This is a genomic window from Enterobacter sp. R-1.6.2 (assembly GCF_035064085.1).
GTDB lineage: Bacteria > Pseudomonadota > Gammaproteobacteria > Enterobacterales > Enterobacteriaceae > Enterobacter > Enterobacter asburiae_B.
In genome coordinates, this window is record NZ_JASEYI010000002.1 from 171,356 (window position 1) to 281,959 (window position 110,604).

Here is a 110,604-nt window from a genome sequence, read left to right on the forward strand (position 1 = left end):
TCTGTTTTTTCATCAGGCGCGGTGTGGTTATAGCGGTAAACCAGATGGCGGGCCCGCAGTCGGTCAGCCCGTAACGTCTCATCGCCGGGGCGGTAATGTTCACCGGCAATCATTTTCTGTTTTTCTAAGCTCATTGGAAACCTCTCTGGATGTTATTACCGAAGGGTAATCGGAACAGGCCAGAAGGGGAACGTTCCCGAAAAGCCGATGTGACTGACGTCACAACATTGCTGCTGATGAACACGTTTTACACGGAGACCTGGCCTGGGCACAGGGAGCATAACGGGACAGGTAAATACTCAGAACGAGGCGTAGAACTCTACAGACACCCTTCAAAGATTAACGGACAAATTTCCACACAGAAGTAGGGATTTTGTCATACAGCTTATTCATTGTCAGTTCAGCAAGACGATGGTCAGCGGCTGAATAAAATACCGCCAGTTCATTATCAGAAAGCTCGTATTTATTCTTTTCAATGACGCGCTCAAGCGTGTCAATTGACTGACAACGTCGTAAGCGCATCAAATAATCGATTTTTGTGAGTGGTTTATCAGACATAAATTCACCTTAGTAATTGTAATAATTTTAACAGGAAAGACTCACCGGGTTAGCTCTGCTCACGTTGACGAAACAGCGGAATAGCCGATTTCCCGATTTACGCCATTTTTGCAAATCCTGAGCGTTAATGCCGTAACTGCTGAACAACATAAAGGTGTCGTCCAGGTATTCATCAATTTGCTCAATGAGCTTATTATCTTCATTGTACTTAATTTTATAATTAAGTGCGAAGGTTGCGATATGCTCTATCAGCTCATTCAACTGTAAATTGATGGCAGATGTTGGGTCGTTTACCCAGCCATGATTACTTTCATCAAGATTGGCAAGGCAGTCATGGTACAAGGATTCGCAGAGAAATTTCAACTGCGCGATATCATGCCTTTTTGGCGAGTACTCGTCCATAGCGCATCCCCTTCTGAGTGATTTCTTACTCACCGAACATCATTGTCGGGATGGATACAACTGACTTAGCTACATGAGTGCTGTGTTCCTGATAACCTAACTATAAGCCACTCCTTCCTGGATTTCACCGCGCTATTACGAAAAATTACAAATAAAAACCGTAGGCTGGGAGCGTGCACGCAAATGGTCACCCTGGACTCAACGTTTTTATCCAAATTAACGACGGGGTTTTATCGCTTCCTTACGTTTCATCGGCTTAGCAAAAATGATGAGAAAAGTTCAGATTCAGACTTATCTTTGTAAGAACTTCTTATTAGGAATATTCCTAATAGCTTAAGCGGGGAAATGAAATTAAAAAAATCCTGAATTCACCGATTAAGGTATCAGTTAATTATGATATGTCTATTTAAGATGGCAGAAAATAAATAGAGCCACAATAAGCGTAATTTATGATTTTTTCTGAAAATGAAAAAGGCCGCTAATGCGGCCTTTTTATCATGTGGAACCGGTATCAGTGAGGTTCTACCGAATGACTGTGTTCAACATCTTCATTCTTGCGGCTAAAGCGGCGGCGAACCACCACGAAGAACACCGGTACGAAGAAGATAGCCAGTACGGTCGCGGTAACCATACCGCCCATCACGCCTGTACCTACTGCGTTCTGCGCGCCGGAGCCCGCACCGGAGCTGATAACCAGCGGCAGTACGCCGAGGATAAACGCCAGCGACGTCATCAGGATTGGGCGCAGACGCATACGAACCGCTTCAAGCGTCGCCTCAATAAGGCCTTTGCCTTCTTTCTCCATCAGATCTTTGGCGAATTCAACGATAAGTATCGCGTTCTTCGCCGACAAGCCAATGGTTGTCAGCAGGCCTACCTGGAAGTAAACGTCGTTGGTCAGTCCACGGAACGTTGCCGCAAGCAGCGCACCGATAACCCCGAGTGGAACCACCAGCATAACGGAGAACGGAATCGACCAGCTCTCGTACAGTGCCGCCAGACACAGGAAGACCACAATCAGTGAAATGGCGTACAGGGCAGGGGCCTGGTTACCGGACAGACGTTCCTGATAGGACATACCGGTCCAGTCATAGCCGATACCCGCAGGCAGTTTGCTTGCCAGTTCTTCCATCAGGTTCATGGCTTCACCGGTGCTTCGGCCCGGAGCAGCCTGACCCAGGATCTCCATCGATGGCAGACCGTTATAGCGTTCCAGACGCGGAGAACCGTATTCCCAGCGTGAGGTTGAGAACGCCGAGAACGGTACCATCTGACCATTGCTGCCGCGCACGAACCAGCTGTTGATATCGTTAGGCAACATACGGTACTGCGCCTCTGACATCACGTACACTTTCTTCACACGACCGCGGTCGATGAAGTCGTTAACGTAGCTACCGCCCCAGGCTGCGCCCAGCGTGGTGTTGATGTCACTGATGGATACGCCCAGCGCCTGGGCTTTCTCCTGGTCGATATCGATCTTGTACTGCGGCGTATCTTCCAGGCCGTTTGGACGCACGCCGACCAGCAGGTCAGGGTGTTTAGCGACTTCACCAAACAGCTGGTTACGCGCCTGCGTCAGTTTCTCGTGACCCAGACCGCCCTGGTCAATCAGCTGGAAGTCGAAGCCGGTCGCGGTACCCAGTTCAACAATCGCTGGCAGGTTAAAGGCGAAGACCATCGCATCTTTAATCTGCGAGAAGGTGCCCATTGCACGGCCGGTGATGGCTTCAACCTTGTTCTTTTCGCCTGGACGTTCAGACCAGTCTTTCAGAGAAACGAAGGCAATACCGGTGTTCTGACCACGACCCGCAAAGCCAAAGCCGTTAACCGCAAACACGGACTCAACGTTGTCTTTCTCTTTGGTGAGATAGTAGTCCGTCACTTCATCCAGCACTTTCTGGGTACGCTCTTGCGAGGCACCCGCCGGAAGCTGTGCCATCGTCAGGAACACGCCCTGGTCTTCATCTGGCAGGAACGAGCTTGGCAGACGAACGAACAGGAAGGCCATGCCCACCACGATGATGATATAGAGCAGCAGGTAACGACCGGTGCTGCGCAGGATGTTGCCCACGCTGTCGGTGTAGTGATGCGTGCTCTTATCGAACATGCGGTTAAACCAGCCGAAGAACCCTTTGTGCTCGCCGTGACCGCCTTTCTGAATTGGCTTCAGCATGGTGGCACACAGGGCAGGGGTCAGGATCAACGCGACCAGTACCGACAGCGCCATCGCGGAAACGATGGTAATGGAGAACTGGCGGTAAATCGCACCGGTAGAGCCTCCGAAGAAGGCCATCGGGATAAATACCGCAGACAGCACCATCGCGATACCGACCAGCGCGCCCTGGATCTGGCCCATTGATTTACGGGTCGCTTCCTTCGGCGGCAAACCTTCTTCCGCCATCACGCGTTCGACGTTCTCGACCACGACGATGGCGTCATCCACCAGCAGGCCGATGGCGAGCACCATCCCGAACATCGTCAGGGTGTTTATCGAGTAGCCGAATATCGACAGGATCGCAAAGGTCCCGAGCAATACCACCGGCACGGCAATCGTTGGGATAAGCGTCGCGCGGAAGTTTTGCAGGAACAGGTACATCACCAGGAATACCAGGATGATCGCCTCAACCAGCGTCTTAACCACTTCATGAATCGAGATTTTGACGAACGGCGTGGTGTCGTACGGATAAACGATTTTCAGACCTGACGGGAAGAACGGTTCCATCTTCTTCAGCTCTGCGCGGATCGCCGTGGCGGTGTCCAGGGCGTTAGCGCCGGTCGCCAGTTTGATACCCAGACCGGAAGCCGGTTTACCGTTAAACTTCGCGATGATGTCGTAGTTCTCACCGCCCAGCTCAACTTTCGCCACGTCGCGCAGGCGAACCTGCGAACCGTCCTGATTCACCTTCAGCAGAATTTTGCTGAATTCATCGGCAGAGGTCAGACGGGTCTGCGCGATGATCGAGGCGTTAAGCTGCTGGCCTTTCACCGGCGGCGTACCGCCTAACTGACCGGCCGCTACCTGGGCGTTCTGCGCTTTAATCGCGCTGATCACGTCAACCGGCGTCAGCTGGAAGTTGTTCAGCTTGTTCGGATCCATCCAGATACGCATCGCGTACTGGGAACCGAACAGCTGCACGTCACCCACACCGGAAGTACGGCTGATGGCGTCCTTCATGTTGGCGCCCACGTAGTCGGAAATATCCTCCTGCGTCATGGTGCCGTTGGTGTTGATAACGCCGACAACCATCAGGAAGCTACTGGACGATTTCTCGACGCTCACACCCTGCTGTTGTACTTCCTGCGGCAGCAAAGGCATTGCCAGCTGCAGTTTGTTCTGCACCTGAACCTGCGCAATGTCAGCATCCGTACCTGACTGGAAGGTCAGGGTGATCTGCACCGTACCGGTGGAGTCACTGTTTGAGGACATGTACATCAGGTTATCGATACCGTTCATGTTCTGTTCGATAACCTGGGTGACGGTGTCCTGCACCGTTTTCGCATCAGCCCCCGGGTAGGTTGCGGAAATTGTCACCGCCGGTGGCGCAATCGTTGGATATTGCGCGACAGGCAGCTTCAGGATCGCAAGTCCCCCGGCCAGCATGATGATTATGGCGATCACCCACGCAAATATGGGGCGATCGATAAAGAAATTAGGCATGTCTTAACGGCTCCTGTTTAAGTTAAGACTTGGTTTGTTCTGACTGGCCAGCGGCCGAAGCTTGTTGTTTATCGTCAGATTTCACTTCCTGTGCTTTAACCTGCGCGCCAGGACGAACTTTTTGCAAACCAGTAACAATCACGCGATCGCCATCTTTCAGACCTTCCGTCACCAGCCATTTATCGCCAATCGCCTGGGTGGCGGTGATATTGCGCGTTTCGACTTTGTCATCAGCCCCAACAACCAGCGCGCTCGCATCGCCGCGTGGCGTACGGGTCACTCCCTGCTGTGGAACCAGAAGTGCGGTTGGATTCGTTCCTTCTTCCAGACGCGCGCGAACGAACATACCTGGCAGCAGATTTTTGTCAGGGTTCGGGAAAATCGCACGTAAGGTGATGGAACCGGTAGTCTGGTCGACCGTCACGTCAGAGAATTCCAGGGTTCCTTCCTGCGGGAACTTGATACCGTCATTGGTAATCAGCTCCACTTTGGCTTTGCCGTTTTCCTGTTTCAGGGTGCCGTTAGCCAGCTCCTGTTTCAGGCGCAGGAAATCGTTGCTGGACTGCGTCACGTCAACGTAGATCGGATCAAGCTGCTGCACGGTTGCCAGCGCATTGGTCTGACCGTTCTGCACCAGCGCTCCTTCCGTGACGGAAGATTTACCAATACGACCGCTGATAGGAGAGGTCACTTTGGTATAGGCCAGGTTAATGCGCGCGGTTTCGACGGCCGCTTTGGCTGCCACCACGGCCGCGTTAGCCTGCTGTGCATCGGCCAGAGCGGTATCGTAATCCTGTTGGCTGATGTACTTGGTGCCGAGCAGCTTTTGGTAGCGGTTCAACGTCAGCTGAGCAATTTTGGCCGCGGCTTGTGCTTTCGCCAGGTCGCCTTTCGCACTTTCATAAGAGGCCTGATAGGTTGCTGGATCAATCTGATACAGAGACTCACCGGCTTTCACATCACCACCTTCGGTGAAGTTACGCTTCAGGATAATGCCGCTGACCTGAGGACGCACTTCCGCAATGCGGTAAGCATTGGTACGGCCTGGTAATTCGGTGGTGATTTGTAGAGGTTCAGATTTGAGCGTCACGACGCCTACTTCTGGCGCCTGCTGAGCTCCTTGTTGAGCTGGTTTGTCGTCACATCCTGTTAGCGCTAAGCTGCCTGAGAGCATCAGAACGACCGCCAGAGGCGTTAACCCTCTGTTTTTGTTCATATGTAAACCTCGAGTGTCCGATTTCAAATTGATCAAGGGTCCTGAGTCTAAAAACCCATTGCTGCGTTTATATTATCGTCATGCTATGGTACATACATTCACAAATGTATGTAAATCTGACTCCTGTAAATTCACCCACCTATGGCACGAAAAACTAAACAACAAGCGCTGGAAACCCGACAACACATTCTGGATGTGGCAATACGTTTGTTCTCGCAGCAGGGTGTTTCATCCACCTCGCTGGCGCAGATTGCTCAGGCTGCCGGTGTGACGCGAGGAGCGATTTACTGGCATTTTAAAGATAAGTCAGATCTGTTCAGTGAAATCTGGGAGCTTTCAGAGTCCAGCATTAGCGATCTCGAGAGTGAGTATCGGGCAAAATTCCCTGACGATCCACTCTCAGTATTGAGAGAAATATTAGTATATATCCTTGAAGCAACGGTAGTTGAAGAACGTCGCAGATTAATGATGGAGATTATTTTTCATAAATGCGAGTTCGTGGGCGAGATGGCGGTGGTGCAGCAGGCGCAACGCAGCCTTAGCCTGGAGAGCTATGATCGTATTGAACAGAACCTGAACCTGTGTATGCAGGCAAAACTCTTACCGGCCAATCTCTTGACCCGACGGGCGGCAATCCTGATGCGCAGCTACATTTCAGGTCTGATGGAAAACTGGCTTTTCTCGCCGCAATCCTTTGACCTCAAAGAGGAAGCCCGCAGCTACGTGGCGATTTTACTGGAAATGCTACAGCTCTGCCCCACGCTGCGCAGCGACGCGCCTTCGCTAACGGCCTGATCCCTTTCCAGGATTTATCTCAGAGGATAACGTTCGCGCTATTCTGCTTTCAGCGAGCGTGATATTCTTCACGCCGGACTATTTTCGGTCATCTTCTGACATCATTCACAACTATGCTGCCCATCAATCGCTCGCAACATCCTGTTTTTGCATTGCTCTTTGCGATGCTGTTTTTCTTCGCCACGGCGCCGCTGACCTGGGCCCGCGCCGATAACAGCAACGATATTCCCTCGCGCAGCGATGTTCAGTCGCAGCTCGACACGCTGAATAAACAAAAAGATCTCTCCCCTCAGGATAAACTCGTCCAGCAGGATCTGACTGAAACGCTGGAAACGCTGGATAAAATTGAACGCATCAAAGCGGAAACCGTCCAGCTTCGCCAGAAGGTGGCGCAGGCGCCTGAAAACATGCGTAAGGCCACCGACGCGCTGAATGCCCTCAGCGATGTGGATAACGACGACGAGACGCGCAAGACGCTCTCGACGCTCTCTTTACGCCAGCTGGAGTCCCGAGTCGCGCAACTGCTCGACGACCTGCAAACCGCGCAGTCGGATCTCGCCACCTATAACAGCCAGCTTGTCTCGCTGCAGACCCAGCCCGAGCGCGTGCAAAACGCGATGTACGCCGCGTCTCAGCAGCTGCAGCAGATCCGCAACCGTCTGAACGGCACGACGGTAGGCGAAGGCACGCTGCGCCCGACGCAGCAAACCCTGCTGCTGGTTCAGCAGACCTTGCTCAATGCACAGATTGAACAGCAGCGTAAAAGCCTGGAAGGGAATACGGTGCTGCAGGACACGCTTCAGAAACAGCGTGATTACGTCACCGCGAATATTAACCGCCTGGAACACCAGCTTCAGCTGTTGCAGGAGGCGGTAAACAGCAAACGCCTGACCCTGACGGAAAAAACCGCCCAGGAGGCCGTATCGCCTGACGAAACCGCCCGCATTCAGGCGAATCCGCTGGTGAAACAGGAGCTCGAGGCCAACCACCAGCTTAGCCAGCGCCTGATACTGGCGACGGAAAACGGCAACTCGCTGGTTCAGCAAAATATCAAAGTGAAGAACTGGCTGGATCGCGCGCTGCAGGCTGAGCGCAACATCAAAGAGCAGATAGCGGTCCTGAAGGGCAGCCTCCTGCTGTCGCGTATTCTCTACCAGCAGCAGCAGACGCTCCCGTCCGCCGATGAGCTGGAAGACATGACCAACCGCATTGCGGATTTACGTCTGGAACAGTTTGACGTCAACCAGCAGCGCGATGCCCTTTTCCAGAGCGATGCCTTTGTCGCCAAAATTGAAGAGGGGCATTCCAGCGACGTGAACCCGGAAGTGCACGACGCGCTGCTCCAGGTCGTCGATATGCGTCGCGAGCTGCTGGACCAGCTCAACAAACAGCTGGGCAACCAGCTGATGATGGCCATTAACCTGCAAATCAACCAGCAGCAGCTGGTGAGCGTCTCGAAAAGTCTGCAGGAGATCCTGACCCAGCAGATTTTCTGGGTGAACAGCAACAAGCCGATGGACTGGGACTGGGTCAAATCCTTCCCGGAGACGCTGAAAACGCAGATTAAGAGCATGAAGATCACCGTAAACTGGGAGAAAGCCTGGCCTGCGGTGACGATTGCCTTGCTGGCGGGATTACCGCTGCTGCTGATTGCCGGCCTGATCCGCTGGCGTCTGGGCTGGCTGAAAAAATACCAGGCGAAGCTGGCCTCCGAAGTGGGTCAGCTGCGCAACGATAGCCAGCTCCATACGCCAAAAGCGATTCTCATCGATCTCATCCGCGCCCTGCCGGTGTGTCTGATTATTCTGGCGGTGGGCCTGATTCTGCTCACCATGCAGCTCAACGTCAGCGATCTGCTGTGGGCGTTCAGTAAAAAACTGGCGCTGTTCTGGCTGGTGTTTGGCGTGTGCTGGAAGGTGCTGGAAAAAGACGGCGTGGCGGTGCGTCATTTCAACATGCCTGCGCAGCTGACCAGCCACTGGCGTCGTCAGATTGTGCGCATCAGCCTGGCGCTCCTGCCGCTGCACTTCTGGTCGGTTGTCTCTGAGCTTTCTCCGCTGCACCTGATGGATGACGTGCTGGGCCAGCTGGTTATCCTGCTGAACCTGCTGCTGATTGCGATCCTGATGTGGCCGATGTGCCGCGACAGCTGGCGTGATAAAGAGTCCCACAATATTCGCCTGGCCACCGTGACGGTGCTGGCGATCATTCCGCTGGCGCTAATGGTGCTGACGGCAACGGGCTACTTCTATACCACGCTGCGCCTGTCCGGGCGCTGGATTGAAACGGTCTATCTGGTGATCGTCTGGAACCTGCTCTATCAGACCGTGCTGCGCGGCCTGAGCGTGGCGGCCCGCCGCATCGCCTATCGCCGTGCTATCGCGCGTCGTCAGCATCAGGTGAAAGAGGGGGCCGAAGGCGCGGAGCCTCAGGAAGAGCCGACCATTGCCCTGGAGCAGGTTAACCAGCAGACGCTGCGCATCACCATGCTGGTGATGATCGCCCTGTTTGCGGTGATGTTCTGGGCTATCTGGTCCGATCTTATTACCGTTTTCGCCTATCTCGACAGTATTACCCTCTGGCAATACAACGGTACCGAAGCGGGCGCGGCGGTCATGAAAAGCGTGACCATGGGCAGCCTGCTGTTTGCGCTGGTGTCGTCGGTGGTGGCCTGGGCGCTGATTCGCAACCTGCCAGGCCTGCTTGAAGTGCTGCTCCTGTCACGTCTGAATCTCCGCCAGGGGGCGTCCTACGCCATTACCACGATCCTCAACTACGTGATCATTATTGTCGGGGCGATGACGGTCTTTGGCTCGCTTGGCGTCTCGTGGGATAAACTGCAGTGGCTGGCGGCCGCCCTCTCGGTCGGTCTTGGTTTTGGCCTGCAGGAGATCTTCGGTAACTTCGTGTCCGGCCTGATCATCCTGTTCGAACGTCCGGTACGAATCGGCGATACCGTTACCATCGGCACCTTCTCCGGTACGGTCAGCAAGATCCGTATTCGTGCCACCACCATCACCGACTTCGATCGCAAAGAGGTGATCATCCCGAACAAAGCGTTCGTGACCGAGCGCCTGATCAACTGGTCGCTTTCCGATACGGTGACGCGCGTGGTGATCCGCCTGGGCGTAGCCTATGGATCGGATCTGGAGAAGGTGAAAGAGGTGCTGCTCAAGGCGGCGTCAGAACACCCGAAAGTGATGCACGATCCGGCTCCGGCGGTCTTCTTCACCACCTTTGGGCCGAGCACGCTGGATCACGAGCTGCGTTTATACGTGCGCGAGCTGCGTGACCGCAGCTACACGGTGGATGAACTCAACCGTTCTATCGATCGTCTGTGCCGTGAAAACGATATTAATATCGCCTTCAACCAGCTCGAGGTTCACCTGCGCAACGAGAAAGGTGATGAGCATACGGAAGTGAAGCGCGACATTAAGGGTGACGATCCTACGCCTGCTTAATCTATTTTCTCTCAGCCCTCAGGGGCGAGGGAACGATTTTCCCCCTCTCCCTCAGGGTGAGGGTTGGGGTGAGGGTAATTTTCCTTCAAAATCCCGCCGCACAATCTCCAGCGCCTTAAGCACCGTCTCGGCGGGGATCTCATGATTCTCGAGAAGCATAATCAAATCGACGGCCAGCTTGACCTCATCGGGTGCATTTTCCAGTGACATGGGTGTGGCTCCTGTTAACGGGTCAAACGTTCAATGACGCGCTCAATCTCGTCCCGCGCCTGACGGCAGCGGACGATACGTCCTTCCAGCGCGCTAATCTCGCGCATCAATAGCTGCTGCTCTTCCAGCGTCTCGCTGTTGTTTAGCCGCGTCTCGCGCTCGCGCTTCATCTCAAACAGCCGGCGCTCAAACTCCTGGTTCTCCAGCCGCTTGCGCTGCCATTTACCGAGCCCCGGCGAGGCGCTGTCCCAGGCGCGCAGCGGCCAGGCGGCGATTTCGCGATGCAGAGCGGTGATCTGCTCTGTGAGATGCTCTGCGAGCCACGCCACCTGTTCCTGCTGTTCACTCTCAACCGCATGGCGAAGCTCGTCGAGGTTGGTCTGCGCTTCCGCCAGGTAATCCTGAATGACGGTGCTGCGGGTACGAAAAAGCTGCCGGTCAAAGCGCGGTTTCAGCGTGGCGTGGCCCATCAGCGGTGTAGCCTGCTCCCGCAGAACAATAAGCTGATTTTGCAGCCTCTCAAGAAGCAGTGCTGTTTTCAAGGCGCTCTCCAGTGGTAAAGTAGCCGTTCAGTTTGATAACGATTCGCATTATGAAGCGTACTATTTTAATCATCATTGGCTGGCTCGCGGTAGTGCTTGGCACGCTGGGTGTGTTTTTACCCTTGCTGCCGACCACCCCGTTTATCCTGCTGGCGGCCTGGTGCTTCGCCCGCTCGTCGCCGCGTTTTCACCACTGGCTGCTCTATCGCTCGTGGTTTGGCGGCTATCTGCGGCACTGGCAAAAACACCGGGCCATGCCGCCAGGCGCGAAGCCGCGCGCGATCGCGGTGATCCTCATCACCTTCGCTATTTCATTATGGCTGGTGAAAATGATGTGGGTACGTATTCTGCTGCTGGCGATCCTCTCCTGCCTGCTTTTCTTCATGTGGCGGATCCCCGTGGTTGATGAAAAGCAACAAAAGCACTGAAGCCTCATCATGGCTGTTGCAATTATCACGCGCAGCCAGTAAATTCGACCGTTTTCGAGCACAGGTGCGCCTGGTCAAAGGTTAAACAATTGTTGCCTTGGCCGACTCGTTGCGCGCTGTGAGTAACACTGTTTCATTTAGGCAAAACCGATGACCGCAACTGCACAGCAGCTTGAATATCTGAAAAACAGCATCAAAAGCATCCAGGACTATCCAAAGCCTGGCATTCTTTTCCGTGATGTCACCAGCTTGCTGGAAGACCCGAAAGCGTACGCGCTCAGCATTGAACTGCTGGTCGAGCGTTATAAAAACGCCGGGATCACCAAAGTAGTAGGTACCGAAGCCCGTGGCTTCCTGTTTGGCGCACCGGTTGCGCTGGCAATGGGCGTGGGTTTTGTGCCGGTGCGTAAGCCGCGCAAACTGCCGCGTGAAACCATTGCTGAGAGCTATGAGCTGGAGTACGGCACCGATCAGCTGGAGATCCACGTTGATGCGATCAAGCCTGGCGACAAAGTGCTGGTGGTGGACGATCTGCTGGCAACCGGCGGTACCATTGAAGCGACCGTGAAATTGATCCGTCGTCTGGGTGGTGAAGTGACCGACGCGGCATTCATCATCAACCTGTTCGATCTCGGCGGTGAACAGCGCCTGGAAAAACAGGGCATCACCAGCTACAGCCTGGTGCCTTTCCCGGGTCATTAATCCCGGTTTTCACAACCTCGCTCAATGGGTGAGGTTGTGATAGCATTCCCCTCCATAAATTCACCTTCCAGCGTTGCAGAGCCTGCCCATGAGTTATCAGGTGTTAGCCCGTAAATGGCGACCACAAACCTTTGCTGACGTTGTCGGTCAGGAACATGTGCTGACGGCCCTGGCGAACGGCTTGTCGCTAGGTCGCATCCATCACGCCTATCTTTTCTCCGGCACCCGCGGCGTCGGTAAGACCTCTATTGCCCGTTTGCTGGCAAAAGGTCTCAACTGCGAAACCGGGATCACCGCCACGCCGTGCGGCGTATGTGATAACTGCCGCGAGATCGAGCAGGGGCGTTTTGTCGATCTGATCGAGATTGACGCCGCCTCGCGTACCAAAGTGGAGGATACCCGCGATCTACTCGATAACGTGCAGTACGCCCCGGCACGCGGCCGCTTCAAGGTCTACCTGATCGATGAAGTGCACATGCTGTCGCGCCACAGTTTCAATGCCCTGCTGAAAACGCTGGAAGAGCCGCCCGCGCACGTGAAGTTCCTGCTGGCGACCACCGATCCGCAAAAGCTGCCGGTCACGATTTTGTCGCGCTGCCTGCAGTTCCATCTGAAGGCGCTGGACGTTGAGCAGATCCGCGCGCAGCTTGAGCACATTCTTGATGAAGAGAAGATCGTTCACGAGCCGCGCGCCCTGCAGCTGCTGGCCCGCGCGGCGGACGGCAGCCTGCGTGATGCGCTCAGCCTGACCGACCAGGCGATTGCCAGCGGTGACGGCAAGCTCTCCACCGAGGCGGTCAGCACCATGCTCGGCACGCTGGATGACGATCAGGCGCTGTCGCTTATCGAGGCGATGATTGCCGCCAACGGCGAACGCGTGATGTCGCAGGTGAACGCGGCCGCTGCCCGCGGTATCGAATGGGAAGGACTGCTGGTTGAGATGCTCAGCCTGCTGCACCGCGTGGCGATGCTGCAGCTTTCTCCGTCCGCCATCGGTGCGGATATGGCCGCCATTGAACAGCGGATGCGTGAACTTGCCCGCACCGTGCCGCCTGCCGACGTGCAGCTGTACTATCAGACGCTGCTGATTGGCCGCAAAGAGCTACCTTTCGCGCCGGATCCACGGATGGGCGTTGAAATGACGCTGCTGCGCGCGCTGGCGTTCCACCCGCGCATGCCATTGCCGGAGCCGGAAGCGCCGCGGCAGTCTTTCGCGCCGGTCGCCCCTACGGCGGTGATGTCGCCGCAGCAGGTGCCAGCGCAGCCGACACCGCCGCCGCCGCAAAACGTGCCGCTGTCGGATGCCACCAGTTCGGTGCTTGCCGCACGCAGCCAGCTGCAGCGTGCGCAGGGAGTAACCAAACCAAAAAAGAGTGAACCGGCAGCGCCAGGAAGAGCGCGGCCGGTGAACAACGCCGCGCTTGAACGACTGGCCTCGGTAACGGAGCGCGTACAGTCGCGTCCGGCACCGTCCGCGCTCGAGCAGAAAGCCCCGGTGAAAGAAGAGGCTTACCGCTGGAAGGCAACCACCATCACCGAAGAGGTGAAGGAAGAGGTCGCCACGCCGAAAGCGCTGAAAAAGGCGCTGGAGCATGAGAAAACGCCGGAGCTTTCCGCGAAGCTTGCCGAAGAGTCCATTGCGCGCGACGCCTGGGCCGCCGAGGTCAGCAAACTCCAGCTGCCGAAGCTGGTCGAGCAGGTCGCGCTGAATGCCTGGAAAGAGCAGGACGGTAATCAGGTGCGTTTACACCTGCGTCCGGGCCAGCGGCACCTCAATTCCCCTGGCGCGCAAAAGGCGCTGGCCGAGGCGCTCACCGCATTACAGGGTGCGCCGGTTGAATTGACTATCATTGAAGATGATAATCCGGCAGTGAAAACGCCGCTCGAGTGGCGCCAGGCCATTTATGAAGAAAAGCTCGCGCAGGCGCGCGAGGCGATTATTGCGGATAACAACATTCAGACCCTGCGCCGGTTCTTCGACGCCGATCTGGATGAAGAGAGTATTCGCCCCATTTGATCGTGAGTCTGACTTACGGTTGTAATCCTTAAACGTGAAAGAAGAGAGAAGCCTATGTTTGGTGGAAAAGGCGGTCTGGGTGGCCTGATGAAGCAGGCTCAGCAGATGCAGGAAAAAATGCAGAAGATGCAGGAAGAGATCGCTCAGCTGGAAGTCACGGGTGAGTCCGGTGCCGGTCTGGTCAAAGTGACCATCAACGGTGCGCACAACTGCCGTCGCGTGGAAATCGACCCGAGCCTGCTCGAAGACGACAAAGAGATGCTGGAAGATCTGGTTGCAGCCGCGTTTAACGATGCCGCTCGCCGTATCGACGAAACTCAGAAAGAGAAAATGGCCTCTGTTTCCAGCGGTATGCAGCTGCCGCCTGGCTTCAAGATGCCATTCTGATGCAAACCAGTCCGCTGCTCACGCAGTTAATGGAAGCACTGCGCTGCCTGCCGGGCGTTGGCCCGAAGTCGGCGCAGCGCATGGCGTTTACGCTATTGCAGCGCGACCGCAGCGGCGGGATGCGCCTGGCGCAGGCTTTAACCCGCGCCATGTCAGAAATTGGTCACTGTGCGGATTGCCGCACCTTTACCGAGCAGGACGTTTGTAACATCTGTACGAACCCGCGTCGTCAGGAAAACGGTCAGATTTGCGTGGTGGAGAGTCCGGCGGACATCTACGCCATCGAACAAACCGGGCAGTTTTCCGGCCGCTACTTCGTGCTGATGGGGCATCTCTCCCCGCTGGACGGTATTGGCCCGGATGATATCGGTCTTGACCGCCTTGAACAGCGTCTTGAGTCCGAAACCATCAAAGAGGTGATCCTCGCCACCAACCCAACGGTGGAAGGGGAGGCAACCGCCAACTACATCGCCGAACTGTGCTCGCAGTACGGCGTTGACGCCAGCCGCATCGCCCACGGCGTGCCGGTGGGCGGCGAACTGGAAATGGTCGACGGCACCACGCTGTCGCACTCTCTGGCAGGGCGTCACAAGATTGTTTTCTGACCAAACGGAGGCTGCGCGCGCGGCCTCCGCTTGAAAATTTCCCCCCTTATCCCCATCTCTCACTCAACGTTTTAAAACCCCATTAAATGGCATTGTTGAGGTCGACATAGATGAAAGGACAAGAAACCCGTGGTTTCCAGTCAGAAGTAAAACAGCTTCTGCACCTGATGATCCATTCCCTGTATTCCAACAAAGAAATTTTCCTGCGTGAGCTGATTTCCAACGCCTCGGACGCGGCGGACAAGCTGCGCTTCCGCGCGCTGTCCAACCCGGACCTGTATGAAGGCGACGGCGAGCTGCGCGTGCGCGTCTCGTTCAATAAAGAGAACCGCACCCTGACCATCGCCGATAACGGCATCGGGATGAACCGCGACGAGGTGATCGACCACCTCGGCACCATCGCCAAATCCGGCACCAAAGCGTTCCTTGAGTCCATGGGCTCTGACCAGGCGAAAGACAGCCAGCTGATCGGCCAGTTCGGCGTCGGTTTTTACTCGGCGTTTATCGTGGCCGACAAAGTTACCGTCCGTACCCGTGCGGCAGGCGACAGCGCCGAGAACGGCGTGCTGTGGGAATCCAAAGGGGAAGGCGAATATACCGTTGATGACATCACCAAAGCGGATCGCGGTACCGAAATCACCCTGCACCTGCGTGAAGGGGAAGATGATTTCCTGAACGACTGGCGCGTGCGCTCTATCATCAGCAAATATTCCGATCACATCGCCCTGCCGGTAGAGATTGAAAAACAGGAAGAGAAAGACGGTGAAACCGTGGTTTCCTGGGAGAAGATCAACAAGGCGCAGGCGCTGTGGACGCGCAACAAGTCTGAAATTAAAGACGACGAATATAACGAGTTCTACAAGCACATCGCCCACGACTTTACCGACCCGCTGACCTGGAGCCACAACCGCGTGGAAGGTAAGCAGGAGTACACCAGCCTGCTGTACATTCCGGCACAGGCGCCGTGGGACATGTGGAACCGCGATCACAAGCACGGCCTGAAGCTGTACGTGCAGCGCGTGTTCATCATGGACGACGCCGAGCAGTTCATGCCGAACTACCTGCGCTTCGTGCGTGGTCTGATCGATTCCAACGATCTGCCGCTGAACGTCTCCCGTGAGATCCTTCAGGACAGCACCGTCACCCGTAACCTGCGCAACGCCCTGACCAAACGTGCGCTGCAGATGCTGGAGAAACTGGCGAAAGACGATGCGGAAAAATATCAGACCTTCTGGAAACAGTTTGGCCTGGTGCTGAAAGAAGGCCCGGCAGAAGACACCGCGAACGTTGAAACGATCGCCAGGCTGCTGCGCTTCGCCTCTACGCACACCGACTCCTCCGCGCAGACCGTGTCGCTGGAAGAGTACGTCTCCCGCATGAAAGAAGGGCAGGAGAAGATCTACTACATCACCGCCGACAGCTACGCGGCGGCGAAGAGCAGCCCGCACCTGGAGCTGCTGCGTAAGAAAGGCATCGAAGTGCTGCTGCTTTCTGACCGCATCGACGAGTGGATGATGAACTACCTGACCGAGTTCGACGGTAAATCCTTCCAGTCCGTAGCCAAAGCGGACGAATCCATCGACAAGCTGGCGGATGAAGTTGACGAAAGCGCGAAAGAAGCCGAGAAGGCGCTGGAGCCGTTCGTTGAGCGCGTGAAAACCCTGCTGGGCGAGCGCGTGAAGGAGGTGCGCTTCACGCACCGTCTGACCGACACCCCGGCGATTGTCACCACCGATGCGGACGAAATGAGCACCCAGATGGCGAAGCTGTTCGCGGCGGCGGGCCAGGCGATGCCGGAAGTGAAATATATCTTTGAGCTTAATCCGGATCATCCACTGGTGAAACGCGCGGCGGATACCCAGGACGACGCCCGTTTTGCCGAGTGGGTTGAGCTGCTGTTGGATCAGTCCCTGCTGGCCGAGCGCGGCACGCTGGAAGATCCTAACCTGTTCATTAAACGTGTGAATGCGCTGCTGCTGGCGTAATTGACCACGCCTCCCCTGGTCTTCTCCCTCTCACGTGGGAGAGGGCCGGGGTGAGGGCTCCAGACCTCACTAACCCAAATAATCTCCCCCCGTTAACCGTTTCAGCCTTCCCGCCTTCCTTGAGCGATGCCCGTTCTGGTGGTATTGTTTAGCGCTTTTGAAAAATTGAAACGACTTTTGAGGGGATTTTCGCAATGCGTATTATTCTGCTTGGCGCTCCGGGCGCGGGTAAAGGAACTCAGGCTCAGTTCATCATGGAGAAATACGGTATTCCGCAAATCTCCACCGGTGACATGCTGCGCGCCGCTGTTAAATCTGGCTCCGAGCTGGGTAAACAAGCGAAAGACATCATGGACGCAGGCAAGCTGGTGACCGACGAGCTGGTTATTGCTCTGGTCAAAGAGCGCATTGCGCAGGAAGACTGCCGTAACGGTTTCCTGCTGGACGGCTTCCCACGCACCATTCCTCAGGCTGACGCCATGAAAGAAGCGGGCATCAACGTGGACTACGTTCTGGAGTTCGACGTACCGGACGAGCTGATCGTTGACCGTATCGTTGGCCGTCGCGTACACGCTGCTTCTGGCCGCGTTTACCACATCAAATTCAACCCGCCTAAGGTTGAAGGCAAAGACGACGTGACCGGCGAAGAGCTGACCACCCGTAAAGACGATCAGGAAGAGACCGTGCGTAAACGCCTGGTGGAATACCATCAGATGACCGCGCCTCTGATCGGCTACTACACCAAAGAAGCGCAGGCGGGTAACACCAAATACGCCAAAGTTGACGGCACCAAAGCCGTGGCTGACGTACGTGCAGAGCTGGAAAAAATCCTCGGCTAATCGCGCGCCTCTCACCCGGGCTCCCGGGTGAGAAATATTCTCATCTTACCTATTACAGCAATGGGTTTCGTTTAAACGCATTTCCGCTACAATTGACAACCTATCAAATGGTTAAGAGGCGTGAATGAGTCAGGCGAAAACCGGCATCCTGCTTGCCAATCTGGGCACTCCAGAAGCACCTACATCAGACGCGGTAAAACGCTACCTGCGACAATTTTTAAGCGACACGCGCGTCGTGGATTTCCCGAGACTGCTGTGGTGGCCGCTGCTGCGTGGCGTCATTCTGCCGATTCGTTCTCCGCGCGTCGCCAAACTTTATCAGTCCGTCTGGATGGAAGAGGGCTCGCCGCTGATGGTATACAGCCGTCGCCAGGAAAAAGCGCTGGCCGCCCGACTGCCGGATATGCCCGTCGCGCTCGGCATGAGCTACGGAAAACCGTCCCTGCAAAGCGCGGTGGAATCACTGCTGGCGCAGGGCGTGGACCATATCGTCGTGCTGGCGCTCTACCCGCAGTACTCCTGCTCGACGGTGGCCGCCGTCTGGGACGAGCTGGCCCGCATTCTGGCGACCCGCCGCCGCATTCCGGGCGTGACCTTTATTCGAGACTACGCGGATAACGATCTCTACATCCAGGCGCTTGCCAACAGCGCGCGCGCGTCGTTTGAAAAGCACGGCGAGCCGGATCTGCTGCTGCTCTCCTATCACGGGATCCCGCAGCGTTTCGCCAATGAAGGGGATGATTATCCGCAGCGCTGCCGCGATACCACGCGCGAGCTGGTTTCCGCCCTTGGCCTGCCGCCGGAGAAGGTGATGATGACCTTCCAGTCGCGCTTCGGTCGCGAGCCGTGGCTGACGCCTTATACCGATGAAACCCTCAAAATGCTGGGTGAGAAGGGCGTGAAGCACATTCAGGTGATGTCGCCGGGCTTCTCGGCAGACTGTCTGGAAACGCTGGAGGAGATCGCGGTGCAAAACCGGGAATTTTTCCTTGAGGCTGGCGGCGAAAAGTATGAGTACATTCCGGCGCTTAACGACTCGCCTGAGCATATCGACATGATGGTCTCGCTGGTAACGAACAGCCGCTGATCGCACTCCGGGCCGGGTTTGTGCTACCATTCCCGGCCCATATTCTTCGTACAGTTCAGACCATGAAATTTCCCGGTAAACGCAAATCCAAACACTACTTCCCCGTCGATGCCCGCGACCCGCTCCTGCAGCAAATCCAGCCAGAAAACGAAACCAGCGCGGCATGGGTCGTCGGTATCGATCAGACGCTGGTGGACATTGAAGCGAAAGTGGATGATGCGTTTGTCGCCCGTTACGGTCTGAGCGCCGGTCACTCGCTGGTGATTGAGGACGACGTTGCCGAAGCGCTGTATCAGGAGCTGGTGCGCGAAAACCTGATTACCCATCAGTTCGCCGGTGGCACCATCGGCAATACCATGCACAACTACTCCGTGCTGGCCGACGACCGCTCGGTGCTGCTCGGCGTGATGTGCAGCAATATCGAAATCGGTGGCTATGCCTACCGCTATCTCTGCAACACCTCCAGCCGTACCGATCTGAACTACCTTCAGGGCGTCGACGGGCCTATTGGCCGCTGCTTTACGCTGATTAGCGATTCCGGCGAGCGTACTTTTGCCATCAGCCCGGGTCATATGAACAAGCTGCGCGCCGAGAGTATTCCGGAAGAGGTGATCGCGGGCGCCTCGGCGCTGGTGCTGACCTCCTACCTGGTGCGCTGTAAGCCGGGCGAGCCGATGCCGGAAGCGACCATGAAAGCGATCGAGTACGCGAAGAAATACAACGTGCCTGTCGTTCTGACGCTGGGCACAAAATTCGTTATCGCCGATAACCCGGAGTGGTGGCAGGCGTTCCTGAAAGAGCACGTCTCGATTCTGGCGATGAACGAAGAAGAGGCCGAAGCGCTGACCGGCGAAAGCGATCCGCTGCTGGCGTCTGACAAAGCGCTGGACTGGGTGGATCTGGTGCTCTGCACCGCCGGCCCGGTTGGGCTCTATATGGCGGGCTTCACGGAAGAAGAGAGCAAGCGCAAAACCCAGCACCCGCTGCTGCCCGGTGCGATTGCCGAGTTCAACCAGTACGAGTTCAGCCGCGGCATGCGCTACAAAGATTGCGTGAATCCGCTGCGAATCTACTCTCATATCGCGCCGTATATGGGCGGGCCGGAGAAGATCATGAACACCAACGGTGCGGGCGACGGCGCGCTGGCCGCACTGCTGCACGACATCACCGCTAACGCCTACCATAAAACCAACGTGCCGAACTCCAGCAAGCACAAGTTCAGCTGGCTGACCTATTCCTCGCTGGCGCAGGTGTGTAAATATGCCAACCGCGTGAGCTATCAGGTGCTGAACCAGCATTCTCCGCGCTTAACGCGTGGGTTGCCGGAACGGGAAGACAGCCTCGAAGAGGCGTACTGGGACAGGTAAAAGAAAACCCCTCACCCTAACCCTCTCCCCATAGGGGAGAGGGGATAGCACGAAGCCGTCTTTTCTCCCTCGCCCCTATGGGGAGAGGGCCGGGGTGAGGGGACCAGACCGCACCAAACTTACCCCGTCACCCCTTCTTCAACCGGCGGTTTCTCCAGCAGCGTCAGCATCGTATTCGCAATCTCGCGCTCGCCCATCACCACCTTATTCGCACCGCGTTCGGTAATGTACTCCACCTCGTCGTCATAATGCGCCCGGGCGATAATCTCAATCGTTGGGCACTTCTCGCGCGCGGAGGCCACAATCTCGCCCGCTTCATAGCCGTTAGGTATGGTCAGCAGCAGCCAGCGCGCGCAGTCCAGATGCGCCAGATTCATGATCTCTTCGTTTGCCGCATTGCCCAGCACCGCACGAATCCCGCGCTCGCGCAGCTCGTCGACGCGGGTGCGTGAGGTCTCAATCACCACCAGCGGAATGCCCTGCGCCATCAGCTTCTCACCGAGCAGGCTGCCCACGCGGCCAAAGCCGACCAGCAGGGCGTGGTTGCAAATATCCACTGGGATCTGCTTCTCTTCTTCGATGGCCTCTTCCAGCGTCTGTTCTTCCAGCGTTTCGGTTTTATCGAGGTATTTTTCCAGCAGGGCAAACAGCACCGGGTTCAGCATAATCGACAGGATCGCCCCCGCCAGCACCAGGTTTTGCCCCGCCTGCGGCAGCAGGTTCAGGGCCATGCCCAGACCGGCCAGAATAAAGGCGAACTCACCGATCTGCGCCAGGCTGGCGGCGATGGTCAACGCCGTGCGTGGGGAGTGGCCGAACATCCGCACCAGGAAGAAGGCGGCAAGCGACTTACCAAAGATGATGATTGCCAGCGTGCCCAGCACTGCCAGCGGCTGGTGAATCAGGACCATCGGGTCAAACAGCATCCCGACGGAGACGAAGAACAGCACGGCGAAGGCATCGCGCAGCGGCAGAGTGTCGTGCGCCGCGCGGTGGCTCAGTTCGGATTCGTTCAGCACCATCCCGGCGAAGAACGCGCCCAGGGCAAAGGAGACATCAAACAGCTCTACGGCACCAAAAGCGATACCCAGCGCCAGCGCCAGCACGGAGAGGGTGAACAGCTCGCGGGAGCCGGTTGCCGCGCTGCGGGACATGATCCACGGCACCAGACGGCGTCCCACCAGCATCATGATGGCGATAAACGCCACCACCTTACCGATGGTGATACTCATATCCAGCGCCAGCGAGGCAAAGCCGACGTTGTCTTTTTCCATCATCCCGGCGACGGCTGGCAGCAGCACCAGCGTCAGGACCATCACCAGGTCTTCCACAATCAGCCAGCCTATCGCGATTTGCCCGCGCTGGCTGTCTATCAGCTGTCTCTCTTCAAGCGCGCGCAGCAGCACCACGGTACTGGCGGTTGAGAGACACAGCCCAAATACGATACCGGTCATTAACGACCAGCCCAGCACCGCCGAAAGCGCCATCCCCAGCAGCGTCGCCACCCCAATCTGGGCGATCGCTCCCGGTATGGCGATCGACTTTACCGCCATCAAATCCTTCAGGGAGAAGTGCAGGCCGACGCCAAACATCAGCAGAATCACGCCCAATTCCGCCAGCTCAGGGGCCAGCTTGGTATCCGCCACGAAGCCTGGCGTAAACGGTCCCGCCAGTACACCCGCTAACAGATAGCCGACAAGAGGAGAAATACGCAGCTTATTGGCAATCATGCCGAGGATAAAAGCGAGCACAAGTCCACCAACAATGGTGGTGATAAGCGGTGTGGCGTGGTGCATTCCGTCTCCTTTCGTTGTGGGTGTTCCTTTTTGGCGAAAACCAAAAAACCGAGTAATAGTTTATGACAATTTTTACCCTTATGTTTATGAATTATTGTTGAAGTTTGAATAAAACAGCAATATGCACGTAAAAAAGCGCGTTTTGATAAATTCAGCGAGGGTAAGAAGAAGAAACCCTTATGGCATCAGGGTATCAGGTAGCCAAAGTAAAACTTTGGCTACCCGTAATTTACGCTTTATGACGGTTATCAGGCAGGAATATGGTCAACATCCCAAGAAGTGGCAGGAAAGCGCAGATTTTATAGACCAGGAAGATGCTGGTGTGATCCGCCACCATCCCCAACACCGCCGCGCCAAGCCCGCCCATGCCGAAGGCGAAACCGAAAAAGAGCCCGGAAACCATACCGATACGGCCAGGCAGCAGCTCCTGGGCATAGACCAGAATGGCGGAAAACGCGGATGCGAGAATAAAACCAATGATCACGGTTAAAATCCCCGTCCATTCAAGGCTCGCGTACGGCAAAATAAGGGTAAACGGCGCCACGCCGAGGATAGAGCCCCAAATGACGTATTTACGCCCAATCTTATCCCCCACGGGCCCGCCAATGACCGTACCGGCCGCAACGGCGAACAGGAAGGCAAACAGGTGGATCTGCGCATTCTGTACCGATAATCCGAATTTTTGCATCAGATAAAAGGTGTAATAGCTGCTGATGCTCGCCATATAGAAGTATTTCGAAAAAATCAGTACCAGCAGCACGGAAACCGCCAGGATAACCTTATTGCGCGGAAGGGGATTGATAACCTTCGCTTTAGGTTTACCTTTATTCACGCGATGCTGAGCGGCATACCAGCGGCTGATCTGCGCCAGCACGATGATCGCCAGCAGCGCGGCCAGCACAAACCAGGCCACGTTGCCTTTACCGTAAGGGGCAATAATCACCGCGGCCAGCAGCGGGCCGAGAGAGCTACCAAAGTTACCGCCCACCTGGAAGAGCGACTGCGCCAGACCGTGACGGCCCCCTGAAGCCATACGCGCCACGCGCGAGGACTCCGGATGGAAGACGGACGATCCGGTGCCCACCAGCGCGGCGGCAACCAACACCGCTTCAAAACTCCCCGCCATGGCCAGCAGCACCAGCCCGCTTAAGGTAAAGCACATGCCGATCGGCAGCGACCACGGCATCGGGTATTTATCCGTCCAGTAGCCCACCACCGGCTGCAGCAGTGAGGAAGCCAGCTGGAAGGTCAGGGTGATCATCCCGATCTGCACGAACGTTAACGAAAACTCGGACTGCAGCAGCGGATAAATGGCCAGAATCAACGACTGGATCATGTCGTTGAGCAGGTGCGAGAGACTGATTGCGCCTAAGACTTTAAAGGAGGTGCGCGACGCCGGCGCGCCCGGAACGGGCTGGGTTGATTCACTGATTGCCATAGAGAGAAGTACCACGTTTTTCGTTATTAGAGATGCAGGGTGTAATTATTATCCGACTAACATACCCGTCCGGGACATTTGAAGAAAGTCGCAATTCTGAAAACTTATTTGTCTATTCTTGTTAGTCACTGTAATTTTTGCCTTTGTCTATTGGTCAGGGAGAGAGAAGATGAAGTTAATGAAGCGGGGCGTCGCGCTGGCGCTCATCGCCGCATGGGGCCTGGTAAGCCTGCCCGCGCAGGCGTATGAAAAAGACAAAACCTATAAAATCACCATTCTGCATACCAACGATCACCACGGTCATTTCTGGCGCAGCGAATACGGCGAATATGGCCTGTCGGCGCAAAAAACGCTGGTGGACGGCATTCGTAAAGAGGTGGCTGCCCAGGGCGGCAGCGTGCTGCTGCTGTCGGGTGGCGATATCAATACCGGCGTGCCGGAATCCGATTTACAGGACGCGGAACCTGATTTTCGCGGCATGAACCTGATTGGCTACGACGCGATGGCCGTGGGTAACCACGAGTTCGATAATCCGCTGACCGTGCTGCGTCAGCAGGAAAAATGGGCCAAATTTCCCTTCCTCTCCGCCAATATTTACCAGAAAAGCACCGGCGAACGCCTGTTTAAGCCGTGGGCGCTGTTTAAGCGCCAGGATCTGAAAATTGCGGTCATCGGCTTAACCACTGACGACACGGCGAAAATTGGCAACCCCGAGTTCTTTACCGATATCGAATTCCGCAAACCGGCAGACGAAGCGAAGCTGGTGATTCAGGAGCTGCAGCAAAACGAGAAGCCGGACGTGATTATCGCCACCACGCACATGGGGCACTACGACAACGGCGAGCACGGCTCTAACGCGCCCGGCGACGTGGAAATGGCGCGCAGCCTGCCTGCGGGCTCGCTGGCAATGATTGTGGGCGGTCACTCACAGGATCCGGTGTGTATGGCCTCGGAGAACAAAAAGCAGGTGGACTACGTGCCGGGCACGCCGTGCGCGCCGGACCGTCAGAACGGTATCTGGATTGTTCAGGCGCACGAGTGGGGCAAATACGTCGGCCGGGCGGATTTCGAGTTCCGTAACGGCGAGATGAAGCTGGTCCATTATCAGCTCATCCCGGTCAACCTGAAGAAGAAAGTCACCTACCCGGACGGGAAAAGTGAGCGCGTACTTTACACGCCGGAGATCGCAGAAAATCAGCAGATGCTCTCCCTGCTGACGCCTTTCCAGAACAAAGGCAAGGCGCAGCTGGACGTGAAAATCGGCACGCTGAACGGTCGTCTGGAGGGGGACCGCAGTAAAGTTCGCTTCGTGCAGACCAACATGGGCCACCTGGTGCTGGCGGCGCAAATGGCGCGCACCGGCGCTGACTTCGGCGTGATGAGCGGCGGCGGTATTCGTGATTCCATCGAGGGCGGAAACATTACCTATAAGGACGTCCTGAAGGTGCAGCCTTTCGGCAACGTGGTGGTCTATGCGGACATGAGCGGTAAAGAGGTGATTGACTACCTGACCGCCGTGGCGCAGATGAAGCCGGATTCCGGGGCCTATCCGCAGTTTGCCAACGTCAGCTTTGTGGCGAAAGACGGCAAGCTTAACGACCTGAAGATCAAAGGCGAACCGGTTGATCCGGCTAAAACGTACCGTCTGGCGACCTTAAGTTTCAACGCCACCGGCGGCGACGGCTATCCGCATATCGATAATAAACCGGGATACGTGAATACCGGCTTTATCGATGCGGAAGTGCTGAAGCAGTTCATCGAGCAGAATTCACCGATTGATGTGAATGCGTATGAACCGAAAGGTGAGGTGAGCTGGCAGTAGTGGTGTGCGGCCTGATGCCCTCACCCCAACCCTCTCCCACCGGGAGAGGGCGCGAACACAAAAAACGGTAACGCCTGTTACCGTTTTGCTTTTACCTCGCAGCCGCCACCGGGCAATTTTCTCAATCCCGGCGCGCAATATCCGCAAACTTCGCGTCCAGCATTTTCGCCAGATCGCCCGCCGCCAGCTCGATATCCAGCCCGCGTTTGCCGCCGGATATAAAGATGGTTTCAAACTCCTGCGAAGGGGCATCAATCAGCGTCGGCAGGCGTTTTTTCTGCCCGAGCGGACTGATCCCGCCCACCAGATAGCCCGTGGTGCGTTGCGCCACCATCGGATCCGCCATATCCACCTTCTTCGCCCCCAGCGCTTTGGCGACTTTCTTCAGATCCAGCTGTCCCGCCACCGGAGTCACCGCGACGGCGAGGTGTTTCATATCGCCATTCACCGCAACCAGCAGCGTTTTATAAACCTGGTCCGCGTTCAGCCCCAGCTTGCGCACCACTTCATCACCAAAGTTAGTTTCATTCGGATCGTGATCGTAAGTGTGGATCCGGAAAGAAATGTTGTTTTTTTCGAGTAATTTAACGGCGGGAGTCATAGCTATCCTTCTTACGACAGACAAATCATGCCATCAGCATACGCCTGACGTTTGTCTAAAAAATAGCACCATCTTGCGCAATAGTATTGGCAGTGATGGTCACTTTGAGCGACAATCGGCTCAACCGAAGGTCTCCTTCGGCATAATAAAAACGATGAAATTCCTCTTTGACGGGCCAATAGAAATATTGGCCATTTTTTTATTTCAACAGTGACGGCAAATTCCCTTCTCCGTACAAATGTAACGCCCCAACCGCCACCACGTAATGCCCCGCGGGCAAAGCATGCAGCGTCTGCCGCCAGGCTTTGTTGCGCGCATTCATCAGCACATCATACAGCGATTCGCTGAACGTCGACGGTAACGCCAGCTTACCGTCCTCAGGCGGCGCGTCCAGCCACCAGCCAATCATGGTCTGCAGCAGGCGCGCGTTGGTGTGCCAGTGGGTCAACGTATCATCCAGCAGCATCAGGCCGTCGTCGGGAAGCTGGCGCAGAAGCGCAATCTGGCTGTCCGTCCCTTCCAGCTCGATGACGGGCAGGCTGCGGGCCCTTGCCGCGTTCAGCAGCTGGTAATCAATGCCGTAGTCACCGCGCAGTCCCAGACGCTGCGCCTGCGTAGCCTGCAGCACCATCGCAATTTGCCAGAGCGGCAGGGTGTCAATCATGGAGAGCGACACGCCGGTTTCATCCGCGACGCGCGTCAGTTCCGCAAGCCGGGGATCATCCAGACGTTCCGCCAGAGTGAGAGCGCTTTCCAGCCCGACAAACGGCGACTCCTGACCCGAAATGTCCGCCTCAACGACCAGCGCGTCGGCGCGTTTCAGCAGTTTAATCAGCCCGGGTGGCAGGGGAGACATATCCTGCGTACCCATATGAATACTGCCGACCAGATGCAGGTGCTGCCCGCCGGGGAGAGAGATATCCAGACCGGGCCAGGCATAACGGCGAGGAAAGAGGGCGCGAAACGATGCTTTTATACGATTAAACAGACCCATACGCGCTCCATGAATGGAAAGGTTCATGCTAGCGCGTACGGGTACAAGGTTCAATCCTTCGGTTTAAAGCGCAGCAGGCGGTTGGCGTTGCTCACAACGGTAATGGAGGAGAGCGCCATCGCCGCACCCGCGACCACCGGGTTAAGCAGCGTACCGGTCAGCGGCCACAGAATACCGGCCGCGATTGGGATACCGAGGGTGTTATAGACGAACGCTCCCAGTAAGTTCTGCTTCATGTTGCGCAGCGTGGCTTTTGAAATGGCCAGCGCGTCGGCAACGCCCATCAGGCTATGGCGCATCAGCGTAATCGCAGCGGTTTCGATGGCGACATCGCTCCCGCCGCCCATGGCAATCCCGACGTCCGCCTGGGCCAGCGCCGGGGCATCGTTGATGCCGTCGCCAACCATCGCCACCTGACGGCCCTGACTTTGCAGTTTCTTGATGGCGTCCGCTTTACCGTCCGGCAGTACGCCTGCAATGACCTCATCAATTCCGGCTTCTTTCGCGATGGCGTTGGCCGTTGTCGGATTGTCCCCGGTCAGCATCACCAGACGATAGCCCGCACGGTGCAGACGCTGCAGGGCGTCCACGCTGTCCTGGCGAAGCGGATCGCGCACGGCCAGCAGCGCGGCGGCTTTGCCATCCACCGCCAGCAGAACCGGCGTGGCGCCCTGAGACGCCTGCGCCTTCAGCTCGCTTTCCAGCGCGGCGGTATCAATACCGTTTTCATTAAGCAATGCCTGGTTGCCCAGCAGCAGCGCGTGGCCTTCTGCTTCACCGCTGACGCCGAGCCCGCGCAGGGTGCGGAAATTGCTGACCTGCGGCAGGGCAGAAGCATTCGCTTTATCGAGAATGGCGCGCGCCAGCGGATGGCTTGAGCCTTGCTCCAGCGCTGCGGCGAGGCGCAGCGCCTCCTCTTGCGCAATGCCTGCGGTAGTGACGGCCACCACCTGCGGTTTGCCTTCGGTCAGCGTGCCGGTTTTATCAAACACCAGCGTGTCGAGGGTGCTGGCCCGCTGCAGCGCGTCCGCATCACGCACCAGCACGCCAAATTCGGCCGCGCGGCCTACGCCGGAGATAATCGACATCGGCGTCGCCAGGCCAAGGGCGCAAGGACAGGCGATGATCAGCACCGTGGTGGCGATCACCAGGGTGTAAACAATCTGCGGTGCCGGGCCGAAGAAATACCAGATCGCCGCGCTCAGCAGGGCAATGCCGACCACTACTGGAACAAAAACGGTGGAGATCCTGTCAGCAAGCTGGCCAATTTCCGGCTTGCTGCTCTGCGCCTGGCGCACCATGCGGATAATACGCGACAGCGTCGTGTGGCTGCCGACGGCGCTGGCGGTAAACAGCACGCTGCCGTCCTGCACAACCGTACCGGCATGAACGGCGTCGCCATCTGATTTCTGCTGGGGAATGGGCTCGCCGGTCAGCATCGCTTCATCCAGCCAGGCTTCGCCCTGGGTTATCTTGCCGTCAACGGGAACGCGATCGCCCGTCGTCAGGCGCAGCGTCATGCCGGGCTGAACTTCCGCCAGCGGGACGCTTTTCTCCCCCTCGTCCGTGACCACGCGGGCCGTCGGCGGGGTTAAATCAAGCAATCTTTCCAGCGCTTTCGAGGAGCGCTGGCGGGCGCGGGCTTCCAGCATGTGGCCCAGGTTAATCAGGCCGATAATCATCGCGCTGGCTTCGTAATAGAGATGACGCGCCTCCATCGGGAACCACTGGGGCCAGACGTTCACGCTCATCGAATAGAGCCACGCCGCGCCGGTACCGAGCGCCACCAGCGTATCCATCGTCGCGGTGCGGTTTTTCAGGCTCTTCCAGGCGCTGGTATAGAAATGCCCGCCTGCAAACACCATCACCGCAAGGGTAATCAGACCAATCACCAGCCACAGCGTGCGGTTGTCAGCGGTGACCATCATGTTGTCACCCATCATGCCCCACACCATCACCGGAATACCCACCAGCAGGGCGACAATCGCCTGCCAGCGGAAGCGCTTCATGGTGGCGATAGCCGTTTCCTGCTGACGCTCGCGGCGCTCGGCATCATCTTCGATGGCCTCCGCCCCGTAGCCCGCTTTCTCAACGGCCTGCACTAAATCTGCGGCGGAGGCGCTGCCCATCACCAGCGCAGTGCGCTCCGCGAGGTTTACCCGTGCCTGCGCGACGCCCGGTACGGCCTGCAAGGCGTTTTGTACCCGGGAGACGCAGCTGGCGCAGCTCATGCCGTTGATCAGCAGCTGTTGGCTGTCGTCAATATCATCAGCTGCCGGAAGCTCAGGAGTGGCCGCTGTCAGTGCTTCCGACGGGGATGATGACTCTGCCAGCGGTTTAGCCTTTGGGTGGCTTAACTCCGCCCCGTAACCGGCCTGCTTGATGGTATCGATCAGCGCATCCGCGCTGGCGCTGCCGGTGACGGCGGCATGATCGATAGTCACGTCAGCGCTTTCAACGTCAGGGCGCTGTTCCAGGCTTTCTTTAACGCGTTTGACGCAGTGGCCGCAGGAGAGGCCGTCCAGCGTCAGGTCGATAGTGTGAGACATAGTAAAACTCCCGTATAATGATCTGGTCAGTTGTTGACCGATACAGTGCTTTTCACTGACTGCTATAAAGGTTAAACCTTCCATCAAGGGGAAGGTCAAGGGGGAAATGTGAATATCAGTGACGTGGCAAAAAAAACTGGCTTAACCAGCAAGGCAATCCGCTTTTATGAAGAGAAGGGGCTGGTAACTCCACCGCTGCGCAGTGAAAACGGCTACCGCAGCTATACGAAACTGCATATTGATGAGCTGACGCTACTGCGCCAGGCAAGACAGGTGGGGTTTAATCTGGAAGAGTGCGGCGAGCTGGTGAACCTCTTTAACGATCCGAAGCGTCACAGCGCCGACGTGAAAAAACGCACGCTGGAAAAAGTGGCCGAGATCGAACGCCACATCATCGAGCTGCAGGCGATGCGCGAACAGCTGCTGCAGCTCGCGGAATCCTGTCCGGGGGATGACAGCGCCGACTGCCCGATTATCGACAATCTTGCCGGCTGCTGTCATCGTAAGGCTTCTGCTTAGCAGGCTTTCACCCGCAGGGTAATGCCTTCCACCGCGATGACCTCAACCCGCGTGCCGGCGCTGAGGTCGTCGTCGGCGACTACCGGCCACGAGCTGTCGCCCACGCGCATGTGCCCGCGTCCGTTTACCAGCGCGGTGTCGAGCGTAAAACGCTTGCCGACAATCTGCTGTCCGCGCTGGTTGAGGTGCGCGTCCAGCGGCTTTTGCTCGGTAACCCGCCGGTTTAGCCAGCGCCACCACAGCCACGCGGCCACCAGCGTGAGCACGGCAAATAGCGCACCCTGCCACGCCCAGTCCAGGGGAAGGATCCAGACCAGAAGGCCCGTAATGACGGCGGCAACACCGCTCCAGAGCAGGTAGCCGTTGCCGCCCAGCATCTCCGCCGCCAGCAATAAGCCGCCGAGGCTTAGCCAGAAGGCATGAGGATGTGCAGCGATCAGCTCAATCATTTTTTACGCTCGTTTCCGCTGTCTTTAATCAGTTCGGCAATACCGGCGATAGAGCCCATCAGGCTGCTGGCCTCCAGCGGCATCATCACCACTTTGCTGTTGTTCGCGGAGCCAATCTGTTTTAGCGCGTCGGTATATTTTTGCGCGACAAAGTAGTTCACGGCCTGGATATCACCGGCGGCAATCGCCTCGGACACCATCTGGGTGGCGCGGGCTTCCGCTTCTGCCGAACGTTCACGTGCTTCCGCCTGTAAGAATGCGGACTGACGATCGCCTTCCGCTTTCAGGATCTGCGACTGTTTTTCCCCTTCCGCTTTGAGGATCTCCGCCTGACGCACCCCTTCGGCTTCCAGAATGTAGGCACGCTTGGTTCGCTCGGCCTTCATCTGGGCGTTCATGGAGGCGATCAGCTCAGCCGGCGGACGCACGTCGCGGATCTCAATACGGGTGACTTTGATCCCCCACGGGTTCGTTGCCTCATCGACAATGTGCAGCAGGCGGGTGTTGATGCTGTCGCGCTGGGAAAGCATTTCGTCCAGCTCCATCGAGCCGAGCACGGTACGGATGTTGGTCATCGTCAGGTTGACGATCGCCAGCTCCAGGTTGCTGACCTCATAGGCCGCTTTCGGCGCATCAATCACCTGAATAAAGCAGACGGCGTCGATGGTGACGTTGGCGTTATCCTTGGAGATGATCTCCTGAGAAGGAATGTCCAGTACCTGCTCCATCATGTTGATCTTGCGACCAATCCGATCCATGAACGGAACAATCAGGCTTAAGCCTGGCTGGAGGGTATTGGTGTAGCGACCGAAACGCTCGACGGTCCACTGATAGCCCTGAGGGACAATTTTGACGCCTGCGCCCACAATAACCAGCGCAACGAAAATAAGGACAGGAACAACGATAAGCATAAAAACCTCCTGTTTTGCATGCTGTGATGAGTGAATGTGTGTGTTTATTGCTCGTAAGTATAGGTAAAGTCAGAGATGAATCCATCACCCGCTTCGGCAATGGCTTTGGATAATCCCTGGTAGTACTTCTCCAGCCCCAGCGCTTCGATACGCTGGATCTGTTCGCGAATGGGGGCGCAGAACAGAACGGCATTCCCCGCTTCAACGCGCTTGTTATTAGGGGGAAGGTCGCCCGCGATGGCCTTGAACCACGTTCTGATACCCTGCTTTAAATTATGCGGCGCTTTAGTCAGGTTATCCATGCCCGTCAGAACCTGCAGGGTGGGAAACTCATCGGCCAGCACGGCGGTTTTCATGCGCGCAAAGAACTGGCTGAACAATTCAAACGATCCCAGATCGGTGACGCGCGGTTTGGTCGTTTTGCCATTTTTATTGCCGATTTTCCCTGCGGCTGACGCTGGGGCCGGAACCGCATTCACCTTTTCCAGCTCCAGCCCGAATAACAAATTACAGTGCGCACGGCGCTCTTTCAGCGGATAGGACATCAGCACGTCAATGAATTGGGTGGCCTTTACATCCGCAAGATCGTGGTTGATAAGCCACTGGGTACGAGAAAATTCAGCCGGAGAGACGAACCAGTCGGGTACCTCATTGAAACGTTTGGATTTTCCCTTGCCGTCAAATTCCAGGAAGTGTGTCCCGTTGTCGAAGGCGAAATAGCAATTTTTGAAACTGCCGATCGTGGTGTTCACGATGAGCGCCTTCTTAACAAAATCCACCACCTCTGCGCCAATGACAAAACGCGTGAGTTCCGACGATTTGATGACTTCCATTAATGTTTCGACATCAGGAACACCAGGCTTCAGGGAAGGAAACTCATAAAAGATATGTGCCATGCTGCTTACTTCCTGTAGTGATGGTGGAGACAAATAACAAACAAAAAGTTTAACACTTGCTTTAGCGTGAGGCTATTCGCTCTGTGCGCACGAAAGGATTATGCTACAGGCGGTTATTACACGAAGCGGTTAACGGAAGCGTAATGAACGATAAAAAAGAACTATTACATCTCAGGGATATCGGATTTCGTGTTGGAGAAAATATTATTCTTCAGCACGTCGGGTTTAGCCTGTCGCCGGGCGAGTTTAAATTAATCACGGGACCTTCGGGCTGCGGTAAAAGCACGCTGCTGAAAATTGTGGCCTCACTCCTCAGCCCGACGGAGGGCACCATTCTGTTTGAAGGACAGGATATCTCAACCCTGTCCCCGGAAAACTATCGCCAGCAGGTCTCCTACTGCGTGCAAACCCCCGCGCTGTTTGGCGATACGGTTTATGACAACCTGATTTTCCCGTGGCAAATCCGCAATAAAACGCCGGAGCCGGAAAAGTTTATCAGCGATCTGGCCCGCTTTGGCCTGGCGCAGGAGACGTTAACCAAATCCATCACCGCGCTGTCGGGCGGAGAAAAGCAGCGCGTCTCGCTGATCCGCAACCTGCAGTTTTTACCGAAGGTGCTTTTGCTGGACGAAATTACCAGCGCGCTCGATGACGTCAACAAGCGCAACGTTAACGAGATTATTCATCGCTACGTCCGGGAGCAGAATATTGCCGTGCTGTGGGTGACGCACGACGCTAATGAAATAACCCATGCGGATGACGTGATTACGCTTCAGCCGCACGGCGGGAAAATGCAGGAGGCTAACCGTGGGTGAGCATAACATTACCAATGAATCACTGGCGTTTTCGATGGTGCTGGTGCTGATTGCAATTGTGGTTAGCTACCGGGAAAAGCTGGGGCTGGAAAAAGATATTTTGTGGAGTATCTGCCGCGCGGTGGTTCAGCTCATCATCGTCGGCTATGTGCTGAAGTATATATTTAACGTCAACCACGCTGTGCTGACGCTGCTGATGGTGCTCTTTATCTGTTTCAACGCGGCGTGGAATGCGAAAAAGCGCAGTAAATACATTGATAAGGCGTTTATCTCGTCGTTTATCGCTATTACCACCGGGACGGCGCTCACGCTGGCGGTGCTGGTGCTCTCCGGCTCGATTGCCTTTACGCCGATGCAGGTTATCCCTATCTCCGGGATGATTGCGGGGAACGCCATGGTGGCCGTTGGGCTGTGTTATAACAATCTCGGCCAGCGCTTCAGCAGTGAACAGCAGCAGCTGCAGGAGAAATTAAGCCTGGGAGCGACGCCTAAAGTGGCCTCGGCGCGGCTGATCCGTGAGAGCATTCGCTCATCGCTGATCCCAACGGTCGATTCAGCCAAAACGGTGGGGCTGGTGAGCCTGCCGGGCATGATGTCGGGGCTGATTTTTGCCGGTATCGATCCGGTCAAAGCGATTAAGTATCAGATCATGGTGACGTTTATGCTGCTCTCCACGGCAAGCCTGTCAACCATCATTGCCTGTTACCTGACCTATCGGAAGTTCTACAACGCGCGCCACCAGCTGGTGGTAACGCAATTAAAGAAAACGGGTTAAGCCTGTTTTCCAGGCCCGGTAAGCGTTAGCGCCACCGGGCATTTTTTTGTTAGTAGAGCAACGCGTACAGCTGACGACGATACTTCGACGCCAGCGCGTCTCCGGTGCCCAGCGCGGCCAGAATTTCCTGGAACATCTTGCGCGCCTGACCGTCTGCGGCTGCCAGGTCTTTTTGCAGGTGGCTGAACAGCAGCTCCAGCGCCTCTTCGTTACGCCCCACCTGGTGCAGCTGCAGCGCCAGCTGGCTTGCCAGCGCGGCGTCGGCCGGGTTGTCGGCAACCTGCTGCTGCAGCTGCTGAATTTCCGGGGTGTCCGCGGCCTGTTTTAGCAGCTCAATCTGCGCGATCAGACCCTGATAGCGGGTGTCCTGATCCTGCAGCGGAACCGTCTTGAGTACGGCTTCCGCGTCTTCTGAACGGTGCAGGGCGATCTGCGTTTCCGCCAGCAGCAGGCCAATCTGGCTGTTCTGATTCGACAGCTGCCACGCCTCTTTGAGCAGCGGCAGCGCCTCGTCGTATTTACCTTCCTGCATCAGCGCCATGCCTTCCTGCGCCTTCAGCTCTTCTTCACGCGGCAGCACTTTATCCAGCAGGGCGCGGATAGCCTCTTCCGGCTGCGGCCCCTGGAAACCGTCAACGGGCTGGCCGTTCTGGAACAGATAGACGGTTGGGATGGCGCGCAGACCAAACTGAGACGCCACCATCGGCTCGGCGTCGCAGTCCAGCTTAGCGAGAATGAACTGACCGTTGTACTGCGCGGCAAGGCTTTCCAGCACCGGCGTCAGCAGCAGGCAGTGTTGGCTGCGTTCAGACCAGAAGTAGAACAGGACCGGTTTGGTCATCGACTGTTCAAGGGTCTGTTGCAGGTTAGCTTCTGTAATATTGACGATATTCTGTACGGACATGCGGCTTTCTCTTTTGTCGGTTTGTTCTTTACATGGGGATGAGCGTCGTCGCTTCAACTCAACCGTGCAAAATTTTGTCCATCATCCGGCCCGGCAGCAGGCGTTTTAACCAGCCTACGGCATGGGTGACCAGCGTCACCGGATAGCGCATTTTAGGATGTTCGCTCTCAAAAGCATGGCGCACTTTGGCTACCACCGCCTCTGGCCCGAGGGTAAAACGTGCGGCAATGCCGGGGTTCTCGACCGGCTTATCCGCCTGGGTCTGGTTCACGTTTTCGGTAAAGCGGGTGCGGATCGGGCCGGGCTCAATCAGGCTGACCTTGATGCCGCTGTGGCGCAGCTCCATGCGCAGGGCGTCGGACCAGGCCTCCAGCGCATATTTGCTGGCGGCGTAGGCGCCGCGGCCCGGGGTGGAAATCAGCCCCATCACTGACGATGTCATCACGATGCGCCCTTCACCGTGCGGCAGCATCGCGGGGAGCAGGCGCATGGTGAGCTGATGCACGCCGAAGAAGTTGGTCGAAAACTGTTTCTCCAGCGTTTCGCGGGAGAGCGTATCCAGCGGGCCATACACGCCGTAGCCGGCATTGTTAAAGAGCCCGTAGAGACGATTGTCGGTCAGCGCGATCACCTCATCGGCGGCGCGTTCAACGCTCTCCGGCGAGTCCATATCCAGCAGCACGCCGGTAAAGCCCAGCCCGTTCATGCGTTCGACATCGTCGGGTTTGCGACACGCCGCCAGCACCCGAAACCCCTGGCGCTTCAGTTCGAGCGCGCTTTCCAGGCCGATTCCACTGGAACATCCTGTAATTAAGACCGATTTTTGCATAACTTTACCTGTCAGGATCTCCGCTTAATCAGGAGTCATGTTTAACTAAAGGAGCCAGCCGCGTTGCCATCCAGTCGGCAATAAACGGCTGAGCATCGCGATTGGGGTGGATCCCGTCGTCTTGCATCCACTGGGGTTTGAGATAGACCTCTTCCATGAAAAATGGCAGCAGCGGAATATCAAACTCTTTGGCAAGCTTAGGGTAGATCGCGCTAAAGGCTTCATTATACCGACGACCGTAGTTAGCGGGCAGGCGAATTTGCATCAGCAGCGGCTGGGCGTTTGCCGCTTTGATATCCTGCAAAATGGTGCGCAACGTTTGCTCGGTTTGCTGAGGCTGAAAACCGCGCAATCCATCGTTACCGCCAAGCTCCACCAGCACCCAGCGCGGCTGATGCTGTTTGAGCAGTGCAGGCAGGCGCGACAGGCCCTGCTGCGAGGTATCACCGCTGATGCTGGCGTTGATTACCGACGTCTTGCTCTGCCATTTGTCGTTGAGCAGCGCGGGCCAGGCCGCGCTGGCCGCCATGCGATAGCCTGCGCTCAGGCTGTCGCCGAGAACCAGTAACGTGTCCGCTGCCGCCGCGCGGAAGGTCATCAGAATCAAAAACAGGAAGGGCAAATGCCAGCGGAAAACAGTGTTGAAGTTCATCATCTTAAGAAGTCCGTCGGTCAGGGGGAACACGAGCTTTCCATCCTTACTGGAGTTGAACTCGTTGTCAAACGCGCTGAAACCATCGCGCTGATTGGCGAATCCGGCTCTGGCAAGTCCACGCTGCTGGCGATTTTGGCCGGTCTGGACGACGGCAGCAGCGGCGAGGTCCATCTTGTCGGGCAACCGCTGCATCAGCTTGATGAAGAGGCGCGGGCCGCGCTGCGCGCGCGTCACGTTGGTTTTGTCTTCCAGTCCTTCATGCTGATCCCCACCCTGAACGCGCTGGAAAACGTCGAACTCCCGGCGCTGTTGCGCGGTGAAAACAGCCGTGAAAGCCGGGCGCACGCGAAGGCGCTGCTGGAGCAGCTCGGTCTGGGCAAGCGTCTCGACCACCTTCCCGCACAGCTTTCCGGCGGTGAGCAGCAGCGCGTGGCGCTGGCGCGGGCGTTTAACGGTCGTCCCGAAGTCCTGTTTGCCGATGAGCCCACAGGTAACCTTGACCGTAAAACCGGTGACCGGATTGCCGACCTGCTGTTTTCGCTCAACCGCGAGCACGGCACCACGCTGATCCTCGTCACCCACGATCCGCAGCTCGCCGCCCGCTGCGACCGTCGCCTGCGGCTGGTGAACGGTATTCTTCAGGAGGAGGCATGATTACCCGCTGGTTCTGGCGCGAGTGGCGCTCGCCCTCGCTGCTGATTGTCTGGCTGGCGCTAAGCCTGGCGGTGGCCTGCGTGCTGGCGCTCGGCAGCGTCAGCGACCGCATGGAAAAAGGGCTTAGCCAGCAGAGCCGGGAGTTTATGGCGGGTGACCGGGCGCTGCAAAGCTCCCGCCCGGTGCCGTCGGGCTGGATTGACGAAGCGCGTAAACAAGGGCTGAAGGTGGGGGAGCAGATAAGCTTCCAGACCATGACCTTTGCGGGCGACACGCCGCAGCTCGCCAGCGTTAAAGCCGTCGATGATATCTATCCGATGTACGGCGAACTGCAGACCAACCCGCCAGGGCTGAAGCCAAAGCCCGGCACGGTGCTGCTGGCATCACGTCTGATGGCGCTTCTGAACCTGAAACCCGGCGACAGCATCGACGTCGGCGACGCCACCCTCAACATTGCCGGGGAAGTGGTGCAGGAGCCCGATTCCGGCTTTAACCCCTTCCAGCTCGCGCCGCGCCTGCTGATGAACACCGCGGATGTCGCGGCAACCCATGCTGTACAGCCGGGCAGCCGCGTCACCTGGCGCTATAAGTTTGGCGGCACGCCTGCCCAGCTTGACGCGTACGAAAAATGGCTTCTGCCGCAGCTCAAGCCGGAGCACCGCTGGTACGGGCTGGAGCAGGACGAAGGGGCGCTCGGTAAATCACTTGAACGTTCTCAGCAGTTCCTGCTGCTTTCGGCACTGTTGACCCTGCTGCTGGCGGTGGCGGCGGTTGCCGTGGCGATGGGGCACTACTGCCGCAGCCGTTACGACCTGGTGGCGATCCTCAAAACCCTGGGGGCGGGCAGGGCGCAGCTGCGCAAGCTGATTGTCGGCCAGTGGCTGATGCTGCTGGTCCTCTCCGCGATTACTGGCGGAATAATCGGGCTGCTGTTTGAAAAACTGCTGATGGTGATGCTGAAGCCGGTGCTCCCGGCCGCCTTGCCGCCGGCCAGCCTCTGGCCGTGGCTGTGGGCGATGGGCGCAATGACGGTGATTTCGCTGCTGGTGGGGCTACGCCCCTACCGCCTGCTGCTCGCGACGCAGCCGCTGCGCGTGCTTCGCAACGATGTGGTGGCGAACGTCTGGCCGCTGAAGTTCTACCTTCCGGTGATTATTGCCGTGGCGGTGGGGCTGCTGGCGTGGCTGATGGGGGGCAGCACGCTGCTGTGGGCGGTGCTGGCCGGCGCGGTTGTGCTGGCGCTGCTGTGCGGCGTGCTGGGCTGGATACTGCTCAACGTCCTGAAGCGGCTCACGGTGAAATCGCTGCCCGTGCGCCTGGCGGTCAACCGCCTGCTGCATCAGCCGTGGTCAACGCTCAGCCAGCTGTCGGCGTTTTCGCTGTCGTTTATGCTGCTGGCGCTGCTGTTAGTGCTGCGCGGCGATCTGCTGGATCGCTGGCAGCAGCAGCTTCCCCCGGAAAGCCCGAACTATTTCCTGATCAACATTGCCCCTGAGCAGGTCACGCCGCTGAAGGGCTTCCTGTCGGAGCATCACATTATCCCTGAGTCGTTCTATCCCATCGTGCGCGCGCGTCTGACGCAGATCAACGGCCAGCCAGCGGACGGAAACAAGGACGAGTCGCTGAACCGCGAGCTGAACCTGACCTGGCAGGAGAAACGCCCTGACCACAACCCGCTAACCGCGGGCACCTGGCCGCCGAAAGCGGGTGAGGTGTCGATGGAAGAGGGGCTGGCGACGCGGCTGAACGTGAAGCTCGGGGACAGCGTGACCTTTACCGGCGATACCCAGGATTTTACCGCGAAAGTCACCAGCCTGCGTAAAGTGGACTGGGAAAGCCTGCGGCCAAACTTCTTCTTTATTTTCCCGCCGGGCGCGCTGGACGGGCAGCCGCAGAGCTGGCTGACCAGTTTCCGCTGGGAAAATGGCAACGGCATGCTGACCCAGCTCAACCGGGAGTTTCCGACGGTCAGCCTGCTGGATATTGGGGCGATCCTGAAGCAGGTGGGGCAGGTGCTGGAGCAGGTGAGCCGCGCGCTGGAGGTCATGGTGGTGCTGGTGACCCTCTGCGGCGTGCTGTTGCTGCTGGCCCAGGTGCAGGTGGGCATGCGCCAGCGCCATCAGGAGCTGGTGGTCTACCGCACGCTGGGTGCCGGAAAGCGGCTGCTGCGGATGACGCTCTGGAGCGAGTTTGCGCTGCTGGGGCTGGTGGCGGGTCTGGTAGCGGCCATTGGCGCGGAAACGGCGCTGGCGGTGCTGCAGACAAAGGTTTTCGACTTCCCGTGGGAGCCTGACTGGCGTCTCTGGTTGATCCTGCCTCTCAGCGGCGCGGTGCTGCTTTCTCTCTGCGGAGGCTGGCTCGGCACGCGGCTGTTAAAGGGCAAAGCCCTGTTCCGTCAGTTTGCGAGTTGATTTAGCACGGTGATAGTTGCGCACCGGGTTTTAATGCCGGTGCGCAGCGTTTAAATAGCACAAACTGATAATACCCACTCATTTAGTAGCACAAAACATTAAAAACCCGACCACACGGCCCGATTATTTCCAGTTAATATTCACCCGCTAAATATTTAGCAGCGTGTCTATTAAGGAAAAATAATGACTATAAAAAAATCAGCGCTGGCGGCAACGATCGGCGCGGCAATGGCATTGACTACCTTCGCTTCTCAGGCGGAAATCACCGTTCTTAAGCAGGATCCTCAGGCGGGTAACCCGCTGAGCCGCCTGAACTTCACCGTTGGCGGCAGTATCCGTCCTCAGTTCCAGAACATGACCGGCGACGACGGTAAAAACAGCTACAAGCGTAACGGCTTTGACGGCGGCACCCGTTTCCGTTTCGCGGCTGATTACTACCTGTTTGATGACATCAGCTGGATCAGCTACTACGAGCTGGGTGTCAATATTCCTGCGCAGTTTAACTGGGATCACCACTACGCCGACGGCGCACACGACACCACGCGTCGTATGCTCTACACCGGTCTGAAGAGCGATACCTGGGGTACGCTGACCTTCGGTCAACAGAACAGCGTTTACTATGATGTGGTGGGCGCGAAAACCGATATCTGGGACTACGACATGATCGGTCAGGCGCCAGGTAACGGGATCAACGGCGATTACGACGGATCTTACCGTTCACGCCAGATGCTGAAATATAAGAAAACCGTGGGCGATGCCGACATCTACGCATCTTACCTGTTTGAAGACAGCGAATACCTGCCGGGCAACGGCCTGCGCTACAAGCGTAAAGGCGGCGGCTCGCTGGGTCTGGATTACCACCTGACTACCGACCTGACCTGGGGCGCGGCGTGGAACTACACCCGCGCGGACATGCGTAACCCGGACAACGGCGACAGCAAAACCTACGACCAGAACATTCTCGGTACCGCGCTGAGCTGGACCCCGGACAACTGGACCTTCTCCGCAGGCGGCGGCTGGTACCAGAACTTCATGACCACCAAAAAAGTGTCGGTTAACGACTACTTTGCGGGTGATGCATGGGGTATTGAATACTTTGCGGGCTACAAGTTCCCGGTCGGTCAGTACGCGGTTAAATCTATTCAGCCTTACTTCATGGGCGACCGTATTGAGTACGTGAACGGCCGTAACTACCAGCGCATCGACAACGGCGTGGGTATCAGCTTCCAGCTGGATTACGGTTTCCGCGTGGATTACGAACACGTGTTCACCTCCAGCACCGACAACCTGGGCGACATGAACCTGGTGCGTCTGCGTTACGACTTCTAGGTCGTCTTGTAGGGTGCGGCCTGATGCCCTCACCCTGACCCTCTCCCACGGGGAGAGGGAACAAACATTAAAAACGGCAACCCTGGTTGCCGTTTTGCTTTTACCTCGCTACCTGGCTTTGTTTTAGCGATCAAGCCAGTCAGCAACCTCTTCGTACGTCCCGCGATACACAATCTTCTCCGCCTTTTTCTCCAGCTGATAGCCGTACATTGGGTCGTAATAGTCCTTCAGCAGCGGCGCAAGCCAGCTGAAGTGCGCGTCCGTGCTGCCGGAGCGTTGCTGTTCCAGCAGCGCGGAATCTAACAGCGCGGTGAATTCTGCATACCGCTGCAGCCCCAGACGGCGGCGAATGGCGAACAGGCCGTGGTGCAGATACTCGCTGTATTCTTTCCAGCCCGCTTCCTCGCCGTATGCGGCAGAAAAGTCCGCCCACATATGGTCGAAATACTCTTCGCGCAGGCGCTCAAGGCGGACGTCAAACGGGTCTTCGACGACAACGATAGGGGCTTCAGCCATGCGGTCGCGCAGGCACTCCGGCAGGTGGTTGGAGCCAATCATCCGGCCCTCGTCTTCCAGCACCCAGCGCGCGGCGTCTTTTTTCAATAGCTCAACCGCAAGGTGGTTTTCAAAGCTGGCCTGGGAAAGCTGCGGCGTGAGCGTGCGGCCAAACGACGAACCTCGGTGGTGCGCCAGCCCTTCCAGATCGATACCCTGCGCGTGCTGCTTCACCAGCAGGGTTTTACCGTTTCCGGTGCAGCCGCCAATAAGCACCATCGGCTTTTGTGACTGCTCGATGGTCACCTGAATCGCCGTCTGACGCAGGGCTTTGTAGCCGCCGCGGATCAGCGGGTAGTCGACGCCCGCCTCTTTCAGCCAGGCCTGCGAGATATGCGAGCGCTGGCCGCCGCGCGCGCAGCAGAGATAGCCCTCAGGATGGGCAAGGCTGGCTTCCCGCCAGGCGTTGATGCGTGCCTCACGCGTCTCGCCGCTTACCAGCTGATGGCCGAGCGCCAGCGCGGCCTCGGGGCCCTGGCGTTTATAGCAGGTACCGACGGCGGCGCGCTCGTTGTCGTTCATTAAGGGCAGGTTGATCGCCGCAGGCATCGCACCCTGGGCAAATTCGATCGGCGCGCGAACGTCGATTAAAGGGGTATCAGACGCGAGGATCGCGCGATAGTCCGTTCCATCGTTCATGGTTGTTCCAGAAGAAAACTCAGCAGCAATGGGCGGGGATTGTACGCCGGGGAAGGGGAAGATCAACTCCCCGGCGCAGATGTCTTACTTGAGCTTAGACTGTGCCCAGACAATACCGCTCGCATATTCCGGCGGCAGGAGCGGGATCATCGCTTCCAGGGTGGCGCTCAGGCGGCCCGTGTCGCTGTCGTTCAGGTTCAGGTGACCGACCTTACGACCCGCGCGTACCTCTTTGTCATACCAGTGCAGATGCACGAGCGGCAGCTTCAGCCAGTCGTAGTTCAGATCGGTGCCGATCAGGTTGATCATCACCGACGGGCTGTTCACCACCGGCTGCGGCAGCGGCAGGTCCGTAATCGCGCGCAGGTGCAGCTCGAACTGGCTGATGGACGCGCCGTTTTGCGTCCAGTGGCCGCTGTTGTGCACGCGCGGCGCAAGTTCGTTGATCAGCAGACCGGACGGGGTGATAAAGCACTCCATCGCCATGACGCCCACATACCCGAGTTCGTGCATGATGGCAGAGAGCATATCTTCCGCCTGCGCCTGCTGGTCAGCATTGGCGTGCGGGAAGGCGACGCTGGTGCGCAGAATGCCGTCCTGATGCAGGTTATGCGTCAGCGGATAAAAGACGGTATGCCCGTCGTGCCCGCGCGCGCCAACCAGCGACACTTCACCGCTGAAGTTAATGCCCTGCTCAACGATGCACTCGCCGTAGCAGTCGTCCGGCAGTTCTGCCGTTTCATCTGCACGCAGGCGCCACTGGCCGCGGCCGTCATAGCCGCCCACGCGGCGCTTCACGATTGCCAGCTCGCCCAGCATCGCGAAAACGTCATTCCACTCGCTTTTATCGGACAGGAGCTGCCACGGCGCGGTCGGCAGACCGAGCTTGTCGAACAGCTGCTTTTGCGTCAGACGGTCGGCGATGATCGGGAACACGTCGCGGTTAACGAAGGCGTTATGACGCGCCAGCTCGCGGGTCAGAGCCGTTTCCGGCCAGCGTTCGATCTCGGCGGTGATCACGCTCTGGTGGAACGGTACGGCTTCCGGTTCGGCGTCCAGCCCGACGGGCCAGACGGCAATACCCAGCGGCTCACCGGCCTGACGCAGCATGCGGCCTAGCTGGCCGTTACCGAGGACGCAAACCTGCTTCATGCCGCACCCCGCGGGTCCGGATTGTCCAGCACCTCGTCGGTCTGGGCTTTACGCCACTCCGCCAGACGCTGGTGTAATGCTTTATCGTGCGTCGCAAGAATTTGCGCCGCCAGCAGGGCTGCGTTCGCCGCACCCGCTTTACCAATCGCCAGCGTGCCGACAGGAATACCGCGCGGCATCTGGACGATGGAGTAGAGGCTATCCACACCGCTTAACGCGGCGCTTTGGACCGGAACGCCCAGTACCGGCACCAGGGTTTTAGCGGCAATCATGCCTGGCAGATGTGCTGCGCCGCCCGCGCCGGCAACGATCACCTCATAACCGTTCTCTTCGGCGCTTTCGGCGAAGGTGAACAGTTTGTCCGGTGTACGGTGCGCGGAGACCACTTCAACGTGGTGCGGAACATTCAGGATTTCAAAGATTTCGGCGGCGAACTGCATGGTAGCCCAGTCGCTTTTGGACCCCATCACGATGGCGACACGCGCCGGATTATTGCGGGAAGACATGCGTCTTAAAACTCCTGTGGTGCGAAACACACTGCTTTCGAGGGCACAGAGAATAGCATGTTATACGGGCAAGGAAAACGGTTGCGCGGTTAAAAGGCGAGCAGTTATGGCGAGAAAGCGATAACAAAAAAGACCGCACGACGGCGGTCTTTTATGTGATGTTACTGAAGATCCCCTGCGGACAGGTTCTCGTTGTCGAACGCGCGGCTGACATCGATATGATTCACCATGCCGGTGTCGGCATTCGAGCCCGATTTTGGCACGGAGAAGCGATTCTCCGCGGCCTGTGCGCCAGTGGACACCACGACTGCCAGCAGCAGGGTACTTACGATGCTGATGTTTTTCATTCTCTGTTCCTTCCTCATCGTATTGTCGCTGTCGCACGTCTTCGCTGGCGGCACGGCAATCAGGGTTTTTATTTAGTCAGTTCTGCGGTCATGTACACGCGGTTGTTGACCTTCGCGCTCGTGATTTTATAAGAGGCATTCTGCTCGGCGGCCTGCGCGGCAATTTTCGCTTCTGCGCGGTCAAGGGTAGAGGCGGTTGCGCTCACGCTTTGAGCGAAAGAACCGAAAGAAACCAGGGAAAGAGCGGCAACTGCAACGAAAGTTTTGATAGATTTCATGGTCGTATTCCTTAAGTATTTTATCTGGGATAGGGCGTATTGCCCTGATGTGATAAATAATAGGCCGACCACGGGCTGATTAAAATCGAAACAATTTGCCGATATTGTTCAAAAAAATAGAATGATGGTGCGAGGGGTTAAAACGGAAACGCGATCGGCTCCACGCCCTCTGGCGTGACTTTGACCATGGAGCCTTCGGTGTGCCAGGCACCTAATACCACGCGATGGGCCGGTTCGCCGTTGGCGATAAGGGAATGGACGTCAGGACGATGGGTATGACCGTGGATCAACCACTGAACGCCATGCTTTTCCATCACGCTCACCACGGCCTGCGGGTTCACGTCCATGATGGTCATGGATTTGCTGCTGTTGGCGGCTTTACTGCCCGCGCGCATTCTGGCAGCTATGCGGTTACGGATAAACAGCGGCAGCGCAAGGAACACCTTTTGGATCCACGGGGTGTGGACTTTGGCGCGAAACGCCAGGTAGCCGGTATCGTCGGTGCAGAGCGTGTCGCCGTGCATGATCAGAACCCTGCGGCCATAGAGGTCGAGCACCTGCTCTTCCGGCAGCAGCGTCATGCCGCTTTCGCGGGCGTAGCGCTTGCCGATCAGGAAATCACGGTTGCCGTGAATGAAGTAGCAGGGGACGCCGGAATCCACGAGCGCGTGAATGGCGGCGGCCATTTCACGGTGCAGCGGGTTAGGGTCGTCGTCGCCAATCCAGGCTTCAAAGAGGTCGCCCAGGATGTACAGCGCATCGGCGCTTTTCGCTTCACCGCGTAAAAAACGCAGAAAACCGGCGGTTATCGCCGGTTCTTCTGTTTGCAGATGCAGATCCGCAATAAAGAGTGTCGCCACGAATTACTCGCTGACGGTCACGCTTGTAATCACAACGTCTTCTTTAGGAACGTCCTGGTGCATACCGCTGCGGCCAGTAGCGACGGCTTTGATCTTGTCAACCACGTCCATACCTTCAACCACTTCTGCGAATACGCAGTAGCCCCAACCCTGCAGGCTTTCGCCGGAGAAGTTCAGGAAGTCGTTGTCCGCCACGTTGATGAAGAACTGCGCGGTGGCAGAGTGTGGCGCCTGAGTACGGGCCATTGCCAGCGTACCGCGGGTGTTTTTCAGACCGTTGTTCGCTTCGTTTTTAATCGCTTCTTTGGTCTCTTTCTGGTTCATGCCAGGTTCGAAACCGCCGCCCTGGATCATAAAACCGTTGATCACGCGGTGGAAAATGGTGTTGTTGTAGAAACCTTCGCGGCAGTAGTCCAGGAAGTTTTTAACTGTTTCAGGCGCTTTGTCATCAAAGGTTTTGATTACGATATCGCCATGATTAGTGTGGAAAGTAACCATTTTTGCATCCTGTTCCGTTATTGTGGTACGTCGACCCGCGTTCGGGTCATCTATAGGGGCTTGTTATAGCATAACCACAGGATGCGATCACCTTGCATTGTGTGCTGCTTCGGGTTTGAATTACGGGTAGAATAGCCGGTTTTCAACCACACACGTGTTTACATGGAATCTTCGATGTTAAAAATCTTTAATACAATGACGCGCCAGAAAGAGGAATTTAAACCTATCCATGCCGGGGAAGTCGGCATGTACGTGTGTGGTATTACGGTTTACGATCTCTGTCACATTGGCCATGGCCGTACCTTTGTCGCCTTCGACGTGGTGTCACGCTACCTGCGTTTTCTGGGCTACACCCTGAAATACGTGCGTAATATCACCGACATCGACGACAAAATCATCAAGCGCGCTAATGAAAACGGCGAAAGCTTTGTTGCGCTGGTCGATCGCATGATCGTCGAAATGCACAAAGATTTCGACGCTCTGAATATTCAGCGCCCGGACAGCGAGCCGCGTGCCACCCACCATATTCACGAAATCATCGAGATCACCGAAAAGCTGATCGCACGCGGTCATGCCTACGTTGCGGACAACGGTGACGTGATGTTCTCGGTGCCGACGGACCCAACCTACGGTTCGCTTTCCCGTCAGGATCTGGACCAGCTCCAGGCCGGCGCGCGCGTTGACGTGGTTGACGTGAAGCGTAACCCGATGGACTTCGTGCTGTGGAAAATGTCCAAAGAGGGCGAGCCAAGCTGGCCATCACCGTGGGGCGAAGGCCGTCCGGGCTGGCACATTGAATGTTCCGCGATGAACTGCAAGCAGCTGGGCAAGCACTTCGATATCCACGGCGGCGGTTCAGACCTGATGTTCCCGCACCACGAAAACGAAATCGCGCAGTCCACCTGCGCCCACGGCGGCGAGTACGTTAACTACTGGATGCACTCCGGCATGGTAATGGTTGACCGCGAGAAGATGTCTAAATCGCTGGGTAACTTCTTCACCGTGCGCGACGTGCTGAAGTATTACGACGCGGAAACCGTGCGCTACTTCCTGATGTCCGGCCACTATCGCAGCCAGCTGAACTACAGCGAAGAGAACCTGAAACAGGCGCGCTCGGCGCTGGAGCGTCTGTACACCGCGCTGCGCGGTACCGACAGGTCTGTTCCTGCTGCAGGCGGCGAAGCGTTCGAAGCCCGCTTCGTTGAGGTGATGAACGACGACTTCAACACCCCGGAAGCGTACTCCGTGCTGTTCGACATGGCGCGCGAAGTGAACCGCCTGAAGTCAGAAGATATGGTCGCGGCGAATGCGCTGGCGTCCCATCTGCGTAAGCTCTCCTCCGTGCTCGGCCTGCTGGAGCAGGATCCGGACGCGTTCCTGCAGAGCGGTGCGCAGGCGGACGACGGTGAAGTGGCGGAAATTGAAGCGTTGATCAAAGCGCGTCTGGAAGCGCGTCAGGCAAAAGACTGGGCGGCGGCAGATGCGGCGCGTAACCGTCTGACCGCGATGGGCATCATTCTGGAAGATGGCCCGCAGGGCACCACCTGGCGCCGTAAGTAATTTTCCCCTCACCCTAACCCTCTCCCAAAGGGAGAGGGAATTATTAGGTTTTCTCCCTCTCCCCGTGGGAGAGGGCCGGGGTGAGGGCATCAGCGCCCACGTTTTCTCCACCACAGCAACCCCATCAGCACGACTCCCGGCAGCCACACCCACAGCAGCTCCGACACGATCACCTGATGCCCGTACGGCGTGGTGTAGCGCGACAGCGCAAACGGCGCGACCTTAATCACCTGCCACGGCGCAAAGAAGCGTTCATCTGACCACGGCCACAGCCAGCCGACGCCTTTCCCGCCCGTGGTAATCGAATCCAGCAGGCTGTGCGATAGCAATGACACGGTTAAAAACAGCCAGCACCGCGTCAGGCTGGCCCGGAACCACCGTCGTCCAGTCAGCACGCAGAGTATCGGCACCACAAAGGCGAACAGCAGGGAGTGGGTAAAGCCGCGATGGCCGAAAACATTGCCGTACGCGACGCCGAACTTGAACGCCAGCACGTCGGCATCCGGCAGCATGGCGAGGACAATCCCGGCAAACAGCAGGCGGGGAGGAATCACTTTGGTTCCCAGGCCTAAGCCCAGACAAAGCGGAACAGCAGCGTGTGTAATAACGGTAGGCATTGCGATTATCCATGGCAAATCATGGAAATATAGCAGCAATCCCGCGCCGGCAGATCCGCGTCAAATTCTTATTTTTACGCCGACTCGCGCGCGATAAGCTGTCCGGAAAGCGTAATGCGCTGGGTTTGCAGCGTCGGCTCCTTCAGCGTGCGAATAATCAGCCCTGCAGCCTGACGCCCCGTCTCTTCGCTGGCTGACGAGACGTAGGTAAAGGACGGCGAGGTGAGGTTAACGTGGAGCATATCTTCGAAACCGACCAGCGCGACCTGCTGTGTCAGAAACACATCTTTACCCACCGTTCGTCCAACCTGATGAATACCGGAGATGGAGCCGATCATGGCATCCGGAGAGTGGCAGAGCAGGGCGGTGATGGTGTTGTTTTTTTCCAGCAGCTGGCGGGTGGCGAAACCCGCCGCCAGCGTGTCATCGCTGCAGGCCGGAGAGTATTCATCCCGCCAGACCAGCCCGTTCTGCGTCATCGCGCTGCGAAAACCGAGCAGGCGCTGCTCGCGGATAAGGCAGCCTTCACGTCCGCCAATGTAGGCAATATTGCGATGGCCGCGCTCGATAAGATAACGCACCGCCAGATTTGCCGCCTGACGGTTATCGCGCATCACCAGATTGCATTTTTCATCCAGCAGCGACTGAGAAACCACCACTAGCGGCAGCGGGCAGCGGCGAATCTGCTCCGGCAGGGTGGAGGTGCGGGTATCCGAGGCCAGATAGATAACCCCGGCGACGCCCTGCTGCTTAAACGACAGCAGGCAGCGCTCAAGATGGTCATGGTCGTTCTGGGGCTGGCCGAGAAAAACCATATACCCCTGTTTTTCAAGATCCTGGACGATACTCGCCATCACCTTGATGGAGAAACTGTCGCTAAAGTCGCGGAGGATCAGGCCAATCAGATTGGACGTATTGGCGCGGAGATTGGCAGCGGCAACGTTATGAACATAGCCCAGCGTATTGATGGCAGCGTTGACCTTCTCGATCGTTGCCTCTGAGATTTTCCCTTTCTGGCGCAAAACCAGCGAGACGGTTGAGACCGATACGCCCGCGTGCTTTGCGACATCAATAATGCTGACTTTCTTCAAAACCGCTCCCTGAAATTCACCGATTATCAGTCAGATACGACAATGCGTCTCCCAGACTACAGGAGACGCGTCGTTCAGGCATCTTATTATTTGCCGATCATGGTGGACATGGTCTGGGCGATAAACTGTGCTCTGGCACCGAAAATCACCTGAATACCGTTGTCGCCGACGAAGACCACGCCGCGCGCGCCGAGTCCGTTCAGGCCGTCCTTATCGACCACCTCGCTTTTTGCCACTTCCAGGCGAAGGCGGGTGATACAGGCGCCGACGGAGTCGATGTTGTGCGCCCCGCCCAGCAGGGTGATGATCTCGGTCGCGAGTTCTGAATCAGACTTATCATCCGCGTTGGCGGTCACTTCAGTGCGGCCCGGCGTTTTCACGTCGAAACGACGGATCACAAAGCGGAACGTGAAGTAATAAATCAGACCCATTGGAATGCCGATGATAATCGCATTCAGGAAGTTGGTCTTGTAGCCGTTAAAGGACGGCAGGATCCCGAATGACAGATAGTCGATAAAGCCCGCGGAGAACGACTTGGCGATATGCGCATGCAGCAGATACATGGTCATGTAGGCCAGGCCCGCCATGATGGCGTTAAAGACGTACAGGATCGGCGCCACGAAGATAAAGGTAAACTCGACCGGTTCGGTGATCCCCGTCAGGAAGCAGGTCAGCGCCGCAGAGAACAGAATACCGGCCGCGATTTTCTTATTCTTCGTATGGGCTTCGTGATACATCGCCAGGCACGCGGCGGGCAGCGCGAACAGCATCAGCGGGAATTCGCCCTGCATGAATTTACCGGCATTCTGGTAGGTGTCGCTGCTGAAGGACTTCACTCCTTCTTCCAGCATCTTGAACCAGATCGTCTGGTCGCCGTGGATCACCTGTCCAGCCTGGGTGGTGTAATCCCCGAACGAATACCAGAAGGACGGATACCAGATGTGGTGCAGGCCGAGCGGGATCAGCGCGCGCTCTACCAGACCGAAGATAAAGGTCGACGCCGCCTGATTATCGCCGTTCACCACCACGGAGAGCGCGTCGATACCGGCCTGGATATGCTGCCACACGTACGGCAGCAGCAGCCCCATCAGGAACGACAGAAACGCCGTTGCAATGGCCACGAAGCGCTTGCCGGAGAAGAAGCCCAGGAACTCCGGCAGCTGCATGGTGTGGAAGCGGTTATAGCACCAGGCCGCGAGAATACCGCAGATCAGGCCGCCGAAGACGCCCATCTGCAGCGTCGGGATGCCGACCACCATGGCGTATTTCCCACCCTGGGAGGCCATTTCCGGCGTGATGCTCAGCACGGTGCTGATGGTGATATTCGTGACAAACACCGACACCGCCGCAGACAGCGCCGCGATGCCGGATTCTGACGCCAGACCCACGGCGGAGCCAATGGCAAACAGCATCGGCAGGTTATCAAAGATAACCCCGCCCGCGTTCATCATCAGCGGCAGATGGAACTTATCGCCGAAGGCCAGCAGCAGGCCCGCAGCGGGAAGCAGTGAAATTGGCAGCATTAAGGCGCGACCAATCATCGATAACTTAGACAGCGATTTAACAAACCCTGATATCAGACTCATGCTGATTTCCCCCGAGTAGCGCTTTTCTGGCGCTGTTATTGTAAGTAGAACGTTTTAGTAGAACGTTCTACTTATCGTGGGCAAAGAGTGAAAAACGCGCAACAGAATTTTCATGTTTCAACAGATGAAATAGTGATTATTTGAAGTTGATCGATAAATAACCGCGATGGGTGTGAGGGGATTTTATATCCCCTCTCCCTGTGGGAGAGGGTTAGGGTGAGGGCATAAAATGGCTCAGGCCGTAACGGTTACGCTCTGTCCTTCAAAGCTCACGGTCTGACCCGCGACGATCTTGCAGCGCTTGCGCGTTTCTACCACGCCGTCGACTTTTACCAGCCCGTCGGCGATAACGATTTTCGCCTGCGCGCCGCTTTCGCTCCAGCCTTCCAGCTTCAGCAGGTCGCACAGCTCAACGTGCGGGTGTTTACCTAATGAAAAAGTCGCCATCTTACGCGTCCTCTACGTCGTGATATTCTTCGCACGCCTGCAGCGTATTCTGAATCAGCGTTGCTACGGTCATCGGGCCTACGCCGCCCGGTACGGGGGTAATGTAAGACGCGCGCGCGGCGGCATCTTCGTACACCACGTCGCCGACCACTTTGCCGTTTTCCAGACGGTTAATCCCGACGTCCACGACAATCGCGCCCTCTTTGATCCACTCGCCCGGAATAAAGCCCGGCTTGCCGACCGCGACGATCAGCAGATCGGCGTTCTCGACGTGGTGACGCAGGTTTTTGGTGAAGCGGTGGGTTACGGTGGTGGTGCAGCCCGCCAGCAGCAGCTCCATGCTCATCGGGCGACCCACGATGTTGGACGCACCGATAACCACGGCGTTCAGACCGTAGGTGTCGATGTTATAGCGCTCCAGCAGCGTCACAATGCCGCGCGGCGTGCACGGGCGCAGACGCGGCGCGCGCTGGCACAGGCGGCCAACGTTGTACGGATGGAAACCGTCCACGTCTTTATCCGGCGCGATACGCTCCAGCACCTTCACGTTGTCGATACCCGCCGGCAGCGGCAGCTGAACCAGAATACCGTCGATTTCTTTATCGGCATTCAGGGTGTCAATAAGTTCCAGCAGTTCTGCTTCGCTGGTGGTTTCCGGCAAATCGTAAGAGCGGGAGACGAAGCCCACCTCTTCACACGCTTTGCGCTTGCTGCCGACATAAATCTGCGATGCCGGGTTGCTGCCAACCAGCACAACGGCCAGCCCGGGGGCGCGTTTTCCGGCAGCTTTACGCGCCTTCACTTTTTCCGCGACCTCAGAGCGCACCTGCTGCGCAATCGTTTTACCGTCAATAATCTTTGCTGCCATCAGAGAGAAGATTCCGTCTGTAACGTTTGAAAGGGGGGATGGCGTGTATTTTGTCAGAAGCGAGCGTCGCTGTCAGTCACCCTTTACGCGTTTTTATCAGTGAGACGCAAAAAGCCTTCTTAAGGGATGGTCAATTTCTTAGGCGGGATTAGGATGTGACCTGGCGAAATAGCAGCGTTTTGACATATTTAAAAAACGCGTCCTGAGCTACTTTGTCTCCTCCGAAATAAGCTTTCAATTAATCAATTGAACGTATTTCTTATTCCCGATTATTCGCGGGAAGGGTTATTTACATTTTAAAGGAATAGACATGAAACTCAGCAACATTGCTTCTACTGTTATTGCTACTTTGGCCCTGGTTGCAGGTGCCGCAAATGCAGCAGATCCTGCTGCGCCGGTTTCCGTAAATGGCGGTACCGTACATTTTAAAGGTGAGCTGGTTAATGCGGCTTGTTCAGTAAATACTGATTCTTCCGAGCAGACCGTTAATCTGGGTCAGTATCGCACCGCGAAATTTACCAAAGTGGGCGACACCACCTCTAATATTCCATTCAACATTGAACTGAATGATTGCGATCCGCTGGTTGCCAAAACTGCCGCTGTTGCGTTCACCGGTCAGATCGACCCAACCGACAAAACCCTGCTGGCCGTGACTTCTGGTAACAACGACAACACCGCGAAAGGCGTGGGTATCGAAATCCTCGACAGCAAATCCAGCGTTCTGACCCCAGACGGCGCGACCTTCTCTGCTGCGCAGACGCTGATCGAAGGGACCAACACCCTGAAGTTCACCGCACGTTACAAATCAACGGCTGCCACCACTGAGCCAGGCCAGGCAAACGCTGACGCCACCTTCGTAATGAAATACGAGTAATTCCTCCGCACAGGGATGTTCAGGCCTCACGGACGAGGCCCGTCATACGCTAATGCCAGGAACGAAGGATGACAAGGACTGGAACACTACTGCTGTTAACCCTTGCGATGGCTTGCCCGGCATCGGCGCATACCGTGGTGATCGAAGGTGGCAAGGTTCATCTCAGAGGTGAACTGGTGAACGGCGGCTGCGCCGTGGCGCCAGACAGCCAGAATATGCGCATCGACATGGGGCAGTACCGAACCAATTCATTTTCCGGTGTGGGCAGTTTTTCCACGGTTAACGTGCCTTTTACCGTGCGGCTGCTGGACTGCAGCGTTGATGTTTCGCGCACCGTGGGGATCCAGTTTCAGGGCGCGACGCCCGCAGAAGATCCGCAGGTCTTTCTGGCGACCTCGCGGCCGGGTGAAACGCCCGTCAGCAGCGGCGTGGGGCTGGCGCTCTTTGACGAACAGCAGCGTCAGATTATCCCAAACGCCACGGCCGTCAGCTGGCTGCCGATCGATACCCGCGAGCTCGCGTTCCATTTTAGCGCCCGCTATCGGGCTATTTCCGAACACCTCGAGCCAGGCAAAATTCAGTCGGATGTCTGGTTTACGTTGATTTATCCATAACACCTGCGAACACATTATTAAAGGTACGGTTGTGATGAATACCCTAATTAAACCAGGACTTTTTTTATCGTTTATTTTGATGATGGTTTCTGCCTGCGCAAATGCTTCCGGCGGTATTGCGCTGGGGGCCACGCGCGTTATTTATCCCGCAGAGGCGAAGCAAACGTCGCTGGCGATCACTAACAGCAACAAACAGGAACGCTATTTAATTAACGCGTGGATCGAAAATGCGAGCGGGCAAAAAGAAAAAACCTTTGCCGTCACTCCGCCCCTGTTTGTCAGCGAGCCGAACAGTGAAAACACGCTGCGTATTATTTACGCCGGGCCAGCGCTGCCTGCCGATCGCGAATCGCTCTTTTACATGAACGTGAAGGCGATCCCGTCGGTGAATAAAGCGAAAACGGAAAACAATAACGTGCTGCAGCTGGCGATCCTCTCACGCATCAAGCTGTTTGTGCGCCCGAACAACCTGGCGATGCAGCCGGAAGAGGCGCTTTCCCAGCTGCGGTTTGAGCGCGCGGGCAGCCATCTCAAAGTCAGCAACGCTTCCCCGTATTACATCACCCTCGTCAACCTGAAGCTGGGCGGGCAGCAGCTGGATAACCTGATGGTTGCACCGAAAAGCTCGGCTCAGCAGGTGCTGCCAGCCGGTGCCAGCGGCACGCTTTCCTGGCAGAGCGTGAATGACTACGGTGCCATCACTCCGGCGCGTAGCGTCAACCTGTGAGCAGAGTCAGGGCGATGAAAAACCACCAGAGACGTTACTGCCCGGTTGCACTGGCGCTGATGGCTGCGCTCTGGCCGCAGGCTGGCTGGAGCGAAAGTTATTTCAACCCGGCCTTCTTGTCCGACGACACCGCCAGCGTGGCGGATTTGTCGCGTTTTGAACAAGGACACCAGCAGGCACCCGGCGTTTATCGCGTGGATATCTGGCGTAACGATGAGTTTATCGGTACCCAGGACGTGCGTTTCGAGCAGGCCGAGAACACGCCGCCGGTGGCGGGCGGTTTGTCGGCGTGCATTACGCGCGCGATGCTCGATCGCTTTGGCGTTAACGTCGCGGCGTTTCCCGAGCTGGCTAAGGTGCAGGGCGAGACCTGCGTTCCGTTGACCACGGCTATACCCGGCAGCGAAACGGCATTCAACTTTGCCTCACAGCGTCTGGACGTCAGCCTGCCGCAGGTGGCGTTGCAAAACAGCGCCCGGGGCTACATTCCGCCCGAACAGTGGGATGAAGGCATTCCCGCCGCGCTGGTGAACTACAGCTTCACCGGTAACCGGGGAAGCGAAGACGACAGCTATTACCTCAACCTGCAAAGCGGGTTGAACTATGGCGCCTGGCGTTTACGTAACAACGGCGCATGGCGGTACACGCAGAATAACGGGCAGCGGCACAGCGAGTGGCAGAATATTGGCACCTGGGCGCAGCGCACCGTCATCCCGCTCAAAAGCGAACTGGTGCTGGGCGACAGCAATACCGGGAATGACGTCTTCGACAGCATGGGTTTTCGCGGTGGGCGGCTCTTCTCGTCTGACAGCATGTACCCGGACAGCCTGCAGGGCTACGCGCCGACCGTGCGGGGGATCGCCCGTACGCCTGCCAAAGTGGTGGTTCGCCAGAACGGCTACGTTATCTATCAAAGCTATGTCCAGCCGGGCGCATTTGCGATTACCGATCTTAACCCGACCTCCTCAAGCGGTGACCTGGAAGTCACGGTTGAAGAGAAAGACGGCACCCAGCAGCGCTATACCGTGCCGTACTCCACCGTGCCGCTTCTGCAGCGCGAAGGTCGCTGGAAGTATGACCTCGTTGCCGGGGATTACCGCAGCGGTAACAGCGATCAGGATACGCCGTTCTTCACTCAGGGCACCCTGATTACCGGTCTTGCCAACGGTTACACGCTCTACGGCGGTACGCAGCTGGCGTCACGCTATACCGCGGTGGCCGTCGGGGCCGGGAAAAACCTGGGCGACTGGGGCGCGGTCTCGCTTGATATCACCCACGCCCGCAGCCAGCTCGCGGACGACAGCAGGCACGAAGGGCAGTCTCTGCGCTTCCTCTACGCGAAATCTCTTAACGGCTTCGGCACTAACTTCCAGCTGCTGGGCTACCGCTACTCCACAAAAGGGTTTTACACCCTCGACGATGTCGCCTGGCGCTCAATGGAGGGCTATCAGTATGCCGATAGCCAGAACGATAACGATGTGCCGGACGTGCAGAGCTATCACAACCTGACGTGGAATAAAAAAGGCCGCTTCCAGCTCAACGTGTCTCAGTCGCTGGGGGACTACGGCTCGGTCTATATCTCCGGTAGCGAGCAGACCTACTGGGGAACAGACGAGACGAACCTCTGGTACCAGCTGGGCTACGCGGGAGGCGTGAAGGGGATCAACTACTCCGTCTCGTGGTCGTGGAACAAATCCGTGGGGATAGACGGCACCGATCGGATCGCGTCATTTAACGTTTCCGTGCCGTTCAGCCTCTTTACCCGTCAGGGCTATCGCCGGGACAGCGCGATTGACCGCGCCTACGCGACGGCATCCGCCAGTCGAAACAGCGATGGCGATACAAGCTGGCAAACCGGCGTCAGCGGAACGCTGCTGGAGGACCGCAACCTGAACTACAGCGTGACCCAGGGGCACGCCAGCACCAACGGCGCAAGCGGAAGCGCCAGCGCCAACTGGCAGGCGACCTACGGCACGCTGGGCGTGGGCTACAACTACTCCCGCGATCAGCACGATCTCAACTGGCAGCTCTCCGGCGGGGTAGTCGGCCACGCCGACGGCGTGACCTTCAGCCAGCCGCTGGGCGACACCAACGTGCTGATCAAAGCGCCGGGGGCATCGGGCGTCAGTATTGAAAACCAGACCGGCGTGAAAACCGACTGGCGAGGCTACGCGGTGATGCCGTATGCCACCGTCTATCGTTACAACCGCGTGGCGCTGGATACCAACACCATGAGCAACAACACCGATATCGAAAACAACGTGAGCAGCGTGGTGCCGACCAAAGGCGCGCTGGTACGCGCCAGCTTTGATACCCGCATTGGCGTGCGCGCCCTGCTGACGGTAACGCGCGGCAACCAGCCGGTGCCGTTCGGCGCGGTGGTGCGTGAGACCAAAAGCGGCGTGACGAGCATGGTGGGGGATGACGGGCAAATTTACCTGAGTGGGCTGCCGCTGGAGGGCGAACTGCTGATCCAGTGGGGCGACGGGGCGCAGTCCCAGTGTCGCGCACCTTACAGCTTGTCTGAACAGAGCCTGCAACAGGCAATCACACTTAAGGGGATCGGCTGTGATTAAAACTCAACTCTTTGCCTTGTCGCTGCTGGCGCTACTGCCCGCGACAAACGCATTAGCGACCGTGTGCGTCAATGAAAAAGGCGTGCCGACGGAAGTGCATTACGACCTGACGGATAAATTCAACAGCTCGAATAACCAGATTGGGCAGGTCGTGACGCTCAGCGAGAAATCGCAGTGGGTAGGGGTGAATGCCGTCTGCCCGAAGGGCACGACCGGGAATACCACCAAGCGCAGCTATGTGACCGATTATCCGGTCACGGGGACCAGCGATGGCTATCAGTATCTGAAGCTTAACGACTATCTGGACGGGGCGATGAAAATCACGGACAGCTATGCTGGCGTGTTTTACCCGCCAAAAAGCTATATCCAGATGGGGAGCCATCCTAACGTCTCCAAAAACAAACCGTTTGGCGTTCAGGACTCCAGCCTGGTCTTCCGTCTTAAGGTGACCCGGCGTTTTATCAACATGGTGGTGATCCCGCGTGCCACCATGTTCCGCGTTTACGTCACCACTACCTCTTCCGATCCGTTAACCACGCCGGTCTATACCATCAGCTACAGCGGAACCATTCAGGTGCCGCAAAGCTGCGCCATCAATGCCGGTAACGTGGTGGAGTTTGATTTCGGCGACATTGGCGCCTCCTTGTTCAGCAAGGCGGGCGTGGGTAACAAGCCGGAGGGGGTCTCATCGCAAAGCAAAACCATCGCCATCAAATGCACCAACGTGGAGGCGAACGCCATGCTGACGATGCGGGTCGAGGCGGAAAAAGTCTCTGATAATGTGCTGGTGTCGGATAACCCGGATGTGGGGTTCATCATCGCCAACGAGAGCGGGGCGCCGCTGACGCCCAACAACCTGACGAGCAAAATTCCGTTCCGCCTCGACGACAGCGCGCAGGCGCAGGTCGGGATCCGGGTCTGGCCGGTGAGCGTGACGGGCAATAAGCCAGCGGAAGGGCGTTTCACCTCGCGCGGGTATTTGCGCGTGGATTACGACTAAGGAGCCGATATGCGAAACAGGATCCGTTTTCTCACCGTAGCGCTCTTTGCGCTTTGCACGCAGGCTCAGGCGGACACCGCGTTGGGCGAGATTAACATTCGGCTCTACGGCAATATCGTCGATTTTACCTGCGTTGCCGAGGGCAGCGACAGCGACAAGGCCGTCCCGCTGGGCACCTGGCCCACGAAACAGCTCAGCACCACCGGGAGCCGCACGCAGCCGATGCCGTTTACGCTGAAGCTGACCGGCTGCCCGCCGGGCGCGGCGTCCATTACATTTTCGGGTAAAGCCGACGGAAGTAATAGCGGCCTGCTGGCGCTGAATGACGCCAGTACTGCAAGCCATGTCGCCGTTGAGATCAGGGATGCGGATAAAACGCGGCTGGCGCTTCAGCAGGCCAGCCAGCCGGTCTCGGTTGATGCGCAGGGAAATGCGATTCTGTCATTTTATGCCAATTATATTGCCACTGCCGATAACCCTCAGCCCGGACGGGCTGATGCGGATGCCACCTTCATGATTAATTATAATTAGCACTGACCGCACTCCCTGCAGCTCAGATAAGCTGCAGGGAGTGAATTCAGGTTATAGCAGCTCGTGGGCTTTAGCGTAATCAATTAATTCCACGATGCTTTGCACACCCAGCTTGGAATAAATATTGGATTTGTGCGCGCTAATGGTCTTGTTGCTTAATAGTAGCTGTTCAGCAATTTCCTTGTTGGATAATCCATTCGCCAGATACCGTAATACCGTGACCTCGCGATTCGATAATGGCATATCTACTGCCATCCCTTTCCCTGAACCCAGGTGGTTTATAAAGTTCAACGTCTCTGACGGGAAAAAGGAATAGCCCATCAGAATCATTTCTACGGCGTTGTAGATCTCCCCTAAATCTTTTCGTTTACTGACGAAGCCATTTGCCCCGGCGCGAATGGCGCGACCCGCGTAAAATAACTCTGATTTAGACGAGAGGAACAGAACCTTAATGTTCTTGTTTAAGTTTCTGATTCTTTTAAGTAAAGCGAAAGCATCCGTGCCCGTGAGTTCAATGTCAAGGATCACCAGATCGATAGGGTGATTGCGGATACAGTCAAGGACTTCATGGCTATCGCCAGACTTGAGCTTGACTGTGATATTCTTATTTTTCTGTAGCAGGACTTCTATCGACATTCTGACGATAGGATGTTCGTCCATAATGATAACGGATGCCGGTTTCATTTTTAATGCCTCAGATTGTTAAAAGCGTTATGCAGAGTTTGGTAAAACTCTCGAAATGCCGGAAGGATATAATGTGCAGATCCCTATACCGTAGTATTTCCCTGGAAAGAGCGAAAGCATCCTTGTTTACGTAATGAAAAGAACTATGCCTCAGCGCGGTCATCTCATTAGGCTGGTGTTGGCAAAAAGGTTTTTCTTATTCATATTTGATACGCATCTTATTATACAGGGTAAGTTTTTTCCGAAAACCCTGTAAATTAATATGAGGGTATTGGTTTGTATTATCTTCTGGATCTGAATCGCTATTTTTTTAAATTTAGCGGAAATATCCTGTTATCTCATTTACCGCATATTTTCATCTTTATGTAATAACAAAAAATAACAGATATCTCTGTATGTTGATTAATTGTTAACAAAAATACGCCTCTTTGAAAGGGACGAACCCGCAAAAGTGAGGTTAAAAATTGCCCTCGCAGGCCGTCTGACCTTCATCTGAAAGTGCTTGCGCCGATCCGGATAACGGCATCTGGTGCACAGGAGAACGTGCTGCCCGCTTTGCTTTTTACTCCTGGCAGTTGTCGCTAAGCTGCTTGTTTTTACATCATTATCATCTTGTTAACGCCTTCTGCATTCGCTTAACGGATGGAGGAAAGTGCTGCCGTTCCGCTAATCTGTGGCATTTCACAAGGTTCACGCCCATGAATTAGGAATAGTTATAAATTCGATTTTATTGTTAAAAATTAACATTTACGCAACGCAAGTGGTAAGTAAATTCTTAAACCGCTTTAGGAAATAAGGGGTTAGGAGGTGAGTGAAAACGTGCAGTCTGAGAGGTTATTAAGAAGATGCAGCAATTCCTGGCGATGGCTTAGCCCCAGCTTCAGCAGGATGCAGCTGAGACGATAGATAATGCGGCTATAGGGGCGATTCTGCATAAGGGCAATCTGACGCAATGTCTTGCCCCGGGATAGCTCCTGCAGAATGGGCCATTCGTTGCGCGAGAACCAGTCTTTCTCGGTTCCCGGCGGAGGGAGGGGATCCTGCAGGCTGTGCTGGAGCGCGGCGGCGTTCAGCTGACGTTCGAGCACATGAAAGGGACCTGCCGCTTTGCAGAAGAGGCGGGTGTCGTAATTATCGGCCCGGACCAACAGCCAGGGCGTCAGGAACGGAGGAAACAGGCTATGCCGTCTCAACTGATCCAGTTTCTCCAGAAGCCCCGTGGATCGGCTTTCAATATCCACGACCAGACGGGCTGAGGGCCACTGCGTCTGAGCGATAAGGGCGTCGTCCAGCGTGGCGTAGTCGCAGCAGCTGCTCAGGGGAAACTGCCCGTTGAGAAAACCGGTGCGCAGGTAGTGATCCTCCGTCACCAGAAGGATAAACGGGGCGTCGGTTTTGCGGGGCTGGCTGATGGACTGGCTCAAAAATTCGAGCCGGTCGAAAAAGGGGGGAGCAAAAGGTGAGCGCGTAAATCCCAGTGCATCACTTCCTGTACGCCGCCGCCGGTAACGGCGCACTGTCATTCGCATGGTCTCCCTCCTGGAAATGGCTTTTTAATCCTCCGGCCATGTCCAGGACGGCCAGTAATATCCCTGGCCGAGGTCTGCGCCTGCCTGCAGTGCCCAGGTACGATCGCGTTCAGTCTCAATACCTTCAATAAGCACTTTCCCGGCAAGCTGAAAGCAAAGGGAAACCAGTTGCCTCAGCGCAGGGGTGTCGCGTAAACGCCAGAATGCTTCCTTATCTATTTTGATGCCGCTTAACGGGAGTCGGCAGGATAAAAACGACTGCACTGTGACGTCATCCACGTCATCAAGCCAGATTGCGTGTCCCTGTCTGCAAAGTTGCCGCAAATTTTGAACGACATGCTGCTTCTGTACGAGGGAAAGCGCCAAAAAGGACGCGAGGTCGACAATCTCAATATTGAGCGGCACGCCTGGCAACCGGATAAGTCGCTGAAAAGACGCGGGCTCTGTCAGGACGGTTATCGGCAGATTAATAAAAAGATTATGACCGCGCGGCGTATTTTTTAACGCGGCAAGCTGCGCTTCAAGCAGCGTTATCGACCACTCTGCGGAGCGATCGCAAAAAAAGTTCTCGCTGTCCCGCGTGTCGGACAGAACGCTAAGGACCTCCACGCCAACCTGGCGCAAGGAGGAAAGGGCGACGATGGGCTCAAGCTTAATGCCGACGATGTCCTGAGAAATGTACTGTAACCGGGGGGGCGTATCGATCAGGTTTTGCGCTGTCACTCCATTGTCCTGTTGTCTGTCAGCCTCCAGGCGGCCGGGATACCTGACTCTAGTGTGACGAGCTGACGGTCAGGAAAACAGCAGGCGTTACTTAAATGCAACTAAGCCTTTTCGCAGCGCTAAATTTTACGGTGAAACAGGGCGAAATGTTGAGAAAATAGCCGTATTTACAATCGGCTAGCGGTAATTGGCCCTGAAAACGGAAAAGGCATTGACTCACCTGCCATTGACCGTATAATTCTTCGCGTTTCACCACCGCGAAGTACACGCATATCAGTGCGCCCTTAGCTCAGTTGGATAGAGCAACGGCCTTCTAAGCCGTAGGTCGTAGGTTCGAATCCTACAGGGCGTGCCATTTAGAAACAGGCACTTACGCCAGTTTTAAACCAGCCTGATTTTCTCCTTGTGTCGTATTTGTGTCATGGTTGCCAAAAATGGCATCTATTTTCCGTGCGTGCTCGCTTAAATGATTCGGCGCCAGGTGAGCATAACGACGGACCATTTCGATTGACTCCCAGCCCCCCATTTCCTGCAGAACGGACAGCGGCACTCCGGACTGAATTAGCCAGCTCGCCCAGGTATGCCTGAGGTCGTGAAAACGGAAGTCCTCTATACCCGCTTTTGCCAGGCCAATGCGCCAGGCGCTGTTATCATCCACACGCATTTTCCGGACCGCGGGTGTGACAGTTTTATCCGGGCGCGTCGATGGTTTCGTGTGAACGAATACCCACCTGGAACTTTTCCCGATCTGATCCCTTAACACCCTGCATGCGGTATCATTCAGAGCCACGCCGATAGCCTTGCCCGCCTTCGCGTTCTCCGGATTTACCCATGCAACCTTTCTCTGCATATCGACCTGCTGCCACTCCAGATCAATGATGTTGGAGCGGCGCAGGCCGGTTGCCAGCGCAAATATCACCACCGGCTTTATCGACTCCGGCATGCAGGCGATAAGCCGTTCTGCCTCTTCCCTGGTCAGCCAGCGGATGCGTTTGCTGATTGGCTTTTTGGTCTTAATGACGGGGGCCGACTTTATCCATCCCCAGTCATTAGCTGCAGTTTTCAGCAGCGATCGCATAAAAGACAGGTGCTGGCTCTTTGTGGCCTGGCTTACCGGCTTTTCAGTGTACGGCGGCGGCTCCTTTCCCCGGCGTATAGCTGCGTCCCGGCGCGACTCCCACACCTGGATGTGCTTGCGGTTGACCATCTTCGAAACTGCTTCGTTTATCTGGTCCGCCGTGATGGTCGAAATATCCCGGCCGGAGAAATGCCGAAGGAAGTATTCTATTTTGGTCTTATCGTCATCGAGGGACCGCTTATGCTCTTTCTCTCGGATCCACCTGATGCAACATTCCTCAAACGTCCTCGTCGGCAGTTCCCCGATTTTATCCACCCGCCACGCTTCAGCCTTCAGCTTGTCGTGCAGCTCCTGCGCTTGTTTCTTGTCCCCCGTGCCAAGAGATCGTCTAATTCTTTTCCCTGACGGCGTAACGAAATGACAGTGCCAGACGCCGCCTCTGAGGGTGATTGACATAAAATTTCTCCTTTATGTTCACCCGCGCTCGCGGAAACAGGATCGCGCGGGTCATGTAAATACGCAATACAGGCGACGTCGGTCGTGCGGTATTTGTTCCCGATCTTCTTCCCGGCGAGTTGGCCGGAGTCGATGAGCCGATAGACGGTACGCTTCGAGGTTATAAGGAGTTCAGCCGCCTGTCTGGCGGTTAGCGTTTTGGCTTCAACCATCTCCCCTCCTATGACATCGTTTTATAAAACTGCGGACCGTCTGGCGTGGCCGCGCGTAATTCATTTTTCGTATGCACTGAATAATTTCTGTCGTCCCACCGCACCCAGAACTGCGGATGGTCGCCGTCCGGATCCTGCAGGCTATCCACCACGCCATGAATTCCTCCGGTCTTCTTCTGGACTATTGCGCCCACATTAAAAGCAGCCATTGCACACCTTCCGGTTCGTGAAGAAATGAGATGAGAGCGCCCAGCGCCATAAATGCGGCGATGAGCCAGGTCATGGGGTTTGAATGCATGGTGAACTCCCAAAAAGAATGCCCTCACAGCGGAGGGCAAAAGGGATGACGTTGCAGTGCTTTCGCACCCAATAGCCAGCTCATAACTGGCTATCAGTTGCGTCATGATTTGATGTGAAGGCGCGGTTCGCCGTCTTTCGGCTCCGGCCACTGGCGAGCCATATTCACCTTCAGCTTTTCTTCCAGCGCCGCGGTGATTTGCTCATCTGTGATACCGGCGCGCCGCTGCGCGTCCCAAAGCAGGAACTGCATATCAGCCCACTCGCTGAGGTCGCCAGGATCGGCGGCAGCTTCCAGCGCTTCTTTCGAAAGGTGTTTCAGCGGTCCGATAGGGCCGACATTACCGAAGGTCTTTTCTGACCATTCAGCGTGGCGCCGCCGGATCAGGTTTCTGGTGAACTGTGATTTCTTCGATTCGTAAGTTTTCACGCACTCTCCTCATGCCGCGCGCCGGGCACGCAGCGATTTAATGTGCTCGCTCGTCTCCAGTTCGGCGCGTATCTGTGCCGCCTCATGGTGATCGAGGTGCTCAAAATCATTGTTAAAACGGTCGATTGAAGCGGTGTTTATCCGGCCCTATCGCCAGTAGCGGACTATCTGAGAAGTGCAGCTGTGGATGATTACAGGCCAACCATGCTGGTCAGCGTAAATCTGACCTCGTTGAATTAGCTGGAACATCGGGAAGCTCCTGCATTAAGAGGAAGGTAATCATCGCGGCGCGCAGGGGGTTCTTCTGGTAATCAGTACCGCAAGTCCGGTCCAGGTTTCGCGTATGGCACCAGGTAGTTTGTGGCTCTGTGCTGTGGTCACCGTCAAACTCGATGGAGATTCTGTGCTTGGCGATCAGCTGCCAGGCCACATCGGCGTCATTGCAAAAATCAAGGCGATGTCCGTTCTGGTGAGTAACGAAAACAGAGCCGTCTTTGTTGCGCAGTCCAGTTTCTGTACCTCGGCCCCAGCACCATCCATCGCTAACGTATTGGCGGTGGCTAACTTCCTGCGGATCGTCGGTGTAAAAGCCCGTGAGGATAAGTTGCTTTATTACCAACGCATTGATTTCATCGTCAGTTAGCATGGCGTAATCCATCAAGACCCCCTTTGCTTGCGTATAAGCTCCAGATCAGCCTGGCAACTGGCGCACGTTTGGCAGCCGGGAACGGCAGCGCGCCGCGGCTCGGGAATTGGTTCGTCGCATTCTTCACAACGCTCAGCTGATACGGCGTTGCGGTTGAGTCGGTGATGTCCATGTACTCGGCCTGGGTTAATCCATCTGGTAGACGGGCGGGATTCAGAACAATATGGCCTTTCGACCAGAGATGAAAATGCGCATGGTTAAAAGCGGCACGGTTAAAATTAGGTAGGCCGCTCATCGGCCCGGCAATATAAACTTTCACGATTCCACTCCGAAGCGGCGATTAAGCCGCCCTGTGTAAACGACGAACTCCAGGAGGCTAACTCCCAGAGATTCAATTTTCTTGTGATGCTTGTTGATGATGGGAGGCACCGTTTCGTTCCAGTTTGGCTTTGGCTTCTTGCGCATGGCCTGCTGGATTTCCTCGGTGCGGCGGCGGCAGGCGGCGCGTATGGCGTTGTCATTTTCTGGCGTCATGCTGCCCCCGTTTTCACAACATCGATGGCGCAGCCGGGTAGCAATTTTCTGGCGGCTAACTCGTTTTCATGCGGAAAGTTAAGTCGCGCATATTCGCCGAATAGCTCGCGAGCAGATTCGTCGTAAGCATGAGCGGCCTCTTCAGCCGAACGGTAGTAGCCAAGGTGGCGGCGCTCACGGCCTATTGTGATATTTGCACGGTATGGTTTTGATAAGTTATTAGCCCGAGAGACGCCTTTATATCCCGTTAAATTCGCTCTGCTTAACTCTCGGTTGTGCTGGTTCTGATTTAGCGTAGCCAAACGCAAATTGGACCATCGGTTGTTCGTTCCGTCATTATCAACATGATCGATGTGATACTTTGGCCATTCACCTGTCACTATCAGCCAAATGAGACGATGCGCGCGATAGAGGCGGCCAATCCTAACTTTGACGTAAAGCTTTCTACCGTTCCCACAAACCGAGCCAGCAACACTACCTTTCTGGACTTTTTTGCGACAAGTCTTCCAGGTCAGCAGCCCTGTTGTGGGGTCATATTCCAGAAGCTCTCTAACCATTTCGGCAGTTAATTCAGGGCAGTTTCTACTCGGCATTTTCATATCTCCCAGGAACAAGCTTCACATCGCCATCAACTTCATTCCCCCAAGCATCCCATCCTGGCGCTGCGCTGCGGCTAAACAGTTCAATGCGTGGCACTTCACCGTAAAGCAGCTCTAGCCGGTGGCGCACTTCCCATGGCTTTTCGCTGTGCGCGCCGAGCGGGCTGTAGACCACCTGCTTAATCCCGGCGTGCTTTCGTTCCAGCCCGGCGCCGCTGGTAGCAATCAGCAGATCTTCGGTATTGGCCCGGGTGTGGTTTCCTCCGTTCATGCGCGTCTCGGCGTTAAGCAGATCGAGGAAGTCGTAAAAGTCGGTGACTTCACCCTCAGCCAGCGCCTTGTTGATGCGCAGTTCGGCATTCTGATTCAGCTTCACCCAGGTAAAGCCCTTCATCGTGCGAACTGTAAATCCCCAGGCCTCGGCCAGTTCGATAGCCTCCTGGTTATGCGTGCCGGTGTACCACATCGCCAGCACCGCGTTTTCGGCGGCAAGTTCCCACACTGGCAGACGCTTGATATCGATTAACTTCATGGTGGAGTAGTGATCGGCAGCGGCCCCGTTACTGATGGTGTTGCCGTAAGACCATGGCGGATCGACATACAGAAGTGAGTATTTCGCTGTCATGCCGCCTCCTGCCTTTCCCGATATTCCTCAGCGAGCCGCTGCGCCTTTAATGGATTGCTGACCACTTCACCCCATGGCATTAGCCAGCCGTTACCAATGAAGGGAAGGCACAGTGTGCCAACCATGATGTCGTCGTGAGCGTGAGTCATAGGATGGACTCCATTTCGTCGATGTAGAGGCCCTGAGCAATCAGGCGGCTACGGCGTTCTGCACGTTCAATGCACTCCTGCCGCCTGCCTTCCTGCGATTGCTCAATGGCGCGCCGGGTGGACAGCCGTGATTTACCCTGTGGTGTTACGACCTTTGGCTTCGTGACCAGGTCGAATGTCCGGTCGCAGATGCCGTCCTCGTTGATCCATTTTGCCGACTCAACGATCTGCGCTATCTGTCCGGTGCCGCGGGTGATGCCGTTTGCGACCCGGTTAAACTCGATGAGCGTTACGCCAAACTTCTCGGCGATTTCGCTACCAGTTACCGGGCGGCCGCGCGTCTGAATCATCCAGATAACGCGCTCACGGAGCCCTGAGAATTGCCCGGTTCGCCCGGGCCGGCGATAGAAGGGTGTGCGTTTCATGCTGCACGCTCTGTGATTTTCTGGATTTCAGATTCCAGATCTGCAATGAAGCACTTAACCTCAGACTCGATTTCGCGCGCCAGCTCTTCATCGAAATGAATGCGCTTCTTGAAATAGGCGAGGTCAGGCGGCAGGCGATCATCGAAACTAACGAAATCACACCATTTCCGCCCGGTGCACATCATCTGCGCATGCATTTGCAGCATGTACTGGCGCTTTGGCTCGCCAGTTTTCAGCGTTTCAAGATGGGTCCAGGTGTTGGGGCATTTGATTTCGATAAGCCCGTCGTCGTTGACAAGTCCGTCCGGGCTGGCTGCGAATCCGGGTATGGTTGGGTGATCGATGAGTCCAACCTCAGTGATTTCCGCATCGAACTCATTCAGCGCGTACATTTCGCGGGCCACTGGCTCAAGTTCAGTGCCGCGCATCATCGCGGCATTCGAAAACCCTTCCTCCAGCTTCCCGGTCAGCCGTTGGCAAATCAGCTCGGCCATGTAGTTCTGGCGGCTGGTGGAGTAGCCCGACTTAGTCCGGGCCATGACATCAGCCAGGCGACTGGCAGTGACCTTGCCGCAGCGCGCAGCAAACCATTCAGGGGTGCGTTGCTCCATCATTCAGCCTCCGTCTCTGCGACATTGACAGGTTCGGCGTTGTCGACAGCAAGACTCATGTCATACATGCGTCGCTTCTCAACTGCGCCGATAACCTGCTTCTCTTCAGCGCTCAGCGCCACCCAGAACTCCTGATACTTGACTGTTCCAAGGCGCGCGGCGGACTCACCTTTTGCGATCAGATCCGGGCGACGGCTATCTGATTCATGGCCCGCATGAACCTCTGCCGCTGTTCCTTCAATAACTCGCTCTGCCTCGTCCTGGTCGAAGATGCCAGCGAAACCAAAGGCCAGACGCGCGCACTGGATCAGCGTCTTGTGGCGAAGCATGCGGGTAGGGTGGGACTGCCATGGCTGAGTGTTGCGTTTGCACTCTCCCATGTACTCGGTGACGATGGTCGGGTGCTTACGGTCTTTGCGGTAAATCTTGCAGGTGCACGCGCCTTCCTCCTTGTCATATGAGAACTCCATGCCGTCAAACTGAGGGTGTTCGTTAATAATGCGAGCCCATCCATCAACGCCGACGACCGGAACAATCCCGCCTTTATCTGGGAATGCGTAAATCTCTTTGGTCCATGGGTTCAGGCCATACTGGTTGGCGACGATCAGTAGGGCTGTAAACTGCTCGTCCGTGACGTTGCCACCTTTGAACGCTGTATTCTTCAGCGTATTCATCAGGTCTGTACCGGCATCCATGCCGAGGCGTGCGGCCAGTTTCCCGGCCATGGTGGAAAGTGCAGTACTCATTGTTAAATCCCTCAAAAATTAAAACGGGCAGGATGGATGAAGGCGATCCCACTCTTCTTCTGCACGGTCGTAGCAAAGTCGAGTGATATAGTCGTTGTAATGCTCAAGTGCCTTATCACCGGTTAGCGCCAGAGTGGCTGCTCCTGGAAGGAAGAGAGAGCGCATTGAAAGTGGGTCTTTCGGGAACATGGCGATCAGTTCTTTCGCCCGGTCGTCGATCCACTTCTCTTTCTCGTCGGTAAGCTGCTGCTCCACCCAGCGCCGATCTTCGATGCGGTCGTAAGTGAGGTATGAGTTCATGGTTGCCTCAATAATTGATTGAGCTGTTTCTGACTTGCCGTTTAGCCAGCAGCTCAACGGCTTTTCGAGCAAACTCTTCCGGAATTCCGCCTTTAACAAAATCATCCTTGGCTTCGTTGTTAATGCGCTTCTGATGAGCGATGTTAGCCGCACGCGCTGCTGCCTCATTGGCAACTCTCTTTTCTTCGGCCAGGCGCTTCTCTTCTGCCTGCTTTGCCTTAAGGCGCTCAGCCTGAACCGCTGCAGCCTTTTCGCGCTCCGCCCGAGCTTCTGCTTCCTTCTTCTCGCGTTCCGCACGCTGTTCCGCTTCGATGCGCTGGCGTTCCGCCAATTCAGCGCGGGCTTTCTCTTCGGCTTCACGGCGCGCTGCGGCTTCAATCTCCGCTTTGTGCTTCGCTTCGGCATCGCGGCGGGCTTGTTCTGCTGCTTCGCGCTTAATGCGCTCTTCGTGCTCACGCTGAGCCTGTTCCGCCAGACGGCGCTGCTCTTCGCGGTCACGGTCAAAATCCTTGTTCATCAGTAGAGCCATTTCGTGGTCCGCTTCGAACTTGGCAGCCAGCTCCTGATCGAACCTGATGTTCATCTCCAGCGCTTCGGCGTGCATCGCGTTCATGGCTTCTTCAGCCTTAATGCGTTCCTGCTCGGCTTCCCATTCGGTGAGTGGGCGGCGGGTCGCATCGCGCAGCTCGTCGCAGGCATCAACGAATCGCTTAATTTCGGCCTCAGCCGGACGCACAGCCTCTTTCAGGCGCTTCAGGTACTCACGGCCCGGCTTTTCGATTGCCGTCTTGCTGCGGGACACCTGCGCTGCCAGAGAGGCAACACGGTCACGGCCTTTCTTCGTGGACAGGTCCGGCACTTCGTTTACAGCCTGGCGGATTTGCTCAAGGTACGCGTCAAGGCCGCCCGCTACGTAAAGCACTGGGGCCTGTTCCGGCTTGATTTCGATGACAGTTAAGTCCGTTACTTCGCTCATGGTTTCTCCTGAAATTTGGATGTGCAGATGCCGCCCGCGTAATGCCAGGCCGATCGGTTGAATAGGGTGGTTAGTGCTGGATAGGGTTGCCGTGACCGTCCAGAAGAACGTCAATTACGCAGTCACTTAGGCGTATGATTTCTGCATCGGTGTGAAGGTACACCCATTTGCGCTCCTGAATGACTGCTGAGACGCGATAGGTGCGACCTTCATGCATTGCCATCATGCCGGGCGTGATGCACTGACGAATGAGCGGGGTGGTGCCGTAGTGGTGCATCATACCTTCACCTCAACCTGTTCCAGGAGTCCAGCCAGCTTCATGTCCAGCGGTTCAGCGTCAGCTTTTCACGCGGGTTCGATACCGACGTCAGCTGCCACTCGTTATCGTTGAGCTTTTTGGCGGTGTACTGCTTGCCGTTATGGGTGACTGTCATGATGCCTCCCGGGCGTGGAGCATTGCATCAGCCAGCAGGTAAGCTCTTGATGCTATCCCATCAACAGTTTCGAAGTAGGCCCCTTCAGGCTCTCCATCAGCACCTCGCGCAGCAACTATCAGCGCTTTTGCAGCGAAATAATCGCGCAATGTCATGCCGCCAGAGCTGACTTCGAAACCATGTAAGTGACCAACTTCGTCGCGCTCCACGATAGAATCGCACGGGAAAGCGCGCCCTCCAGTTTTATTGCTCATAAATCCTCTTGGCCTTATCGCGGCGAACGGAACGGTTAATACAAGACTTCAACGCACTTTTATGTGTTTCAATGGGCGGTGGATGACCGCCGGTTGTCATAACTAAGCAACCTCTGTGAAGTTGCTGAGGTATGCCCGATAAAAAACCCGCCGGAGCGGGTCAATCGTTTGTTACTGTGTAACCTTCGTTTTCAAGCCAGCGAACCACATCAGATTCATCCATTGCATCAAGAAGTGATTCCGCCGTGTACTCAGAAATAATTTCTTCAGGCTTAACACATTCAACTAACTCGATACTGTCGATATCGATTTCCATATGCCTATTCCATCCGTCGCCGTATGGGTTAATAGAGTTAATTTGCTTAACTTTTAACGTCGCATCTATTGCCATCGCCTCACCCTCTGTCGTTACCCGCTGATGCGGGAGAAATGCTTTGGTGCTGGCTCCCCACTTTCAAGCAGCAGGGAGGGCCGTCGTCGCCTTGGTGAGCCATTACCTCACCAACTAGCTGATAACCGTCTGCCAGCCCAAAACATTCCAGTTAGTGCCGGGATGTTTATCCGCGCCCGGCGCGCGCTTTCCCGCTATTCCCCAACAGCAAGAAATCGCTTACTCTTTAATCTCCCCAACAGTAGAAAGGATATATTCATGCAAACCATGCGGACCGTGTGCCCTGACTGCGGAAGTGAGATGTTCAACCAGCCCGATGATTTTGACTTTGAGACAAATTTCACCGGCGTCAGTTGTGCTGACTGTGGTCGAGAAATCACTAAGGACGATGTTGTCAATCAGGCCACGGACACGGTCAAAAAACAGATCGACGACATGCTCAGGAATTCCCTGAAAGGAACTGGCTGGAAGTTCTAATAGCTTTAAAAGCTCCCCGGTCTGAGTAAGCACCTCGCTGGCGTCTACGTTAAGCAGTAGTGGCGCCGTTTTTTTATCTGACATATACACCCCTCTGATTGTTTACCGTCAGCCCCTCGCAAAGAGCTGCTGGTAAAGATTCCCCGATGTTCGGGAACTGAGCAGCAAACCATTCCGGTGCGGAGTCCTCTTCGTGTGCTATACCCGCCACGCGTTACACACCTGCCTCAATCCCATTGGGCGCCATTTCAATTTGCCAGGAGCGCTCCGGGTGATTTACTGCTTGACTGAATTCTTAATGAGCAGGCGACTTGCTGTCCGCCGCTGGCTAACTTCGCTCAGCTGTCGATGTTTCGTTTCGATGGGCTTATTAAAAACCATAGTTGTTTTATCGTCAACAACAATAGTTGTATTAATGATTAATGTGGTTTTATTTGGTTGTTTTTAAACGAAATTTATTTTTAGCTCCGATGATGGTATGTTTGAAAAAACATCAAAAAGGAGTGGGTAATGGACTTGGATGAAGAAAGAGTGAACATGATGGTTCACGCCATGGGGCGGGCGGTCATGGAGTTGTCACTGGCAGATTTACCTATGACCCAGCAAAACATCATCGACAAGCTGGAACGGTACCGGAAGGAAACGGGAAACGTGATAGGTAAGGGGGCTAACAGGGATGCGGCGGAGTTGGTGCGGAAAGGTAGTAAGGCTGTGAAGTAAGCATTAAAACCCGGCCTGGCGCCCGGGTCATTTGATAAAGTATTTAGAAAAGACAGCTATAAGCACAGTTATGACTAGAGCTGTAATGATTTTCCATGTTTGAGCATTCAACTCTTTATGTAGCTCTGTCTTTACTGACTGAATATCTTCTTTTGAGGCTAGCTTGTCTTTGATGATTGCAACATCGGTTACAAGGGTTGCGACTTTTGTTTCAAGCTCTTTCACTCTCTGAAGCATATCGTCACCTCCGCCACTGCCGCTACCATGCTCAGTATTATGAGGTGCATAATTTTTGTTTTCAAGGTTAGGCCTGTTTAATTTAAAAAGCTCTCCCATCTACTCAAAATCCCCCGCTACGATAAAGTGACTTTCCTTAACATCAATTAGATTTCCCTTTTTCCCGTCTGCCCCGCTGTCATAGAGGGAAACCTTCGCAGTGTATAAACCTGGGTTCGTTAACCTTATGCCTTTCAGGTAGAAAGAAGAAACGGAGGAGTAGTGGTCTTTGTTTGGATATCCACTACCTAATACGTTGAAAGTACTTTCACCATCGAATGCAGGATCAATGACAGATTTATCATTAAAGGTTACGTCAATCTCGTTCCAGTAAATTTTAGATGTATCTGTTAAAAATCCGCAGGTTACGACTAATGAATAGATCTTAAGTGGGTCAACATCAAAAAGAACCACGTTTGGAGTGTTAAAACCGGCAGCCGCCATTCCTTCCTGCAATAAAGTGGTATAAACAAATAAAACCTTTTCATAAATCATAATCTTAATTCCGCAGAAAGGAACTTAAACCAGCCGCAGCTTCGTCTCTATCCAAAAGTCTCATCAGGCCACCATAAGCACGATCGCAACAACCGAGAGCAAAGTAACCACGCCTACTATCAGATATTCTCTTATCACCCAAACACCTCATCAGGCCACTGCTACAGTTTGTTGTAAGCTATCGATTCATGGATCAGCGCTTTTCCCATGATGTAGAGCTGGTCCTGATTCTCTTCTGTTACATACCAGTCTTTGTAAGCCGGGTTATCTGAAAGCACGGCTAATTGCAGGCCCTGCATTTGCAGACGCTTAACATGGAAGTGCTGCCCAAAGACAAATGCGTATACTCCGTCAACCTTGAAGTTCCTCACTGACACATCGAAGAAGAGGCGATCACCAGACTGAATCGTTGGACACATACTGTCACCGTCTACAGTCATCACCTTCACATCATGCTGTGCGCGATTGCCGAAGAGGGCGCGGGCATGCTCATTTGTGAACTCAATAGCATGCAGAACTTCTACAAACTCAGAAATCATGAATGATCCCGGTCCCGCACTAACAGTGAGGTCGAGAACGTCTACGCGGAATACGTCCGAAGCTGCATTAGTTAATAAAGCTGCCCCTGATTGCTTTCCGTCATTAAGCATCGCCCCTTCTCCAGAGCTGAGCCAATCAGGCATTACCCCGAGCGCGTTAGCAATTTCCACAAGCTTGGTGGTCTGGCTGGCTTTTCCTGTTTCAATTTTCTGAATAGCCGCCTGGCTAACACCCACGAGATCCCCGAGCGCCTTTTGTGTCAGGCCTCGTGCCGCGCGTGCTTCTTTCAGTCTTCCAGCAAGTGTCGTTTTCATAAGGTTAAATGTACAACCGTGGTTTTATTCCATCAAACGAAAATGGTTGTTGACTAAATACAACCATAGTTTTATTCTTCGTTTATATTCACTATGGAGGTTGTTATGAACCCAACCATTAAAACCGCTATCACCATCGTCGGGTCACAAAAAGCCCTTGGTGAAGCGTGCGCAGTGTCGCAGCAGGCGGTTTACAAGTGGCTACACAACAAAGCGAGGGTTTCTCCGGAGCATGTGAACAGCATCGTAAAAGCAACTGGTGGCGAGATTCAGGCCTACCAGATTCGCCCTGATTTGCCGACGCTGTTCCCGTCACCGGCCGACAATAACGCCGCCTAACCGGCGGCCCTAACAACGAAAGGGAAAGCAATGCATTCACTTGCGTATCAACAAGGTAACAAATTTTCGCCAACTGCGATGATTTACCAGAATCGCCGGGAACCTGATTCCAGGGCGTTAAACATCGATGGGATCCGCGCAGCTGTTCGCGCCTGGGCAGCTGATTGCCGCAGCCGTGAATTTGTCGCGGCGCTGATTGTTGAAGAGTGGCGGGCAACCGGCGGCACCGGTCTGGATATCCCGACTGACTCGCACCGCCAGATGCAGAAGGTATTCCGCTGGATTGATGGCGACACCGAATACGCCGCCAACAACATTCGCCAGCTGGCCCCGGCAATCATGGCCGCCCTGCCGCTGGAGTACCGCCATCGACTTCTCCCAGAGGACAGCTTCATGTCCCGCTTAGCACGACTTGAGAAGGAAACGAGTGAGGCGAAAGTGGCCGTTGCGATGAACGCCCCGCGTCACCAGAAGCTCAAGGAACTCAGTGAGGGGATCGTAGAGATGTTCCGTGTCGACCCGGACCTGACCGCGCCGCTGATGGCCATGGTCACTTCAATGCTGGGGGTTATGTGAGAACTACAGAAATGGCGAAAGCCGGTCTGCGCGAACAGAACCGACTTTCTGGTGCAAAAACGACAGTAGTTGCAGGAGGAATAATGGCAAAAAATCCACGCTATTACCATACCGCTGTACATAAAAACATAACCCGCGACCGCTTCATCCGCTCGGTTAATCCGATTGTGGCAGAGAAGATGCGCGCCATCCTGGAAGAGCTGAAACGTAAGGAGAGTGGCCGTGGGTAACGTATCCAATTTAGCCGAAGCCAGAGAGGCCAGAAGGCTCCAGAAACCGCGCACGAATGACGGTAAGGGGTTTGCCTTGCTGCACCGTAAAATTATGGATGTGCCGTTCTACAAGGACGCTGAGGCGGCTCATTTATGGGTTCACCTGCTCCTGCGCGCTAATCACGAACAGACACTGGTATCGACTGATGTCGGCGATGTGATCTGCGAACGCGGAGAGTTCATTACCGGGCGAAACACGCTGGCAATGGAAACGGGTTTGACCGCTGATCGCGTTAAATCACTGCTCCGTAAATTCCAGAATCTGGGCATGATCACCACCAAATCAAACAACCGTTTTACTGTTCTAAAAGTGGTCAAATATGACGAATATCAGTCAAATTTTTGTCCAGCCGATGTCCAGCCGGTGTCCAGCCCAAACGCAGTAGTACCAATGCCTGTGGAGGTGGAGTGTCCAGCCGATGTCCAGCCAGTGTCCACAGATAACAATATATTAAATAACTTACTACCTAACGGTAGTAAGTATGTCGCAAATGACCAGAAACCCGCTGAAGAGAAAAAGTCCCGTTTGTCATGCGATGAAGTATGGCAATGCCTGAAAGACGAACTGCCTGAAGCCCGGGGATGGAGATGCCTCACTGATGAGCGACGCAATCTGATCCGCACCTTCTGGGGTAAGGCCAACAAAATTGCCCGCAACCTGGACGGTAAGCCGATGGATATGGACGGTTTCAGAAGCTATCTGCGCTACATCGCTCAGAACTGCCGCTGGATGCTTGAAGACCGACCAGACCAGAAATCCGGGAAGACCTGGCGCCGCATGAAATTCGATAAGTTCCTGACCGAAAAGCTCTACATCGAAGTGCGCGAGGGGGATCGTGATGACCGCTGATTTCATGGCTGTACCACAAAACCTCGAAGCAGAGCAGAGCGTTATCGGTGGCCTGCTGCTGGATGATGACAACAGCGAGCGAGTCCAGAAGGTTCTGGCGATGCTCAAGCCTGAGTCGTTCTACAGCCGACCTCACCAGGTGATCTTTGCCGAGATGCGCCAGATGTTTCGTGACAACAAGCCAGTAGATGGCCTGACATTGTTCGACGCCCTTGAGGGCAAAGGCCTTGCGGAGCAGGTAGGTGGCTTTGCTTACCTGGCTGAGATCGCCAAGAACACTCCCAGCGCTGCAAACATCGTGGCTTACGCAGCATCAGTCCGGGAAGCCGCAATGGAGCGCTACGGTATCAACCGCCTGACCGAAGCTACCGAACTGCTGTATTCCCGCAACGGCATGAGCGCTACGCAGAAGTACGAGGCCATTCAGGGTATTTTCACCCAGCTCGCAGACCATTCAAAAACCGGCAGTCGTCGGGGGTTGAGGTCTTTCGGCGAGGTTATGGATGACTGGGTAGCGGATCTAGAGAAACGGTTTGACCCTTCAGGTGAACAGCGCGGTATGAGTACCGGTATCCCGTCACTCGACCGGCTGCTGGCGCCGAAAGGTCTGGTTAAAGGCTCTCTGTTCGTGATTGGCGCAAGGCCAAAGATGGGCAAGACAACCCTGTACGGGCAGATGGCGATCAACTGCGCGGTTCGTGAGAAAAAGCCAGCGCTGATGTTCAGCCTCGAAATGCCTGGAGACCAGATCCTTGAAAAGCTGGTTGGTCAGAAGTCGGGCATTAACCCGAGCATTTTTTACATGCCCGCTACGGATGACGCCGATGACCAGTACCAGGGCGACTACGACGGCGACTTTAAGAAGGCGATCGCCACAGCTGGGAGACTGAGTGAAATCGACATGCTGTACATCGACGACACTCCTGGCCTGTCACTGGGGCATATCGTTACCGAATGCCGTCGAATTAAGCGCGAGAAAGGCTGCGTAGGCATGATTCTGGTTGACTAGCAAAGCACAGCCAGACCAAAACCAACCAGCCACATAAGGAAGCCGCATGAACAGTCAGCAACTGGAATACGTACGTCAGCAGCTCATTGTGGCGACCGCAGATCTGAGCGGGGCGCCGAAAGGGCAGTTGGTGGCCTTCGCCGAGAACGCGCAATTCACCGCGACCGCGCGCAGCCGGGGGCGTAAGAAAATCACTGACCCGGTCACCGGCCGAAAAGTTAACCCTGACGGCCCGGCAATGAGCGGTAGCCAGTCTCGCGCCAAGGGATCGTCAATCGCGCTGGTGGGGCCGGTTGAGTTCGTTACCGCATCCTGGCGCCGCGCTGTCCTGTCGCTTGAAGACCACCAGAAAGCATGGCTGCTGTGGAACTACAGCGAGAACATCCGGTTCGAGTACCAGGTGGCGATCACTCAGTGGGCTTGGGCTGAGTTCCGGGAGCACCTCGGCGCGAAGAAGGTGGCCGGAAAAACGATGGAGCGCCTGAAGAAGCTTATCTGGCTGGCGGCCCAGGACGTCAAAGCGGAGTTGGTGGGGCGTGAGACGTACGAATATCAGGCGCTGGCGTCTCTGGTTGGCGTAACGCCAAAGAACTGGTCAGAGACGTTTACGGACCGCTGGGTTGAGATGAGGCGCATCTTCCTGCGCCTGGACAGCGGAGCTTTGTTGCAGGTTACGCGATCACGTTCACAACAAAAGGCGACAAATTTCGACAGAAGTCTTGCAAAACTGGATTGAAACGCATATATTTCATGTAAATCTGATATCGTCGCCATAGCTTTGATTGTCGACACAAAGAATTCAAGCCCGAGGTTAACGCCTTGGGCTTTTTCCATTTAAGTTATCCCCGTGTTCAATATGGCTAACGAAATGAGATAAAACTCATTGCGATCGCATTTTTCTTGAATTGTTTAATGTTTCTGCCTACTTGAAGTGGTAATCTAAGCTCCCGATTTACGACTTTAAAGCCAGCACTGAATGCTATCATTAGAAGAAGTTGCCCAACTTACCTATAACACGCTTCAGTCCTATATGGACCAGCGTGGAATTGATTTAGCCGTCGGACCTTTAAGCGATATTGATGCCGGATCACTTGCCAGAGCTTATGGTGAGCTGAATTGGGAGTGGTACATCACTGAAGTTGGTAATCGTGATGATTGCTTTAGCCTTTGTATCAAGCTTGTGACATCACAAGAAAACAAAGTTGTTGAGCATTACCCTGCGGGTGTGGCATTGTGTACCTACTTCATCGACTCAAAAATCTTTGAAGTACATGCAGTTGAAAACTTCGTAAAAGATACAGAAGATCACCCATTGCGTCGTAAGATGGTTTTGTATACTCTATACGCCGCATTGATCTTCATGAACCAGGTAGATGGCGAGGCAATCCGCATTATCGAACCGGTTGAAGATAAAATTGAATACTACCGAAGCTTTGGCTTTGAAATGTTGGCAGACGGTTCAAACGCAATGCATTGTGACTTTGATAACTTTCAACGTGTTCTTGCAGAACGTGCAGGTTAACTAGAATCCTAATTTGTCTACGGGTACTTGTATCTTTGCTACAATGTACTCATGTTAAAGCCCATAGCACTTCGATTAGTAGCTGCTAATCGCATCAATAGCTTAAGACAATCGCTCTAAATGGCTATAGTGTTATGGATGCTTCATATACTAAGTGTTAACATGCTCATGTGAACATAAGCACGCATGCAGTTAGCACGGAAGTGTATGTTTACCTTGGAACGCAGTTTCCTTAGAGGTGATGTATGACTATGAAAAGAGAACGTGTTTTTGACACAATCCAAACTTACAAGAAAGCTGGCGAAGCATTGGAATTTCTGATGAAAATCGGCCCGACTCTTGAAGAAACCGCACAGGCTCCAAGCCAGGAACGTCAAGGTCGCCGCCGCACGCGTCAAGCTGCTTGATAGAGTCCGTTTGGAACATGTGAAAACCCGCTTAGGCGGGTTTTTTCGTATTCAGCATCTGCTTACAAACTTCCAGAACTGACGCCGGTGAGCGACAGTAGTCAAATTTCAGGCCACCTTCGGGTGGCTTTTTCGTTCTTACACAACGGAAATCGCTTTGAGTATGTGACGACATCCCGGTGAGACCAGGCACATTCCCCTGGCGCGGCAAAGCGATCCCCATTGTGATGAAGCTCAGCGGCGAGCTAGGGAATAGTTTTGCGGCTGTAATTCTCGAAAAGTAACCGCAAGGCGCGCGTAACCCAATCGGCAGCGCACAGATGGAAGCTGGTTCGACTCCAGCCATCACGATCATTATTTCAGGCTGCCTTCGGGCAGCCTTTTTTATTTCCCCACACAGCACCCGCACATAGCGAGGTGAGAGACCATGAAAATGAATGATTCAGGGAACATTTTCACGCAGTTCTTCGCGTGGGTAGCAGCTCTGGCGTCAGCCATTGGTTTTACCACTCAGGATATGGTGTTCATGTTCTTTGGCGCCGCTGGTCTGCTGATCTCGTTCGCCTCCTATGTCAATGGTCGCGTGGATGCCCACCGCAGGCGTAGAGAGGACGAGAAGCGAACAAAAATGGTTAATGACTACCTGAAAGGCGTTGGTGATAAACCCCTTCACGAACGTCCTGCGGCTGCAAGCGTGGTCGTTGAGGCATTACAAAAGGAAGGTGAGTGATGGGATCCAGAGCAAAATTAAGTGCTGCTGTTCTGGGGTTGGTACTTGCTGGTGCGCCAGCATCCGTCATTCTCGATCAGTTTCTGAATGAGAAAGAGGGAAACAGCCTTACAGCGTACAAAGATGGCAGCGGCATCTGGACGATTTGCCGGGGAGCTACCACGGTTGACGGCAAGCCTGTTACCCCAGGTATGAGGCTATCGCCAGAGAAATGTAATCAGGTGAACGCCAGCGAGCTGAACAAGGCGCTGGCTTGGGTCGACCGCAATATCCAGGTACCACTGACCGAACCGCAGAAAGCGGGGATTGCCTCATTCTGCCCGTACAACATTGGTCCTGGTAAATGCTTCCCTTCTACCTTTTATAAACGCATCAACGCCGGTGATCGTAAAGGGGCATGTGAAGCAATCCGCTGGTGGATTAAAGACGGTGGCCGCGATTGCCGACTAACCAAAGGCCAGAAGAATGGCTGCTATGGTCAGGTTGATAGACGGGACCAGGAAAGCGCGCTGGCGTGTTGGGGGTTAGATTAGTGAGCCGATTAACAGCAATCATCTGTGCTGTCGTTATCTGCCTGATGTTTTCCATGGCTTGGGCGATTAACCACTACCGCGGCAACGCCATCGCCTACAAAGACCAGCGCGATAGGGCGATGGTCCGTGCAGAAACATCGGAGGCGATCACCAGCAACGTGATCACCACGATGAACGTCATCCGTGAAATTTCACAGGCTACCCAGAATGCAAAGAACGAACTGGCTCAAAAGGGCGAGACGCGCATTGTCTACATCAGACAGGCGCTTGAAGGCGATCCGTGCGCTAACAAGCTTGTTCCTTCTGCCGCTGCTGACAGCCTGCGGGAATTCGCAGACAGTTTACGTGCCAGCCCCAGTGGTGCCGATAAGCGCTGACCTGACCGCAGACACGCCGATCCCAGGAATGATGGTCCCGTTCACGTGGCAGGCAAGTCTGGAGTTAAACGCTCAGCTCTATACGGCGCTGGGGCAGTGCAATCTGGATAAGGCGGGGATCAGAAAAATTGAAGAAGCGAGAAAAAAATAAATTGAATTCGAGAAATGAAAGTAGTAAAAGTCATTCATGCTGTGAGCAGTCCAGCTGAAGAGAAATCATCAAGTGTCAAAAACAAAATTCTGAGCCTCGGCAATCGCCGGGGCTTTTTTGTATCCGCATTTCACCGCGCACCGCAGCGCATTCAACCACGTCGAACCATACCCTTTGAAATGAGCCTTTGAGGAAGTCAGTTAGTGCTGGCGAGCCTCGACGGGCTGATTTCCTATGCGGCAAAGGTTCATCTCAAAGAAAGGTACACGCTATGACATATCCAACTGTGATCGTGAATGGTGTCTCTGTCCGTGTGGACGAGAAGGGGCGATATAGCCTGAATGACCTTCATGCCGCCGCCGTCCTGAAAGGTGAGGCTACTGAGTCTCAAAAGCCGGGCAAGTTCATTCGTAGTGCATCAGTAAAGCGTTTCGTTCAGGCGCTGGCAGGCAAAGGACAAAAATGTCCTATGGAAGATAACCTGGCACTTAGAGTAATTCGCGGTGGTGACGAGCCCGGCGTATGGGCTGCAGAGCTACTCGCTATTCGATATGCCGCCTGGATTAAGCCGGAGTTTGAAATCCACGTTTACGAAACCTTCCGCGAGGCTGTGCTCAACGGTCTTAGCAATATGAACCGACTCAACCGACTTGACCTGCTGATCGCCAATGAGACCAAAGAGGTCAGCGCATGTGCCCGGGCAATGAATAAGTGGGGCGTCGGTGGTCGCAAGAAGCTTCTCAATTGCGCTCGTGAGCGGATCGTCAGCCAGATGGACCCTGACATGGTCGCGTTGATGGAAGCGAAAGCAGGATAGCCAACGAAGAATTGCGTCGGCAAATATCGGCATTACAGAAGCCCTTCACTGAGGGGCTTCGATAATGATCTATGTAACCCCGCAAGGATGGTGATCACATCTTGCTGACGGGTAAGCCGTAAGTGGCTAAGCACTTCTGAGAAGCAGGGCAGCAGCTGCGACACGTGGAGAACGAAATGGCTACTGTTTACAGAATCACAATCACCAAAAAATCCAAAGAGTCCTTCACCGGGCTCATGACCAGAAGCCAGCCAGAAATCGTTAATGGTTTTGTTGCCCTGGCAATGGATGACGGCAAATGGCGCTACTTCAGCCAGGACAGCATTGATGACTTCCTGTTCGAGCCTGTAGATCAACCGGCAGAACAAACTACGGAGTAAGCCATGGCTAATGATGACGAGCGCAGGCCATATCCGCCAGTTAACTTCATCGCCTCCGACAACTGGCAGTCATACACCAGGCTGATCCCCGCTAACGAAGTGCATGAGTGGGTAAGCCGCCAAATCCTCAGCGATACCGGCAGCATCCATAACCTTGACCATGAGCACCTGCTTGATGCTGATCTCTGCTTCATGTGGGCGTCTGACTCATTCGCGAAGAAAGGGCGCTACGTTCTCGGTCAGGCTGAACAGGTAATGCTACGCGCCGGTGGCTGGCAGAAAGCCCGAATGGAACAGCAGATGCATGAATGGTTCGGGCGCATCCCGAAGTTCATTATCACCCTGGCGGCTGATTACTGCTCACAATGCAGTGACCTCGAGTTCTGCGCACTGGTAGAGCATGAGCTTTACCACATCGCACAGGCCACCGATGATTTCGGCGCGCCTAAGTTCAACAAAGAGACCGGGAAGCCAGTGCTCACACTCCGCGGCCACGACGTCGAAGAATTCACTGGTGTCGTACGTCGATACGGTGCCAGCAAAGAAGTACAGGAGCTCGTTGATGCGGCTAATGCGCCTGCTGAAGTGGCTCACATCGATATAGCCAGATCATGCGGCACATGCACGCTCAAGCTGGCCTAACAATATGACTGATTATGACAGGCAGGTAATCCATGGCGACACTGAAAGGTGAGGTCAAAGCCTTCATCGTTCAGTCCCTTGCCTGCTTCGATACCCCATCCCAGGTGGTTGAGCTGGTCAAAAAAGAATTTGGCCTGAGCATCACTCGTCAGCAGGTCGAATCCCACGACCCGACGAAAGCAAACGGCAGGGGGCTGGCGCAGAAGTGGGTTGAGCTATTCCACGAAACCCGAAAACGCTTCCAGACCGAATTAAGCGATATCCCGATCGCCAACAAAGCCTATCGTCTACGTGCGCTTGACCGGATGATGAGCCGCGCTGAAGGAATGAAAAACATGGCACTGGCTGCCTCGCTAATGGAGCAGGCCGCCAAAGAGGTTGGCGACGCGTACAGCAACAAACAGAAGGTCGAGCACACCAGCCCGGACGGAACCATGACTCCGCAGCCGACCATCATCCAATTACTCCCCGTTGAGCCGAAAGCATGAGTGAAGCCGTTCAACTGCCGATCCCCGCGAAGCTTGCGCCGCTGTTCACTGCCGTGAATAAGCGTTACCGGTGCTCGCACGGTGGGCGTGGTAGCGCCAAGACGCGCACATTCGCACTGATGACTGCAGTAAAGGCGTATCAGTCGATGATGAACGGTGAAAGCGGCGTGGTGCTCTGCGCGCGTGAGTTCATGAACTCGCTGGAAGAGTCGAGCATGCAGGAAGTGAAACAGGCGATCCTCTCTGTTCCCTGGCTGGCTTCCAACTTTGATATCGGCGAGAAGTACATCCGCACTATCGATAAGAGCGTTAACTATGTGTTCTGCGGTCTGCGGCATAACCTCGACAGCATCAAGTCGAAAGCGCGCATCTTGCTTTGCTGGGTTGATGAGGCTGAATCAGTCAGTGAAATAGCATGGCAGAAGCTGAGCCCAACCGTTCGTGAAGAAGGATCAGAGATTTGGGTGACGTGGAACCCGGAGCGCGACGGTAGCGCAACGGATAAACGTTTCCGCAAAGAAGCTGGCGAAGACTGCATCACCGTTGAGATGAACTATACGGATAACCCATGGTTCCCTGACGTGCTGGAAGGTGAGCGACAGAACGATCAGCGACGCCTCGACCCGGCGACATACGCATGGGTGTGGGAAGGCGCCTACCTCGAAAACTCCGATAAGCAGGTTTTGGCTGGGAAATACCGGATTGCCGAGTTCTCGGACCAACTATGGAAAGAGTCCGATCGCCTGTTCTTCGGTGCCGACTTCGGTTTCGCCAAAGACCCTAACACGCTGGTGCGCTCGTTCATCCTGCATAACCGGCTGTACATCGAGTACGAGGCATACGGGCAGCAGACTGAGCTCGACCACATGCCGGAGCTGTACGACACAATTCCCGGATCGCGTGACTGGCCCATCAAGGCCGACTCCGCTCGACCCGAGACGATTAGCTACCTCAAGCGGCAGGGCTTCAACATCTCGGCTGCCGAGAAATGGCAGGGGAGCGTTGAGGACGGTATCGCGCATCTTCGCGGCTTCGACGAAATCATCATCCATCCGCGCTGCAAGAACGTGGCGCGCGAGGCCCGCATGTGGTCGTACAAAACGGACCGAATCACTGGAGAGGTGTTGCCTAAGCTCGCCGATGGTTACGAACACTGCTGGGACGGCATTCGCTACAGCCTCGACGGACACATTAAGCGCAAAGGCCAGATGGCCGGGATGATGATTCCTAAGCGTCTACAAAGGAGATAGCCATGGCAGATAAATGCAAGTGCCCGGGATGCGAGAGAAAGCGCAATGAATGGCCTGGTTATCATCCATGCGCGTCGAAATCTTCCGGCAAGGTATTACCACCGCCAAAACAACGATAAGGGGGCGCGTACATGACCGAATATTGGTGCTGCGCCTGTGGGAAAATCATCAGATTCGAAAGAGTTATGCCTCTAAATTACATCCCAAGGCACTGCCGCACTCTGATGCTCAGAAAGATTGAATCATTCACTCCGGCAAAAGGACCAAAAATCCCGCCGCTGAAACGCTGACGGACAATCCATGACTGACAAATTAACTCTCGCCGTCAACCATGCGTTGAACGATGCGCGGATGGCTCGCGCCCGTATGGGCCTTATGGCGCCTACGATGGGGCTGGACAATAAGCGCCATTCAGCATGGTGCGAGTATGGCTTCCCTGAGCAGGTCACTTACGAAAACCTTTACGCCCTGTACCGCCGCGGCGGTATCGCTCACGGTGCCGTTGAGAAGCTGGTGGGCAAGTGCTGGCAGACGAACCCGGAAATCATTGAGGGTGATCAGGCAGACAAAAAGCGCAAAGAAACCGCCTGGGAGAAAAAGTCCAAGCAGGTATTCACCAATCGATTCTGGCGCTCATTCTCTGAGGCGGATCGCCGCCGTCTTGTAGGTCGTTATGCAGGAATACTTCTGCACATCCGCGACGAAAAAGACTGGAGCCTTCCAGTCACCAAAGGGCGAGGTCTTCAGAAAATATCCGTGGCGTGGGCCGGATCGCTCACGGTTGGTGAGTGGGACACTGGCCTAAACTCGCAGACGTACGGACAGCCAAAGATGTGGCAGTACGCCGAGCGGTTGCCGAATGGCTCAAGCCGCCGCGTCAATATCCACCCTGATCGCGTTTTCATCCTGGGTGATTACTCAGACGATGCCATTGGGTTCCTTGAACCAGCTTATAACGCATTTGTGAGTCTGGAGAAGGTAGAGGGCGGGTCTGGTGAGTCATTCCTGAAGAACGCCGCGCGGCAGCTTAATGTCAACTTTGAGAAGGAAATCGACTTCAACAATCTCGCGTCTCTTTATGGCGTGAGCATTGACGAGTTGCAGGATAAGTTTAACGAAGTTGCCGGGGAAATGAACCGTGGTAACGATGTTCTGATGACAACCCAAGGGGCTACAGTCACACCGCTGGTCACTGCGGTAGCGGATCCGTCAGAGACCTATAACGTAAACCTGCAAACAGCCGCCGCAGGAGTTGATATTCCTACGCGTATTCTGGTTGGCAACCAGCAGGCTGAGCGCTCCAGCACCGAAGATCAGAAGTATTTCAATGCTCGCTGCCAGTCGCGCCGTGTAGACCTCGCTTTCGAGATAGAGGACTTCTGCGACAAGCTCATCGACCTGCAGATCGTCGACTCAGTCAGCCAGAAGGCTGTTATCTGGGATGACCTGAACGAACAGACCGGTACTGAGAAGCTCACTAACGCCAAGACCATGGGCGAGATTAACCAGACCATGCTGGGCGGCGGCGACGAACCAGCATTCAGCCGTGAAGAGATTCGTACAGCTGCGGGTTATGACAATGACGACGAAGAGCCGTTAGGAGAAGAGGATGGCGACGAAGAAGACGAAGCCACCAATTCTACCGCGTAACTATCAGGATCCGACCGGAGCCGATGCGCTGGAACGCCGGGCAATGAAAGACTTCGCCAGGCGAATGAACAAGATTGGTAAGGCGTACAAATCAGCACTCGAAAAAATACCTTCCTCCCTTGCAGTAAACGCCAGATACGAATACCAGCTAAACCCAACGCTACTCTCCATCATTCTGAACGATGCCAGTTACCTAGTGGATCAGGTGCTGCTTGAAGGTGGCGACTACGACCTGTGGTTTTACGAGTACATCGATCTGGCTTCGGAGAAAGGGACCGGGCAGTCGTTCTACAACCTCAGCCAGCAGTCGCCGGTGTACGCAGCTGGTCGCGAGTCGTTAGCGTCCATCCTCGCAAGCGACCCGTATCAGAAACGCATGGCGCTGGTGCATGCGCGCGTGTTCGAGGAGATGAAGGGGCTGACTGCTGACGTTAAGCGAGATATGGCGCGAGTACTGACTGATGGTGTTGGGCGTGGTCTCAATCCGCTGGACATTGCCCGCAATCTGACTGACCAGACCGGCATCGAGAAGCGTAGGGCAAACCGGATAGCACGCACTGAGGTTACAAATGCTCTTCGACGAGCGCGCTGGGATGAGTCAGAAGAAGTGATGACTGATCTTGGGCTTAATCTAAGGTTGCTGCACCTTTCAGCATTAAGCCCTACCACGCGAATAAAGCACGCTCTGAGGCATGCGCACACCTTCACAGTTCAGGAGGTCAGAGACTGGTATGCAGTTGATGCAAACGCAATCAACTGTAAATGCGGGCAGGTCGAGGTGCTTGTGGATTCAGACGGCAATCCGCTTTACCCGAACGTCATTGAAATGGCTAAGAAGGAATTCGACAGCCACTGGAAAAAGATGAAGGTCAATCATTCAGCTTGTCACTGCTGCAAAAAGGCAGCTTGAGGTTTAACCATGCCAATGCAGGTCAATATCACCACGAAGGTGAACAGCCAGTCTATCCGGCGAGAAACATATAACGGTCGTGAACATCTGGTGCTGCCGAGTTATACGCTGCCGGCGAACGTCGTCATGAATGGCGGCTTGTACACGCAAGAGCAAATCGACGCCCACTATAAGGGGCTGGAGGGTACCCTGGCACCGCTTGGGCACCCTCAAGTTAACGGTCAGTTCGTTTCTGCTTTCTCCCCAGAGGGGATTAACGCAGGCCATATAGGAGCGTGGAACCGCAACGTTAAGAAGTCCGGTAATCGCATCTACCTCGAAAAGTGGGTTGATGTTGCCCGTGCCAGCGAGTCGGAAGGTGGCAGGGAGCTACTTGATCGCGTCGCTGCCATTGAGCGCGGTGAAGACGTTCCGCCGATTCATACCAGTGTTGCAGCATTCCTCGACCAGCTTGAACCCAACGATCAGCAGCGCGCCACAGGTGCTGAGTGGGTGGCAGATATCCACGGCATGGACCACGACGCAATCCTTCTGCACGAAGTCGGAGCTGCAACACCTGAGCAGGGCGTTGGCCTGATGGTAAACGCCGATCTGGCGCAGCCGCTTAAAGCGAACTCCGGCGCGCTGGTGGGTGAATCCTACCGGGAGCGCGAACAGCGTCTTGATCGCGCAGCCAAAGCGAAGTTTGCGGCGGGCGCGGATGAATATGCCTGGGTTGCTGACTTCACTGATTCGCAGGTAGTTATCGTGCGAAATGGCGGCGATGCGCAGGTTTACGGCTATTCCGCTGATGGCGGGAAGATCGCTATCGACGACAGCGGCACCGTGGTAGCGCGCCAGGAGTCGTGGGTGGCCGTCGTAGCAAACAAATTTAAAGCTCTATTCACACCGCAGGAACAGCCTGCACCAAACCACAAAACGGAGGGCAACATGCCTTTAACCAAAGAAGAACTGGAACAAATCGGCAGCATGATCGGCCAGGCTGTTGCGACCAATACTGAAGCGGCTATTAAGCCTCTCGCGGAAAAGGTTGATGCGCTGCAGGCCAATCAGAAGCAACTCGCGGAAACCCTGACCGCCAACTCCCGTGCCGAAGAGAAAGCAAAGCGCGAAGCGGTTGCGAAGGTCCATGGCGATATCGTCGCGAACGCTCTGTCAGGCGAAGCTCTTGACGCGATGTACAAGTCGCTGGGCGAAGCTGCGCCGCTGGGCACAAACAATGCTCAGCAGCACAAAGAAACCGGCGCACCAGCCGCAGACGAACACTTCAAGTAAGGAGCCGGAATAATGCCACGTTATCGTCGCGTTAATATCGATGGTCAGTCTCTGTACAAGACCGAAACCCGCACTACGGCCGCAGCGCTACTTCCGGGTACCGCCGCAACCATCAACTCATCCGATGAATTCGCTCAGGCCACTGCGCTAACCGGACGCCTGTACATCATCGATGTCGGTTACCACCAGGGCCTGACAATCACCGAAGAAATCCCTGCCGGGGATTCGGCAGTAGGTAACTACGTCGAAGAAGGTCGTGAGCTGGCGCTGCGCTGCCTGCCTGGTGCGTATAAAAAAGACAGCCCGATCAAGCTGGGCACTGCCGGTCAGTTTACCCTGGCAACCGATGACACTGATTCAGTGATCGGATACAGCCAGGATGAATACACCATCGCGGCCAGCACCACCGACTTCATCCGCGTGCGCATGCGCGTTGGCACTGCCGCCGCTGCTGGCGCGTAACAAAAGGATAAAAACATATGTACTTCTCAAAAGAGACGCTGGCGACTAACTCCCGCCTTGGCGGGCACTGGAGTGAGCTGTGGGCAAACCGCAACATGTGGAACCTACAGAACGATTCCATCATTGCAGCTAACCGCGCGATGATGACTGCTGACATGCTGGCCTGTAACGCAGTGGGCGGTTTTTCCCGTGACTTCTGGGCTGAGATTGACCGTCAGGTGCTCCAGCTGCGTGATCAAGAAATCGGCATGGAAATCGTGAACGACCTGATCGGCGTTCAGACGGTGCTGCCGGTCGGTAAAACCGCCAAGCTGTATAACGTGGTAGGCGATATCGCTGATGACGTGTCAGTAAGCATCGATGGCCAGGCGCCGTTCTCCTTCGACCACACTGACTACGCGAGCGACGGCGACCCGATTCCGGTGTTCACTGCTGGCTATGGTGTTAACTGGCGTCATGCTGCTGGCCTTAACTCTGTAGGCATTGATCTGGTGCTGGATTCGCAGATGGCGAAGATGCGAAAGTTCAACCAGAAGCGCGTTAACTACTACCTCAACGGCGATTCAAAAATTCAGGTTCAGTCCTACCCGGCGCAGGGCATTAAGAACCACCGAAACACCAAGAAGATCAACCTCGGTTCCGGTGCTGGTGGCGCGAATATCGACCTGACTACTGCCGACATGACCGCGCTCTTTGCGTTCTTCGGTAAAGGCGCATTCGGTACCACCGCACGCACGAACAAAGTCGCCGCATACGATGTGATGTGGGTTTCCCCGGAAATCTGGGCAAACCTGGCGCAGCCGTACGTGGTGAATGGCGTTGTAAGCGGCACTGTATTGCAGGCGGTTCTGCCGTTCGCGCCGGTGAAAGAAATCCGCATGAGCTTCGCGCTGACCGGTAACGAGTTTATCGCGTACGTTCGTCGCCGTGACGTGATCTCTCCACTGGTTGGCATGGCCGTAGGTGTTGTTCCGCTGCCGCGCCCACTGCCTAACGTTAACTACAACTTCCAGATCATGTCTGCTGAAGGTCTGCAAATCACCGCAGATGATCAGGGCCTTTCTGGCGTTGTCTACGGCGCTGACCTGGCGTAAGGAAACAGCATGGCTAAATACGAAGTTGTGCGCCCATGGTTCGGCGTGAAGGTTGGCGACGTGGTGGAGTTGAAAGATCTTCACCCGGCGCTGAAGTCTAACGTCCGGCTGATGAAAGGTGAGGCGGGTGGTGAGCTAAAACCTGGAACACCTGATGCCGGTACCGGTGAGAAATCCCGCAAAGAGGTTATCCAGGCTCGTCTGACTGAACTGGGCATCGAGTTTAAAGGCACCCTGGGCGCTGAAAAGCTCAGTGAACTGTTGCCGGATGGCGAACTCGAAAAGCTTTTCCCTGCTGAATAACAGCCGCCGCTAAGGCGGTTTTTTTATGCCCCGCTCCGGCGGGGTATTTCACGGAGTCGATAATGGTAACTCTCGAACAGGCGAAGGAGTATCTGGAGAGCCAGGGAATTACCATTCCCGATTTTGTTCTTCAGGCTCTCGTCGACCAGGCCAACAGTATTCAGGAGTGTCTCGATGCACATTATCCTGCATCGACCGCGCTGTTGATTCAGCTCTATCTGCTGGCGCTTATGGGGCTCGGGCAGGGGGATAAATACATCTCCAGCCAGACGGCTCCAAGCGGGGCGTCGCGCTCTTTCCGGTATCAGTCGTTCACCGACCGCTGGAAAGCATCAGTGAACCTGCTGCGCGGGCTGGATAAGTACGGTTGTGCAACCTCCCTTATTCCTGCCGACCCTACCGCCACCCCGTCATTCGCTGGTATCTGGATCGGTAAGGGCGGCTGTATGTGCGGGGATAAGTGATGACGTACAAATCAGTTAAGCACGGGCTGCCGCGCTCGTTCACCCGCGTCTGGGTGATGACCGACACCGGGCGGGAGACTACCGGCTACGTGAAATCGGACGGCGAGTGGTTCATCAACTGCCCGCGCATCCGGGCGACTGGCGCGAAGGTGCTGCGCTGGAAGGAGGGCTGATGTCATCGGTAGCGAACTGGAGCTATACCGCCACGGCGACCATCTGGCGCAAACTGGAAGGAAATGACGAATACGGCGATCCGCTTGGCTATGCCGAACCTGAGCAAATCCTCTGTGATTACGAGGGCGGGCTCAGCAAGAAGTTAGCCAGCCTGGGCGCTGAAATCGTCGTGAAAAACACCATCTGGACGGAGTTCTCTCTGGCGGCCGCGGGTGATTACCTGCTGATTGGCGTATCGACCGAAGCGGACCCGGTTGTCGCCGGTGCCGACGAGGTGCGGCAGGTTATCCGTTACGCCGACACGTTCGAGCGCCTGGCGGATGATTACGCCATACTGACGGGAGTGTAGCAATGGGTATCAAAGTGCGTGGCACTGCACGTGTTGAGCGCAATATTGACCGAATTCTGAATGATATTCAGGGTAGAAAAGTCATTCGCGCACTCCAGTCGGCGATGATTCTTGGGGCGGCAAGAGCGGCCCTCTACACGCCTATCGATACCTCAGCACTTCTAAACAGCCAATTTCGCGAAATCGTAACTGATGGGGCGGTAATCACCGGCAGGGTGGGTTATTCAACCAACTATGCCGTTTATGTTCATGATCCGGCTAACCCGCAGAGATTCCGTCGTTCAACGGCTAAAAAAGAATTCCTCACACTTGGATTTGAAGAGGAGCGCTCTGCAATCGATGATGTTGTGCGTAAGGAGCTTTCGTTATGACACCCATGATGCATGAGCGGGTGCGCAACATGTTCGGCGATGCCGGGCTAACTGCCGGATTCACGGTGCAGCAGCTGATGTACGACGACCCTGGCGACCTGTCGAAAGCGATCATGGTGTTCAGGCCAAATGGTGGTTCGAACATCCGCACCGATCTTGGCTCTGAGTATCATGTTCTGGTCGATGTCGTGGGCGCAAAAGATAAGCGCAAAGACGCACTCAATGCCGTGCAGCGCATCGTAGATTACGTCCAGGCCAACCCCATGGCTGACGAGTGTGTCGGATACATCCAGAACATGGGCGCAATTCCCGCGCCGGTGCTCACAGAAGAAGGGCGAATAGTCTTCCGATTGCAATTTGAATGCACGTTTGGCGACTAGCCATTCCCAACCAAATAACCCGCTCTGGCGGGTTTTCTTTTATACGTCAAAGAGGAGTTTCACATGGCTAATTGCCAGAACTCGAACGAGCGCCTGTTCGGCGGTGCGGTCGTGCTGGAAGTCGCCGATGGCTGCCCGGACGTCAAACCACTCGAAGCAGAGTGGATGGCGCTTGCCGCTGGTACGTCGAAGGGCTTCGACTTCAACCCGAACTCGGTTACCTCTGATGCGGATGACGGCGGCGGCTATGTCGAGACCATCATCACCAACAGTGACTTTACCCTGAGCTTTGAGGGAGAAGTGCGCAAGAAGGATAAGCTGGATCAGTACGGTGTCGGCAAGTTCATCAAGTATTTCGCCGATGAGCTGAAGGCCAAGCGCCAGCCTGGTATCTGGGTGCGCATGGACTACGGACCGGTTGAATTTATCGGCTACATGAACATCACTGCGCTGAGCTCTGATGGTGGAACCAACGATATCGTCACGTTCTCAACTGAGTTCAAAGTCGGTGATGCGAGCACCATCGAAGTTAATGAAGTGACTGCTGTTGAGGTTACCGGCGTAACGGTAACCCCGACAACCAGCACCGGCACGGCAGGCGGTACCAGCACTTTCACAGTGAATATCGCACCAACTGGCGCAACCAACAAAGACTTCACTGTGGCTTCTACCGATGCGACTAAAGCAACGGCCACCGCCTCCGGCAACACCGTTACCGTGACGCGCGTAGCCACCGGCAGCGCGCAGATCATCATCAACACTGTAGACGGCAATTTTGTGGCCGTGCATACGGTTACCGTTTCCTAACGGACATTCCAAAGGGCGGCGTGCTGCCCTTGATAATGACCGCTAAACGGAATTTACCATGATCCCATTAAAAGAAATTGGCGAATTCCTGATCGCCGCTGGTGATAAGGAATATTTTTTCCGACCATCGTTTATCAACATAACTCGAATAGGCGAGCCAGAAGATATCGTGCGCGCTTTTTATGACCTTCATCATGATGAGATATCAGTTCTTCTCATGTCGGCTATCGATGCTTATGGCGCCGTTCCTGAATGGCTTGTTCAGCACATAAGAACTACCAGTTATGGAAGAAAGGCAATAATGGCTGCAATGACGGTGCTTTCATCCTGTTGCGACACAGATGTAACACCACTGATCGGTGAGCTATGTATAGCCAAAACCAAAGGAAAGTCATTCAAGCTGCGGCGTGGAGCAATGGACGAGTTTGATATGATTGTGATCGCCCAATCACTCATAACACACGGCATTATCGGAAAAGCCAGGGTAAGAAAACTCCAGCGCCATGAGAATACCGGTACCACGACAGAATTTAATGCATTTGAGTATATCAGCGCAGCCAGAAATCATTTCAGCATGAGCCGCAATGAGGCGGAACAGCTTACCATGACGGAGTTTCAATATTTAATTGCCGCCAAATACCCTGACCAAAAAGGGTTTACCAGGGAAGAATATGACTCAATATCAGAGGATTATTTAGCCAAAAAAGCAAGAAGAGTGTCGATGGCTCAGCAGGCGGCATGAGCTGTTCATTACAGTAACCTCGCTCAGGCGGGGTTTTTTATTGCCCGGAGATTAGATTATGGCTGGTACTGTCAGCGCTGGAACGATTGTTTATGAAGTTGACATGGACACCGCCGGGATCCTTCAGGGACGCCGGGATATTGATGCCGCGTTGAATGGTCTTAACGGTAGCATGGGTCGTCTTGAGGCTGGGTTAAACCGCACTGAGCGATCCCTGTCTTCGATTGAAGGCGCTATGTCCAGCTTAACTGGCGTCGCGAAAGCGCTCATTGCCGCTCTTTCTGTACAGCAGGTCGGCGCATACGCCCAGGCATGGCAGGACCTGAGTAATAAACTGGCAAACGCCGTCAGGGATTCCGTACCTCCTTTTGAGACCTTGGCTGATGTCACCGAGCGTGTTTTTGATATCTCTCAAAAGACTCGTTCAGGTCTCGATGCCACGGCCACTCTCTATGCACGTCTCGAGCGATCAACACGGAGTTATGGTGTCAGTGTTGAGGACATTACCAGGCTGACAACCATTATTAACCAGGGTTTCGTGGTCTCAGGGGCAACAGCCGAGGAGGCAAGTAACGCAATCATTCAGCTTGCTCAGGGGCTGGCGTCCGGAGCTTTAAGAGGTGATGAATTTAACTCTGTGAACGAGCAGGGTAACCGGCTCATGATTGCTCTTGCTGACTCTATGAATGTCAGCATTGGGGCGCTCAGAAACATGGCTGCAGAGGGCAAGTTAACCACTGATGTGATCGTGAATGGCTTGCTCTCTCAGGGCGATAAAATTGGACAGGAGTTCGCTAAAACTACTGCCACGATCAGCCAGTCTCTTGAAATTGCCAACAACAACATCACGAAGTTCTTTGGCGAGAATGCCACTGTAAAAACTGGTGTCAAAATATTCAGTGATTCAGTTATTTCACTCAGTGAAAACCTGGACGTTCTCAGCGCTACTCTGACCATTGTTGCTGGCGTTATGGGCGCGCGATATGTCGGTGCGTTGACCATGGCTACCTCAGCGAAAATCGCTGATATCGCAGCATCCCGTCAGCAGGTTGTCGCAGACAATCAGACGGCACAGGCTGCTCTGGTAGCCGCTAATTCTGTTCAGCGTAAGGCTCTTGCTGATAAAGAGGCTGCTCTTTCTTCTCTCGCGCTGGCCCAGGCTGAATATAACGTGGCAAAAGGTAGCGCTGCAGAGATGCTGGCAATGGATGCCCTTGTAGCCGCAAAAACCAGGGCTACTACCGCATCTATAGCTCTTGCCGAGGCTGAAACTGCCCAGGCTGCTGCGTCGGCCCGTGCAGCGACAGCTGCTCGTGCAGCGTCCATTGGTATCGGAATGGCTCGTGGTGCGCTTGCTCTTATAGGTGGTCCAGCGGGGGCGGCTATGCTTGCTGCCGGCGCGATCTTCTATTTCTGGCAGAAAGCTCAGCAGGCAAAAGAGGAGGCTATCGCCTTCGCCGATGGTCTGGATAAGCTCAACGCCGCCATGAATGCAATGTCGAACACGCAGCTGCGTGGGGCTATTGCAGATGCCAATAATTCTATTCGAGCTCAGAAAGAGGCTGTTGCGGATCTGCAAAGTGAAGTTGACTCGCTGAGAGACAGATACCAGAACTTTACCCCGGCTGCCCAGAAGGTTGCTGAATCTATGGGGCAAGGTACAGACTTCGCTCGCCAACAGGCGGAAGTGTCTGATGAGCTGGCTCGCAAGACGCGAGACCTTGAGGCCGCTAAAGATAAATTATCCAGAACAGAAGAAACCGCGTCAGAGGCGACTCGCACGCTCACGAACAACATGCTCACGGCGATGGGAGTTCATGATCAACTCATCGAAAAATCCTGGTCTCTTGAGCAGGTTCAGGGTGCGGTAGCGAAAGCCTTTGGGGAGACGGCTGATGAAATAAACCGAGCCAATCAGGCCGGAAAAAGCTTCGACCCCAAAGCGCTGCAGATATCTCCCGCGACCAAGGAGGGCGATAAAGTTATCGCTACTCTGGAAGAGCAGAATGAATTACTTAAAATTCAGGACGAGAGAGAGCGGGCGATAGCCAAAGCCAGGATGCAGGCTGCCAAGGTCACTGACAATCAGAATCAAATCTCTGCAGCTGGCAGGCTGGCTGCTGAAAATTATGATTTAGAGAAGTCAGAAGAAGCCAGGAAAAAAGCTCAACAAGAGAGTGAGCAGCAGGGGAAAAAATCAGCGTCTTCCGCTGAATCTGTTGCTCAGAAACTGGCAAACCTGAAGCAGCAATCGGAGCTTGCCGCTGACTCAACGAATAAGCTGAGCCGTGAGCAGGCCATCCTGAATGCGCAGCAGTCCCTTGGTAAAGGAGCTACGAAAGAGCAGATCGCACTGGCCGGACAGTATGCGGCAAAAAAATGGGATACGGCCAACGCTATCAAGGCAGAGGCTGCAGCTCAGAAGCTTCTTCCTGAGTCACGTGAGAACGCCACTTACAAGCAGGATGTTGAGGATCTGAATACCGCACTGGCGGCGAAAAAAATCAGTCAGGAGCAGTACAACCAGACTTCTGAAAGGCTCGCAGCAACACACCAGGCCAACCTTGCCAAAATCCAATCCGAGCAGGCCGTAACTCCGCAGCAGGACGCTGTTGGTAGCGTTGATCCGGTGCAACAACTGGCTAACGAGAACGCGCGAAAACTCGCGCTCATCCAGGCTTTCGAGCAGCAGGGACTGGTCACTCACCAGAACGCGCTGATGCTACGCGCCAATGCGGATAAGAGTTATGAGCAGGCACGTATTGCTGCGCAGTGGGAAATGTGGAGAAATCAGAGTATCGGCAACGAAATGCTCGCGGCCAGCTTTGATTCCCTTGCAGGTAATGCCTCGAATGCTTTTACCGGGATTCTGACGGGGAGCATGTCAGCACAGGAGGCGATGCAGTCTCTCGCCAGCAATGCTCTTAACAGCCTGATCAACGGCTTTGTTCAGATGGGTGTTGAGTGGGTTAAATCAGCTATCACCGGAAGTGCAGCTCAAATTGCTGCTACCACTGCAACTACCTCGGCGGCCGTGGCCGGCACGGCTACGACAACCGCGGCGAGCGTTTCCTCTGCGGCGGCCACGACCGCGGCGTGGACACCAGCTGCAATCGTCGCCTCCATCGGATCGTTCGGTGGTGCTGCGGCCATTGGTATTGGCGCAGTTATTGCCGCCATGGCGATGGCTGGTGGTATCGCAGGCAAGCGTAAAAATGGCGGTCCTGTATCAGCAGGCTCTATGTACCAGGTAGGCGAGGGCGGCATGCCTGAAATCTACCAGGCCAGCAATGGTAGCCAGTACATGATCCCAGGCGACAACGGAAAGGTGATTAGCAATAAGGATCTGACGAATGGGGGAGGTGGTGGTGTGGTAGTCAATATCAACAACTACACGTCATCAAGCGTAGATGCGCAGGCAACACCAGACGGAAATGGAGGGTGGACGGTGGATGCATTCGTTTATGACCTCGATAACGGTGGTCCTGCCAGCCAGGCCATACAGCGAAATCACCAGGCACCACGTAAGGCAAGGAGCTAACTATGCCAATCCCATATCCTGACTGGCTGCCACTGGCGCAAAAAGGGAAGATACCCTCGACCGATACCGGTTTTCGGACGGACCAGCCGGCGGTCGGCGCGCCAATATTTCAGAAGCTCACCGATGACCTGAAGACCACCTTTTCTCTTACGTGGATATTCACCAGAGATCAGCACCGGGCTTTCATGCAGTGGTTGCGCAGCCCGAACTACCTCGACAACTGCAATCAGTGGTTCACGATGCGCCTCGGGACCGGTACTGGCGACACAGGCCTTGAAGTTCAGGAACTGCATTTCCTTTCCTGGCCAACATGGTCGCAGTCCGGATCCATTTTCACCTGGAGTGGTGATGTTGTTGCGCGACAACTGGTTAACTCAGATGACGAGTTTGACGACATTATCGTCGAGCTTCCGCCGCCGTGGGGTTCATGGCTCGATATTATCGTCACCGGCTATCCGGATGGACGCGATCCGGAAAGCCTTTCGAGGGTTCCGTAATGCCCACACTGAGAGAATTTCAAAGCCAGAGACCTAATCGGATACTGTACGAGACGATCACCTTCTACAACGAGACGTTTGGATATGTGCGTCTGGTGAACAACCAGATATTCCCAAAAACGTTAGGCGGCCAGGTGTTCACTCCATGCCGGATGGAGCTTACGGAGAGCCAGCAAAGCAATACGCCGGTACTCGACAGCACGGTTAAATTTAGCCGCCTGGCGCAGGACTTTAAGCAGAAGCTGAAACTCTGGAAGGCGCATTCGCGCATCACACCGATCTCTGCCACCTATCAACAATTTGACGCTGCAGACATGAGCACAGCCATCAAGTCATGGACGCTCTACGTCAATGACTGCTCGATGGATGACAAGGACGTCACATGCAGCCTGACGCGCATTAATCCGCTAAACCGTAACGTTGGCCGTCTGTATACCGTCGAAGAATACCCGGGGCTTCAGAATGCATAGAGAAGAGTTCATTTCTCGAATTGAAGGCGTGCCATGGAGTAACCGGGCGTGCAGTTTCGACGCAGCAGACTGCTGGGGTCTGGTGGTGATGTATTACCGGCATGTTCTCGGTATCGAGGTACACCAGACTGCGGACTACGAATCCGGGCGCGACTTCATGACGTGTTATGACGCTGATGTCGTGTTCTGGCAGCGAAGCGAAACATTTTGCGATGAAGGGATTTTCGTGGCCTGGGTTGGCAGTCAGCCCGTGCATGTCGGCCTGATACTTGAAGGCCGGGCGCTACACAGCCGCGGTGAAAACGGGCACGTCAGGTTTGACGCGATACGGACAATTCACAAGCTATTCACCAAAGTTGAGTTCTATACCTATGCCAATCATCGAAATTCATCGCGTCCCGGGGATGCCGAAGGACAGGGCGGAAGTTGAAGCAGGGACGGTGTTTTATGACTGGCTTGCTCAGGAGAGCTTCCACCGCGATATCCGCATCAACGTTAACGGCAAAGAACTGCAGCCTGAAGAAGAACTGGGCTTTGTTCTTCAGGAAAATGACCGGGTAGTCATTTTTGACCAGCCTAAAAGCGGCGGTCTGATTGGTACCATCCTGAACCCGCTCGAGCACCTCAACCCGATAAAATTTACTCAGAAAGTACTTTCCGGGCTGATGCCGAAAGCAAATGCGGGCGCTGCCGGCGGGAACAGCAAAACGTCGCCAAACAACAGCCTGAAAGGCCAGACCAACATTGCGCGTAATGGCGAAGCCAAGCCTGATAACTTCGGTCAGGTACGTTCGTTCCCGGATCTGGCTCAGGAATCGCTTTTTGAATATGAAAACAACCTTAAATACATCACTGAGTTGATGGTGTTCGGGCTCGGTAAATACGACGTTACGTCTGTGCGTTTCTCAGAGTCAAATCTCGGTTCAATGGCCGGTGCTAGCTACACCATTTACCAGCCAGGTGATGTCATACCGGTGGTAAATGAGGGTTATCAGTTCGACGACGTCGACGGGCAGGAAGTGCCAGGCCTGAATGAAAGTGGCGATTTCCCGATCGAGACGGCGACGGCAAACACTGTCATCAGTGGCGTTTATGCTGGCGGCCAGATAGCGATGAAAATCCTTAAACAGGCTGACTTTGACTACTTCGCCGATTTGACTTTTCCGCACCCGGTAACGTTCACCATTAACGTGACGTATCCGATCACCGGCGGAACCCGCACTGAAGACGTCACGCTTTCCGGTAGACTCATCAGTTTTGCTGAGACGAACGACGGCGCCGTTGTTAACCCGAAATATTACTACACGTTCACTTTCGACAACCTGAATGGCCCATCCATTCCGATCCAGGATGCGACTATCAACACGACGAAGTTCATTTTGAGCGATAACGCCGCGCTGATCGTCGGTCCGTTCTTCTCGCCGATACCATCAAGCCAGCTGTGGCTGCATACCCAGTCCGGGCTCGGCGGTAACAGCGAAACGAACTGGGTGGTCAAAATCTGGAAGGTCGACAATGACAACAACCTGATACCCGGAACTGAGCAGACGTTTACGTACCGGCAGACTACGCCTCACGACTACATGTCGGAGACGTTTAACCGGACTGACAAACTAACCCCGGCGGGCGGGTTTGGGCGCTATGCGATCACCTTCCAGAGGACGGATAACAGCAGCGACGCGAGCAAGTTGCAGGTCGAAGAGATTCACGCTGTAAACGTCAGGACTAACGTCGTTCACGCTGAAGATTCTCTGGTAATGGTGAAGGTCCGGGCTACCGAGAACGCCACAAGCGGGCGCGACAGGAAGTACAACGCGCTGATCACCCGCCACGTCATCAGCTACAACATGACGACGCAGCAGGTCGACTACACGCTCAGGCCATCGCGCAAGTTTGCAGATATTGCGCTGTTTAACTGGCTGGTGGTAGGGCAGCAGCCGGAGTCGAGCATTGATATTTATGGCCTGTACCAGATCCAGGCTGAAATCGACGCTATCGACCCGCGGCTGGGGTATTTCGATTACACCTTTGACGATGAGGATGTGTCGCTCGGTTCGCGCATGGAGACCATCTGCGATGCCGCCAGCGTGTCGGTTTACGACGACAACGGCGTGCTGTCATTCACCCGGGACAGTAAAAAGACATCTGCGGCCACGATATTCAACCGATCAAATACAAAGCCAGATGGTTATTCGCTTTCTTACGACATGACGCTCCCGGGCGGTTATGACGGCGTTGAGGTGCAGTTCCGCAACCCGGACACCAATAAGCAGGACTTTGTACGGTACCGGATATCAGGAAATTCCATCATTGAAGGATCGCCGGCCAAAGCGAAGAAGTTCGAAATGCTGTACGTCAGGAATCGCTTCCAGGCCAACGAGCGCGCGCTTCGGGAATGCAGGCGGCTTATCTACTCCCGCATGACGATGCAGGTAACGGCCATGGCAGACGGAGAATGGGTAAACATTGGCGATATGGTTCAGGTGCCGGATACATACGATACCAACCAGCAGGCCGGTTATATCGTGTCGCGGGTCGGGAATGACTTCGAGACGAGTGAACGCATCAACTTCTCAGGAACCATGTTTGTGCAGGTCACCGATTCGTTCGGCGCCACCACGGCGCGATACCCGGCTTCTCCGCGTGCTGATACTGCGTTCGGCTTTACTGCTGCTATCCCGAATATCGATCTCAACCTTTTTGATGGGTTCGACGTCCAGTCACCTTCCAGATACGTTATCGCCACGTCTCAGGAGCTGGATGCCGGGCAGTGGACTATCACCGCCAAGCAACCTGATGGAAAGGGTAGTACCGCATTAACCCTCGCTGAGTATAGCGATCTGATTTACCAATAAGACCCATCCCGATCACCCAGACCCGGCCACCGCGCCGGGTTTTTTATGGAATCAATATGGCTACTCAACCAACTCAAAACGCTGTACCAAGCGAATCACACCGCGACCTGAAGTTTAACGCTGGAAAAATTGATGAGTTTGTCACTTCATTTGTTCAGCAATACATCGATCGTTTTGGCAAAGCGCACTATACGATTGAAGGTCTGAAGCAGTTAGTGCTTCAGCAGATATACAACCTTGGATGGAACCTGAGGGGCTCTTTCCAGGATGGCGGCACTGTGACGTCAGCTGGCGACCTTCTCCAGGATGAGAGCACGAATATCTGGTACCGCTGGGATGACCTCGAAACTTTGCCAAAAACTGTTCCTTCTGGCTCTACCCCAGCATCAGCTGGTGGTACAGGGGTTGGTAAATGGCAGCCGGTTGATGTAGCAGATGTCCTGCGGAAAGATCTGGCATCGTCATCACCTGGGAAGGGGGCCTCACTGGTTGTATTGGAAAGTGGTGATTCAGTCCAAAAGGCAATTAATAATATTTTGGCGATTCCACAGCGCTGCACACATGCTGCTAATTTATTAGCAGATGGAAGTTCTATCATTATTGAGTGCTTCGGTGACTCCACTATGTGGGGATCCATTCCTGGCGCTACTACTACTCAGGACCCGAAAAACTCAGTTGCTGAGTTGCAGACAACGCTGAACCTTCTTTTCCCAGGAAAAGCCACCGTTCGTAATAAAGCATTACCTGGGACTAATCTCGAATCACTTCTAAATGGTACTGACGGCGGCCCTGGCACGTTTGATTCTAGAATGGCCGCCTCAGACGCGCTGGTTATATTCAGTAACCACTGCCTGAATGACTGTAACTCATATCAAAGCGATGAGCATGAGTATAAAGATAACCTTTATAAATGGGTGAATATAGTAAGGAAATATAACAAAATACCCGTAATAGTAACTCCAACCATCATCTCACCAACAGATGACGGCAAAGAATTCATGATGAAGCGCATGCCTGCATTTATTCAGGCGCAGCGTGATGTAGCTTCTGAGATGAATGTCGATTTGGTGGATAATTTCTACTACTCGTATAAAACATCGCGCATGTTTAAAGTTACTGACATAGCTGGTGATGGTGTTCATTTAACTCAGTCATCTTACCAGTCAGCTGGAAGAAACCTTGCCATCCCTCTGATTGAACCTCATTTTTTGAAAAGGCCAGGCGACCTTAGCGGTCTAGCGACATCGTACTGGAAAGATACGATTACAAATGCACGCGCTATCTTTAAAGTTGACTCACGATTTGGCTCTGTCTTGTCAGGTGATTCAATAGCTACGCCACAGAATATTTATTATCCAGTTGTTCTGGATAACCCGACCGACGATACAACGATCGCGATCGGAGGGTTGCAGGGCACCGGCGGCGGGTATGGCGTATTCACGTATTCAGGGGCCAACGGAGACGCAAGATTTAGCGGAATTATTGACTTTAAACGTTCAAATTCTCAGGATTATGACGCCTTATTTATCCCTAAAATATGTAAATTAGGGGCTGGATTGCATATTTTAGGCGTGCTTGCCAGTACAGGGCTTAATGGCCTTAACTTTACTTTCGGCGGGGCTATGCTTCTCCCGCGTAGAGAAGTCAGCACTGGCTATCCCGACGGAACAGGTAGAACACAGTCAAGGTTAATTTGCACAGGAGATGAAATTCGTTTTTCTGCTTATTTTGCTAAAGATGCTACCAGCCAAGTCGCATTTTCATTAAAGGGAAATTTGTATACAGATACATCAAATTCACTTGTAATTAATAATGCTCTTGGCGTGCTAACCATGGTTGCTGGAGGTGTAACTACTAATATTGGAACGCTAACTCAAAGCGGTTTCCAGGATTGCAGGATAGTACTCAATGATGACCGGACAATTAGCGTTAGCGTTGGCGGATTTTCAGCCACATCGACAGCTATGAGCGCTTCCTTACCTACGTGCTACGTGTCTTCACCCGGAGTATACAGTGTAAGAAAACCATAGCGTAGTGATTTGACTGTGTTGTGATACATTGTAGAATCCCAGCCAAATGTTTTTGTTGGGATTCTACAATGTCAATTTCTAGAAGAAAGTTGCTTTCAATGGCTGCGCCGGCTGCTTTGGCTGCTGGCGCTGCTCCTCAGGCATTCGGTGGCAAAAGTAAAAAAACTGTGTCAGCACAAGCAAGCATCGTCAGGGCTTCAAGAGCAGCAAATTTACTCGCGGATGGAAAGAAAGTTGGTATAGCCTGCTTCGGTGACTCCACTATGTGGGGATCCATTCCTGGCGCTACTACGACCAAGAATTACTCTAACCCACCGAATTCCTTGCAACTTGCGCTTGATTTAATTTATCCAGGTCTTACTACCGTTTCAAATAATGCAATACCTGGCACTACAATAAAAAAATTACTTAACGGGACAGATGGTGGGGTGGGTTCATATGAGGACAGATTATCCAAGTCTGACGCTCTTGTGATTTATTGTAACCACTGTCTGAATGACTGTAACTCATATCAAAGCGATGAGCATGAGTATAAAAGTAATATCATGGAGTTTGTGAATATTACAAGGCGGTACGGAAAGATACCTGTAATAGTGACACCTTCGGTGATATCACCGATTAGAGATGGCAAAGAATTTATGATGAAGCGCATGCCTGCATTTATTCAGGCACAGCGTGATGTGGCTGCGGAAATGAACGTCGATTTGGTTGATAATTTCTACTATTCACTTAAAACTAGCAGAATGATTCCAGCCAATAAGATAAATGGGGATGGTGTTCACCTGACAGATTCTGCTTATCAAAATGCAGGTTGGAATATGGCTATACCATTAGTATTGCCAAATAAGTTGATTAATAATTACGATCTGTGTGGCCTTTCTACAACTCAATATTATGATAATATTAAACATTCGAGAGCGATATGGGATGTTGAGAATAGATTTGGTTCTGTTCTAACTGGTGATTCTCTTCCTGAGAAGCAGATCATAAACTTCCCACTGTTGCTTGACTCGCCGACAGACCATTCTACACTGTCCATATGCGGTTTCACTAGCGAGGCAGGTGGCATTTCGAATATCACCTACTTTGGGAAAAGTGATGACTTAAGATACTCTGGAAAGATTAACTACAAAATTTCCAGTGGTTTAAAGCATGACCAAGTATTCAATTCAGAAAAATGCTTTCTTTCAGCAGGTTTTCACATTATAGGAATTGAATCTTCAAACGAGATGGGCAGTGGAAACTTTAACTTTGCAGGCGTTCAGCTTTGCCCGAAACCATCAAATGCATAATCTACAGATGGCGCTTTAGAGCGCCTTTTAGTATGTGAACGTGCAACAATCCCTCGCATTGCCTGTATTGAGTTTAAGGTCTTGTTAGTGTTCAAGGCGCTGGCCGACATCGCAACATCATCCCGTTTCGTATGCAATAAGTATTTTCTGCATTCTATCATGAGCTTTCGCGTTCTCTATGTTCAGTGACACATTTGTGATTGACGAGGCAAATCCGCATGAACTACTGTATGTATAAACAGTGTTTATCGGAGGTGCATTATGGGGTTCCCGAGTCCTGCAGCAGACTACGTTGAAGAGCGCATATCACTCGACAAGCGTCTTATCTCTCATCCATCAGCCACCTACATGATGGTGGCCGGCACGACATACCTGCGTGCGGGCATCATGAAGGGCGCCATGCTTATCGTCGATTCATCACTGACACCGAAAGACGGTTCTCTGCTTGTCTGTGCTGTAGAAGGTGAGTTCAGGATCATGCGCTACAGAACACATCCGAAGCCGCATTTGGAAAACCCTGAAAATGGAAGGAGGGAGCCGTTACCATTAAGGGATGAGGCCAGCGATTCTTCACGGCCAGTGTTTGGGGTGATCACGTACAGCATCAATGATGCGCGCTCGGGCGAGTTCGACGACTGCCCGGTGATGTGATGGGGAAAGGTCATAGCTATGCCAGGCGGCATGGCTGTGCACTCTCTGTGTCACAGATGTGTCATGCATGGACGAACCATAACGAAACGCAGAAGCATGTAACGACACGAAATGACACAAATCCGGCGCGAGCGCGGAAAAACTAATGACATTACAGTGTGTTAAATAGTACTCTACGTTCTTCTAAGCCGTAGGTCGTAGGTTCGAATCCTACAGGGCGTGCCATTTCATTTCATAGAGTTACGCCTCTTTCACATCCTCCTGATTTCCGCTGTGGGACATATTTGGGACATCGCCCCTAAAATTTACCGGTCAAGAAGGACATTTATGTGGTATCTACTCGCAACTTCGCTTGCCGCACTCTCCCTTAATAAAAGCCTGGCTTATCTAATGCTGGGATTAACGGCATTTCTCGGCTGGAAACAGGGCATTCTTGACGCCCCGGCGCTGCTGGTTATTGCATCAATCGTTGTTGGCTGGTCTGCTGTTGAATGGCTACGTAATAAAAATAATAAATATACCTATCTGGTCGAAGGCCTGTGCGTGGCCATCGCCGTTGCCCTGGTTTTGCATCTGATCCCGGGTTTTCATAACCCCAAAGTGCTGGATGCTGTCGTCGTTGGTCCGCAAAGCATACCGTTCAGTATGTACTTTAATATGGACAAGGCAGTGGTGCCGTTCTTTTTAATTACGTGCATGCCAACGTTATTCGTCGCAAAACCCCTCTATAAAGCGGGCAAGGTCGGCTGGGGAATATTGGTTCTTGCGATACCCGTGCTGTTACTTCTGGCTGTTGCGTTGGGCGGACTTAGAATTGAGCCGCATGCGCCTGAATGGTTCGCTCAATTTGCCCTTGCGAATATTTTTTTCGTCTCTTTGGCTGAGGAAGCCTTGTTCAGAGGCTACCTGCAGCAACGCTTGTCCCGGATTATTCATCCTGTTGTCGCGCTGTTGATTGCCTCAGTCATCTTTGGACTGATGCATTATAGCGGCGGTTTACTACTGATTATTTTTGCCAGCCTCTCCGGCATTATTTACGGCCTGGCGTGGATGTGGAGCGGCAGACTCTGGGTTGCAACGTTATTCCATTTTGGGCTGAACTGCGTGCATTTATTGTTCTTCACCTATCCTATGTATGCCCCTCATGCGGTTATGTGATGCTTTTTAAATTAGTCGCCTTATAAATTTAGCGACCTCCGGATAAGCATAAAAAGCCCCGCAAGATCGGGGCTTTTATATCTGCCGGGCGCATGAATAACAGATTTACCTTCGCGTCATAATGAATAGAAGGCTAATGAATTTCACTGTAGGCAGGCTTAAGGTTTTCTTAATTTAAAAATTATCTCTCATTAAAATTTGGATTTTTATCATTCTAAAATCTGCTAAAAAGAAATTTTACACTTTTACGACTAAACTCGATTGATACTAATTATCATTAGCGTTGTTGTATGCTTTAATCCTGTCCCACAAAGCTATGAGTCGTTAATCCCGTTGGTCTATAAAGGATATGTTCATGAATTCTCGCCTGCTGTCCTGCTTCTCGCTTGCCTTGTTGTCTTCATCCCTTTTCCTTTCCACACAAGCGGTTGCCGCTGATAACAACGAAGGTATCGTTGTTTATAACGCGCAGCACGAAAACCTGGTGAAGTCGTGGGTTGACGGTTTTACCAAAGAAACCGGCATTAAAGTCACTCTGCGTAATGGCGATGACAGCGAGCTGGGTAACCAGCTGGTTCAGGAAGGCAGCGCGTCACCGGCAGACGTGTTCCTGACGGAGAACTCTCCTTCTATGGTGCTGGTGGATAATGCCAACCTGTTTGCGCCATTGGATGCAGACACCCTGAAGCAGGTACCGGCAGAATATCGTCCGGCGCACGGCCGCTGGATTGGCATCGCGGCCCGCAGCACGGTGTTTGTGTATAACCCGGAAAAGCTGAACGAAAAGCAGCTGCCTGAATCGCTGATGGATCTGGCAAAACCCGAGTGGAAAGGGCGCTGGGCGGCATCACCGTCAGGCGCGGATTTCCAGGCCATCGTGAGCGCGATGCTGGCGCTGAAAGGCGAAAAGGCCACGCTGGAATGGCTCAAGGCGATGAAAGCCAATTTCGTTGCCTATAAAGGCAACAGCACCGTGATGAAAGCGGTCAATGCCGGTCAGATTGATGGCGGCGTGATTTATCACTACTACCGTTTTGTCGATCAGTCCAAAACCGGTGAAAACAGCAAAAACACCCAGCTTTACTACTTCAAACACCAGGATCCGGGCGCGTTCGTGAGCCTCTCTGGCGGCGGCGTGCTGGCGTCCAGCAAACACAAAGCGCAGGCTCAGGCCTTCATCAAGTACATTACCGGTAAAGAAGGCCAGGAAAGCCTGCGGACCAACAACGCCTTTGAATATGCCGTGGGCGTGAACGCGGCCTCAAACCCGAAACTGGTCCCGCTGAAAGATCTTGATGCGCCGAAAGTTGAACCTTCAACGCTCAACAGTAAAAAAGTTATCGAGCTGATGACGCAAGCCGGCCTGCTGTGATCCTGAGAGTGAAGTGAACGTCTTATGTCTGGTCTGAGTCTCGACATCGGAAAAAACAGAGTGCAGGAGCCTGCCCGCAGGCGTCCTGCACTGCCGATGGTTGCGTTAGCTGTGTTGTTTTCATTAATGGCGCTTCTGCCTTTGGGGTTTATCATTGCCATTGGCATTGAGACCGGCTGGGAAACCATTAAGGCGCTGGTGTTTCGCCCGCGTGTTGCTGAGCTGCTCAGCAACACGCTGTGGCTGACGGCTTTAGCGGTTCCGCTGTGTATCGTGACGGGCGTGGCAATCGCCTGGCTCACGGAGCGCACGCAGCTTGCCGGGCGAGGGATCTGGTCCGCACTGGCGGTCGCCCCGCTGGCGATCCCCGCGTTTGTGCAAAGCTACGCCTGGGTGAGCGCTGTCCCGTCCATGCACGGGCTCTCCGCGGGCGTGTTCCTCTCGGTTCTTGCCTACTATCCGTTTATCTATATGCCGGTTGCGGCGGTGCTGCGTCGCCTTGACCCGACGCTTGAAGATGTCGCCGCTTCGCTGGGTACGCCGCCGTGGCGGGTCTTTTTCCGCGTGGTGTTGCCCCAGCTCAAGCTCGCTATCTGTGGCGGCGCGCTGCTGGTGGCGCTGCACCTGCTGGCGGAATATGGCCTGTACGTGATGATCCGCTTTGATACCTTCACCACGGCAATTTATGACCAGTTCCAGTCTACCTTCAGCGGCCCGGCGGCGAACATGCTGGCGGGCGTGCTGGCCTTGTGCTGTCTGGCTATATTAATGCTGGAGGGCGTGACGCGCGGAAAAGCACGCTACGCGCGCATTGGCGCCGGGGCCGCGCGCGAGCAGAAACGCTGGCCGCTGAAGCCAGCGGCCGCCGCGCTGGGCCAGCTGTTTTTCATCGTGCTGATCGTGCTGGCGCTGGGCGTGCCGTTAATTGTCCTGTGTCGCTGGATTTGGCTCGGCGGCGTGCAAAACTGGATGAGTGCCGATCTCTGGCACTCCCTGCGCCAGACGCTGATGCTCGGCGTGGGCGGTGCGCTTCTGACGACGGCGTGCGTGATCCCCATCGCGTGGCTCGGTATCCGCTATCCGCACCGCATCTTCCGGATGCTGGAAGGGTGCATCTATATCACCAGTTCGCTGCCGGGCATCGTCACGGCGCTGGCGCTGGTCACCGTCACCATTCATTACGCTCGTCCCATTTACCAGACGGAAATTACCCTGTTCCTGGCCTACCTGCTGATGTTTATGCCCCGTGCGCTCATCAACCTGCGGGCGGGGATTGCGCAGGCGCCGGTCGAACTGGAGAACGTGGCGCGCAGCCTGGGCAGCACGCCCGCGAAGGCGCTCTGGAGCGTCACGATGCGGCTGGCCGCGCCGGGTGCGGCGGCGGGGGCCGCGCTGGTTTTCCTCGGCGTCAGCAACGAGTTGACCGCCACGCTGCTGCTCTCTCCGCTGGGCACGCGCACGCTCTCCACCGGATTCTGGGCGCTGACCAGTGAAATTGACTATGTTGCCGCCGCGCCTTACGCGATGCTGATGATCCTGATTTCACTCCCGCTGACCGCCATTCTCTATATGCAGTCGAAAAAAATTGCAGGGCTATGACATGCTTGAATTAACCGCCATTTCTAAATCGTTTTCTGATGTGCAGGTGCTCGACAGCTTAAACCTGAGCGTGGCGCCGGGGAGCAGGACGGCGATTGTCGGGCCGTCCGGGTCGGGGAAAACCACGCTGCTGCGTATTCTGGCCGGGTTCGAAACGCCTGACACCGGGCGCATTGTCATGCAGGGGAGAACGCTGTTCGACGAAAACAGTTTTGTTCCCGCCCACCTGCGCCGGATTGGTTTTGTGCCTCAGGAGGGTGCGCTGTTCCCGCACCTCAATGTGGCAGACAACATCGCCTGGGGGCTGGACGGCACTCGCCACGAGAAGCGCCAGCGCGTTGAGGCGCTGATGGAGATGGTTTCTCTGGACAGGCAGCTCGCAACGCACTGGCCCCACGAGATTTCCGGCGGACAGCAGCAGCGCGTGGCGCTGGCCCGTGCGCTAGCCCAGCGACCTTCACTGATGCTGCTGGATGAACCGTTCTCGGCTCTGGATACCGGCCTTCGCGCCATGACGCGTAAGGCAACGGCCGATCTGCTGGCCGAAGCGGGCGTGGCCTCGATTCTGGTCACCCACGATCAGAACGAAGCGTTGTCCTTTGCCACGCAGGTTGCCGTCATGCGCTCCGGGCGCTTCACGCAGGTCGGTACGCCTTATGACGTCTACACCCGTCCGGTTGACGAAGAGACGGCGCTGTTTCTTGGCGATGCCGTGATCCTCCCTGCTCAGCTCGCTGCCGGGTATGCCGTGTGCGCGCTGGGTGAAGTGCCGACGGACAACGCGCAGGCGACAGGACAGGGCAGGGTAATGATGCGTCCTGAACAATTACGCGTGACGGCATGTGCAGCGCATGAAAGCCCGATCTCGATTCTCGACGTGGACTTCACCGGCCAGCTGTCGACGCTCACCCTGGGATTAGCCGGGCAGCAGCAGCCCGTAATTCTGAAGACCGTAAGCCAGCCAGGATGGAACCCGGGCACGGCTGTACGCATTGATATTGCTGGCACCGCGCGGGTATTCGAATATTCTTAATATTCGTTAGTAATTTCATGCAACGGGTTGTTATAAAAGATTTTTCCCGAACGCATGGCAATTCCTGAGATTCTCTACCATGCTCATAAAACCTCACCACACTGCGTGAGGTTTTTCGTAGTTGCTGATTAATCTCAAGGAAAAAGGTTATGAAAAAGACGACTGCTATTTTGTTGGGAACGGCGTTACTGTTTACGACCAATGCTTTTGCTGCCCAGCTACTCACTAAAAGCGAGTTCAAGAAAGTTGCATCTCAATATAAAAAAATCGGTACGGTAAACACCTCGAATGAAGTATCGGTGGATGATGCGAAAAAAGAACTGATTGAGAAAGCCGATAAGCAAGGTGCGGATGTCCTGGTGCTCACTTCAGGGAACACCAACAATAAAATTCACGGTACGGCCAATATCTACAAGAAAAAATAATGTTATTGCAGCCATCCCCGAAACGGGGTGGCTGTTCCCCCTCTTTTCTCGCCAAATCTCCTTATGAACGCGGTTACGCTTGCTAACGCATGGATAATGCGTATAGTTCTCATTTGCATTGCATTCAATACATTCTAAGGCCCGACAACGGGTCATTTTTGCGCGCACTTTAAAATGAGTTAACGATGAACAACACCAAAATACACAAGACGCTGCTGGCGCTCGCCGTTGGCGCGGCGACACATTCCGCCTTTGCGGCGGACAATCAAAAAGAGGACACCCTCGTTGTCCAGGCTGCACCAGCCAGCGATTTCAAACCCGGCGGCGACCAATTGGTACCGGCCTTCCTTGACGGACAGGTGGCGAACGGCGGGCGCATGGGTATGCTGGGCCAGCAAAACGCCATGGACGTGCCGTTCAACATCATCAGCTACACCTCGAAGCTGGTGGAAGATCAGCAGGCGAAAACCATTGCCGATGTCGTCGCGAACGACGCGGGCGTGCAGTTCGTTCAGGGGTACGGCAACAGCGCGGAGACCTACCGCATCCGTGGCCTGAAGTTCGACGGCGACGACATGACCTTTGGCGGCCTGTCCGGCGTGCTGCCGCGCCAGGTGGTGGATACCCAGATGGTCGACCGCATCGAGATCTTTAAAGGGGCCAACTCGCTGATGAACGGCGCGGCAAGCTCCGGCGTGGGCGGGATGATTAACCTTGAGCCAAAACACGCGGGCGAACTCCCGCAGGCGAAAGTCGGCGTGGACTACACCTCGGATTCCCAGATTGGCACCACGCTGGATGCGGGCCGTCGCTACGGTGACAGCGACCAGTTCGGCGCGCGGGTGAACCTGGTTCATCGCGAAGGGGAAACCGGCATACCGAATGACCGCCGCCGCACCACGCTACTCTCTACCGGCCTGGATTACACCGGCGACCGCTTCCGCACCTCGCTGGATCTGGGCTATCAGAAGAAAACCTTCCACGGCAGCCCGACCAGCGTCAATATTTCCGCGGTGGATTTCGTTCCGGAGCCGCCGAAAAACGATCGCAACTTCTCGCAGAAGTGGGCCTACAGCAACATCGAAAACGAATTCGGGATGTGGCGCAGCGAGTACGACATCACCGACGGCTGGACCGCCTATACCGGTCTTGGCGCGCAGCACGCGCACGAGGAAGGCATCTACAGCGCGCCGAAGCTGGTGGATAAAAGCGGCAAGGCAACGGTCAGCCGTCTTGATACCAACCGCATAAGCGATTCCGTCAGCGGCATGGCGGGCGTTCGCGGTAATTTCAATACCGGCTTCGTCTCGCACAAGGTCAACGTTGGCTATTCGGCGATGACCAAAAATGAAAAAATCGCGTGGAAAATGTCGGCGACGAAAGATAACCCGACCACCAACATCTACCACAACACCGGCGTCGACATGCCGGATAGCACCAACTTCAACGGTTCCGGCGGAAAGTACAGCGATCCGCTGACCAGCGGGCGCACCCGTACCCAGGG

122 protein-coding genes, 1 tRNA gene, 6 pseudogenes and 1 other annotated feature (2 of these 130 only partly in view) are annotated in these 110,604 nt (G+C 55.0%); of the genes and pseudogenes, 72 read left to right on the forward strand and 57 right to left on the reverse strand.

From position 1 onward, the window contains the following. From maa to acrA, 5 genes are all read right to left on the reverse strand, one after another. Positions 1 to 134, reverse strand: the start of a protein-coding gene (gene maa / locus QMN93_RS02610) for a maltose O-acetyltransferase (RefSeq protein ID WP_182383121.1). It extends 418 nt beyond the left edge of the window; the window shows 134 of its 552 coding nt (coding positions 1-134); it begins with the start codon at positions 132 to 134; its stop codon lies off the left edge, out of view. Positions 135 to 339: 205 nt separating this feature from the next. Then, a complete protein-coding gene (locus QMN93_RS02615; RefSeq protein WP_008499287.1) occupies positions 340 to 558 on the reverse strand; it encodes an HHA domain-containing protein in 219 nt (72 codons plus the stop codon). 27 nt (positions 559 to 585) lie between these two features. Then, positions 586 to 960 (reverse strand): Hha toxicity modulator TomB, encoded by a 375-nt coding sequence (gene tomB, locus QMN93_RS02620; protein WP_008499288.1) that lies wholly within the window; start codon positions 958 to 960, stop codon positions 586 to 588. A gap of 511 nt (positions 961 to 1,471) precedes the next feature. Continuing rightward, a complete protein-coding gene (gene acrB, locus QMN93_RS02625; protein WP_029741964.1) occupies positions 1,472 to 4,618 on the reverse strand; it encodes a multidrug efflux RND transporter permease subunit AcrB in 3,147 nt (1,048 codons plus the stop codon). Between the two features lie 22 nt (positions 4,619 to 4,640). Next, positions 4,641 to 5,834, reverse strand: a complete 1,194-nt coding sequence (acrA, locus tag QMN93_RS02630; RefSeq protein ID WP_029741963.1) for a multidrug efflux RND transporter periplasmic adaptor subunit AcrA — start codon at positions 5,832 to 5,834, stop codon at positions 4,641 to 4,643. Positions 5,835 to 5,975: 141 nt separating this feature from the next. Between acrA and acrR the strand changes: the two genes are divergently transcribed. Further along, positions 5,976 to 6,629, forward strand: coding sequence for a multidrug efflux transporter transcriptional repressor AcrR (gene acrR / locus QMN93_RS02635; RefSeq protein WP_033144791.1), 654 nt, complete (start codon positions 5,976 to 5,978; stop codon positions 6,627 to 6,629). A 113-nt stretch (positions 6,630 to 6,742) separates the two neighbouring features. Then, complete coding sequence (gene mscK, locus QMN93_RS02640) at positions 6,743 to 10,090, forward strand: mechanosensitive channel MscK (RefSeq protein WP_182383122.1); 3,348 nt, start codon at positions 6,743 to 6,745, stop codon at positions 10,088 to 10,090. Positions 10,091 to 10,141: 51 nt separating this feature from the next. On the opposite strand, the gene rsmS is transcribed toward mscK, so the two are convergent. Both rsmS and priC read right to left on the reverse strand, forming a co-directional pair. Further along, complete coding sequence (rsmS, locus tag QMN93_RS02645; RefSeq protein ID WP_014830906.1) at positions 10,142 to 10,300, reverse strand: pleiotropic regulatory protein RsmS; 159 nt, start codon at positions 10,298 to 10,300, stop codon at positions 10,142 to 10,144. Positions 10,301 to 10,314: 14 nt separating this feature from the next. After that, on the reverse strand, positions 10,315 to 10,842 hold the full coding sequence (priC, locus tag QMN93_RS02650; RefSeq protein WP_064673431.1) for a primosomal replication protein N'': 528 nt from the start codon (positions 10,840 to 10,842) through the stop codon (positions 10,315 to 10,317). A gap of 50 nt (positions 10,843 to 10,892) precedes the next feature. On the opposite strand from priC, the gene QMN93_RS02655 reads away from it, so the two are divergent. From QMN93_RS02655 to QMN93_RS02695, 9 genes are all read left to right on the forward strand, one after another. Beyond that, positions 10,893 to 11,270 (forward strand): DUF454 family protein, encoded by a 378-nt coding sequence (locus QMN93_RS02655; protein ID WP_033144794.1) that lies wholly within the window; start codon positions 10,893 to 10,895, stop codon positions 11,268 to 11,270. 150 nt (positions 11,271 to 11,420) lie between these two features. Further along, positions 11,421 to 11,972 carry an adenine phosphoribosyltransferase gene (gene apt, locus QMN93_RS02660; protein ID WP_000127359.1) on the forward strand — a complete coding sequence of 184 codons (552 nt, stop codon included), beginning with the start codon at positions 11,421 to 11,423 and terminating at the stop codon, positions 11,970 to 11,972. An 88-nt stretch (positions 11,973 to 12,060) separates the two neighbouring features. Beyond that, positions 12,061 to 13,989 (forward strand): DNA polymerase III subunit gamma/tau, encoded by a 1,929-nt coding sequence (gene dnaX, locus QMN93_RS02665; protein ID WP_064673430.1) that lies wholly within the window; start codon positions 12,061 to 12,063, stop codon positions 13,987 to 13,989. After that, positions 13,319 to 13,383, forward strand: a sequence feature (DnaX frameshifting element). (Overlaps the previous gene by 65 nt.) 54 nt (positions 13,990 to 14,043) lie before the next feature. Further along, entirely contained in the window at positions 14,044 to 14,376 is a 333-nt protein-coding gene (locus QMN93_RS02670; RefSeq protein ID WP_003858972.1) for a YbaB/EbfC family nucleoid-associated protein, read from the forward strand. Beyond that, on the forward strand, positions 14,376 to 14,981 hold the full coding sequence (recR, locus tag QMN93_RS02675; RefSeq protein ID WP_059346267.1) for a recombination mediator RecR: 606 nt from the start codon (positions 14,376 to 14,378) through the stop codon (positions 14,979 to 14,981). The genes QMN93_RS02670 and recR overlap by 1 nt, the downstream gene beginning before the upstream one ends. A 110-nt stretch (positions 14,982 to 15,091) precedes the next feature. Next, positions 15,092 to 16,966 (forward strand): molecular chaperone HtpG, encoded by a 1,875-nt coding sequence (htpG, locus tag QMN93_RS02680; RefSeq protein ID WP_064673429.1) that lies wholly within the window; start codon positions 15,092 to 15,094, stop codon positions 16,964 to 16,966. 194 nt (positions 16,967 to 17,160) lie between these two features. Next, complete coding sequence (gene adk / locus QMN93_RS02685; protein ID WP_006809841.1) at positions 17,161 to 17,805, forward strand: adenylate kinase; 645 nt, start codon at positions 17,161 to 17,163, stop codon at positions 17,803 to 17,805. Between the two features lie 124 nt (positions 17,806 to 17,929). Beyond that, positions 17,930 to 18,892: a ferrochelatase gene (gene hemH, locus QMN93_RS02690; RefSeq protein WP_033144798.1), complete on the forward strand. Its 963-nt coding sequence runs from the start codon at positions 17,930 to 17,932 to the stop codon at positions 18,890 to 18,892. 62 nt (positions 18,893 to 18,954) lie between these two features. Continuing rightward, a complete protein-coding gene (locus tag QMN93_RS02695) occupies positions 18,955 to 20,259 on the forward strand; it encodes an inosine/guanosine kinase (protein WP_029741032.1) in 1,305 nt (434 codons plus the stop codon). A gap of 119 nt (positions 20,260 to 20,378) precedes the next feature. Here the strand turns inward: QMN93_RS02695 and ybaL are convergent, their stop codons facing one another. Beyond that, entirely contained in the window at positions 20,379 to 22,055 is a 1,677-nt protein-coding gene (gene ybaL, locus QMN93_RS02700; protein ID WP_047061258.1) for a YbaL family putative K(+) efflux transporter, read from the reverse strand. Positions 22,056 to 22,284: 229 nt separating this feature from the next. Beyond that, complete coding sequence (locus tag QMN93_RS02705) at positions 22,285 to 23,493, reverse strand: MFS transporter (RefSeq protein ID WP_064673428.1); 1,209 nt, start codon at positions 23,491 to 23,493, stop codon at positions 22,285 to 22,287. Positions 23,494 to 23,662: 169 nt separating this feature from the next. Here QMN93_RS02705 and ushA point away from each other — a divergent pair, with 169 nt between their 5' ends. After that, the gene (gene ushA, locus QMN93_RS02710) at positions 23,663 to 25,315 is read left to right on the forward strand and encodes a bifunctional UDP-sugar hydrolase/5'-nucleotidase UshA (protein ID WP_023310614.1); all 1,653 of its coding nucleotides are present in this window, start codon (positions 23,663 to 23,665) and stop codon (positions 25,313 to 25,315) included. A 121-nt stretch (positions 25,316 to 25,436) separates the two neighbouring features. Here the strand turns inward: ushA and ybaK are convergent, their stop codons facing one another. The 3 genes from ybaK to copA all read right to left on the reverse strand — a co-directional run bounded on the left by ybaK (position 25,437) and on the right by copA (position 29,459). Next, on the reverse strand, positions 25,437 to 25,916 hold the full coding sequence (gene ybaK / locus QMN93_RS02715) for a Cys-tRNA(Pro)/Cys-tRNA(Cys) deacylase YbaK (protein WP_023310615.1): 480 nt from the start codon (positions 25,914 to 25,916) through the stop codon (positions 25,437 to 25,439). Positions 25,917 to 26,115: 199 nt separating this feature from the next. After that, entirely contained in the window at positions 26,116 to 26,910 is a 795-nt protein-coding gene (locus QMN93_RS02720; RefSeq protein WP_033144804.1) for a TraB/GumN family protein, read from the reverse strand. 50 nt (positions 26,911 to 26,960) lie between these two features. Continuing rightward, the gene (copA, locus tag QMN93_RS02725) at positions 26,961 to 29,459 is read right to left on the reverse strand and encodes a copper-exporting P-type ATPase CopA (protein ID WP_193138875.1); all 2,499 of its coding nucleotides are present in this window, start codon (positions 29,457 to 29,459) and stop codon (positions 26,961 to 26,963) included. Between the two features lie 108 nt (positions 29,460 to 29,567). Here copA and cueR point away from each other — a divergent pair, with 108 nt between their 5' ends. Then, complete coding sequence (gene cueR, locus QMN93_RS02730) at positions 29,568 to 29,978, forward strand: Cu(I)-responsive transcriptional regulator (RefSeq protein ID WP_032661458.1); 411 nt, start codon at positions 29,568 to 29,570, stop codon at positions 29,976 to 29,978. Here the strand turns inward: cueR and QMN93_RS02735 are convergent. The 3 genes from QMN93_RS02735 to QMN93_RS02745 are packed head-to-tail and all read right to left on the reverse strand — an operon-like array spanning position 29,975 to position 32,234. Beyond that, positions 29,975 to 30,427, reverse strand: a complete 453-nt coding sequence (locus QMN93_RS02735) for an NfeD family protein (RefSeq protein WP_039263977.1) — start codon at positions 30,425 to 30,427, stop codon at positions 29,975 to 29,977. The two genes, cueR and QMN93_RS02735, sit on opposite strands and share 4 nt — an antisense overlap. Further along, positions 30,424 to 31,338 carry an SPFH domain-containing protein gene (locus QMN93_RS02740; protein WP_023310620.1) on the reverse strand — a complete coding sequence of 305 codons (915 nt, stop codon included), beginning with the start codon at positions 31,336 to 31,338 and terminating at the stop codon, positions 30,424 to 30,426. The genes QMN93_RS02735 and QMN93_RS02740 overlap by 4 nt, the downstream gene beginning before the upstream one ends. A 44-nt stretch (positions 31,339 to 31,382) precedes the next feature. Further along, positions 31,383 to 32,234 (reverse strand): hypothetical protein, encoded by an 852-nt coding sequence (locus tag QMN93_RS02745; RefSeq protein WP_033144808.1) that lies wholly within the window; start codon positions 32,232 to 32,234, stop codon positions 31,383 to 31,385. A 143-nt stretch (positions 32,235 to 32,377) separates the two neighbouring features. Between QMN93_RS02745 and fetA the strand changes: the two genes are divergently transcribed. Both fetA and fetB read left to right on the forward strand, forming a co-directional pair. Then, complete coding sequence (fetA, locus tag QMN93_RS02750; RefSeq protein WP_033144809.1) at positions 32,378 to 33,049, forward strand: iron ABC transporter ATP-binding protein FetA; 672 nt, start codon at positions 32,378 to 32,380, stop codon at positions 33,047 to 33,049. After that, positions 33,042 to 33,824 (forward strand): iron export ABC transporter permease subunit FetB, encoded by a 783-nt coding sequence (fetB, locus tag QMN93_RS02755; protein WP_064673424.1) that lies wholly within the window; start codon positions 33,042 to 33,044, stop codon positions 33,822 to 33,824. The genes fetA and fetB overlap by 8 nt, the downstream gene beginning before the upstream one ends. A gap of 49 nt (positions 33,825 to 33,873) precedes the next feature. Here the strand turns inward: fetB and QMN93_RS02760 are convergent, their stop codons facing one another. The 3 genes from QMN93_RS02760 to tesA are packed head-to-tail and all read right to left on the reverse strand — an operon-like array spanning position 33,874 to position 36,209. Beyond that, on the reverse strand, positions 33,874 to 34,728 hold the full coding sequence (locus QMN93_RS02760; protein ID WP_182383124.1) for a co-chaperone YbbN: 855 nt from the start codon (positions 34,726 to 34,728) through the stop codon (positions 33,874 to 33,876). A 58-nt stretch (positions 34,729 to 34,786) separates the two neighbouring features. After that, the gene (locus tag QMN93_RS02765) at positions 34,787 to 35,557 is read right to left on the reverse strand and encodes an SDR family oxidoreductase (RefSeq protein ID WP_014882827.1); all 771 of its coding nucleotides are present in this window, start codon (positions 35,555 to 35,557) and stop codon (positions 34,787 to 34,789) included. Between the two features lie 28 nt (positions 35,558 to 35,585). Further along, positions 35,586 to 36,209, reverse strand: a complete 624-nt coding sequence (gene tesA, locus QMN93_RS02770; protein ID WP_032661743.1) for a multifunctional acyl-CoA thioesterase I/protease I/lysophospholipase L1 — start codon at positions 36,207 to 36,209, stop codon at positions 35,586 to 35,588. Between tesA and ybbA the strand changes: the two genes are divergently transcribed. The 3 genes from ybbA (at position 36,180) to QMN93_RS02785 (ending at position 40,606) form a co-directional block, all read left to right on the forward strand. Next, positions 36,180 to 36,866, forward strand: a complete 687-nt coding sequence (ybbA, locus tag QMN93_RS02775) for a putative ABC transporter ATP-binding protein YbbA (RefSeq protein WP_023617272.1) — start codon at positions 36,180 to 36,182, stop codon at positions 36,864 to 36,866. The genes tesA and ybbA overlap by 30 nt on opposite strands. After that, positions 36,863 to 39,277, forward strand: coding sequence for a putative ABC transporter permease subunit YbbP (gene ybbP, locus QMN93_RS02780; RefSeq protein ID WP_182383126.1), 2,415 nt, complete (start codon positions 36,863 to 36,865; stop codon positions 39,275 to 39,277). The genes ybbA and ybbP overlap by 4 nt, the downstream gene beginning before the upstream one ends. 183 nt (positions 39,278 to 39,460) lie before the next feature. Continuing rightward, positions 39,461 to 40,606, forward strand: coding sequence for a porin (locus tag QMN93_RS02785; RefSeq protein WP_182383127.1), 1,146 nt, complete (start codon positions 39,461 to 39,463; stop codon positions 40,604 to 40,606). Positions 40,607 to 40,729: 123 nt separating this feature from the next. Here the strand turns inward: QMN93_RS02785 and mnmH are convergent, their stop codons facing one another. The 7 genes from mnmH to ppiB all read right to left on the reverse strand — a co-directional run bounded on the left by mnmH (position 40,730) and on the right by ppiB (position 45,441). After that, positions 40,730 to 41,800, reverse strand: coding sequence for a tRNA 2-selenouridine(34) synthase MnmH (gene mnmH, locus QMN93_RS02790; RefSeq protein WP_182383128.1), 1,071 nt, complete (start codon positions 41,798 to 41,800; stop codon positions 40,730 to 40,732). A gap of 84 nt (positions 41,801 to 41,884) precedes the next feature. Continuing rightward, complete coding sequence (purK, locus tag QMN93_RS02795; protein ID WP_032661448.1) at positions 41,885 to 42,952, reverse strand: 5-(carboxyamino)imidazole ribonucleotide synthase; 1,068 nt, start codon at positions 42,950 to 42,952, stop codon at positions 41,885 to 41,887. After that, a complete protein-coding gene (gene purE, locus QMN93_RS02800) occupies positions 42,949 to 43,458 on the reverse strand; it encodes a 5-(carboxyamino)imidazole ribonucleotide mutase (protein WP_323619407.1) in 510 nt (169 codons plus the stop codon). Before purE ends, purK begins: the two co-directional genes overlap by 4 nt. Positions 43,459 to 43,619: 161 nt before the next feature. Next, the gene (locus QMN93_RS02805) at positions 43,620 to 43,805 is read right to left on the reverse strand and encodes a hypothetical protein (RefSeq protein WP_045887960.1); all 186 of its coding nucleotides are present in this window, start codon (positions 43,803 to 43,805) and stop codon (positions 43,620 to 43,622) included. A 68-nt stretch (positions 43,806 to 43,873) separates the two neighbouring features. After that, entirely contained in the window at positions 43,874 to 44,083 is a 210-nt protein-coding gene (locus tag QMN93_RS02810; protein ID WP_023310633.1) for a YdgH/BhsA/McbA-like domain containing protein, read from the reverse strand. A gap of 137 nt (positions 44,084 to 44,220) precedes the next feature. Further along, entirely contained in the window at positions 44,221 to 44,943 is a 723-nt protein-coding gene (gene lpxH / locus QMN93_RS02815; RefSeq protein ID WP_045887961.1) for a UDP-2,3-diacylglucosamine diphosphatase, read from the reverse strand. Positions 44,944 to 44,946: 3 nt separating this feature from the next. Further along, positions 44,947 to 45,441, reverse strand: coding sequence for a peptidylprolyl isomerase B (gene ppiB, locus QMN93_RS02820; RefSeq protein WP_023310635.1), 495 nt, complete (start codon positions 45,439 to 45,441; stop codon positions 44,947 to 44,949). 174 nt (positions 45,442 to 45,615) lie between these two features. Here ppiB and cysS point away from each other — a divergent pair, with 174 nt between their 5' ends. Beyond that, positions 45,616 to 47,001 carry a cysteine--tRNA ligase gene (cysS, locus tag QMN93_RS02825; protein WP_193138876.1) on the forward strand — a complete coding sequence of 462 codons (1,386 nt, stop codon included), beginning with the start codon at positions 45,616 to 45,618 and terminating at the stop codon, positions 46,999 to 47,001. A gap of 89 nt (positions 47,002 to 47,090) precedes the next feature. Here the strand turns inward: cysS and QMN93_RS02830 are convergent, their stop codons facing one another. The 5 genes from QMN93_RS02830 to folD all read right to left on the reverse strand — a co-directional run bounded on the left by QMN93_RS02830 (position 47,091) and on the right by folD (position 51,610). After that, positions 47,091 to 47,618 carry a metal-dependent hydrolase gene (locus QMN93_RS02830; RefSeq protein ID WP_039263988.1) on the reverse strand — a complete coding sequence of 176 codons (528 nt, stop codon included), beginning with the start codon at positions 47,616 to 47,618 and terminating at the stop codon, positions 47,091 to 47,093. A 74-nt stretch (positions 47,619 to 47,692) separates the two neighbouring features. After that, the gene (malI, locus tag QMN93_RS02835) at positions 47,693 to 48,709 is read right to left on the reverse strand and encodes a Mal regulon transcriptional regulator MalI (protein ID WP_023310638.1); all 1,017 of its coding nucleotides are present in this window, start codon (positions 48,707 to 48,709) and stop codon (positions 47,693 to 47,695) included. Positions 48,710 to 48,795: 86 nt separating this feature from the next. After that, positions 48,796 to 50,295 carry a PTS transporter subunit EIIC gene (locus QMN93_RS02840; RefSeq protein WP_029741054.1) on the reverse strand — a complete coding sequence of 500 codons (1,500 nt, stop codon included), beginning with the start codon at positions 50,293 to 50,295 and terminating at the stop codon, positions 48,796 to 48,798. 234 nt (positions 50,296 to 50,529) lie between these two features. Beyond that, positions 50,530 to 50,742, reverse strand: coding sequence for a ribosome-associated protein YbcJ (gene ybcJ, locus QMN93_RS02845; protein WP_023334767.1), 213 nt, complete (start codon positions 50,740 to 50,742; stop codon positions 50,530 to 50,532). 1 nt (position 50,743) lies between these two features. Further along, a complete protein-coding gene (gene folD / locus QMN93_RS02850) occupies positions 50,744 to 51,610 on the reverse strand; it encodes a bifunctional methylenetetrahydrofolate dehydrogenase/methenyltetrahydrofolate cyclohydrolase FolD (protein WP_008499332.1) in 867 nt (288 codons plus the stop codon). A gap of 310 nt (positions 51,611 to 51,920) precedes the next feature. Between folD and fimA the strand changes: the two genes are divergently transcribed. The 6 genes from fimA (at position 51,921) to sfmF (ending at position 57,932) form a co-directional block, all read left to right on the forward strand. After that, positions 51,921 to 52,484, forward strand: coding sequence for a type 1 fimbrial major subunit FimA (gene fimA, locus QMN93_RS02855; protein WP_023310641.1), 564 nt, complete (start codon positions 51,921 to 51,923; stop codon positions 52,482 to 52,484). A 68-nt stretch (positions 52,485 to 52,552) separates the two neighbouring features. After that, positions 52,553 to 53,098: a type 1 fimbrial protein subunit FimI gene (gene fimI, locus QMN93_RS02860; protein ID WP_008499334.1), complete on the forward strand. Its 546-nt coding sequence runs from the start codon at positions 52,553 to 52,555 to the stop codon at positions 53,096 to 53,098. Positions 53,099 to 53,132: 34 nt separating this feature from the next. Then, on the forward strand, positions 53,133 to 53,825 hold the full coding sequence (gene fimC, locus QMN93_RS02865; protein WP_033144824.1) for a type 1 fimbria chaperone FimC: 693 nt from the start codon (positions 53,133 to 53,135) through the stop codon (positions 53,823 to 53,825). A gap of 14 nt (positions 53,826 to 53,839) precedes the next feature. Continuing rightward, a complete protein-coding gene (locus tag QMN93_RS02870) occupies positions 53,840 to 56,401 on the forward strand; it encodes a fimbrial biogenesis usher protein (protein WP_182383130.1) in 2,562 nt (853 codons plus the stop codon). Then, positions 56,394 to 57,401 (forward strand): type 1 fimbria D-mannose specific adhesin FimH, encoded by a 1,008-nt coding sequence (gene fimH / locus QMN93_RS02875; protein WP_033144826.1) that lies wholly within the window; start codon positions 56,394 to 56,396, stop codon positions 57,399 to 57,401. Before QMN93_RS02870 ends, fimH begins: the two co-directional genes overlap by 8 nt. A gap of 9 nt (positions 57,402 to 57,410) precedes the next feature. Further along, the gene (sfmF, locus tag QMN93_RS02880; RefSeq protein WP_039263992.1) at positions 57,411 to 57,932 is read left to right on the forward strand and encodes a fimbria assembly protein; all 522 of its coding nucleotides are present in this window, start codon (positions 57,411 to 57,413) and stop codon (positions 57,930 to 57,932) included. 51 nt (positions 57,933 to 57,983) lie between these two features. Here the strand turns inward: sfmF and fimZ are convergent, their stop codons facing one another. From fimZ to QMN93_RS02895, 3 genes are all read right to left on the reverse strand, one after another. Beyond that, positions 57,984 to 58,616: a fimbria biosynthesis transcriptional regulator FimZ gene (gene fimZ, locus QMN93_RS02885; RefSeq protein WP_033144828.1), complete on the reverse strand. Its 633-nt coding sequence runs from the start codon at positions 58,614 to 58,616 to the stop codon at positions 57,984 to 57,986. 800 nt (positions 58,617 to 59,416) lie between these two features. Next, positions 59,417 to 60,145, reverse strand: coding sequence for a response regulator transcription factor (locus tag QMN93_RS02890; protein ID WP_047061272.1), 729 nt, complete (start codon positions 60,143 to 60,145; stop codon positions 59,417 to 59,419). 24 nt (positions 60,146 to 60,169) lie between these two features. Further along, entirely contained in the window at positions 60,170 to 60,868 is a 699-nt protein-coding gene (locus tag QMN93_RS02895) for an EAL domain-containing protein (protein WP_182383131.1), read from the reverse strand. A gap of 278 nt (positions 60,869 to 61,146) precedes the next feature. Here QMN93_RS02895 and QMN93_RS02900 point away from each other — a divergent pair. Next, a tRNA-Arg gene (locus tag QMN93_RS02900) sits at positions 61,147 to 61,223 on the forward strand. A gap of 15 nt (positions 61,224 to 61,238) precedes the next feature. Here the strand turns inward: QMN93_RS02900 and QMN93_RS02905 are convergent. The 21 genes and pseudogenes from QMN93_RS02905 to QMN93_RS03005 all read right to left on the reverse strand — a co-directional run bounded on the left by QMN93_RS02905 (position 61,239) and on the right by QMN93_RS03005 (position 70,592). After that, positions 61,239 to 62,396, reverse strand: coding sequence for a tyrosine-type recombinase/integrase (locus QMN93_RS02905; RefSeq protein ID WP_239695466.1), 1,158 nt, complete (start codon positions 62,394 to 62,396; stop codon positions 61,239 to 61,241). Next, on the reverse strand, positions 62,279 to 62,614 hold the full coding sequence (locus QMN93_RS02910) for a helix-turn-helix domain-containing protein (RefSeq protein WP_071978126.1): 336 nt from the start codon (positions 62,612 to 62,614) through the stop codon (positions 62,279 to 62,281). The genes QMN93_RS02905 and QMN93_RS02910 overlap by 118 nt, the downstream gene beginning before the upstream one ends. 8 nt (positions 62,615 to 62,622) lie before the next feature. Then, entirely contained in the window at positions 62,623 to 62,823 is a 201-nt protein-coding gene (locus QMN93_RS02915) for a hypothetical protein (protein ID WP_182383132.1), read from the reverse strand. Positions 62,824 to 63,020: 197 nt separating this feature from the next. Beyond that, positions 63,021 to 63,284 (reverse strand): annotated as a pseudogene (locus QMN93_RS02920) (dATP/dGTP pyrophosphohydrolase domain-containing protein); the annotation flags it as partial. Between the two features lie 66 nt (positions 63,285 to 63,350). Then, positions 63,351 to 63,590 (reverse strand): annotated as a pseudogene (locus QMN93_RS02925) (DUF4222 domain-containing protein). Continuing rightward, entirely contained in the window at positions 63,553 to 63,999 is a 447-nt protein-coding gene (locus QMN93_RS02930; RefSeq protein WP_193139622.1) for a phage protein NinX family protein, read from the reverse strand. The pseudogene QMN93_RS02925 and the gene QMN93_RS02930 overlap by 38 nt, the downstream one beginning before the upstream one ends. After that, positions 63,999 to 64,148, reverse strand: a pseudogene (locus tag QMN93_RS02935) (TraR/DksA C4-type zinc finger protein); the annotation flags it as partial. The pseudogene QMN93_RS02935 and the gene QMN93_RS02930, both read right to left, overlap by 1 nt. A 2-nt stretch (positions 64,149 to 64,150) precedes the next feature. After that, positions 64,151 to 64,306, reverse strand: a pseudogene (locus QMN93_RS02940) (DUF4406 domain-containing protein); the annotation flags it as partial. Next, positions 64,303 to 64,521 carry a hypothetical protein gene (locus tag QMN93_RS02945; protein WP_323619398.1) on the reverse strand — a complete coding sequence of 73 codons (219 nt, stop codon included), beginning with the start codon at positions 64,519 to 64,521 and terminating at the stop codon, positions 64,303 to 64,305. The pseudogene QMN93_RS02940 and the gene QMN93_RS02945, both read right to left, overlap by 4 nt. Beyond that, entirely contained in the window at positions 64,518 to 65,120 is a 603-nt protein-coding gene (locus QMN93_RS02950) for an HNH endonuclease (RefSeq protein ID WP_193139619.1), read from the reverse strand. The genes QMN93_RS02945 and QMN93_RS02950 overlap by 4 nt, the downstream gene beginning before the upstream one ends. Then, positions 65,104 to 65,745, reverse strand: a complete 642-nt coding sequence (locus QMN93_RS02955) for an MT-A70 family methyltransferase (RefSeq protein ID WP_323619395.1) — start codon at positions 65,743 to 65,745, stop codon at positions 65,104 to 65,106. The genes QMN93_RS02950 and QMN93_RS02955 overlap by 17 nt, the downstream gene beginning before the upstream one ends. Next, positions 65,742 to 65,894, reverse strand: a complete 153-nt coding sequence (locus QMN93_RS02960) for a DUF1317 family protein (RefSeq protein ID WP_047357022.1) — start codon at positions 65,892 to 65,894, stop codon at positions 65,742 to 65,744. Before QMN93_RS02960 ends, QMN93_RS02955 begins: the two co-directional genes overlap by 4 nt. Then, positions 65,891 to 66,319, reverse strand: coding sequence for a regulator (locus QMN93_RS02965; RefSeq protein WP_323619392.1), 429 nt, complete (start codon positions 66,317 to 66,319; stop codon positions 65,891 to 65,893). The genes QMN93_RS02960 and QMN93_RS02965 overlap by 4 nt, the downstream gene beginning before the upstream one ends. Beyond that, positions 66,316 to 66,933: a lambda-exonuclease family protein gene (locus tag QMN93_RS02970; protein WP_323619390.1), complete on the reverse strand. Its 618-nt coding sequence runs from the start codon at positions 66,931 to 66,933 to the stop codon at positions 66,316 to 66,318. Before QMN93_RS02970 ends, QMN93_RS02965 begins: the two co-directional genes overlap by 4 nt. Continuing rightward, positions 66,930 to 67,676: a phage recombination protein Bet gene (bet, locus tag QMN93_RS02975; RefSeq protein WP_109963117.1), complete on the reverse strand. Its 747-nt coding sequence runs from the start codon at positions 67,674 to 67,676 to the stop codon at positions 66,930 to 66,932. The genes QMN93_RS02970 and bet overlap by 4 nt, the downstream gene beginning before the upstream one ends. 18 nt (positions 67,677 to 67,694) lie before the next feature. Further along, positions 67,695 to 67,976, reverse strand: a complete 282-nt coding sequence (gene gamL / locus QMN93_RS02980; RefSeq protein WP_323619388.1) for a host nuclease inhibitor GamL — start codon at positions 67,974 to 67,976, stop codon at positions 67,695 to 67,697. A gap of 7 nt (positions 67,977 to 67,983) precedes the next feature. After that, positions 67,984 to 68,952: a hypothetical protein gene (locus tag QMN93_RS02985; RefSeq protein WP_323619385.1), complete on the reverse strand. Its 969-nt coding sequence runs from the start codon at positions 68,950 to 68,952 to the stop codon at positions 67,984 to 67,986. 70 nt (positions 68,953 to 69,022) lie between these two features. After that, the gene (locus QMN93_RS02990; protein ID WP_103856788.1) at positions 69,023 to 69,232 is read right to left on the reverse strand and encodes a cell division protein FtsZ; all 210 of its coding nucleotides are present in this window, start codon (positions 69,230 to 69,232) and stop codon (positions 69,023 to 69,025) included. 150 nt (positions 69,233 to 69,382) lie between these two features. Further along, positions 69,383 to 69,640 (reverse strand): hypothetical protein, encoded by a 258-nt coding sequence (locus tag QMN93_RS02995; protein ID WP_032668229.1) that lies wholly within the window; start codon positions 69,638 to 69,640, stop codon positions 69,383 to 69,385. Positions 69,641 to 69,800: 160 nt separating this feature from the next. Continuing rightward, positions 69,801 to 70,031, reverse strand: coding sequence for a hypothetical protein (locus QMN93_RS03000; protein WP_045899640.1), 231 nt, complete (start codon positions 70,029 to 70,031; stop codon positions 69,801 to 69,803). Between the two features lie 219 nt (positions 70,032 to 70,250). After that, on the reverse strand, positions 70,251 to 70,592 hold the full coding sequence (locus QMN93_RS03005; protein WP_072253670.1) for a hypothetical protein: 342 nt from the start codon (positions 70,590 to 70,592) through the stop codon (positions 70,251 to 70,253). A gap of 426 nt (positions 70,593 to 71,018) precedes the next feature. On the opposite strand from QMN93_RS03005, the gene QMN93_RS03010 reads away from it, so the two are divergent. Further along, positions 71,019 to 71,228 carry a hypothetical protein gene (locus QMN93_RS03010; protein ID WP_054830145.1) on the forward strand — a complete coding sequence of 70 codons (210 nt, stop codon included), beginning with the start codon at positions 71,019 to 71,021 and terminating at the stop codon, positions 71,226 to 71,228. 27 nt (positions 71,229 to 71,255) lie between these two features. Here QMN93_RS03010 and QMN93_RS03015 read toward each other — a convergent pair whose 3' ends face one another. The 3 genes from QMN93_RS03015 to QMN93_RS03025 all read right to left on the reverse strand — a co-directional run bounded on the left by QMN93_RS03015 (position 71,256) and on the right by QMN93_RS03025 (position 72,853). Beyond that, the gene (locus QMN93_RS03015) at positions 71,256 to 71,564 is read right to left on the reverse strand and encodes a hypothetical protein (RefSeq protein WP_225381483.1); all 309 of its coding nucleotides are present in this window, start codon (positions 71,562 to 71,564) and stop codon (positions 71,256 to 71,258) included. Then, positions 71,565 to 71,999, reverse strand: a complete 435-nt coding sequence (locus QMN93_RS03020) for a hypothetical protein (protein ID WP_054830130.1) — start codon at positions 71,997 to 71,999, stop codon at positions 71,565 to 71,567. It lies immediately after the preceding gene. Between the two features lie 161 nt (positions 72,000 to 72,160). After that, positions 72,161 to 72,853: a helix-turn-helix transcriptional regulator gene (locus tag QMN93_RS03025; protein ID WP_015571542.1), complete on the reverse strand. Its 693-nt coding sequence runs from the start codon at positions 72,851 to 72,853 to the stop codon at positions 72,161 to 72,163. A gap of 105 nt (positions 72,854 to 72,958) precedes the next feature. On the opposite strand from QMN93_RS03025, the gene QMN93_RS03030 reads away from it, so the two are divergent. The 45 genes and pseudogenes from QMN93_RS03030 to QMN93_RS03250 form a co-directional block, all read left to right on the forward strand. After that, the gene (locus QMN93_RS03030) at positions 72,959 to 73,192 is read left to right on the forward strand and encodes a helix-turn-helix domain-containing protein (RefSeq protein WP_054830129.1); all 234 of its coding nucleotides are present in this window, start codon (positions 72,959 to 72,961) and stop codon (positions 73,190 to 73,192) included. Between the two features lie 30 nt (positions 73,193 to 73,222). Continuing rightward, a complete protein-coding gene (locus tag QMN93_RS03035; RefSeq protein ID WP_323619380.1) occupies positions 73,223 to 73,768 on the forward strand; it encodes a toxin YdaT domain-containing protein in 546 nt (181 codons plus the stop codon). An 11-nt stretch (positions 73,769 to 73,779) separates the two neighbouring features. Next, positions 73,780 to 73,857: pseudogene (locus QMN93_RS03040) on the forward strand (replication protein); the annotation flags it as partial. Further along, complete coding sequence (locus tag QMN93_RS03045; RefSeq protein ID WP_015571544.1) at positions 73,852 to 73,998, forward strand: hypothetical protein; 147 nt, start codon at positions 73,852 to 73,854, stop codon at positions 73,996 to 73,998. The pseudogene QMN93_RS03040 and the gene QMN93_RS03045, both read left to right, overlap by 6 nt. Next, entirely contained in the window at positions 73,991 to 74,890 is a 900-nt protein-coding gene (locus tag QMN93_RS03050; protein WP_023294192.1) for a hypothetical protein, read from the forward strand. The genes QMN93_RS03045 and QMN93_RS03050 overlap by 8 nt, the downstream gene beginning before the upstream one ends. Then, positions 74,880 to 75,896 (forward strand): annotated as a pseudogene (locus tag QMN93_RS03055) (DnaB-like helicase N-terminal domain-containing protein); the annotation flags it as partial. The gene QMN93_RS03050 and the pseudogene QMN93_RS03055, both read left to right, overlap by 11 nt. A 49-nt stretch (positions 75,897 to 75,945) precedes the next feature. Further along, on the forward strand, positions 75,946 to 76,635 hold the full coding sequence (locus QMN93_RS03060; protein WP_323619378.1) for a bacteriophage antitermination protein Q: 690 nt from the start codon (positions 75,946 to 75,948) through the stop codon (positions 76,633 to 76,635). 240 nt (positions 76,636 to 76,875) lie between these two features. After that, positions 76,876 to 77,421, forward strand: coding sequence for a hypothetical protein (locus QMN93_RS03065; protein ID WP_323619377.1), 546 nt, complete (start codon positions 76,876 to 76,878; stop codon positions 77,419 to 77,421). Positions 77,422 to 77,672: 251 nt separating this feature from the next. Next, a complete protein-coding gene (locus QMN93_RS03070) occupies positions 77,673 to 77,828 on the forward strand; it encodes a hypothetical protein (RefSeq protein WP_162185056.1) in 156 nt (51 codons plus the stop codon). Between the two features lie 427 nt (positions 77,829 to 78,255). After that, on the forward strand, positions 78,256 to 78,558 hold the full coding sequence (locus tag QMN93_RS03075) for a hypothetical protein (protein WP_000783336.1): 303 nt from the start codon (positions 78,256 to 78,258) through the stop codon (positions 78,556 to 78,558). Next, positions 78,558 to 79,091, forward strand: a complete 534-nt coding sequence (locus QMN93_RS03080) for a lysozyme (protein ID WP_323619374.1) — start codon at positions 78,558 to 78,560, stop codon at positions 79,089 to 79,091. The genes QMN93_RS03075 and QMN93_RS03080 overlap by 1 nt, the downstream gene beginning before the upstream one ends. A 44-nt stretch (positions 79,092 to 79,135) precedes the next feature. Further along, positions 79,136 to 79,468 carry a DUF2570 domain-containing protein gene (locus QMN93_RS03085; RefSeq protein ID WP_323619373.1) on the forward strand — a complete coding sequence of 111 codons (333 nt, stop codon included), beginning with the start codon at positions 79,136 to 79,138 and terminating at the stop codon, positions 79,466 to 79,468. Positions 79,469 to 79,890: 422 nt separating this feature from the next. Further along, positions 79,891 to 80,436 carry a KilA-N domain-containing protein gene (locus tag QMN93_RS03090; protein ID WP_323619372.1) on the forward strand — a complete coding sequence of 182 codons (546 nt, stop codon included), beginning with the start codon at positions 79,891 to 79,893 and terminating at the stop codon, positions 80,434 to 80,436. Between the two features lie 176 nt (positions 80,437 to 80,612). Continuing rightward, positions 80,613 to 80,816: a hypothetical protein gene (locus QMN93_RS03095; RefSeq protein WP_323619371.1), complete on the forward strand. Its 204-nt coding sequence runs from the start codon at positions 80,613 to 80,615 to the stop codon at positions 80,814 to 80,816. A 3-nt stretch (positions 80,817 to 80,819) separates the two neighbouring features. After that, a complete protein-coding gene (locus QMN93_RS03100; RefSeq protein WP_323619370.1) occupies positions 80,820 to 81,458 on the forward strand; it encodes a putative metallopeptidase in 639 nt (212 codons plus the stop codon). A gap of 32 nt (positions 81,459 to 81,490) precedes the next feature. Further along, positions 81,491 to 81,946 (forward strand): DUF2280 domain-containing protein, encoded by a 456-nt coding sequence (locus QMN93_RS03105; protein WP_323619369.1) that lies wholly within the window; start codon positions 81,491 to 81,493, stop codon positions 81,944 to 81,946. Next, positions 81,943 to 83,196, forward strand: a complete 1,254-nt coding sequence (locus tag QMN93_RS03110) for a phage terminase large subunit (RefSeq protein WP_323619368.1) — start codon at positions 81,943 to 81,945, stop codon at positions 83,194 to 83,196. Before QMN93_RS03105 ends, QMN93_RS03110 begins: the two co-directional genes overlap by 4 nt. Before the next feature lie 49 nt (positions 83,197 to 83,245). Further along, complete coding sequence (locus tag QMN93_RS03115; RefSeq protein WP_323630722.1) at positions 83,246 to 83,437, forward strand: hypothetical protein; 192 nt, start codon at positions 83,246 to 83,248, stop codon at positions 83,435 to 83,437. A gap of 59 nt (positions 83,438 to 83,496) precedes the next feature. Further along, positions 83,497 to 84,846 carry a phage portal protein gene (locus QMN93_RS03120; RefSeq protein ID WP_323619366.1) on the forward strand — a complete coding sequence of 450 codons (1,350 nt, stop codon included), beginning with the start codon at positions 83,497 to 83,499 and terminating at the stop codon, positions 84,844 to 84,846. Beyond that, positions 84,806 to 85,756 (forward strand): phage minor head protein, encoded by a 951-nt coding sequence (locus QMN93_RS03125; protein WP_323619364.1) that lies wholly within the window; start codon positions 84,806 to 84,808, stop codon positions 85,754 to 85,756. Before QMN93_RS03120 ends, QMN93_RS03125 begins: the two co-directional genes overlap by 41 nt. 9 nt (positions 85,757 to 85,765) lie before the next feature. Then, on the forward strand, positions 85,766 to 87,031 hold the full coding sequence (locus QMN93_RS03130; protein WP_323619362.1) for a hypothetical protein: 1,266 nt from the start codon (positions 85,766 to 85,768) through the stop codon (positions 87,029 to 87,031). 12 nt (positions 87,032 to 87,043) lie between these two features. Next, the gene (locus tag QMN93_RS03135) at positions 87,044 to 87,493 is read left to right on the forward strand and encodes a hypothetical protein (RefSeq protein ID WP_032669780.1); all 450 of its coding nucleotides are present in this window, start codon (positions 87,044 to 87,046) and stop codon (positions 87,491 to 87,493) included. Between the two features lie 17 nt (positions 87,494 to 87,510). Further along, positions 87,511 to 88,587: a major capsid protein gene (locus QMN93_RS03140; RefSeq protein WP_323619359.1), complete on the forward strand. Its 1,077-nt coding sequence runs from the start codon at positions 87,511 to 87,513 to the stop codon at positions 88,585 to 88,587. A 9-nt stretch (positions 88,588 to 88,596) separates the two neighbouring features. Beyond that, entirely contained in the window at positions 88,597 to 88,890 is a 294-nt protein-coding gene (locus tag QMN93_RS03145) for a hypothetical protein (RefSeq protein WP_323619358.1), read from the forward strand. 62 nt (positions 88,891 to 88,952) lie between these two features. Next, entirely contained in the window at positions 88,953 to 89,354 is a 402-nt protein-coding gene (locus QMN93_RS03150; RefSeq protein ID WP_023300381.1) for a glycoprotein, read from the forward strand. Continuing rightward, entirely contained in the window at positions 89,354 to 89,527 is a 174-nt protein-coding gene (locus tag QMN93_RS03155) for a hypothetical protein (protein WP_006820518.1), read from the forward strand. Before QMN93_RS03150 ends, QMN93_RS03155 begins: the two co-directional genes overlap by 1 nt. Continuing rightward, entirely contained in the window at positions 89,527 to 89,877 is a 351-nt protein-coding gene (locus QMN93_RS03160; RefSeq protein WP_323619356.1) for a hypothetical protein, read from the forward strand. The genes QMN93_RS03155 and QMN93_RS03160 overlap by 1 nt, the downstream gene beginning before the upstream one ends. A gap of 2 nt (positions 89,878 to 89,879) precedes the next feature. Next, entirely contained in the window at positions 89,880 to 90,248 is a 369-nt protein-coding gene (locus QMN93_RS03165) for a hypothetical protein (RefSeq protein WP_045336300.1), read from the forward strand. Continuing rightward, on the forward strand, positions 90,245 to 90,628 hold the full coding sequence (locus QMN93_RS03170) for a hypothetical protein (protein WP_063963674.1): 384 nt from the start codon (positions 90,245 to 90,247) through the stop codon (positions 90,626 to 90,628). Before QMN93_RS03165 ends, QMN93_RS03170 begins: the two co-directional genes overlap by 4 nt. A 63-nt stretch (positions 90,629 to 90,691) precedes the next feature. After that, on the forward strand, positions 90,692 to 91,435 hold the full coding sequence (locus QMN93_RS03175) for a phage tail tube protein (protein WP_063963675.1): 744 nt from the start codon (positions 90,692 to 90,694) through the stop codon (positions 91,433 to 91,435). Positions 91,436 to 91,493: 58 nt separating this feature from the next. Beyond that, positions 91,494 to 92,177 carry a DUF6246 family protein gene (locus tag QMN93_RS03180; RefSeq protein WP_063963676.1) on the forward strand — a complete coding sequence of 228 codons (684 nt, stop codon included), beginning with the start codon at positions 91,494 to 91,496 and terminating at the stop codon, positions 92,175 to 92,177. A gap of 58 nt (positions 92,178 to 92,235) precedes the next feature. Beyond that, positions 92,236 to 95,718, forward strand: a complete 3,483-nt coding sequence (locus QMN93_RS03185; RefSeq protein WP_323619350.1) for a tape measure protein — start codon at positions 92,236 to 92,238, stop codon at positions 95,716 to 95,718. Positions 95,719 to 95,720: 2 nt separating this feature from the next. Further along, positions 95,721 to 96,215 carry a hypothetical protein gene (locus tag QMN93_RS03190; protein ID WP_323619349.1) on the forward strand — a complete coding sequence of 165 codons (495 nt, stop codon included), beginning with the start codon at positions 95,721 to 95,723 and terminating at the stop codon, positions 96,213 to 96,215. Continuing rightward, a complete protein-coding gene (locus QMN93_RS03195; RefSeq protein ID WP_044865745.1) occupies positions 96,215 to 96,685 on the forward strand; it encodes a hypothetical protein in 471 nt (156 codons plus the stop codon). Before QMN93_RS03190 ends, QMN93_RS03195 begins: the two co-directional genes overlap by 1 nt. Then, entirely contained in the window at positions 96,678 to 97,115 is a 438-nt protein-coding gene (locus tag QMN93_RS03200) for an NlpC/P60 family protein (protein ID WP_323619346.1), read from the forward strand. Before QMN93_RS03195 ends, QMN93_RS03200 begins: the two co-directional genes overlap by 8 nt. Beyond that, the gene (locus QMN93_RS03205; protein ID WP_323619344.1) at positions 97,057 to 99,540 is read left to right on the forward strand and encodes a MoaD/ThiS family protein; all 2,484 of its coding nucleotides are present in this window, start codon (positions 97,057 to 97,059) and stop codon (positions 99,538 to 99,540) included. Before QMN93_RS03200 ends, QMN93_RS03205 begins: the two co-directional genes overlap by 59 nt. A 56-nt stretch (positions 99,541 to 99,596) precedes the next feature. Then, positions 99,597 to 101,570: a GDSL-type esterase/lipase family protein gene (locus tag QMN93_RS03210; RefSeq protein WP_193138882.1), complete on the forward strand. Its 1,974-nt coding sequence runs from the start codon at positions 99,597 to 99,599 to the stop codon at positions 101,568 to 101,570. Positions 101,571 to 101,638: 68 nt separating this feature from the next. Then, on the forward strand, positions 101,639 to 102,862 hold the full coding sequence (locus QMN93_RS03215) for an SGNH/GDSL hydrolase family protein (RefSeq protein ID WP_193138883.1): 1,224 nt from the start codon (positions 101,639 to 101,641) through the stop codon (positions 102,860 to 102,862). Positions 102,863 to 103,096: 234 nt separating this feature from the next. Next, on the forward strand, positions 103,097 to 103,513 hold the full coding sequence (locus QMN93_RS03220; RefSeq protein WP_319022773.1) for a S24 family peptidase: 417 nt from the start codon (positions 103,097 to 103,099) through the stop codon (positions 103,511 to 103,513). Positions 103,514 to 103,840: 327 nt separating this feature from the next. Further along, complete coding sequence (locus QMN93_RS03225) at positions 103,841 to 104,671, forward strand: CPBP family intramembrane glutamic endopeptidase (protein WP_069303767.1); 831 nt, start codon at positions 103,841 to 103,843, stop codon at positions 104,669 to 104,671. Between the two features lie 355 nt (positions 104,672 to 105,026). After that, entirely contained in the window at positions 105,027 to 106,043 is a 1,017-nt protein-coding gene (locus tag QMN93_RS03230; protein ID WP_039263996.1) for an iron ABC transporter substrate-binding protein, read from the forward strand. Between the two features lie 24 nt (positions 106,044 to 106,067). Beyond that, complete coding sequence (locus tag QMN93_RS03235) at positions 106,068 to 107,642, forward strand: iron ABC transporter permease (RefSeq protein WP_048976680.1); 1,575 nt, start codon at positions 106,068 to 106,070, stop codon at positions 107,640 to 107,642. Position 107,643: 1 nt separating this feature from the next. Beyond that, complete coding sequence (locus tag QMN93_RS03240; protein WP_033144834.1) at positions 107,644 to 108,675, forward strand: ABC transporter ATP-binding protein; 1,032 nt, start codon at positions 107,644 to 107,646, stop codon at positions 108,673 to 108,675. 149 nt (positions 108,676 to 108,824) lie between these two features. Further along, positions 108,825 to 109,100, forward strand: a complete 276-nt coding sequence (yahO, locus tag QMN93_RS03245; protein WP_033144835.1) for a DUF1471 family periplasmic protein YahO — start codon at positions 108,825 to 108,827, stop codon at positions 109,098 to 109,100. Between the two features lie 185 nt (positions 109,101 to 109,285). Next, positions 109,286 to 110,604, forward strand: partial view of a TonB-dependent siderophore receptor gene (locus QMN93_RS03250; RefSeq protein WP_069303770.1) — the 5' portion only. It continues 865 nt past the right edge of the window; only the first 1,319 of its 2,184 coding nucleotides appear in the window; the start codon lies at positions 109,286 to 109,288; its stop codon lies beyond the right edge, outside the window.

What these genes read in the sequence shown, in the direction of transcription:
- QMN93_RS02615 (WP_008499287.1), bottom strand. Translation starts at nt 558, where the DNA reads ATGTCTGATAAACCACTCACAAAAATCGATTATTTGATGCGCTTACGA.
- tomB (WP_008499288.1), bottom strand. Translation starts at nt 960, where the DNA reads ATGGACGAGTACTCGCCAAAAAGGCATGATATCGCGCAGTTGAAATTT.
- acrB (WP_029741964.1), bottom strand. Translation starts at nt 4,618, where the DNA reads ATGCCTAATTTCTTTATCGATCGCCCCATATTTGCGTGGGTGATCGCC.
- acrA (WP_029741963.1), bottom strand. Translation starts at nt 5,834, where the DNA reads ATGAACAAAAACAGAGGGTTAACGCCTCTGGCGGTCGTTCTGATGCTC.
- acrR (WP_033144791.1), top strand. Translation starts at nt 5,976, where the DNA reads ATGGCACGAAAAACTAAACAACAAGCGCTGGAAACCCGACAACACATT.
- mscK (WP_182383122.1), top strand. Translation starts at nt 6,743, where the DNA reads ATGCTGCCCATCAATCGCTCGCAACATCCTGTTTTTGCATTGCTCTTT.
- rsmS (WP_014830906.1), bottom strand. Translation starts at nt 10,300, where the DNA reads ATGTCACTGGAAAATGCACCCGATGAGGTCAAGCTGGCCGTCGATTTG.
- QMN93_RS02655 (WP_033144794.1), top strand. Translation starts at nt 10,893, where the DNA reads ATGAAGCGTACTATTTTAATCATCATTGGCTGGCTCGCGGTAGTGCTT.
- apt (WP_000127359.1), top strand. Translation starts at nt 11,421, where the DNA reads ATGACCGCAACTGCACAGCAGCTTGAATATCTGAAAAACAGCATCAAA.
- dnaX (WP_064673430.1), top strand. Translation starts at nt 12,061, where the DNA reads ATGAGTTATCAGGTGTTAGCCCGTAAATGGCGACCACAAACCTTTGCT.
- QMN93_RS02670 (WP_003858972.1), top strand. Translation starts at nt 14,044, where the DNA reads ATGTTTGGTGGAAAAGGCGGTCTGGGTGGCCTGATGAAGCAGGCTCAG.
- recR (WP_059346267.1), top strand. Translation starts at nt 14,376, where the DNA reads ATGCAAACCAGTCCGCTGCTCACGCAGTTAATGGAAGCACTGCGCTGC.
- htpG (WP_064673429.1), top strand. Translation starts at nt 15,092, where the DNA reads ATGAAAGGACAAGAAACCCGTGGTTTCCAGTCAGAAGTAAAACAGCTT.
- adk (WP_006809841.1), top strand. Translation starts at nt 17,161, where the DNA reads ATGCGTATTATTCTGCTTGGCGCTCCGGGCGCGGGTAAAGGAACTCAG.
- hemH (WP_033144798.1), top strand. Translation starts at nt 17,930, where the DNA reads ATGAGTCAGGCGAAAACCGGCATCCTGCTTGCCAATCTGGGCACTCCA.
- QMN93_RS02695 (WP_029741032.1), top strand. Translation starts at nt 18,955, where the DNA reads ATGAAATTTCCCGGTAAACGCAAATCCAAACACTACTTCCCCGTCGAT.
- ybaL (WP_047061258.1), bottom strand. Translation starts at nt 22,055, where the DNA reads ATGCACCACGCCACACCGCTTATCACCACCATTGTTGGTGGACTTGTG.
- QMN93_RS02705 (WP_064673428.1), bottom strand. Translation starts at nt 23,493, where the DNA reads ATGGCAATCAGTGAATCAACCCAGCCCGTTCCGGGCGCGCCGGCGTCG.
- ushA (WP_023310614.1), top strand. Translation starts at nt 23,663, where the DNA reads ATGAAGTTAATGAAGCGGGGCGTCGCGCTGGCGCTCATCGCCGCATGG.
- ybaK (WP_023310615.1), bottom strand. Translation starts at nt 25,916, where the DNA reads ATGACTCCCGCCGTTAAATTACTCGAAAAAAACAACATTTCTTTCCGG.
- QMN93_RS02720 (WP_033144804.1), bottom strand. Translation starts at nt 26,910, where the DNA reads ATGGGTCTGTTTAATCGTATAAAAGCATCGTTTCGCGCCCTCTTTCCT.
- copA (WP_193138875.1), bottom strand. Translation starts at nt 29,459, where the DNA reads ATGTCTCACACTATCGACCTGACGCTGGACGGCCTCTCCTGCGGCCAC.
- QMN93_RS02735 (WP_039263977.1), bottom strand. Translation starts at nt 30,427, where the DNA reads ATGATTGAGCTGATCGCTGCACATCCTCATGCCTTCTGGCTAAGCCTC.
- QMN93_RS02740 (WP_023310620.1), bottom strand. Translation starts at nt 31,338, where the DNA reads ATGCTTATCGTTGTTCCTGTCCTTATTTTCGTTGCGCTGGTTATTGTG.
- QMN93_RS02745 (WP_033144808.1), bottom strand. Translation starts at nt 32,234, where the DNA reads ATGGCACATATCTTTTATGAGTTTCCTTCCCTGAAGCCTGGTGTTCCT.
- fetA (WP_033144809.1), top strand. Translation starts at nt 32,378, where the DNA reads ATGAACGATAAAAAAGAACTATTACATCTCAGGGATATCGGATTTCGT.
- QMN93_RS02760 (WP_182383124.1), bottom strand. Translation starts at nt 34,728, where the DNA reads ATGTCCGTACAGAATATCGTCAATATTACAGAAGCTAACCTGCAACAG.
- QMN93_RS02765 (WP_014882827.1), bottom strand. Translation starts at nt 35,557, where the DNA reads ATGCAAAAATCGGTCTTAATTACAGGATGTTCCAGTGGAATCGGCCTG.
- ybbA (WP_023617272.1), top strand. Translation starts at nt 36,180, where the DNA reads ATGCCAGCGGAAAACAGTGTTGAAGTTCATCATCTTAAGAAGTCCGTC.
- tesA (WP_032661743.1), bottom strand. Translation starts at nt 36,209, where the DNA reads ATGAACTTCAACACTGTTTTCCGCTGGCATTTGCCCTTCCTGTTTTTG.
- ybbP (WP_182383126.1), top strand. Translation starts at nt 36,863, where the DNA reads ATGATTACCCGCTGGTTCTGGCGCGAGTGGCGCTCGCCCTCGCTGCTG.
- QMN93_RS02785 (WP_182383127.1), top strand. Translation starts at nt 39,461, where the DNA reads ATGACTATAAAAAAATCAGCGCTGGCGGCAACGATCGGCGCGGCAATG.
- mnmH (WP_182383128.1), bottom strand. Translation starts at nt 41,800, where the DNA reads ATGAACGATGGAACGGACTATCGCGCGATCCTCGCGTCTGATACCCCT.
- purK (WP_032661448.1), bottom strand. Translation starts at nt 42,952, where the DNA reads ATGAAGCAGGTTTGCGTCCTCGGTAACGGCCAGCTAGGCCGCATGCTG.
- purE (WP_323619407.1), bottom strand. Translation starts at nt 43,458, where the DNA reads ATGTCTTCCCGCAATAATCCGGCGCGTGTCGCCATCGTGATGGGGTCC.
- QMN93_RS02805 (WP_045887960.1), bottom strand. Translation starts at nt 43,805, where the DNA reads ATGAAAAACATCAGCATCGTAAGTACCCTGCTGCTGGCAGTCGTGGTG.
- QMN93_RS02810 (WP_023310633.1), bottom strand. Translation starts at nt 44,083, where the DNA reads ATGAAATCTATCAAAACTTTCGTTGCAGTTGCCGCTCTTTCCCTGGTT.
- ppiB (WP_023310635.1), bottom strand. Translation starts at nt 45,441, where the DNA reads ATGGTTACTTTCCACACTAATCATGGCGATATCGTAATCAAAACCTTT.
- cysS (WP_193138876.1), top strand. Translation starts at nt 45,616, where the DNA reads ATGTTAAAAATCTTTAATACAATGACGCGCCAGAAAGAGGAATTTAAA.
- QMN93_RS02830 (WP_039263988.1), bottom strand. Translation starts at nt 47,618, where the DNA reads ATGCCTACCGTTATTACACACGCTGCTGTTCCGCTTTGTCTGGGCTTA.
- QMN93_RS02840 (WP_029741054.1), bottom strand. Translation starts at nt 50,295, where the DNA reads ATGAGTCTGATATCAGGGTTTGTTAAATCGCTGTCTAAGTTATCGATG.
- ybcJ (WP_023334767.1), bottom strand. Translation starts at nt 50,742, where the DNA reads ATGGCGACTTTTTCATTAGGTAAACACCCGCACGTTGAGCTGTGCGAC.
- folD (WP_008499332.1), bottom strand. Translation starts at nt 51,610, where the DNA reads ATGGCAGCAAAGATTATTGACGGTAAAACGATTGCGCAGCAGGTGCGC.
- fimA (WP_023310641.1), top strand. Translation starts at nt 51,921, where the DNA reads ATGAAACTCAGCAACATTGCTTCTACTGTTATTGCTACTTTGGCCCTG.
- fimI (WP_008499334.1), top strand. Translation starts at nt 52,553, where the DNA reads ATGACAAGGACTGGAACACTACTGCTGTTAACCCTTGCGATGGCTTGC.
- fimC (WP_033144824.1), top strand. Translation starts at nt 53,133, where the DNA reads ATGAATACCCTAATTAAACCAGGACTTTTTTTATCGTTTATTTTGATG.
- QMN93_RS02870 (WP_182383130.1), top strand. Translation starts at nt 53,840, where the DNA reads ATGAAAAACCACCAGAGACGTTACTGCCCGGTTGCACTGGCGCTGATG.
- sfmF (WP_039263992.1), top strand. Translation starts at nt 57,411, where the DNA reads ATGCGAAACAGGATCCGTTTTCTCACCGTAGCGCTCTTTGCGCTTTGC.
- fimZ (WP_033144828.1), bottom strand. Translation starts at nt 58,616, where the DNA reads ATGAAACCGGCATCCGTTATCATTATGGACGAACATCCTATCGTCAGA.
- QMN93_RS02890 (WP_047061272.1), bottom strand. Translation starts at nt 60,145, where the DNA reads ATGCGAATGACAGTGCGCCGTTACCGGCGGCGGCGTACAGGAAGTGAT.
- QMN93_RS02910 (WP_071978126.1), bottom strand. Translation starts at nt 62,614, where the DNA reads ATGGTTGAAGCCAAAACGCTAACCGCCAGACAGGCGGCTGAACTCCTT.
- QMN93_RS02915 (WP_182383132.1), bottom strand. Translation starts at nt 62,823, where the DNA reads ATGGCTGCTTTTAATGTGGGCGCAATAGTCCAGAAGAAGACCGGAGGA.
- QMN93_RS02930 (WP_193139622.1), bottom strand. Translation starts at nt 63,999, where the DNA reads ATGGATTACGCCATGCTAACTGACGATGAAATCAATGCGTTGGTAATA.
- QMN93_RS02945 (WP_323619398.1), bottom strand. Translation starts at nt 64,521, where the DNA reads ATGACGCCAGAAAATGACAACGCCATACGCGCCGCCTGCCGCCGCCGC.
- QMN93_RS02950 (WP_193139619.1), bottom strand. Translation starts at nt 65,120, where the DNA reads ATGAAAATGCCGAGTAGAAACTGCCCTGAATTAACTGCCGAAATGGTT.
- QMN93_RS02955 (WP_323619395.1), bottom strand. Translation starts at nt 65,745, where the DNA reads ATGACAGCGAAATACTCACTTCTGTATGTCGATCCGCCATGGTCTTAC.
- QMN93_RS02960 (WP_047357022.1), bottom strand. Translation starts at nt 65,894, where the DNA reads ATGACTCACGCTCACGACGACATCATGGTTGGCACACTGTGCCTTCCC.
- QMN93_RS02965 (WP_323619392.1), bottom strand. Translation starts at nt 66,319, where the DNA reads ATGAAACGCACACCCTTCTATCGCCGGCCCGGGCGAACCGGGCAATTC.
- QMN93_RS02970 (WP_323619390.1), bottom strand. Translation starts at nt 66,933, where the DNA reads ATGATGGAGCAACGCACCCCTGAATGGTTTGCTGCGCGCTGCGGCAAG.
- bet (WP_109963117.1), bottom strand. Translation starts at nt 67,676, where the DNA reads ATGAGTACTGCACTTTCCACCATGGCCGGGAAACTGGCCGCACGCCTC.
- gamL (WP_323619388.1), bottom strand. Translation starts at nt 67,976, where the DNA reads ATGAACTCATACCTCACTTACGACCGCATCGAAGATCGGCGCTGGGTG.
- QMN93_RS02985 (WP_323619385.1), bottom strand. Translation starts at nt 68,952, where the DNA reads ATGAGCGAAGTAACGGACTTAACTGTCATCGAAATCAAGCCGGAACAG.
- QMN93_RS02990 (WP_103856788.1), bottom strand. Translation starts at nt 69,232, where the DNA reads ATGATGCACCACTACGGCACCACCCCGCTCATTCGTCAGTGCATCACG.
- QMN93_RS02995 (WP_032668229.1), bottom strand. Translation starts at nt 69,640, where the DNA reads ATGAGCAATAAAACTGGAGGGCGCGCTTTCCCGTGCGATTCTATCGTG.
- QMN93_RS03000 (WP_045899640.1), bottom strand. Translation starts at nt 70,031, where the DNA reads ATGGCAATAGATGCGACGTTAAAAGTTAAGCAAATTAACTCTATTAAC.
- QMN93_RS03005 (WP_072253670.1), bottom strand. Translation starts at nt 70,592, where the DNA reads ATGTCAGATAAAAAAACGGCGCCACTACTGCTTAACGTAGACGCCAGC.
- QMN93_RS03010 (WP_054830145.1), top strand. Translation starts at nt 71,019, where the DNA reads ATGGACTTGGATGAAGAAAGAGTGAACATGATGGTTCACGCCATGGGG.
- QMN93_RS03015 (WP_225381483.1), bottom strand. Translation starts at nt 71,564, where the DNA reads ATGGGAGAGCTTTTTAAATTAAACAGGCCTAACCTTGAAAACAAAAAT.
- QMN93_RS03020 (WP_054830130.1), bottom strand. Translation starts at nt 71,999, where the DNA reads ATGATTTATGAAAAGGTTTTATTTGTTTATACCACTTTATTGCAGGAA.
- QMN93_RS03025 (WP_015571542.1), bottom strand. Translation starts at nt 72,853, where the DNA reads ATGAAAACGACACTTGCTGGAAGACTGAAAGAAGCACGCGCGGCACGA.
- QMN93_RS03030 (WP_054830129.1), top strand. Translation starts at nt 72,959, where the DNA reads ATGAACCCAACCATTAAAACCGCTATCACCATCGTCGGGTCACAAAAA.
- QMN93_RS03035 (WP_323619380.1), top strand. Translation starts at nt 73,223, where the DNA reads ATGCATTCACTTGCGTATCAACAAGGTAACAAATTTTCGCCAACTGCG.
- QMN93_RS03045 (WP_015571544.1), top strand. Translation starts at nt 73,852, where the DNA reads ATGGCAAAAAATCCACGCTATTACCATACCGCTGTACATAAAAACATA.
- QMN93_RS03060 (WP_323619378.1), top strand. Translation starts at nt 75,946, where the DNA reads ATGAACAGTCAGCAACTGGAATACGTACGTCAGCAGCTCATTGTGGCG.
- QMN93_RS03065 (WP_323619377.1), top strand. Translation starts at nt 76,876, where the DNA reads ATGCTATCATTAGAAGAAGTTGCCCAACTTACCTATAACACGCTTCAG.
- QMN93_RS03070 (WP_162185056.1), top strand. Translation starts at nt 77,673, where the DNA reads ATGAAAAGAGAACGTGTTTTTGACACAATCCAAACTTACAAGAAAGCT.
- QMN93_RS03075 (WP_000783336.1), top strand. Translation starts at nt 78,256, where the DNA reads ATGAAAATGAATGATTCAGGGAACATTTTCACGCAGTTCTTCGCGTGG.
- QMN93_RS03080 (WP_323619374.1), top strand. Translation starts at nt 78,558, where the DNA reads ATGGGATCCAGAGCAAAATTAAGTGCTGCTGTTCTGGGGTTGGTACTT.
- QMN93_RS03085 (WP_323619373.1), top strand. Translation starts at nt 79,136, where the DNA reads ATGTTTTCCATGGCTTGGGCGATTAACCACTACCGCGGCAACGCCATC.
- QMN93_RS03090 (WP_323619372.1), top strand. Translation starts at nt 79,891, where the DNA reads ATGACATATCCAACTGTGATCGTGAATGGTGTCTCTGTCCGTGTGGAC.
- QMN93_RS03095 (WP_323619371.1), top strand. Translation starts at nt 80,613, where the DNA reads ATGGCTACTGTTTACAGAATCACAATCACCAAAAAATCCAAAGAGTCC.
- QMN93_RS03100 (WP_323619370.1), top strand. Translation starts at nt 80,820, where the DNA reads ATGGCTAATGATGACGAGCGCAGGCCATATCCGCCAGTTAACTTCATC.
- QMN93_RS03105 (WP_323619369.1), top strand. Translation starts at nt 81,491, where the DNA reads ATGGCGACACTGAAAGGTGAGGTCAAAGCCTTCATCGTTCAGTCCCTT.
- QMN93_RS03110 (WP_323619368.1), top strand. Translation starts at nt 81,943, where the DNA reads ATGAGTGAAGCCGTTCAACTGCCGATCCCCGCGAAGCTTGCGCCGCTG.
- QMN93_RS03115 (WP_323630722.1), top strand. Translation starts at nt 83,246, where the DNA reads ATGGCCTGGTTATCATCCATGCGCGTCGAAATCTTCCGGCAAGGTATT.
- QMN93_RS03120 (WP_323619366.1), top strand. Translation starts at nt 83,497, where the DNA reads ATGACTGACAAATTAACTCTCGCCGTCAACCATGCGTTGAACGATGCG.
- QMN93_RS03125 (WP_323619364.1), top strand. Translation starts at nt 84,806, where the DNA reads ATGGCGACGAAGAAGACGAAGCCACCAATTCTACCGCGTAACTATCAG.
- QMN93_RS03130 (WP_323619362.1), top strand. Translation starts at nt 85,766, where the DNA reads ATGCCAATGCAGGTCAATATCACCACGAAGGTGAACAGCCAGTCTATC.
- QMN93_RS03135 (WP_032669780.1), top strand. Translation starts at nt 87,044, where the DNA reads ATGCCACGTTATCGTCGCGTTAATATCGATGGTCAGTCTCTGTACAAG.
- QMN93_RS03140 (WP_323619359.1), top strand. Translation starts at nt 87,511, where the DNA reads ATGTACTTCTCAAAAGAGACGCTGGCGACTAACTCCCGCCTTGGCGGG.
- QMN93_RS03145 (WP_323619358.1), top strand. Translation starts at nt 88,597, where the DNA reads ATGGCTAAATACGAAGTTGTGCGCCCATGGTTCGGCGTGAAGGTTGGC.
- QMN93_RS03150 (WP_023300381.1), top strand. Translation starts at nt 88,953, where the DNA reads ATGGTAACTCTCGAACAGGCGAAGGAGTATCTGGAGAGCCAGGGAATT.
- QMN93_RS03155 (WP_006820518.1), top strand. Translation starts at nt 89,354, where the DNA reads ATGACGTACAAATCAGTTAAGCACGGGCTGCCGCGCTCGTTCACCCGC.
- QMN93_RS03160 (WP_323619356.1), top strand. Translation starts at nt 89,527, where the DNA reads ATGTCATCGGTAGCGAACTGGAGCTATACCGCCACGGCGACCATCTGG.
- QMN93_RS03165 (WP_045336300.1), top strand. Translation starts at nt 89,880, where the DNA reads ATGGGTATCAAAGTGCGTGGCACTGCACGTGTTGAGCGCAATATTGAC.
- QMN93_RS03170 (WP_063963674.1), top strand. Translation starts at nt 90,245, where the DNA reads ATGACACCCATGATGCATGAGCGGGTGCGCAACATGTTCGGCGATGCC.
- QMN93_RS03175 (WP_063963675.1), top strand. Translation starts at nt 90,692, where the DNA reads ATGGCTAATTGCCAGAACTCGAACGAGCGCCTGTTCGGCGGTGCGGTC.
- QMN93_RS03180 (WP_063963676.1), top strand. Translation starts at nt 91,494, where the DNA reads ATGATCCCATTAAAAGAAATTGGCGAATTCCTGATCGCCGCTGGTGAT.
- QMN93_RS03185 (WP_323619350.1), top strand. Translation starts at nt 92,236, where the DNA reads ATGGCTGGTACTGTCAGCGCTGGAACGATTGTTTATGAAGTTGACATG.
- QMN93_RS03190 (WP_323619349.1), top strand. Translation starts at nt 95,721, where the DNA reads ATGCCAATCCCATATCCTGACTGGCTGCCACTGGCGCAAAAAGGGAAG.
- QMN93_RS03195 (WP_044865745.1), top strand. Translation starts at nt 96,215, where the DNA reads ATGCCCACACTGAGAGAATTTCAAAGCCAGAGACCTAATCGGATACTG.
- QMN93_RS03200 (WP_323619346.1), top strand. Translation starts at nt 96,678, where the DNA reads ATGCATAGAGAAGAGTTCATTTCTCGAATTGAAGGCGTGCCATGGAGT.
- QMN93_RS03205 (WP_323619344.1), top strand. Translation starts at nt 97,057, where the DNA reads ATGCCAATCATCGAAATTCATCGCGTCCCGGGGATGCCGAAGGACAGG.
- QMN93_RS03210 (WP_193138882.1), top strand. Translation starts at nt 99,597, where the DNA reads ATGGCTACTCAACCAACTCAAAACGCTGTACCAAGCGAATCACACCGC.
- QMN93_RS03215 (WP_193138883.1), top strand. Translation starts at nt 101,639, where the DNA reads ATGTCAATTTCTAGAAGAAAGTTGCTTTCAATGGCTGCGCCGGCTGCT.
- QMN93_RS03225 (WP_069303767.1), top strand. Translation starts at nt 103,841, where the DNA reads ATGTGGTATCTACTCGCAACTTCGCTTGCCGCACTCTCCCTTAATAAA.
- QMN93_RS03230 (WP_039263996.1), top strand. Translation starts at nt 105,027, where the DNA reads ATGAATTCTCGCCTGCTGTCCTGCTTCTCGCTTGCCTTGTTGTCTTCA.
- QMN93_RS03235 (WP_048976680.1), top strand. Translation starts at nt 106,068, where the DNA reads ATGTCTGGTCTGAGTCTCGACATCGGAAAAAACAGAGTGCAGGAGCCT.
- QMN93_RS03240 (WP_033144834.1), top strand. Translation starts at nt 107,644, where the DNA reads ATGCTTGAATTAACCGCCATTTCTAAATCGTTTTCTGATGTGCAGGTG.
- yahO (WP_033144835.1), top strand. Translation starts at nt 108,825, where the DNA reads ATGAAAAAGACGACTGCTATTTTGTTGGGAACGGCGTTACTGTTTACG.